Source organism: Streptomyces lancefieldiae (assembly GCF_031845825.1).
Lineage (GTDB): Bacteria > Actinomycetota > Actinomycetes > Streptomycetales > Streptomycetaceae > Streptomyces > Streptomyces lancefieldiae.
In genome coordinates this window covers 1-101,284 of record NZ_JAVRFH010000030.1, presented here as the reverse complement: position 1 = coordinate 101,284, position 101,284 = coordinate 1, and the positions used below count along the sequence as shown (strand labels likewise).

The window sequence follows — 101,284 nt, the reverse complement described above, 5'->3', positions numbered from 1 at the left end:
GCAGCGGATCGCCTTCCACATCCTCCAGGCGGAGCCGACCGACGTACGGCGGCTCGCCCAGGCCCTCATGGAAGTGAAGGCCAAGGTCCGCTTCTGCGCGACCTGCGGAAACGTCGCGCAGGAGGAGCAGTGCAACATCTGCCGCGACGCACGCCGTGATCCTTCCGTCATCTGCGTGGTGGAGGAACCGAAGGACGTCGTCGCCATCGAGCGCACCCGCGAGTTCCGTGGCCGGTACCACGTGCTCGGCGGCGCGATCAGCCCGATCGACGGAGTCGGCCCCGACGATCTCCGCATCCGTGAACTGCTCGCCCGCCTGGCGGACGGCACCGTCACGGAACTCATCCTGGCCACGGACCCGAATCTGGAGGGCGAGGCCACGGCCACGTACCTCGCCCGCATGATCAAGCCCATGGGCCTCAAGGTCACCCGCCTGGCCAGCGGCCTCCCGGTGGGCGGCGACCTGGAATACGCGGACGAGGTGACCCTCGGCCGCGCCTTCGAGGGGAGACGACTCCTAGATGTCTGACGCCACGCTGCACGCGACCAACCAGAACCCCGACGACTTCGCGGTCCAGATCGCGGACCAGATCGAGAGCTTCCTGGTCGCCGTCACGGAGGTCGCCAAGGGCGACGAACCGGACTCGGCGGTCCCCTTCCTCCTCCTGGAGGTCTCCCAGCTCATGCTGGCCGGCGGCCGCCTGGGCGCCCACGAGGACATCGTCCCCGACGACCGCTACGAGCCCGACCCGGGCCCCGAGCTGGACGTGGACGACCTCCGCGAGAACCTGGCCCGCATCCTGGAGCCGATCGACGTCTACTCCGAGGTCTTCGACCCCTACGAGCCCCGCAAGGCGCCGGTCCCGGCCCGTATCTCCGACGACCTCACCGACGTCATCACCGACCTCCGCCACGGCATGGTCCACTACAGGGCGGGCCGCACCACGGAGGCCCTGTGGTGGTGGCAGTTCTCCTACTTCTCCAACTGGGGCTCCACGGCCTCCGCGACCCTGCGGGCCCTCCAGTCGGTCGTCGCCCACGTCCGTCTGAACCAGCCCCTGGAGGAACTGGACGGCCTCGACACCGACCAGGACCTCGGCGACGAGAGCCTGGAAACGGAGGCCGGCCGGGTCATGGTGGAGGAGATCGCGGGCCCACTGGGCCTGCGCCCGGTCAGGTGACGCGGTCCGTGCCAGCGGGCTGGAGGCAAGTGCCGCGCTGAAGAACGTGAACAGATGGCAGGGAAGTGTCCCTGGGACAGCGGGTCCTCACCCCCCGGTCCCCAGTGCCGTGAAGAGTCTCGCCGCGCTCACGACGGGAGAAGGAGGCGATCAGTCGCTGGTCGTACGAGGCCACGCTGGTTTCCGGCCTGTTGCAAACGGAGACGTATGCAGCGCGGACTCTGATCGAGAACCGCTATCCGCCCCTGGACGAGGAGGTCGTGGAGCAGCGGATCGGCGCCCGTCTGGAGCGGCAGGAGATCTTCACCAGGCGAAAGCCGCCGGTCGGGTTGAGCTTCGTCCTCTACGAGGCGGTACTGCGTAGCCCTCTGGTGGACGCCGAACAACTGCACCGTCTGCTGGAAGTGTCGCAGTTGCGGAATGTCGCGCTGCAGGTGCTCCCGTTCGAGTGTGGCGTCCCTGCGGCTTTGCTGGGTCCGATGGTGCTGCTCGAAACGCGGGCGCATGAGCGCTTCGCTTTCACCGAGGGGCCGTTCGCCAGTGAACTCTCAGCCGATCCCGGGGTTGTCAGCCGCGTGACCGAGCGTCTTAGCATGATCCGCACGCAGGCTCTCAGCCCCGCTGAGTCGACCCGTTTCATCGAGCGGATGGTGGATCGTGATGAGTGACCGGCTGAACTGGCGCAAGTCGAGCTACAGCGATGACGAGGGCGGCGACTGTGTCGAGGTCGCCGTGGCCGGGGCCATCCACGTCCGAGACTCCAAGACCGCACCGACCGGCCCCGAACTCCACGTCTCCGCCCCCGCCTGGTCGGCGTTCATCGCCGCAGTTCAGCCCGGAGCTTGAGCCCCGGGACCCGAGCTCTTGCCCTGGGTTTTCCGGCCTGGTTGAAATACCAAACCAACCAGGTCCGTACCCGAGTTGAGGAGCCGTGCCTCGTAAGAGTGACGTTAGAACTCGCGGGCTGAGCCCGGCCCGGGACTGAGTCCTGGGCCGGGACTCGCAAGCGGTCAGGAAATCGCCGTGTAGGGCGGGTTCGGGTTCGTGCGAAGAAGGGCGGCACCCTGTCGGCCGACGAAGGGTGTGCGCCAGTTTCCGGTGCCCGCGTAGAAGTACGTGCCGTACGAGCCGGTGTAGGCGATCAGGTCGGGGTGCCCGTCGTGGTTGGCGTCACCGATGCCGACGGTCTCCAGGTACGCGTTCCATCCGCCGCCGATGCGGGTGCGGGTGGCGAAGGTGCCGTCGCCCTTGCCGAGGTAGATCCAGAGCACGCCTGCCTTGTCGCGGGCGACCAGGTCGCCGCTCGCGGCTCCGCCGATGTCGCCGGTCGCGGTGAGCTGGTTGTAGATGTCCCAGCCGGCGCCGATGCGGGCGCGGGCAGCGAAGGGCGCGCGCCAGTCGCCGGTGCCCTTGTAGAGCCACAGGACGCCGCTCTTGTCGGTGGCCAGGAGGTCGGGCCTGCCGTCGTTGGTGAGGTCGCTACCGGCGGCGATCTTGTCGTAGATGTTCCAGCCGGCGCCGATGCGGGCGCGGGTGGTGAAGGTGCCGTCGCCCTTGCCGAGGTAGATCCAGAGCACGCCTGCCTTGTCGCGGGCGACCAGGTCACCGGTCGTGGCTCCGCCGATGTTGCCGGTCGCCTCGATCTGGTCGTAGGCGTTCCAGCCGCCGCCGAGGAGTTTGTTCTCCCCCTCGGTCAGCTGAGAGCCGGAGTCGTCCCAGACCACGAAGCGAGAGTCCGAGCGCCACAGACGTCCGGAGGTGTCCCGGGCCAGGACGTCCGGGGATCCGTTGTCGTTGAAGTCGTGCGGAGCGGCGGGCGACCTCACGACCTTGAAGGTGCCGGAGGCGGTCAGGGTCGGTCCGATGCCGTTGACCGGGCTGGCGGAGAACTCCCACACGTAGTCGCCGTTGTACGCCGTGACCGGCGAGCCGTCCAGGTCACCGGACCACCTGGAGGTGTAGCTCGACGACTCGGACCGGGTGAGCCGAAGCTTGGCGGTCTTCCCGGTGCGAACGTGGCGCAGGGTGGCGGTGGGTATCGCGTTTTTCCGCGAAAGGGTCCAGGTGAGATTCCGTCCGCTTCCGCCACGGCTGAGGTCGATCACCTCGGGGACGTCGTGGCCCACCAGGGCCAGGCCGGTCGGCTCGCCCGTGCTCGCGACCAGCGACGCGCTCGGGGCACCGCCTCCCGTGCCCGGAGCGATGCGGTAGAGCCCCTCGCCGTGGGCGACGGTGCCGCCGCGGACGTGGAGGACACCGTTCGGAGCGGTCGCCAACGAGGTGACGTGGTCCAGAAGCTTGGTCTCGGTGCCGGTCCTCAGGTTGTGGGCGGTCAGGGCGAACATCGGATCGGAGGTCTGGGCGGTGAGGCCGTTGGGCAGGCCGTAGACCAGGTAGTCCCCTTGGAGGCCGATCCTCAGGTTGCCGACCCACCCTTCGCCCAGCGGGATCCGGTGCTGCTCTCCTGTCGCGCGCGTGCGGACCACCGCGCTGATCCCCGTCGGGCGGTGCTCGACCCACACCACGTGGGTCGACGAGACCGCCACGCCTTCGGACCCGAGGTACTCGCGCCGGCCGGTTTCCGTGATGGTGCCCGTGGCGAGGTCGATCAGGGCCCAGGGCGCTCCGATTTCGCCTGCGGGGGTCCGATAGGTGAGCAGAGCGTGTGCGGACGTGCCCGCGCTCACGGACACGGCGTGGACGCCGGGTGGGAAGGCGGCCACCGTCGAGGTCGCGTCGTCCGCGGTGTGCATGCGCAGGTCGATGCCCCCGTCCGCCCTGCTCACCGTGCTGAACAGCGCCCGCCCGGCGGCGCCCTCGTAGACGCCCGTGCCCCCGCCGGTCCTGAGCCGGATCCTGACCGGCTGTTCCCCGGTGGACACGTCCTCGAGCCAGGCCTCGGAGCCGTTGCTCATGGCCACCAGGTCGCCCGCACCGGTGGACGCCACCGCCAGGTCGTCCGGCAGTTCGGTCACGGCACCGTCCGAAGCCCGCACCCACGAGTGGGCGGTCACCGAGGGATCCTTGGTGAGGTAACCCGACTCGGTGACCCCCACGATGCGCCGACCGGCCGGAAAGGGGACGACGGACTCCGACGCCAGCCGGGGCGCCGTGGCGGGGGCCGTTGCCGAGGGCGCGGCCTGGGCCTGGACGGTCATGCCGGTCAGCCCGGCGGTGACGGCGAGAACGGCGGTGACGGCGACGGCGAGCCGTCGTCTGGACGGACGTACGTGAGACAAGTCGGTGATCCTCCCCAGAGCGCGGCGCACCGGCGCGCCACAGCCTCAGACTCACCACCCGTGCCAAGGGTTGCGCCGTCCACGACCCCGGCTTTACGCAACGAAAACCCGCTTGTGAACGTGTGACACACCGCACTTTCCCGAGTGACCGGCCCCCGCCTGGGCATGAGCCTCCCCGAGCGTCGAGCGGACAGAAGTCTCACCATGCGGTATCGCAGGGGGGAATTTCGGGCGCTCGATAGAATGAGCCGACCGCAGTACATGTACGTACGTGCGGAAAGAGACGGATTGAGCGAGGAGCGCACGTGGGCCTTGTCGTGCAGAAGTACGGAGGCTCCTCCGTAGCCGATGCCGAGGGCATCAAGCGCGTCGCCAAGCGGATCGTGGAAGCGAAGAAGAACGGCAACCAGGTGGTCGCCGTAGTTTCCGCGATGGGCGACACGACGGACGAGCTGATCGATCTCGCCGAGCAGGTTTCCCCGATCCCTGCCGGGCGCGAGCTCGACATGCTGCTGACCGCCGGAGAGCGTATCTCCATGGCCCTGCTGGCCATGGCGATCAAAAACCTGGGCCACGAGGCCCAGTCGTTCACCGGCAGCCAGGCAGGTGTCATCACCGACTCGGTCCACAACAAAGCCCGGATCATCGACGTGACGCCGGGCCGCATCCGCACCTCGGTGGACGAGGGCAACATCGCCATCGTGGCCGGCTTCCAGGGCGTCAGCCAGGACAGCAAGGACATCACCACGCTGGGGCGTGGCGGTTCCGACACCACGGCCGTCGCCCTCGCCGCCGCGCTCGACGCGGACGTCTGTGAGATCTACACCGACGTCGACGGCGTGTTCACCGCCGACCCGCGCGTGGTGAGCAAGGCGAAGAAGATCGACTGGATCTCCTTCGAGGACATGCTGGAGCTCGCGGCCTCCGGTTCCAAGGTGCTCCTCCACCGCTGTGTGGAGTACGCCCGCCGGTACAACATCCCGATCCACGTCCGGTCCAGCTTCAGCGGACTGCAGGGCACGTGGGTCAGCAGCGCGCCGATCAAGCAAGGGGAAAAGCACGTGGAGCAGGCCATGATCTCCGGTGTCGCGCACGACACCTCCGAGGCCAAGGTCACGGTCGTCGGTGTGCCGGACAAGCCGGGCGAGGCGGCCGCGATCTTCCGGGCGATCGCCGACGCCCAGGTCAACATCGACATGGTCGTGCAGAACGTGTCCGCCGCCGCCACGGGCCTGACGGACATCTCCTTCACCCTCCCCAAGAGCGAGGGCCGCAAGGCCATCGACGCGCTGGAGAAGAACCGCTCCGGCATCGGCTTCGACTCGCTCCGCTACGACGACCAGATCGGCAAGATCTCGCTGGTGGGCGCCGGGATGAAGACCAACCCCGGGGTCACCGCCGACTTCTTCACCGCGCTCTCGGACGCCGGGGTGAACATCGAGCTGATCTCGACATCCGAGATCCGCATCTCGGTCGTCACCCGCAAGGACGACGTGAACGAGGCCGTGCGCGCCGTGCACACCGCCTTCGGGCTCGACTCCGACAGCGACGAGGCCGTCGTCTACGGAGGCACCGGGCGCTGATGTCCGACACCGGACGGGCCGACGGGTCCGCTCTCGCCGGGCGCGCCGGGCGGCCCACGCTCGCCGTCGTGGGGGCGACCGGTGCCGTCGGCTCGGTCATGCTCCAGATCCTGTCCCAGCACGCGGACGTCTGGGGCGACATCCGCCTGATCGCCTCGCCGCGCTCGGCCGGCCGCAAGCTGGCCGTGCGCGGTGAGGAGGTCGAGGTGGTGGCGCTCACCGAGGAGGCCTTCGACGGGGTCGACGTCGCCATGTTCGACGTACCCGACGAGGTCTCCGCGCAGTGGGCGCCGGTCGCCGCCGCCAAGGGCGTGGTGGTGGTCGACAACTCCGGCGCGTTCCGGATGGACCCGGACGTGCCGCTCGTCGTGCCCGAGGTCAATCCGCACGCGGTGCGGATGCGGCCGCGCGGGATCGTCGCCAACCCCAACTGCACGACGCTGTCCATGATCGTGGCACTGGGCGCGCTGCACGCCGAGTTCGGGCTGCGCGAGCTGGTCGTCTCCTCGTACCAGGCGGTGAGCGGGGCCGGTCGGGACGGCGTCCGGACGCTGCGCCGGCAGCTGTCCCTGGTGGCCGGTACGGAGCTGGGGACCAACCCCGGTGACCTGCGGCGGGCCGTCGGCGACGACACCGGGCCGTTCCCGGAGCCGGTCGCGCTGAACGTCGTACCGTGGGCCGGGTCGTTGCGCGAGGACGGCTGGTCGTCGGAGGAGATGAAGGTGCGGGACGAGTCCCGCAAGATCCTCGGGCTGCCGCAGCTTCCGGTGGCCGTGACGTGTGTACGGGTGCCGGTGGTCACCACGCACTCCCTGACCGTCCACGCCCGTTTCGAGGGTGAGGTGACGGTCGACAAGGCGCGGGAGATCCTGGCCACCGCGCCCGGCGTCGTCCTCTTCGACAACCCGGCCGCAGGGGAGTTCCCGACCCCCGCCGACGTGGTCGGCACCGACCCGACCTGGGTGGGCCGGGTGCGGCGGGCGCTGGACGACCCGACGGCGCTCGAACTCTTCGTCTGCGGAGACAACCTGCGCAAGGGCGCCGCGCTGAACACCGCGCAGATCGCGGAGCTGGTGGCGGCAGAATTCAGCTGAACCCGACCGAACCCGGCTGGACTCGGCCGGACTCGGCTGTAGCCGGGTGAATTCGGCCGGTGGGACGGAAACGCCCTGGCCACCGTGGGTTTCCTTTGTAAGATCCGTGAACGAGATGTGATTCGGAAGTTGGTCCGGACCACTTGTACCGGGCACCTGTGGCGTCAGAGGATTTCCTCCCCGCCCTCCGCAACCGCGCGGAGGGCGGGGAGCGTCTTTGCGGTCACCCATTCTGGGCGCTGCCGCCGTCGGCGTGGGGGCGCCGACGGCGGGCGTGGGGACGCCCGTTCACATGGGACATAGGGGAAGAGCGGGACGATGAGGGCCTATGACGCATCGTCAGCCGGGTGGCTGCCCGGCAGACGCGGGAACGTGACGCCCGGCACGTACAACCCTCTCGGGGGTGGGCGTGTCCAACTGGCGTGGCAGAGGTACTCGAATTCACCGCAGCGACGCGCGGCACCGCACTGCGGCCGCCCGTCCGGCCCGTCCGGCCCGTCCGCCCCCGTGTGGCCGCCGGCCCGGCCGGTGGCATGCCGGTGATCGCGCCGATGCCCGCAGCGCGGCCGGCCCGCATACCGAACCAGCGCGAGGGCGCGGAGGACGCCGTGGCGGCGGGCACGACCGTCGACCACCTCACCGAGACCTACCGGGCGCACTACCGGTCGCTGCTCGGCCTCGCCGCCCTGCTCCTGGACGACACCGCCTCCTGCGAGGACGTCGTCCAGGAGGCGTTCATCCGCGTCCACTCGGCGCGCAAACGCGTCCGTGACCCCGAGAAGACGCTGGCGTATCTGCGGCAGACCGTCGTCAACCTCTCGCGCTCGGCGCTGCGCCGCCGCATCCTCGGTCTCAAGCTGCTCTCCAAGCCCATGCCGGACATGGCGAGCGCGGAGGAGGGCGCCTACGACCAGTTGGAGCGCGACTCCCTGATCAAGGCCATGAAGGGGCTGCAGCGCCGCCAGCGCGAGGTCCTGGTCCTGCGCTACTTCGCCGACATGACCGAGGCCCAGGTCGCCGAGACGCTCGGCATATCGCTGGGCTCGGTCAAGGCGTACGGGTCGCGCGGCATCGCGGCGCTCAGGGTGGCCATGGAGGCACCGGTATGAGCGACTCCGACCATGCGCGGCGCGAGGCCTCGACCGGGCCGTCCGGGCCGACTGGGCCGACCGGGCCGTCCGGGCCGTCCGGGCCGTCAGGGCAAGAACCGCCGAAGCACACGCACGCTGGGAAGGGAACTGTGAACCACGGCCCCGCCGACCAGGGCCCCGACACCGAGGGTTCCGATACGCAGGGTCCCGACGCCGAGGGCCCCGCCGACCAGGGCTCCGACACCGAGGGTTCCGATACGCAGGGTCCCGACGCCGAGGGCCCCGCCGACCAGGGCTCCGACACCGAGGGTTCCGATACGCAGGGTCCCGACGCCGAGGGCCCCGCTGCTCCGGGTGCAGCCGGTGAAGGATCCGCCGCACAGGGGCCCGATACTCAGAGCGCCGGTACGCAGGGTCCCGCCACGCAGGGTTCTGCGGGTGAGGGCTCCGCCGTGAAGGGCTCCGCCGCTCCGGGCTCCGCCACACAAGGTCCCGCTGTACCGGGTCCCGCCGGTGACGGCGCCGCCGCTCTGGTTTCCGCGCTACAGGGCCCCGCCGCTCAACGGTCCCACGGGCTCGACTCCGACGAGCTGGCCCTGCGCAGGATGCTGCACCACGCGGTCCAGGACGTGGCGCCGAGGGACGGCACCCTGGACCACCTGCGCCGTGCCGTGCCCGCCCGGCGGGTCCGCAAGCGGCAGGCCGTCGTCGGCCTGGCGGCCGCCGCCCTCTTCCTCGGCACCGCGGTCCCGGCCCTCGTGCACGTCTCCAACTCCACCGGCCCGGGTGCCGACCCGTCCGTCGCCGGCCATGCCTCGCAGGCCCACGGCGGCACCTCCCAGGGCAAGGACCCGGCCGGTGGCCAGAGCGGCGTCGCCGGTTCCGCGGGCGCGACCGAAGGCAAGGACAAGGCCGACCCCGAGAAGAAGCCCGAGGACAAGGAGACCGGCGCCGCGACGGGCTCGTCCCCCGGTGCCGGCGCCTCCGCCAGCGCCGCCCCCGACATCACCGCGTGTACGGCGGGGCAGCTCGGCCCGGCCGTCACCAGCAGCGCCGCGCCCGACTCCACGGGCGTGGTCTACGGCACCTTCAGCGTCACCAACGTCTCCTCGGACGGCTGCACCGTCGTCGGTCCCGGCAGCGTGGTCGCCGGCCCGCAGGGAGCGGCGGACGCCACCAAGATCGGCACGGCCCGGCACACGGCCGGGGACGCCGCGGCCGGACTGCCCGACCCGTCCCTGGAGGCCGCCTCGCTGACACTGGCGCCGGGCTCCGCGTACCAGGTGCAGTTCGCCTGGGTGCCCTCGGAGACCTGTCCCACCACAAAGCCCGGTGGCACGACGGGGGGCGGCACCGGCGGGCCCTCGCCCGACCCCACGCCCACCGACGACACCAGCGCCGCGGGCGGCACCACCATGGACGGTGGCGACGCCGGCACCACGACCCAGCTGGTCGCCGAGGACGCCCCCGCCGACGGGAGCGTGTCGGTGACGTACACCCCGGTGGGCGGCTCGGGTTCGGCGACGGCCACGGTGTCCAACGCGTGTGCGGGGACCGTGTACTGGACGGGCGTGCTGGCGGGAACGGAGTAGGCGGGCGCGGGTGCCGACAGGGAGGGACGCGAGCCCTGCCGCGCGCCGGTGTCAGACGCCGGACGGGCTGGGACGCGGCTCCCGCTCGGCCCCGCCCCCGGTGTTCTGCTCGTCCCGCCCGTCGGGGGCGTCCCGCTCGTCCTGCTCGTCCTCCGGGACCAGCCCCAGCTCCGCGTCCCGGGCGAGTTCGGCCTCGCGGCGCAGCAGCCGGAACCACATGAAGATCACGAAGCCAACGAAGGCGAACCACTCGCCGGTGTAGCCGAGGTTCTGGAACGCCTTCAGGTCCAGCCCCGTGTTCTCCGGCGCGCTCACCGGCACGGCCCGCATCCCGGAGTCGCCCTTGTTGAGCGTGACCCACGCGTCGTAGACGTCGTACGGCACCAGGTTCAGCAGCATCGCCGCGCTGATCGCGCCGGTCTGCCCGTCCGGCCACCCGGAGCGGCCGCTGACGCCGTTGCTGCCGGGTGACTCGGACGCCTGCAGCGCTCCGGTGACGGTGACCTCGCCGGTGGGCGGGGCCGGGGCCTTCGCCGGGTCCGGGTCGCCGGGCAGCCAGCCGCGTACGACGGGCAGGGCCCGGCCGGTGTCGGTGCGCAGCAGGGTGAGGACGTAGTAGCCGTCGCGGTCGTCCAGCTTCCGGTCCGGGACGAGCAACTGGTCGTCGTACCGGCCGCGCACGGTGGTCTGCTTGCCGACGGTCGCCTTGTCGACGGGCAGCAGATCGGTCAGCGGACGGGCCGGCTCCTGGGCGCCCTGGTCCTCCGACGCGTTCTGCGTGGTCGCGGTCTCGTGGTCCTGTATCCGGTCCTCGAACCGGCCCAGCTGCCACGAACCCATGAAGATGCAGAACGGGATGGCCAGGACGACGAAGACGTTGATCCCCCACCATCGGGGCGTCAGCAGAAACCGGTACACGCCCTCCACGGTACGGGGCGCGGCCGGGCAACCCGCGCGCGGGGCTGTGGAAAAGTGCCGGACCGAACCGGGACGGGCGAAGTTTTCCACAGGCTGGGGATCCGGTCTGCGCGTTGTCGCCCGGTCGGGGCAGTATGGGGCCATGACTGAGAGCAACGGGTCCGTGTCGTCGGACCAGCGGCGGGGACAGGACGGCCCACAGGGCGAGGGGATGCCGGACTGGGAGAAGCGGTTCCGGGCGCCGCGGGTCTCGCTGCCCGACTGGGCCGAGGACGCGCCGGACCGCTCCCTGTTCGTGTCGAACGCGACGGGGACGTACGAGCTGTACGCCTGGGACCGGACGACCGGCGAGCAGCGCCAGGCCACGAACCGGCCCAACGGCACGACGGACGGCGTGCTCTCGCCGGACGGGGACTGGATCTGGTGGTTCGACGACAAGGACGGCGACGAGTTCGGCGTCTGGCGCCGCCAGCCCTTCGCGGGCGGTGAGGACGAGCTCGCGGTCCCGGGCCTCGACCCCTCCTATCCGGCGGGCCTCGCCCTCGGCCGGGACGGGCGCACGGCGGTGATCGGCCGCTCGACCGACGAGGACGGTACGACGATCCACCTGGCGCGCGCGGGCGGGGCGCCGGCGGAGATCTACCGGCACCGCGAGTCGGCGGGTGTCGGCGACCTCTCCCACGACGGCACGTTGATCGCGATCGAGCACACCGAGCACGGTGACGCGATGCACTCGGCGCTGCGCGTCCTGCGCCCCGACGGCACGGTGGTCGCGGAGCTGGACGACACCAAGGGCGGCGAGGAGGAGCTGGGCCTGGAGGTGCTGGGCTTCGCGCCGGTCGACGGCGACACCCGCCTGCTCATCGGCCACCAGCGCCGGGGCCGCTGGGAGCCCCTGGTGTGGGACGTGGCGACGGGGGAGCAGACCGACCTCGGCCTGGAGCTGCCCGGTGACGTCAGCGCCGAGTGGTACCCGGACGGCACCGGCCTGCTGATCGTGCACGGCTTCGAGGCCCGCAGCGAGCTGTTCCGCTACGACTTCGCCGAGCGCGAGCTGTCGGAGATCCCGACCCCCGCGGGCACGGTCTCCGGGGCGACGGCCCGCCCGGACGGCAGCGTGGAGTACCTGTGGTCGTCGGCGGCCGAGCCGTCGACGGTCCGCTCGACGTCCGGCCGGGTCGTGCTGGACCCGCCGGGCATGAAGTCGCCGGGTTCGGTCCCGGTGGAGGACGTGTGGGTGGAGGGCCCGGGCGGCCGCATCCACGCCCTGGTCCAGAAGCCGGCCGGCGCGACCGGGCCGCTGCCGACGGTCTTCGACATCCACGGCGGACCGACCTGGCACGACAGCGACGCCTTCGCCGCGGGTCCGGCCGCCTGGGTCGACCACGGGTACGCGGTGGTCCGCGTCAACTACCGGGGCTCCACGGGATACGGCCGCGCCTGGACCGACGCCCTGAAGCACAGGGTGGGCCTCATCGAGCTGGAGGACATCGCGGCGGTGCGGGAATGGGCGGTCACCTCGGGCCTCGCGGATCCCGACCGGCTGATCCTCACCGGCGGCTCCTGGGGCGGCTACCTCACCCTCCTCGGCATCGGCACCCAGCCCGAGGCCTGGACGCTGGGCATCGCCGCCGTCCCGGTCGCCGACTACGTCACCGCGTACCACGACGAGATGGAGGGCCTGAAGGCGCTGGACCGCACCCTTCTCGGCGGCACCCCCGAGGAGGTCCCCGACCGCTTCGAGGCGTCCTCCCCGCTGACCTACGTCGACCAGGTCAAGGCCCCGGTCTACATCTCGGCCGGCGTCAACGACCCGCGCTGCCCGATCCGCCAGGTCGAGAACTACGTCAGGCGCCTGGAGGCGAGGGGCGCGGTCCACGAGGTCTACCGCTACGACGCGGGGCACGGGTCACTGGTCGTGGACGAGCGCATCAAGCAGGTCGGCCTGGAACTGGACTTCGCGGCGAGGCACCTGCCGCCCACTCCGTAGCGTCCTCCTCCGGCCGGCGATGCCGACCGGAGGAGCTCTCGGCCGCCCGGTCCCGCGTCGGGGGTGGTTTCTCGGCCGAGCGAGGCGGGTGGTGGGTGGGCGTAGGCCGGGGGTCCAGGGGGCGGAGCCCCCTGGCGGGGTGGTAGGGGGCGGCGCCCCCTACACATCCGTCCGCTGCCGCGCCCGCCGCCCCAGCAACTCCGCCAACCCCCGCCGAGTGGCCGCCAGCACCACCCGGTCCTCGCTCCGCAGGACATACGTGTCGGGCAGCTCCCACACCAACCCGGACTCCCGCACCTCCTGGGGACCGGCGCCCGCGGCGTCCCCCACCCGCCCCCCGGCGGAGACGTCCAGTGCCAGCACCCGCCACGCCCCCGCCCGGAACGCCTCCCCGACCGTCTTCCCCTCGAGCTGCGGATGCCCGGCCACGTCCACGGCCGCGAACAGCAGCACCCGCCGCTCCACGGGGATCGCCCCCAGAATCTGACGGCCCATCATCGCCCCGGCGAAGGCGGGCGCGGCCAGGTGGGTCACACTGCGGCTCCGGGTGAGCGCGCCGGGGTGCGCGGCGCGCAGGGTGCGGTACACGGCGGTCGCGAAGTCGTCGTCGTACAGGCGCAGCACCACTCGCAGGTCGGACCGTACGGAGCGGGCGTACAGCACGGCCTCCAGGTTGGTGGTGTCCACGCTGGTCAGCGCGAGCAGGGAGTGGGCGCGGTGGACCTTGGCGGACTCCAGGACGCCCTCCTGGGTGACGTCCCCGAGCACCACCGGCACCCGCAGCCGCCGCGCGGTGGCCATGCCGCGGGCCTCGGGGTCGGCCTCGACGCACACCACGGGGATGTCCATCTCCCGCAGCCGGGTGAGCACACGGGTGCCGATCTTGCCGAGACCGAGCAGGACGACGTGACCACCGAGCCCGCGCGGCGGCTTCCGCAGCGTCGAGGCGCTGCGGAAGGTCCCGAGGGCTTCGAGCACGGCCGCCAGCAGCACGGGCAGCAGCAGGAGTCCGACGAAGCCGGACAGCAGTTGCAGGATCTGGCGCCCGGTGTCCTTGTTGTGGGCAGGCTCGTTGATGGAGAACAGGTCGAGCAACGTCACGTACGTCGCGTGCAGCGGATGGTCGCCGGTGACCACCATGAGCGCCACGGCGAGCGCGACCACACAGCCCGCCAGGCCGGCCAGCGACCACCGCAGCCGACGCGAGAACAGGGACGCGAAGGGCGGCACACCGGCCCGCACGGCGGGCAGCGACGGCCCGGAGTACGACACCTGCTCCAGGGCGACGGTGCCGCGCCCGGTGGCCGCCTCCACCGCCGCCGCGTCGGGCAGCAGTTGCGGCCCCTGCTCGCCGCTGTCCTCCGAACCGTCCGCCCCGGCCGGGTCGTTGCTCGTCGCCGAAAGCAGCGCGAGGGTGCACAGTCCCGGGTCGGCCACCTCGCCGGGGCGTGGCGGCCGCCGTTCCACCGCGCGCAGCAGCAGTCCGTCCGTCTCGACGACCTTGCTGGTGCCGACGAGTGCGGTCGCCGCCAGCGCGGGCGCGGCGGTGTCGGCGTCGGACAGCACGGTCGTCGAGGCCTCGACGCCGTCGAGCCCGGCGACCTGTCCGCCGCCGGTCGCCAATGCGGCGCTCTGGTCGAGGAGTTCCTCGATGTGCTGGCCGAGGCGCCGGTTGTACAGGCGCAGGACCAGGCGCAGCCGGGGGTTGAGCCGGCGAGCGGTCAGGGCGGCGCGGATGTTGGTCTCGTCGTCGTCGTACACGAGGGCCAGCGCGGTGGCGCGGTCCACCCCGGCCTCCGCGAGCACGTCGTCGGTGGGCTCGGCGGCCTCCAGCTCCCGCCCGCCGTCGACCCGTCCGCCGTCCCCCTGCGAGCCGTTGCCCTGGTCGCCGCCGCCGGCTCGGTTGACGGCCGCGTTGACCACGCGGTCCAGCAGTGCCGCCGCGCGGGCCCGCCCCACCACCGGCTGTCGCACCCGTCGACCGGAGGGCGGGACGACGAGGGTGACCTGTTCGCGGTACACACCGCGCAGTTCGGCGGCCAGCCGGTGCGCCAGCCCGTCGTCGCCGCACACCACCATGTGCGCGTACGCGTCGCCCGTCCGGCCCTGGTTCGGAACGCTCCCCATTTGAGAGAGGACAGTACCGGCGGGGCCTGCGGTTCCGGGAGTGCCCCAAGCGGGCGAGGGCGGCATTAAAGACGCGTAAAGATTGCCGGTAACCGGCAATGACGCGATCCGCGGCCGCGTGTGACCATTCCTGTCACCGGAGCTCAGCGACGGGCGAGAGGGGGACGGCACGCATGGCCTGGTTTCTCGGACTGGGTATCACGGGGGTCGTGCTGCTCGCCCTGTCGCTGATCTTCGACGGACTGCTGGAAGGCGCGTTCGACGGAGCGCTGGACGGCGTCCTGGAGGGGTGGCTGTCGCTGCCGGTCGTCGCCGGGTTCACGGCGATGGCGGGCTTCGGCGGCGCCATCGCCCTCGGCACCGGCTGGACCGGCCCCGCGGGCGCCGCCGGGGTCGGCGCGGTCACCGGAGTGGGGGCCGGCTGGCTGACGTACCGCTTCAGCCGTGCGCTGATGCGCGATCAGACCGCCGTCACGCCCAGCACGGCCGACCTTCTCGGCACGTCCGGCAAGGTCGTGACCGCCATCCCCGCGGACGGCTACGGCGAGGTGCTGCTCCGGCTCGCCGGCCAGCCGCTGAAGTGCGCGGCGCGCAGTGCGGAGCCGGTGGCGCGGGGGGCCGAGGTGTGGGTCGAGGCGGTACCGACCGCGACGTCGGTCGTGGTGCGCCCGGTCGACCGCTGAGCCGGCAGCCTGCCGCCCTCCTCCGACCTGTAGTTCCGCACCTCAGTTCTGTTCCTCTCTGTGATTCGGGGGCGTTGCCATGAGTCCTGTCGTCATCGCGGTGCTGGGAGTCGTCGTGCTCCTGGTGCTGCTCGCGCTGGTGGTGGTCAGCCGCTACAAGGTGGCCGGTCCGAGCGAGGCGTTCATCGTCACGGGACGGCGCGGCAAGAAGTCCACCGATCCGGAGACGGGGCGCGTCTTCACCGACAACAGCGGCCAGAAGGTCGTGGTCGGCGGCGGCGTGTTCGTCGTGCCGTTCGTGCAGCAGCGGTTCACCCTCGACCTCTCCTCCCGGCACATCCCGGTCGCCGTGCGCGGCGCGGTCACGCTGCGCGGCGTGAAGGCCAACCTGGAGGGCGTCGCGATCGTCAAGGTCGGGGGCACGGAGGACGCGATCCGCGCCGCGGCGCAGCGGTTCCTGATGCAGCAGGACGGCATCGTCGGCTTCACCCAGGAGGTGCTGTCCGGCGCGCTGCGCGCGATCGTCGGCCGGATGTCCGTGGAGGACGTCATCCGGGACCGGGCCGCGTTCGCCGGGCAGGTCGCCGAGGAGGCGGAGGCGAGTCTGTCCGGGCAGGGCCTGGTGCTGGACGCCTTCCAGATCCAGGACATCACCACCGAGGGCTCCTACCTGGAGGACCTCGGCCGCCCCGAGGCGGCGCGCGCCCGGCAGGAGGCGGACATAGCCGAGGCCGTGGCACGGCGGGCCGCCGAGCAGGCGCGGCTGAAGGCCGAGGAGGAGATCGCGATCGCGCAGCGGACCCTCTACCTGAAGCAGGCCGAGATCAAGGCCGAGACCGACCAGGCGTCGGCCCGCGCCAACGCCGCCGGCCCCCTCGCGGAGGCGGCCCGGCAGCAGGACATCCTCGCCGAACAGGAGAAGGTCGCCGAGCGGCAGGCCGCGCTGAAGGACCGCCAGCTCGACACCGAGGTGCGCAAGCCCGCCGACGCCCAGCGCTACGCGGCCGAGCAGGAGGCGGAGGCCCGCCGGGTGGCGCGGGTGAAGCAGGCGGAGGCCGAGCGGTCGGCCGGGATCGCCGCGGCCCAGGCGGAGGCCGAGCGGGCCCGGCTCACCGGTGAGGGTGAGAAGCAGCGGCGTGGCGCGCTGGCGGAGGCGGAGGCCATCGAGGGCCTCAAGCAGGGTGAGGCCGAGCGTTCCCGGCGTGCGGCGATCGCCGAGGCCGTACGACTGGAGGGCGAGGCGGAGGCCGCCGCGATCGGCGCCAAGGGCGCGGCCGAGGCCGAGGCGATGGAGAAGAAGGCCGACGCCTTCGGCCGGTACGGTGACGCGGCCGTGCTCCAGATGCTGGTCGAGGTGCTGCCGCAGGTGGTGGCCAAGGCGTCCGAGCCGCTCGCGTCCGTGGACAAGATGACGGTCATCTCCACGGACGGCGCGAGCCGGCTGACGCGCACGGTCGCCGACAACGTGGCGCAGGGCGTGGAACTGCTCAACTCGACCACGGGTGTCGACCTGGCGTCCCTGCTGAAGGGGATCACGGCGACGGGCTCCTCGGCGAAGCAGTCGGCGGCGAACGGCTCCCCGGGGGCGGACGGCGGGGCCCGTCCGGGCGGCCCGGACCCGCGCGACGGCAAGGTGGAGATCACGGGCTGACCCCCTCGGCTCCTGGCTGACCCCCTCGGACCCTGCCCGGCCCGCTCAGATCTCCTGGGCGGGCCAGCCCAGCAACCGGGCCCCGATCACGGCGGTCTGCAGGGTGTAGCGGTGCACCGGGTCGGCGGGGTTGGCCCCGGTGAGCTGGTGGATGCGGTCCAGCCGGTAGGTGAGGGCCCGCACGCTGAGCGTCAGCCGCCGGGCGGCCTCCGCCGCGGTGCAGCCGGCGTCGAAGTACGCCTCCAGGGTCCGCAGCAGCGGTTCGGCACCGCCGCGGGCGCCGCGCAGCGGACCCAGCACGCTCAGCACCAGGTCGGCCATGGCCTGCCGGTCGCGGGTGAGGACCGGGTAGACCAGCAGGTCGGCGGCGCGCACCACGGGCTCGTCCAGCTCCAGCCGCTCGGCGAGGTCGAGGGTGCTCAGCGCCTCCTCGTAGCTGTGCACCACGCCGCCCGCGCCGTTCTGGGGGCGCCCGATGGCCACCCGGCTGCCGTCCGTGGCGGCGTAGGCCTGCTTGGCGAAGAAGGCGAGGACGTCGTCCTGGTCGCCGGGCGCGATGCAGATCAGCTGCCCGTTCTTGGTGGCGGTCAGGACGCGCCGGTCGCCGAAGCGGGAGATGAGCGCGCTCTCCACGTGCCGGGTGACGGGGGCGGTGTCGTCGTAGGCCTCGGGTGCCTGGGCCACCGCGACGGCGTGGGCGCGGGACAGGACCAGTCCGAAGCGCTCGGCCCGTTCGGCGAGCCGGCCCAGGTCGCTGCGCCCGTACAGCAGGTCGTCGATGAACTCCCGCCGGGCGGCCTCCTCCTGCCGTACGGCGAGACGCTGGGCGCGCTCGTACCCCTCGGCGAAGGCGTCGACGGCCTGCGTGACGGCGGCGAGCACGCTCTGCGTCGTGTCCGGACGGCCCGCCCGGTCCGGCCAGTCGGCGCGGGTGGCGTCCAGATGGAGCCGTACGAGGCTGCGCAGGCTGTGCCCCGCCTCCGCGGCGCGTTCGCCGACGAGCCGGCGGTCCTCCAGCTCGTCGCGGGTCAGACGGCGCCCCGTGCCGGCGACCTCCGCCAGGATCTCGGCGTACCCGGTCAGGTACGTGTCCCGCGACTCCTGCGTCTCCCGTGTCCCCTGTCGCCCCGTCACCCCGTGCCTCCCCTGCCGGTCACGCCCGGTGCGCGGTGTCCGGCAACGCGAGGGTAGTCAACGCTGCCGGAAACCGGCAACGTCGGTGGACGGCACGCGGGCAGGCGGGTGCCGGTGCCCTGTCACGGGCGCTGGTACGGCTGCTGCTGCGCCTGTCCGTACGCCGCCTGGCCGCCCTGGCCGCTGCCGGCCTGGGCCTGGAGCTGTTCGGCCTGCTCCTTGGTCACCTGCTGTTCGGCGCCGCAGAAGGTGCACTGCGTCGCGTACTTCGTGGAGAAGGGGAACAGCGGCACGAAGAACAGGGTGAACTTCGTGACCCGCTTCCTGAGGGTGTGGGCGGAGGGGTTGCCGCACTGGGCGCACACCAGCGTCAGTATCGCGAGCTGGTAGAGGTATCCCTTGGTGCCGAAGATGATCACGGGGTGGTTCCTTCCGGGCGGGGCCTGCCGATACGCAGATCTTCTCCCGGATCGAGGCCGAGCGGGAGTCGGAAGTCGCCCCGGCCGTCCGTCAGCCGTCCGTCAGCCGTCCGTGTCCCCGGCTTCCCAGCGCAGCAGGTCCCCCGGCTGGCACTCGAGCACCTCGCAGAGCGCGGCGAGCGTGGTGAAGCGCACCGCTTTGGCGCGTCCGTTCTTGAGCACCGCGAGGTTGGCGGGGGTGATCCCGACGCGCTCCGCGAGCTCGCCCACGGACATCTTCCGCTTCGCCAGCATCACGTCGATGTCGACGGCGATCGGCATGGGCCCTCCTTCCGGCGCACTCGTCCCACGATGGAAATCTATCGAGAGTCGATAGATGGGGCAAGGTGGGGCCTGGCCGCCGACGCCGTGACCCGGGGAAGTCAGCCGCGCAGGGCCAGGTGGTACGCGGAGGCCCACAGCACCACGGCGCAGGCCAGGCCCGTCACGACGCGCACGTTCTCGTCCGACAGCCCCGCCGCGTAGAGCACGAGGCCGACGACGGCGACGAGCGTCAGCAACGCGGCCGTCCACCGGTACTGCCACTGGTCGTAGAGGCGGGCCAGCGGGAAGAAGTGCAGGCCCACGACGAGTGCGATGCCCACGGGTACGAGCCCGGCCCGTCCGGAGGCGTTGGCCGCCGCGATCACCGCGAAGATCGCCACCAGCTCCACACTGTTGACGATGCCCACGTCACGCGCCCACTTCCGCGGCAGGTCGACGTTCCGTGGGGAGGGCGCGGCCCCCTTGCGGTAGCCGAGGTGGAGCGCCCCCGCCGTCACCAACAGTGCCGCGATCTCCGTCGCCACGGGCACGGCGTCCGTCGCCGAGCCGGTACCGGACGCCCCGGCGAAGGCCCACAGCAGGCCGAACACGGAGAGGACGAGGGTTCCCCGACGGCGCAGGCCGCGTGTGAGCGCGAGGCACTCGGCGTCCGCGGCGGGCGAAACGGATGGCGTCGAGGTGGGCGTCATTGGCGGAGGGTACATCGGGCCGCACAGTGCCGTGGCGGGTTTTGTTTCTTGCGTCTGGCCCGCCGGGCAGGTGGCCGACCGGCAGGGCAAGGTCGGCCACCCGCTCCGGGCCGCCCGCCTGTCACGGCCAGGTGCGCTCGATACGGTCGCGCCGCACCGCGTAGGCCGCGGGCCCACCCCTGCCCACTGCCCGGTGGATCGTCTCGCGGTGGGCGTCCATGAACCTGTCCAGCGGGCCCCACCTCCTCCCGCCGCCGAGCCCGGCACCGGGTCTCGTATCGTCGCACGTCAAGCGTGCCACCCAGGGACGGGCAGCACACCCGCCCACCGGCTCAGCCGGCCGCACGCAGGTGTTCCCCGGCGAGACGCTCCCGGCAGCCCCGGCAGTGTCCGGGCTCGGCGGCGCGGAAGGCGCACTCGCAGCCGTCGCAGGTCTGGAAGGGCAGGACGACCGGTCGCTCGACGCTCGGCGGGCGCGGTGCCGGGGGCGGCACGGGCAACGGCGTCTCCCGGAGGCGGAAGGCGAGGACGCTCGCCGGTCGGGTCAGGAAGCGGTCGGGCAGCCCCAGGGTCAGCAACTCGGTGAGCTCGCGCGGTGTGACACCGGCCGCCAGCCACTCCGCGACGCCCGGCGCGAGGCGGGCGGCCTCCGGTGCGGACAGCACGAGCCGGGAGTCGACCCGGCGCAGGGCGGCCAGTAGGGCGACCGCCTTCGGGTCGGCGTCGGTGAGCGCGGGGGCGGGCCCCGGCTCGGGCGCCGGCTTCTCGGCCTCCTCACGTCCGGGCGCGGACACCGCCTCCCGCACGGGCGTGGCAGGTCGCTCCCGGGGTCGGGTCCGGGACGGCTTCGGCTGCTCGGTCGGGGCGCTCGGACCGCCTGACCCACCGCCGGGTACGTCGTAGAAGTACGTCCGGGTGCGGATCTGCCCGGAGGGCAGGCGCTCACGGCGTCGTTCCAGGTAACCGGCGGCTTCCAGTTCCCTGAGTGCTCGCGAGATCAGGATCTCGCCCTCGGTGAAGTGCTCGCACAGAGCGGCGATGGTGACGAGGGAGCCGGTGGGCAGGGAGAGGATGTACACCGCGACGCCGATCGTGACCGCGCTGCCGCGCCGCTGGGCGAGGGCGTTGGAGATCACGGTGAAGTCGGCCGTGAGCCGGGTGCTTACGTGGATCACGCCGGAGGTCGGAGCTCCGGCGTCGGCGCGCAGGCGCGCGTTAGACTGCGAGTCAGCCATCGGGAAGGGGTTCTGCTTCCTGATCGGTCAGGCCCTCGTTCGGGATGCCAGTCCCGGCCGGGGGCCGTATCTGTTTGCGGTTGTCGCGGCGAACGTAACCGCCCGTGTCCCACCCCTGCAAGCCGGTCACCCGGACGGGTGACGCCCGCCTTCTGGCGCGGGAGGGTGGGTGGGTGGGTGGTTCTTTCTCCCGGTTCTTTGAGGAGGTCAGTGGCCCGCCGGACCCTCGCGGACAAGGGCCCGGTGAACCCGGGAGACGGGCGGCGGCCGGTGCCCCGTCGACCCGGAGGCGGTGGTGATCCGCCTGCGAGTCCGCCTGCAAGTCCCCCTTCAACTCCCCTATGAACGCGGCCAGGAGTCGCCCCCGAAGGAGGGCACGGGACCGCCCGGGGACTTGCTACAGCGGTCGGTCGGGTGTGGGGCGGCCCGTGCGGGGCGGGCACCAGTGGCGCCCGCCCCGGCGCGACGTGATGCGGTCAGTCCTTGCCGAGCAGCTGGTTCATCTGCTCGATCTCCGCGCTCTGCGAGGTGACGATCTCTCCGGCCATCTTGGTGGCCGGTCCGTAGGCGCCGTCGGCCTGCTCGGTCTTCGCCATCTCGACCGCGCCTTCGTGATGCTTGATCATCATCTCCATGAAGGCGGTGTCGAACGCCTTCCCGGAGGCGTTCTCGAGCTCGCTCATCTCCGCGTCCGTCATCATGCCGCCCATGCCGCCCATGCCGTGCATGGAGTGGTCCATGGCGCCCTCGGCGGGCACCTCCTCGCCCCACGAGGACAGCCAGCCGGACAGCGTCCTGATCTCCGGGTCCTGGGCCTTCTTGATGTCCGCCGCGAGCTTCTTCACCTCGGCCGACTGAGCCCGGCCGGGCGCGAGGTCGGCCATCACGACGGCCTGCCGGTGGTGGGGGATCATCCCCTGCGCGAAGGCCACGTCGGCGGCGTTGTGCTGTCCCTGCGAAGCCGGAGCCGAAGCCGAAGGCGAGGCGGAAGCAGACGCGGAAGCGGTGGCGGTGTGGCCGCCGTGGCCGGCCGAGCCGGCGCTGTCGCCGTCGTCGCCGCCACAGGCGGCCAGGACGAGCGCTGCCGCACCGGCGGCGACGACGGCGGCACTGCTGCGGACACTGCGGCGGACGAGTGAGCGCTTGTGGGTCATGGTCGTGCAACTCCTTCACGCGCGCCGTGGCGGCGCGCGGTTCCAGCGGATGTGGGCGTGCGGGAGCACGGCACCCGGCACCGGAGGAGTCCGGGCCCGGGGTGCCGAGCGGGCCGCCCTATATCCGTAGGAGTTGCAGCTCGGAAAGGTCGGGTGGCGCCCGGCCGTCCTGGGGCGCTCCCATGGCCGCCGCGGTGGGCGAGGCGGCCAAGGGCGCGTTCAGCACGTCGCCGGCAAGGGTCGGCGGCGAGTAGGCGGAGGCGGTCCCGGCAGCGGCGCACGTCGCGTCGGCGTGATCGAGGTGACCCGATCCGCCGTCCGTGTGTGCGCAGGCTCCGCCCGCGTGCGGTGCGCTGCCCGCCGGGGTCATCACCCTCTCGTGGCCGGCACCGGTGTGTGCCGCCGGCGTCACCCCGGGCGCCAGGCCGTGCATGCCCAGCAGACCGGTCAGCACCGTCATCACCAGCAGCACGAAGAGCCGCCCGTCCGGGCGGCTGCTCGATCGGCTGCTCCTGGCCACGCGCCCATCGTACGGTTCCGCCCGCGAAGCGGCAGGAATGACAGCGCGTCACCGCCGGGCACCGATGGCCCCGGCCGCCTCGCGCGGTGTGCGGGCGTCGGGCACCGTGGCCGTAGAGCGCGACGCCGGGTGCGGAGGGTGTCGACAGCGGTTTCGGTTGCGCGCTGCGGTGCGCCCGGCGCCCTCCCGGAACGGCGTATGCCCCAGGGGTACCGGACGCTTCCGGTGCGGCGGGAACGGAGCGGCAGATGTGTGCGACGAGCAGTGCGGGTGGCATCCGGTGAGCGGCCTCACGGCCGCGCTGTCCTTGCTGGGCGTGGCGCTGCTGGCGGTGGCCGGCGTCCACGGGGCGGCTCGGGCCTTTCGGATCCCGTCCGGCCCGTCGGCCGCGCAGCCGTTCGGGTCGGGGCTGGAGCCCGTGGAACACGCGGTCAGCCGCTTCCACGTGCGCTGGTACACGGTGTCGATGCTCTTCCTCGCCTTCGACATGGAGATGGTCTTCATGTATCCGTGGACGCTCGTGATCGCCGCGATGGGGCCCGGCGCGGTGGTCGAGATGTTCGTCTTCCTCGCTGTTCTGCTCGCCGGTGTGGTCTACGCATGGCGGGAAGGGGCACTGCGGTGGGCCTGACAGCACTCCTCACGCGCGCGGCGGCCGGCCGTCCGCGCGTGCTGCTGGTGACCACGCCGGGCGGTACGCCGGTGCGGCTGGCCGCCGAGAAGGAGTTGCGGTCGCGTGACTGGCCGTCGGCGTCGACCCCGGCCGGAGCCGACCTGATGGTGATCGCCGGTCCCGACTGCCCGCGGCTGCGTCCGGCGCTGGAGCGGCTGTGGCAGGACATGCCGCGGCCGCGTGTGCGTGTGCGGGTGCGGACCGCGGTGGTCGACGAGATGGCATCGCTTCTCGAGGCCGGCCGAGCCCGGCTGGGCACACCGGAGGGTGGGCATGGCGAGCACGGTGGGCATGGCGAGCATGAGCACGGTGGGCACGGCGATCACGGCGATCACGGCGATCACGGCGATCACGGTGGGCACGGCGATCACGGCGATCACGGCGATCACGGTGGGCATGGCGGTCACGGTGAGCATGGCGGCCATGGCGGCCATGGCGGCCACGGCGGTCGCGGCGGGCACGGCCACGGCGACATGGAGAGGCCGGGCGGGCCGGCGATGGCCGAGCGGGGGGAGGACCGGGACGGTCTGATGCTGGACCGTCTGCACGTGTCCCTGGGGCCGTTTCTCGCCGAATGGCCCGCCGGTCTCACCCTCCGCGTGACTTTGCAGGGCGATGTCATCCAGCGGGCGGAACTCCACGCGCCGCCCGTGGAACGCCCGTTGGGCGGGCCGGCCGACCCGTTCTGGTCCCGGCCGTGGGTACGGGCCACCGCGGGCGAGGCGGTGAGCGTCGGGGAGGCCGCCCGGAGGCGGGCCGCGGCGCATCTGGACAGTCTGGGTCGGCTGCTGGCGGTGGCGGGCTGGCCCGCCGAGGCCGTGACGGCCCGGCGACTGCGCGACGACCTGCTGGAGCGGGCGCCCACGACGGCGGTCCTTCCGCGGGTGTCCCGCTTTGCCCGGCGCGTCGGCCGGTCGCGCACCTTGTACTGGCTGACCCGCGGCATCGGCCTGCTGACCGCGGAAGACGCGCGGGCCGTGGGCGCGAGCGGACCGGCCGGGCGGGCGGGCAGGGACGTACCGGCCCGCTACCGGCAGTGGATCACCGACGTCCTGGCGGACGTGCGGCGGCTCGACGACATCGCTCTCCTCGACCCGGTCGAGCAGGAGAGTCCGCGGGGCCGGTGGGACGCGGGGCCGCCGGGGCAGCGACCCCCGTCGGCCGCCCTGGCGGAGCTGCTGCCCCGGCTGCTGGAAGGAACCGAGCTGGGCGCGGCCCGTCTCATCGTCGCCAGCCTCGACCCCGACCCGGACGAACTGGCCCTGAGCGTCCCGGAGGCGGCCCGTGGTTGAGGCGGGCGCGTGGTGGATGCTGCCGGCCGCTCCGGCGGTACTGCTCGGCTTCGTGGTGCTGGCCGTGGCCGGTGACGCGGCGCTGGACGCCCGGAGCGCGGGCCGGCCGGTCACTCCCGTCGGCGTGCTGCGACCGTTCCTCGCCGTGCCGCGGGCCCTGCTGGCGCAACCGCGGCGGATGCCCGCCCCGGACGGGCTGCTGTGGCGCGTGGGTGTGATGACCGTGCCGGTGGCGGCCGTCCTGTCCACGCTGGTCGTCCCGTTCGGGAACCACGTGGTCGCCGACCTGTCCGTCGGGGTCGTCTGGTTCAACGCCATGGAGGTGCTGACCTGGGCCGGGCTGTGGCTGGCGGGCTGGGGACCGAACGCGGCGTTCTCCCTGATCGGCGGGTACCGGTTCCTCGCGCAGGGCCTCGCCTACGAACTGCCGCTGATGTTCGCGCTGATCTCGGCCGCCACCGGTGCCCAGTCCCTGCGCGTCACCGACATCGCCGGCGCCCAGCACGACCTGTGGTTCGCGGTGTGGATGCCGTTCGCGTTCGTCGCCTACCTGGCCGGTGTGCTCGCCTTCAGTTTCCTGGGCCCGTTCGCCTACCCGGCCGGTCGCGACATCGCCGACGGTGTGCTGGGCGAGACGTCCGGGGTGGACCGGTTGCTGTTGCAGGCGGGGCGGTGGCTGTGGCTGGCGGCCGGGGCGGCGATGGCGGTGCCGCTGTTCCTGGGCGGCGGTGCCGGACCGGGGTTGCCGGCCTGGGCGTGGTCGCTGGTCAAGACGTCGCTGGTGTTGGCGCTGCTGGTGTGGGTGCTGCGGCGGCTGCCGGTGGTCCGCGCCGACCGGTACGTGGAACTGGCCTGGGTGGTGTTGCTTCCGCTGTCGATCGCCCAGGCGCTGGTGCCGGCCGTGGTGGGCCTCGACTCGTAGAGAACTCGGAGAACACTCGTAGAAAAGGAGCCCCCCATGGGCGCGACGGGCGCGACGGGCACGGTGCTGCTGTGGGTGCTGGGCGTGCTCGCCCTGGCCGGCGGCGTCCTGGTGTTCACCTTGAACTCCATGGCCCGGGTCACCTTCGCGCTCCTGGGCTCCCTGGTGTGCGTCGGCGGGGTGGTGACCGTGCTGCGGCTGCCGTATCTCGGCGTGGTGATCGTCCTGATGATGGTCATGGAGATGGCGATCATGGCCGTGTTCATGATCGCGTACATGATGAATCCGGCCGGTCTGATGCCGATGTCGATGCTGCACAACCAGCGCGGCGCGCTGGCCGTCAGCGGCGTCGTGTTCACCGCCATGGTCGTCGGGATCTTCCTGGTCCCCTGGCCCGACCGCACGGGAGCGCGGCCCGGGGACACCACCTTCCAGGTCGGCATGTCGTTGATGGGCGACCAGATGCTGACCATGGTCACGCTCGGGTTCGTGCTGCTGGCCACCATGGTGGGCGCCACCGTGCTCGCCACCCACCGCGGGCGGTACGACCGCTTCGGCGACGACCTCGACCGGCGGCCCGCGAAGGACCCGGCAGGCGGCGGAGTGGGCCGGTGACGTTCCCACTCCTGCTGGTCCTCGCCGCCGGGCTGTTCTCGACCGGCCTGTTCGGCGCCCTCTCCCAGCAGTCCATCGTCATGATCATGATGGGGATCGAGCTGATGATCGGCGGGATCGTCGTCGCCGCCGCCGACTTCTGGTACTTCCTCGCCCCCGCTTCCGGCGATGGCCAGGTGGTGATCGTGGCGGCCGTGGTCGCGATGGCCGTGGAGATGGCCATGGGCTTCGCCGTCACCACCGCCCTCTACCGCGCCCGCCGGGTCGACATGACCGACATGGCGGAGGACTTGAAGGGATGAGCGCGGGGCTCTGGCTGCTGATCGCTCTCCCCCTCGGCGGGGGAGCGGTTCTCGCTCTGACGGGACCCCGGGGCAACCGGCTGGTCCCCGCCCTCGGTGTCACGGTCGCCGTGGCCACGCTCGGGGCGGCGCTCGCCGCCGCGGTGAGCCGGCCGGCCGTGAGCGTGCCGCTGTTCGCCGGGATGGAGGCGGGGCTGGCGGTGGACGGCCTGTCGGCGGTGATGGTGGTCACCGTCGCCGCGGTGACCACCGCCGTCCTGGCCTTCGCTTCGGGGGAGTTCTCCGCGAGCGAGTTTTCCGCCGCCGACAACAGGGGCCGGTTCTTCGGGCTGATGCTGCTCTTCGCCGGTGCCATGCTCGTCACCGTCACCGCGACCACCCTGCCGCCGCTGCTGATGGCCTGGGAGGTGATGGGCGCCACCAGTTGGGCACTGATCGGCTACTGGTGGCAGCGGCCCGGACGGGCGGAAGCCGCCGACGTCGCGTTCCTCACCACCCGCGCCGCCGACCTCGGCCTGTACCTGGCGGCCGGCGCCGCCGTGGCCGGCGGCGTCGGCTCCCTGCGGCTGGACGCCCTGCCGCGGGCCGGAACGCCGTGGCTGCACGTGGTCACCGCGGGCGTCGTCGTGGCCGCCCTCGGCAAGTCCGCGCAACTGCCGTTCTCCTTCTGGCTGTCGCGTGCCATGCAGGGACCGAGCCCGGTCTCCGCGCTGCTGCACTCGGCGACCATGGTGGCTGCCGGGGCCTACCTGCTGTTGCGCCTGGTCCCGCTGCTGGACGCCACCGGCTGGGCCGGTCCGCTGGTCGCCTGGACCGGCGCGGCCACCGCCCTGGTCCTGGGGCTGGTCGCGGTGGCGCAGACCGACCTCAAGCAGCTCCTCGCCGCCTCCACCTCGGCGCAGATCGGCTTCATGGTGCTGGCCGCGGGCAGCGGCGGCGTCGCCGCGGGCACCACGCAGCTCGTCGCCCACGCCGCCACCAAGTCCGGTCTGTTCCTCGCCGCCGGGGCCTGGCTGACGGCGCTGGGCACCAAGCAGTTGCCCGCACTGCGCGGTGCGGCCCGCGCCCACCGCCTGGTCGGCGTGACCTTCACCGTCGGTGCGCTCACCCTGGCCGGGCTGCCGCCCCTGTCCCTGTGGGCGGCCAAGGACGAGATCCTCGCCGCCGCCCGCTCCGAGGGAACCGGGCGGTACGCGGTGGGCCTCGCGGCGGCGGCCGTCGCCGCCGTCTACGGCGTCAAGGCCGTCTGGTACGTCACCCGTCCCCTCCCGCAGGACCCGCGGTCCCTCCCGCCGAGCCCGCGGTCCCTCCCGCCGAGCCCGCGGTCCCTCCCGCAGGGCCCACGTCCCCTTCCGCAGGGCCCGCACGCCCTCCCGCAGGACCCGCGGATCCTCCCGCCGAGCCCGCAGGCCGCCGGATACGACACCGAGCGACGCGGCACCCGGCGTATCGCCCGTACGACACCGGCTCCGCTCCTCGTCCTCACCCTCGCCGCGGCGGTACTGGGGGTACTGGCCCTGCCGGGACCGGCGTCCTGGCTGAAGCGGCTGGTCGGCGCCCAGGGCGAGCCGTCCCCCGAGCCGTGGGAGCTAGGCCTGTCCGCCGGCGTCGCGTTCGCCGGCGCGGGCCTGGCCTGGCGGTGCGCTTCCCGCCCGGCACCCGTACCGCCCGCCGCCGTGCGAGGGGCTCATGGATGGCTGCACCTGGAGCGGGCCGCGCGGGTCGTCGTGGTCCGTCCGGTGCTGGGCCTGGCGCGGACGCTGGCCGTCTTCGACGACCGCGTCGTCGACGGCGCCGTACGGCAGACCGCCCGCGGCGGCCTCGCGGCGGCCCGGCTCGCGCGCCGCCTGGACGACGGCGGCATCGACGCGGCCGTCCACGCGGTCGCCGCCGGCGCGCGGCGCCTGGGCCGTTGGGCGCGCCGCCCGCAGACCGGCCTGCTGCACCAGTACTACGCCCAGGCCGCCGTCGGCTTCGCCGTGCTCGTGCTGATCATCCTGTTGGTGAGGTAGGCCCTGTGCTGAGCGTCGTCACGTTCCTGCCGCTGCTGGTGTGCGCGGTGCTGCCGCTCCTGCCGCGCACCCTCCCGGACAGGGCGTACGTCTGGGTGTGGATCGCCACCGCGGCCACCGACCTGGCCCTGGTCATCGCCCTGTGGGCCGGCTACGACCCCCGCGGCGGGATGCAGTACGAGCAGCGGGCGCGCTGGATCCCCAGTGCCGGCGTCGGCTACCACGTGGGCGTCGACGGCCTGTCCCTGCCCCTGGTCGCCCTGACCTGCCTGCTGTTCCTGGCCGTCGCCGTCCACTCCCTGCGCGAGAAGCGGCGGGTGCGCTCGTACGTCTGCCTGTTCCTGTTCCTGCAGACCGTCGGCGTCGGCCTGTTCGTCGCCCTCGACCTCATCCTGTTCTTCGTCTTCTTCGACCTGTCGATCGTCGGCATGTTCTTCGTCATCGCGGGCTGGGGACACGGCGCACGCGCCCGGGCCGCGGCGCTGAAGTTCTTCCTCTACACCTTCACCGGCTCCCTCGCCCTCCTGCTCGGCTTCATCGGCCTCTACCTGGCGGCCGACCCGCACACCTTCGACATCGTCGACCTCACCCGCGTCAACCCGCTGGCCGGACGCGGCCCCTACGCGGGCCTGGTGCTGCTGGCCATCGGCGTCGGACTGGCGGTCAAGACCCCGACCGTGCCCTTCCACACCTGGCTGCCGCCCGCCCACACCGACGCCCCCGCCACCGGCTCGGCCATCCTGGCCGGCGTCCTGCTGAAGATGGGCACCTACGGTTTCGTCCGCATCGCCATGCCCCTGCTGCCCGGGAGCTGGCGCCACTACGCCCTCGTCATCGTCATCGTCGGCGCCGTGTCCGTCGTCTACGGGGCCCTGGTGGCGTTGGCGCAGACGGACTTCAAACGCATGATCGCCTACACCTCGGTCAACCACATGGGCTACATCGTGCTCGCCGTCGGCGCCGCCGGGACGCTCGCCGGTACCGACGCCCGGGCCCGCTCCCTGGCGGTCACCGGAGCGGTCACCCAGATGGTCAGCCACGGCCTGATCACCGGAGCCCTGTTCCTGCTCGCCGGTGTGCTCCACGACCGCGGACGCACCTACGCGATGGACGCCTACTCCGGCCTGGCCGCTCACACCCCGCGCTTCGCGGCGGTCACCGCCGTCGCCGCTTTCGCCAGTCTCGGCATTCCCGGCTTCTCCGGCTTCATCGCCGAATTCCAGATCCTCACCGGCAGCCTGGCCTCCCAGGCGGTCGCCACCGCCGTCGCCGCGACCGGCATCCTGATCACCGCGGCCCTGTTCCTGACCGCACTGCGGCGCGTGTTCCTCGGTCCCCCGCGCCTGCCCGGGACCCTCCCCACCGGGGGTCTTCGCGACCTCAGGGCCACCGAGGCGCTGTCCACGGTGCCGCTGCTCGCGGTCGCCCTGGTGATCGGCGTCGCGCCGCGCCGGCTGCTGGACGTCATCGAACCGGCCGGCCGCACCTTGGCCGAACTGGTGGCACGGTGAACCAGAACCTGGCCGCCCTCGTCCCCGAACTGTCCCTCCTCGGCGCCGCCGTCATCGGTCTCCTCACCGGTTCCTGGCTGCCCCGCCGCCGCCAGTGGATCGTCGCCGTGCTCGCGGCCGCCGCCTGCGCGACCGGCCTGGCGGCCACCGCCGTCACCATGGCCGCCGACCGCGAACAGGCAGTCTTCGCCGCCGCGTTCGCCGTCGACACCGCCACCGGCACCGGCCGGCTCGTCGTCCTCGCCGGCCTGCTGCTGGTCGTCGGCATGTCCGTGGACACCGTGAGGGGTCACCCACGCGAAACCGAGTACTGGGTCCTGCTCCTGATGACCGGCGCCGGCACCCTCGCCCTCATCGGCGCGAACGACCTGCTGATGCTGTTCGCCGCCTACCTGCTGGCCGGCATCCCCGCCTACGCGCTCGCCGGGTTCGCCAAGGACGCCCCCGGCACCGAAGCCGCCCTGAAGTACTACCTGATGGGCGCCCTGCTGGGCACCACGATGCTCGCCGGCGTCGCGCTCCTCCACGGCGCCGGCCACACCACCCACTACGCCGAACTCGCCACGGCCCTGCCCACCGCCCCCTACGGACTCGTCGCCGTCGGACTCGTCGGCGTACTCGCCGGTCTCCTCTTCAAGACGGGCGCGGTGCCGGCCCACTTCTGGGTGCCCGACGTCACCGACGGCGCCCCCGCACCCGTCGCCGCATACGTCACCACCCTGCCCAAGATCGGTGGCCTGATCGCCGGCCACCGCCTGCTCCACCAGGCACTCGCCGACAGCGCCGTCAACTGGCCGCTCCTCATCGCGATCCTCGCCGCGGTCACCATGACCCTGGGAAACCTGGCGGCGTTCTTCCAGACCTCCGTCAAACGCCTGCTCGCCTACTCCACGATCAGCCAGGTCGGCTACCTGCTCATGGCCCTGGCCGTCACCACCCGCAGCGACCTCGCCCAGAAGAGCCTGCTGTTCTACCTGGCCGCCTACGCCGTCACCAACCTCGGCGCCTTCGCTGTCGTCACCGCACTTCCCCACGCCCGTACCCTCACCGACTACCGAGGCCTCGCCCGCCGCCGCCCCGACCTCGCGGCCGTACTCGTCGTCTGTCTCCTCGGCCTGGTCGGCACGCCGCCCACCGGCGTCTTCCTCGGCAAACTGGAGATCTTCGGCGCGACCGTCGACGGCGGCCACACCTGGCTCGCCGCCCTCGCCGTCGCCAACACCGTCGCCTCCCTCTTCTACTACCTGCGCTGGCTCGGCCCCCTGTTCACCACCACCGACCCCGCGCCCGCCGACACGCACGCGGTCCTGGGGCGCCGGCCCGCCGCCACCGCTCACGCGGCAGCCGCCCTCTCGCTGCTCCTCGGCATCGCCGGACAAGCCGTCCTCACCGTCGCCGAGGGACCACTGCTGCGATGAGGCACCGCGTACGCGCGCAGGGCCGGGGCCTCTTGGGCCGTCGGATGCCGCAACCCCGGCTGCCCCGACTGCACTCCCGGACGGCTCCCGGTCGTGCGGTCGCACGGTCGCACGGTGAGCTGACAGGTTCTTCAAAAGTTCTTCATCGGCTCCCCCCTACGGTCGGTCCGCCCGCCGCGTTCGCGAGCGGGTCCGACAGAGGAGCGGGAGAACCGGTGAGGACGAATCGGGTACTGCTGGCCGCGGTGGCCTCGGTCATGGCGCTGGCGCTGACCGGCTGCGGGGGCGAGGAGGGCGAGTCGGAGATCCCGACGGCCGCGAGCGGCGGCGCGACCGCGTCGTCCGCCGGCCAGGACGGGCAGAGCGGCGGGGACGACGTGGCCGCCTACGTGCAGGCACAGCGCACGTACGTGAAGTGCCTGCGGGAGAACGGGGTCGACGCCCCGGACCCGGACGAGAAGGGGAACATCGACTTCGGCGGCAACCGGGAGCTGAAGAAGGACGCGACGTTCCGGACCGCCACGGAGAAGTGCGCCGAGCACCTGGCGGCCGTGCCCGAGAGCATCGAGAAGGGCAACCAGTCCAAGCTCACCGCCGAGCAGATCGAGGTGAAGCAGCGGTACGCGACGTGCATGCAGGAGAACGGGGCCGCCGACTTCCCCGACCCGGGCCCCGACGGCCTCGGACAGGGGGAATGGGACCAGAGCTCGGCCGGCGCGAAGCGGGCCATGCGGATCTGCGGGCCGATCGTGGGCGTTCCGGAGAATCCGGGCCCGGGCAAGGGCTGATCACGGTGGACACGGTGACGGGGATCGACGACGGTCCCGGAACGGCCTCCGGACCGCCGCGCGGCGGGCAAGGGCGGCGCAGGGCGCTGGTCGCCGGTGCCGTGGTCGTCGTGGCGGTGGTCGCCGTGGTGGGCGCCCTGGGGCTCGGCGGCGGCGGGGACGAGGGTCCGGGCGCACCGCGCCGGGCCGGTTCGCTGGTCCCGGTGACCCGGGCCACGCTGACCGAACGCACCCAGGTGGACGGCCAGTTGGGGTACGGCACGGAGATGCCTCTGCCGGTCAAGGCGACCGGGACCGTGACCTGGTTGCCCGAGGTGGGGGCCACGGCGGAGCGCGGCGACACGCTGCTGCGGGTCGACGACCGCCCGGTGGTGCTGCTGTACGGATCGCTGCCCATGTACCGGGACCTGGGGCTGACCACCACCGCACCCGGGGACGGGGAACCGGCCGGGGGCGACACCGCCGAAGGCGCCGCGTCTCCCGGCGAGGGGCAACCTGCGGGCGGCACCGGCAAGACCGGCGCCGCGACCCCCTCCGCGACATCGACATCGACATCGACATCGACCTCGACGCCGCCGCTGACGCCGACGGGCGCCGGGAACGCTGCGGCGACGGAGCTCAAGGGCAGGGAACTCAAGGGAATGGACGTCCTGCAGTTCGAGACCAACCTGGCCGCACTCGGCTACACCGGCTTCACGGTGGACGAGACGTTCACCACCAGGACCGCCGACGCGGTCGAACGCTGGCAGCAGGCACTCGGGGTGCCCCGCACCGGCACGGTCGGTGTCGGGGACGTCATCTACTCCGCCGGCAAGGTGAGGTTCGGCCCGCCGGGCGTCCGCCTCGGTGAGGCCGTCGGCGAGAACACCCTCACCTACACCGGTACGGCACGCAAGGTCGTCGTCAACACCTCGGCCACGGACGCCTCCTGGGCCGTACGCGGTACGGTCGTCCGGGTCCGGCTGCCCGACGGCAGGTCCGTGCAGGGCGAGGTGGCGTCGGTGGGCAGGCAGGCCGGCGCGCCCGAGGGCGCGTCCGGCGAGGGCGGTTCCGGCGAGGCCGCCGCCACCTTGCCGGTGACCGTCATTATCGAGGACCAGAAGTCCGTGGGGCGGCTGGAGAGCGGCCCGGTCACCGTCGAGTACACCGGCCGCGAGGTCAAGGACGTACTGACCGTCCCGGTCGCCGCCCTGATGGCGCTCGCGGAGGGCGGCCACGGGCTGGAGACGGCGGACGGCGACTTCATCCCCGTGAAGACCGGGCTGTTCGCCGACGGCAAGGTGGAAGTGAGCGGTTCCTCGGTGCGCGCGGGTCTGAAGGTGAGGATTCCGGGATGAGCGGCGGATATCGGGCCGTCGTCGAGTTCGACGCCGTCTCCAAGACGTATCCGGGCCACGTGGCGGCGGTCCGCGACGTGAGTCTGCGGATCGGGCGCGGGGAACTGGTCGGGGTGGTCGGCCCGTCCGGCTCCGGCAAGTCCAGCATGCTGCATCTCATGGGCAGCCTCGACCGGCCCTCCACGGGGCGGGTCCTGGTCGACGGCCACGACGTGGCGGAGCTGTCCGACCGCGAGGTCTCCGCGCTGCGGGCCACCCGGATCGGCTTCGTCTTCCAGCATTTCCACCTCGCGGTCGGGGTCCCGGTCCTGGACTCGGTGGCGGACGGACTGCTCTACGCGGGCGTCCCGCTGCGGCGCCGCCGGGCCAGGGCCGAGGCGGCGCTGGCCCGGGTCGGGCTCAGCCACCGCGTCCGGCACCTGCCCCACCAGCTCTCCGGCGGCGAGCGGCAGCGGGTCGCGGTGGCCCGTGCCGTGGTCGGCGAGCCGTCGCTGCTGCTCGCGGACGAGCCGACCGGCAACCTCGACTCCGCGTCGGGAGCGGCCGTCCTCGCCCTGCTGCGCGAACTGCACGCGGCCGGCACCACCGTCGTGATCATCACGCACGACCGCGAGATCGCCGCGCGCCTTCCGCGCCGCATCGAGATGCGCGACGGACACCTGGTCACGGACACGACGCCCGGCACCCCGATCGGAGCGTCCGGATGACCGACCGCATCCCGCACTCCTGCGTTCAGCAGCCGGACCCGCCCGACCCGCCCGGCCTGCCCGACCCGCATGGCAGGCTCGCTCCGGCGGCGCCGGGCCACCGGCGGGCGAACGTCTCCGGCGTCCCCGGCCGCGCCGTGGCGTCCGGCACCCCGATCGGAGCGTCCGGATGACCGACCGCATCCCGCACTCCTGCGTTCAGCAGCCGGACCCGCCCGACCCGCCCGTACCGCCCGACCGGCTCGCTCCGGCGGCGCCGGGCCGAGGCCGGGGCCACCAGCCGGGCCACTTCCGGGGTCACCGGCGGGGCCACCGGCGGGCCAACGCCTCCGGCGGCCGCCTGCGGGCCGCCCGGCTCGGACCCGCGGACGTCGTACGGCTCGGCGGTACGGGCCTGCGGACCCGTCCGCTGAGGGTCTTCCTCTCCGCGCTCGGCATCGCCATCGGCGTCGCCGCGATGGTCGCGGTGGTCGGCATCTCCGGCTCCGGACAGGCGGAGGTGGACCAGCGGCTCGACGCCCTCGGCACCAACCTGCTGAGGGTGGCCCCGGGCGAGTCCCTGACGGGGGAGGAGGCCCGACTGCCGTACGAGGCCGTCGCGATGGTCCGCCGCATCCCGCCGGTGCGGCAGGTGGCCGCCACCGGCGTGACCGACGCGCACGTCTACCGCAACGACCACATCGCCGTCGGCCGGACCGGCTCCCTGGCCGTGCTCGCGGCCGGCACCGATCTCCTGCCGGCCGTCGGTGGGCAGGTCCGCAGGGGGCGCTGGCTGGACTCCGCGACCGGCGAGTACCCGGCGGTGGTGCTCGGCGCCACCGCCGCCCAACGGCTCGACGTGTACACCCCGGGCACCCGGGTCTGGCTCGGCGGGCACTGGTTCTCGCTGATCGGCGTCCTCGACCCGGTACCGCTGGCGCCGGAACTGGACAGCGCCGCCCTGGTCGGATGGTCGGCGGCCCGGACCCATCTGCGCTTCGACGGCCACCCGTCGACGGTGTACGTCCGTGCTGAGGACAGCCGGGTCGCGGCGGTGCGCGCGGTGCTCCCGGCCACGGCGTACCCCGAGAAGCCGGGCGAGGTGCGGATCTCGCGGCCCTCCGACGCGCTCGCGGCCCGAGAGGCGACCGAGTCGGCACTGACCGGCCTGCTGCTCGGCCTCGGCGGAGTCGCCCTGCTCGTCGGTGGCGTGGGCGTGGGCAACACCATGGTCATCTCGGTGCTGGAACGGCGGCCGGAGATCGGTCTGCGGCGCGCCCTCGGGGCGACCGAGGGGCAGATCCGCACCCAGTTCGTGACCGAGTCGCTGCTGCTGTCGCTCATCGGCGGTCTGGCCGGCACGGTCCTCGGGACACTGATCACGGCGGGATACGCCCTCAGCCGCGACTGGCCGACGGTGGTCCCGGCGTGGGCGAGCCTGGCGGGCGTCGCCTCGACCCTGGTCATCGGCGCGATCGCCGGACTGTACCCGGCGGTCCGCGCGAGCAGGATGTCCCCGACAGAGGCGCTGTCCGGCCCGTGAACGCGATGACGCCCTCCTGGAGGACGCCCTCCTGGCTCTCGGAAGACGCCCTCTCGGAAGACGCCCTCTGGGCAGACGCCCTCTTGGAACACGGAGAACAAGGGAAGGAGGCGCGGTGAGCTTCCGTCTCCGTGTCCTGGGTCTGCTCATGCTGGTGGCGCTGACCGCCACCGCCGCGACCGCATGGCTGACCCTGCGGCAGGCCAACCGTCAGGTTCAGGAGACCGTCACGGCAGGCCGCCAGGAGGTCGCCCGGATCACCGGCGCCCTGCGTGCGTACGGGTTCGCGCACGGCACCTGGGAAGGGCTCTCGCCCACGGTGGCCGGACTCGCCCGGGACACCGGCCAGCGCGTCCGGGTCGCCACGGAGGCGGACGTCCTGCTCGCCGACTCCGACGCCCTCGCCGGCCGCGACCCCCGTGCGCCGAGCGACCAGCCCGCGGTCCTGGTCGACCCGCGCCCCCTCCTGCGCTTCCCGGAGAGCCAACTGCCGCGGAGCCAGGCGAAACTCACGGCCACGGCGATCGCCGACTACCGTGCGGCGGTGGCGTACGCGGCCTGTCTGACCCGGGAAGGGGCGCGGGTGACGGCCGCCGCGGACGCCGTCGGGGTGCCCCGGATCCACACCGACCGGCGGACCGCGCGGTGCGAGGAGCCGAAACCGGGAGCGAACCCGCCGACCTCGCGGGACATCGACGCGGTCTGGCCGTGCGGGTCCGAGCGGGGGACCACGGACTGCCTGCAGAGGGTCTTCAACGAACGGACCGCTTCCGTCGCTCCGCCCCGCCTGGAGGTCCGCCTGGGCGTCCGGAACGAGTCACCGCCCACCCTGGCCGCCGCGCCCACCGTGGCCGTCGCGGCGGGGGTCGCCCTCGCGGCCGTCCTCGGCGCCCTGCTCCTGAGCAGGGCCGTCCTGCGCCCCGTCCGGGCCATGACGCTGGCCGCGAAGGGACTCGGCGAGGGCGACCTGGAGCGCCGGGTCCCCGTCTCCGGCCGGGACGAGATCGCGGAACTCGGCGGCGCCTTCAACCGTATGGCCGACTCCCTGAAGGCCGGCGAGGAGCGCCAGCGCCGCCTCATCGGTGACATCGCGCACGAACTGCGCACCCCGCTGGCCAACCTGCGGGGCTACCTGGAGGCCCTGCGGGACGGCGTCGTCGACCCGACCCCCGAACTGCTCGCCTCCCTGCACGAGGAGGCGGTGCTGCAGCAGCGGATCGTGGACGACCTCCAGGACCTCGCGCTGGCGGAGGCCGGCGCGCTCACCTACCACCCCACCGAGGTCGACCTGAGAGAACTGCTCGAAACGGGCCGTACGGCCCACCGCGCCGAGGCCGGGGCGGCGGGCGTCGCCCTCGAACTGGAGGCGCCGCGCCCGGTCTTCGTGACCGCCGACCCGGACCGGCTGCGCCAGGTCGTCGGCAACCTGGTCGGCAACGCGCTGCGGGCGACCGCGGCGGGAGGCAGCGTGACCCTGGCCCTGGTCCCCCGGGGCGAGCTGGCCGTCGTGGAAGTGAGGGACACCGGCAAGGGGATAGCGGCGGTGGACCTGCCGCACCTCTTCGACCGCTTCTGGCGGGCGGACGCGTCCCGTGGCCGGGCTACCGGCGGCAGCGGCCTGGGCCTGTCAATCGCCCGTCAGATCGTCACCGATCACCGGGGGACGATCGAGGTGCGCAGCACGGTCGGGGCGGGCACGACGTTCACCATCGTGCTGCCCGCGACCCCGGGGGCGGGACGTCAGGAGGACGCCGGGCCCGGGGCGTCATTGAGGCGGTAGCCCCGGCCGTACACCGTCTCCAGGTGGCGGGGGCGCCCGGGATCCGTCTCCAGTTTCCGACGCAGGTTCATCACATGGGCGTCGACGGTCCGCTCCTGCACGTCGTGGTCGAAACCGAAGACGCGCTCGATGATCTGTGCCCGGGTGAAGACCCGGCCCGGTTCCCGGGCCAGTGCCTCCAGTACGGCGAACTCCTTGGCGGTCAGGGCCACGGGCTGCCCCGCCACGCGGACCTCGAAGCGCGCGGTGTCCAGTTCCACCACGCCCACCCGCAGCACCGCGGGTTCCGCCGCGCCGGCGGCCTTCCTCGACCGGCGCAGCAACGCCCGTACCCGAGCGGTCAGTTCACGGGGGCTGTAGGGCTTGGTGAGGTAGTCGTCGGCACCCAGGTCGAGGCCGAGGAGCATGTCCTCCTCGGTGGTGCGGGCGGTGAGGAGGAGAATGGGAACGTCCGACTCGGTGCGCAGGATGCGGCACACGTCCAGTCCGTCGACCAACGGCAGCATCACGTCCAGCACGATGAGATCGGGTTTCGACGAGCGCGCCCGCTCCAGCGCCGCGCGCCCGTCGGCCACGACCTGCACCGCGTTGCCCTCCCGCTCCAGATAGATCCGGATCAGCCGGGACTGCTTCTCGTCGTCCTCGGCCACCAGAATCCGAGCGCTCACCGGTTCTCCCCCCAGGCCTCCGCGTGCTCCCGACCTGGAACCCTAGCCACTACTCCCCACTCCTCGCGCGGCCGCGTCTGGCACGGCGCGCTAGTGGGAACGGGGCGGGGAGGTCCGGATGAGGTCCGCGTACAGGATGATGTTGTCGGGACGGTGGCCGCCCCGCAGGTCGCCGCCGCAGGTGATCAGCCGCAGTTCGGGTGCTGCGGTGTCGCCGTAGACGCGCTGGGTGGGGAAGTGCTTCTTGTCCACCTGCTGCAGGTCGGTCACGCCGAAGACCGCGGTGGAGCCGTCCGCGCGGTCGACGGTGATGGTGTCGCCGGGCTCGACGTGGGTGACGTCGCGCATGACCGCCGGCCCTCTCGCGGTGTCGTAGTGGCCGATCAGGACGGCCGGTCCGGTCTGACCGGGTGTGACCCCCTCGCGGTACCAGCCGATCAGGTCGGCCTGCTCCTCGGACGGCACCTGGACGGTTCCGTCCGGGGCCAGGCCCAGTTCGAGGAGGGGGCCGGTGTCGACGCCGGCGGCCGGGATCCGGACGCGGACGGGCCGGGAGGCGGCCAGGGGTGCGGACGCGGCCGGTGAGGCGGTACCGGCGTGGCCGGGCGCCGCGTCCGCCGGCGTCGAGGCGGGAGTGCGGGCGGAGGCGGTGACATGCGCGCCCGGCACGGGCGGCGTGGCCGCGGCGTCGTTCAGACCAGTGACCGTCAGCCAGCCGCCGACGGCCAGGGCGGCCACAGCCACGGCGGCTGTCCACGCCTGGCGGCGGGAAGGGCGCGGAGCGGTCCCCGTGCCATGGGCGGACGGGGGTGTGACGGGCGCGTTCATCGCTGCTTCCTCGAAGGTTTTCGGGGGACGCGTAGGGCGGGCCGCCGGGATCACCGGTGGCCCGCCCGGTACGCGGGGACGACGAAGGTGTCAGACACCCGCGCCGGTGCCGCGACGGCGGCGCACCACGAAGCCCAGACCGGCCAGGCCGGCCGCGGTCAGCGTGGCGCCGCCCGCCAGCAGGACGGTGTCCGTCCCCTCGGTGCTCTCGGCCCCCGCCGCCACCCCGCCCGCCGGGACGACCCTGGTCTGGGTGATGCCGGCGCCCGCGGGCCGCGGGGTGTTCGTGTCGTCGTCCGTGGTGGTGCAGCCGTCGGGGAGGGCGGGGAAGGGGGTGGTGCGCCAGGGGGCAGGGTCGCCCTGGGAGCGGTCGAGGAACAGGGGCGTGGCGGTGTCGGCGTTCTGGATCTTGAGGCCGTTGGCGAGGTCTTCGGGGTGGGCGCGGTCGACGGTCGCCTGTGCCTTGCCGGTTTCGTCCTTGAGGACAGCCGTCGGTCCGTCGGGGCTGTTGGTCAGGTCCACGGTCCAGTCGATGAAGACCGAGCCGATCGTCTTCGTCACCGTGCACTCCGGCGACGCGGTGGTGCTGCCCTGGCCGACGGCGAAGGCGACGGCGGGAGTGAACAGCGCGCCGGCCAGTGCGGCGGTGGCGACGGCGGCACGCAGGACGACGCGGTGACGCGAGAACGCAACGGACATGGATCCCCCCAGGGATGACACGAGCGTGAGTGGTGCGAACGAGAGATACGGCCCGAGCTGCCTTCCGTCCCGGCGTCCGGTCCGGCCCCTGGCAGCGGGCGATACGACAAGCGTGCCGCTCGATTGACCTTGATCGATGAACGGGTTGTCACCACCCCGTAACAGGGGAGACCTCTTCATTCATGGCCTTCGCGCATACGCACCGCGTCTGCCGATCGAACAGCGGCGGTCGGAGCCGTACGAGGCTCGGTGCGACGGAGAGCGAGAGGCGGTACGGCCTGGACGAAAACGGGAGATCACCGGCTGCCTGATCGTGAGGTCACGTCCGCCCTCGCCCCCTGCCAGGGCCGGCTCGACCTCACCGAACGGGGCACTCCAACCGGCGGCCGACTGGTGTACGACCTCCAGGAGGACCCGGCGGGTTTCGCCACGGGCGTGGCTGCCCTGGAGTGAGCCGGACGCACGCCAGTGCTTCCGGCAAGGCACGCCACGTCCGCGGGTCCGCGGCCGGCCGGCGACCTCGCCCCGACCGGATGACGACCAGCCGGCGCCCGGCCCGCCGGGGCCGTCGTCCAGTAGCGTGAACGATGCTGCGTACGACGGCACTTGCGGCTCAGGTCGGCTGCCCGCGACGATGGCTGCATGTCGTCCGGTGCCGTGCCCTTCGATGTCGCCTCGGTCCTTCGGGAGGTGAAGATGATCCGGGCGGAAGGACTGGTCCGGATCCGCGACCTCTCCCTCCCCCTGCTGCGCCAGGCGGCTGCCGCGCGCTCCGCGGCCGTCACCGACGCCTGGCCGGTCGAGGTCGAGAACCTCCTGCGCACGGCGCTGTCCGGCCTGGGTGGGGGAGACCTGCAGGAAGCGGCCGGACTCACGCTCGGGCTGGCCCCCGGGATGCGCGACCGGCCGGCGGCGGACCGCCGCCGGCTCGCCGCCAAGGTCTACAGCGTCAGTGTCGAGCGCTTCCGAAAGAGCCATGAGGAGATGGTCCTCGGGCAGATCGCCGAGCAGATCTGCTGGATCGCCGGGACGCGCGTTGGCGGTACCGACGCCTTGCCCGTTCCCCTGCTCGCACCGTACTTGCAGCACCGTGCGCTGAGCGTGGGCCCTGTGTCGCTGACCCTGCACGTGCACCCCGTCGAACTCCTGCGTGACGTCGACGTGATCGTCTCGCCGCTCAACACCCACCTGAGCCTGCCCGAGATGTACAAGGCGTCCGTGCCCGCGGCGCTGCGTCGCGCGGGTGCCCTGCGCGACGCCACCGGCGACGTGATCGCCGACCCCGTCCACGATGAACTGCTTGACTGGCGTGCCGCCAACGGCATGCGCGGCCGTCCCGTCCTGCCCGGGACCGTGGCACCGACCGGTCCAGGTGCACTCGCGGCGGGAGGAGTTCGCCGCATCTACCACGCAGCCGTCGCCGTCCCCCGGTCCGGCACGAACGACTACGACGTCACCCCGCAGGACGTCACCGCTGCCGCCGCCCGCGCGCTCGCCCTGATGGACGAGGAACGGGACGGCTTCGGACCGCCACTGCGGTCGGTCTGCTTCCCTCTGCTCGGCGCGGGCCGTGGCGGCCTGCCGCCGCAGACCAGCATCAGCGCGCTGTGGGCCGCCCTCGCGGCCGACAGCGCCCCGGACCGGGACGTCCACCTGGTCGTCCGCAGGCCGTCGCTCGCCGACCTGGTCACCGACGTGCTCCGCGCGCGCCGACTGCACCGGGCGGGCGACGAGTTACCCGACCACGAGGAGACAGGGCACAGGTGCGTGTGAACCCCTTCAAGGTGCTGGCCGCGTGCGCGGCGCAGTGGAGCAGGTACCGGAGTCTGCTCGACCCCGCCGCGACACGGCTGCTCGGACAGCGGCTGGCCGAGCTGCGCACGGACGGCGGCGACCGGGACGCGGCCGCTGACCGCGCGGCACAGATCCTGCTCGACGCCCTGCCGCCCGACGCTGCCGCCGCACTGCGGGAGGACGGAGCCCAGGCGCGGTTCTCCGGACCGCCCTCGGCGGTCCTGCACCAGGGGTACGGCGTACAGGACCTGTGCATGCTCGTCCTCGACAGCAACCCGATGGTCGGCCCGGTCTACGGCCCCGTACGCGAACGCCTGCTGTCCGAACCGGCGGCGCCCTGGCACGAGGGCGGCGACCCGCTGCTGATCGTGCTCTCCGGCGACGATGGCCGCAGACGCGTCCCGCTGTTCCAGTTCGAGGCCGGGACCATGCCCTGGCAGGTCGTCCTCGACGTCAACTCCGTACTGCGCGCCGACCTCGACCCGTGGGGCGCGGCGGACTGGTGGCTGTCCGACAGCACCTGGTGGCAGAGCACCCCGGCCTCCCTCCTCGGACAGGGCCGCGACGCCGAACTGTGCGGCGCCGCAGACGCTCTGGTGAGCACGGACACGGGGGAGTAGCCGATGCCCAAGTATCCGCCCCCCGACACCCTTCCCGGCGAGCCGGCCCGCGTCGTGCTGCGCGCCGGCACCCCCCTGTACCGGGTCCACACCACCCACCGCGATCCGGCCGCGTACAACTGCCGCCCGTCGCATGCCTTCTACTTCGGCGGCCGCTTCGACAGCACCCCGTACGACTGCTACGGCTACCTGTACGTCGGGTTCAGCCCCGGCGCCGCCGTGTGCGAGGTGCTGCTGCGCTCGCTGTCCTTCCCCCGTGATGGCAGCCCGCGACTGCTGCCCCGGAAGGCGTTCGAGCGGCGCAGCCTGTCCTTCCTTCGGCTGGCCGACGACACGGAGGTCGTCTCCTTGATGTCCGCGTCCGACCTGGCGGCGCTCGCACAGGACCCCTGGCTCATCCACGCCGAGGGCGCCGACTACCCGCAGACCCGCGACTGGGGCCACTGGATCCGCACTCGTACCAAGCCCTGGGCGCAGGGCTTCGTCTGGCCCTCCAAGCGTGACCCCGCCGACCGGGTTGCCGTTCTCTTCGACGACCGGGGCCGGGCACCGGCGCTGGAACCCACCGGCGCCCCGCCCGTCGACTTCGGTACCGAGGAGGGCGAGCGCTGGCTCAACGGCGTGCTCACGCCGTACCTGGCGCGGACCGCGCCCCGCATGCCCGCAAGGGAGTTCTGACGTGGCGTACCCGCCCTACGACCTGCATGCGCTGATGTACGAGCTGAAGGAGGCGGCCGGCGGGGGCACGGTCGACTCCCGGGACCTGAGCCGGCTGACCACGCTCGTCCTCGACCGCCTGGGCTGTGCGACGGGCCGTGAGGCCTTCGACCGCCTGTACACGGACTGGCGGGAGCTGCCGAGGGGCACCGTGATGTCGGGGCTGCGGGCGGGCCACATCCTCGCCATGCTGCCGATGCTGCGGTTCGACCAGACCATCTCCGACCCGCAGAGGGAGGAGGAACTGCGACGCGAAGCAGCGGAGTTCGGGCCCGCCGAGGACAACTGGCAGGGCGTGATCGCCACCATGGGCGCCTCGTCCGGGCTGCAGCACATGGACGACCCGGCCCAGATGGAGGACGAGATCGCCCGGCTGGAGAAGGCGCGTGTCCTGCTCCCTCCCGGCAGCCCGCAGCGCGAGGCCCTCGAGTACCACCACGCCGGGCTGCGTGCCCATCTCGCCCAGCTCACCGGAGGGGAGGACGACTTCGACTCGGCCGTCGAGGACCTGGCCCGGTTGTCCGACTCGTCCCTCTTCAGCGACGAGCAGCGCGTGGCCGCGGCGGGCCAGCTCGCCATGTTCCGTATCCACCAGGCCGCGCGCCGCGAGGACGAGGACGCGCTGGCCGAGCAGATCCGCGTGCTGGAGTCGGTGCTGGACCGGTTCCCGCCCGGCCACATGGACGCCCTGGGCCTCCAGGCCCATCTCGCCAACGCCAGAACAGCGCTGGAGCTTCTCCGCGCCCGCCGCACCGGACGCATGCCGAGCGCGGACGCGCACCCCGCGCCCGCCTCGCCGGAGGAGGTGCGGCGGCAGATCGCGGCCCTGCCTCGCGACGCCCAGATCGACCGGCTGAGCGCCCTGGGCAACACCCGCGCCGGCCAGGCCATGATGGCCAGGGACTATCAGGGCGCCCTGGACGCCCAGCGCATGCTGGAGGACGCCCTGGACCTGCTCGACGACCCCGACGACGTGCGCTGGATCCGCTCCGCCTTCACCCTCGGCACGAGCCACTGCAGCCTCGGCGTGATGTCCGTCGCCCCGCACCCGCGCCGGCTCCACCACCTGGACCAGGGCATCTCCTGGCTCCGGCACACCTGGCGGCTGGCCGCCGGGCCGGAGCACCCGAGCTGGGGATGGACCGGGTCGATCCTCGCCGACGCCCACCGGTTCCGCGGCGACGCCGCGCACCTGTACGACCCGTCGGCGAAGCGGCCCCACCACGACGAGGCCCGGCGCATCGGCCTGGAGTCCCTCAAGGCGGCGGCCTGGACGGTCCTGCTGCAGTCCGGTACGGTGCACGCCGCCGAGACCGCCCGGCGCGCCGGTCAGGAGGCCGTCTCCGTGGCCCGCTGGTGCCTGGCCGACGGAGCCCACACGGACGCCGTCCGCGCCCTGGACGCCGGACGCGGACTCACCCTGCACGCGGCGACCGTGGCCGCCACCGTGCCCGACATGCTGGCCGCGCTCGGGCAGGACGACCTCGCTCACGAGTGGCGCCGGGCAGGCGTCGTGGCAGCCCCCGGGCCGGAGGGCAACCCGGCGGTCGGCGCCCCGCCGCCGCACAGCGGACCCAACAGCCGGCTGCGCCGCCGGGTACTGCGGGCGCTGGCCGCCTCCCCGCTGCGCCGGCGGCTGCTGGACGCCCCGTCGACCGAGGAGATCGCCGGCGCTCTGCGCACCCTGGGGGCCACGGCGCTGGTCTACCTGGTGCCCGCCGCTGAGGAACAGCCCGGCCTGAAGGACCAGGTCTTCTTCGGACGGCGGCCCGAGCCCGGCAGAGCCCTCGTCGTCACCGCCGACGGCGCCACCCGCGTCGTAGAGCTGCCCCGGCTCACCGTGTCCGCGGGCCCGTTGGCCGCCTACCGGGCCGTCGGCACCCCCGGCCGCGACGCCGGCGGACCGCCCCTGCCGGACACTCCCTCCGGCTCGACGGCCCGCCCGGACGACAGCCGCGCCGCGCTGGAGCGCCTGTGCGACTGGGCGGGCGAGGCGGTGATGGAGAAGCTGCTCGGCGAGCTTCCCCGCGGGTACGGACGCGCCCCGTCCGTCATCATGGTCCCCATGGCCGCACTGGGGGCCGTGCCGTGGCACGCGGCACGCCTGCCCAACGGGCGCCGTGCCTGTCAGCTCGCCGACATCTCCTATCTGCCGTCCGCCCGGCTGCTGTGCGAGGTGGCCGCACGGCCCGCCGCCGCGACCCGGCAGGCGCTCGTCATCGGCAACCCCACCCGCGACCTCCACCACGCCGGCGAGGAGGCCGAGGCGATTCACCGCACCTTCCACCCCGACGGCGAACTGCTCGGCCCCGGCACCGCCACCCCTGCCGCCGTCACCGACTGGCTGGGCCGGCAGCGCGGCGGTCTGCTTCACCTCGCCTGCCACGGCGTGGTACGCCAGGGCGAGCGGCACAGCGCCCATCTCGCCCTGTCCGGCGGCAACCTGGCCGCCGAAGTGCTGACCGAGGGGGTGGCCCGCTATCGCCACCTGAACCTGGTGGTCCTCGCCGCCTGCCGGACCAATGTGTCCGGACACGGCTACGACGAGGCGTACAGCCTGTCCACGGCGTTCCTCGTCGCCGGCGCACGTTCGGTCATCGGGTCGTTGTGGCCGGTGCCCGACGAGGCGACCTCGCTGCTGATGTACATGACCCACCACTTCATGCACCGCGACGGGCTGCCGCCGGGGCGGGCGCTGCGCAGCGCCCAGTTGTGGATGCTCGACGACCTGCGTACCCCGCCGCCCGGCATGCCCGCCCACCTCAGGGCACGCGTCGGCCGGATCCGCGGCGACGACCTGACGGCCTGGGCCGGGTTCACCCACCTCGGCTGGTGAGCCGGCCCCCAGGGCCGGCTCAGGGCACCTCGGTCCGAACCCGTACCTGGGCCGTACCCCAGCGGCCCGGGCCGTGCGCGGGGCCGCCCGCGTCCCGGCCGCCCGGCGGCGCGGTCAGCCGCAGCAGCCCGTCCGCGGCGGCCCCCTGCGCGCCGCCGGTCCGCGCGCCCGAGGGCGCGACGGGGGACCACGGATCCAGGACGAACGGCGCGGTGTTGAGCTCGGTCTCCGCCACGATCACCTTCAGCCAGTCTTGGGTGAACGCCCCCGGCACGACCGTGCGCCCCGGCGGCAGGTACAGCCACACGGGCTCGCCGCGGCGGGCCCAGCCGGTACGCCCCGCGCCGACGAAGTCGCCGTCGTACAGGCTCGCGGAGGAGGCGTAGCTGTCGGTCAGGTCGAGCAGGACGCACCACAGGGGACGGTCGGAGTCGTTGTGGATGCCCACCATCACCTGCGGCGGCCGGTGATCGGCGGTGTAGGAGCAGACGACCTCCCCCTCGGCAGAGTGCCGCACGGTGCCCACCCCCGTCGGCTCCACCGTGATCCGCACGAGCGACGACAGCCAGGGATCCGGATTGACGAGGTCGCGCAGATGCTGCCAGCGTGCGAGGTGCGTCAGGCAGTCGGTGACGCGGTCCGCGTCGGCGGGCGACCGCACCGGCAGCGGCGGCAGGTCCCGGCCGGCCCCGCCCGACACCTGCGCCCAGCCCGGGCCCGCGTCCACCCGCAGTGGCACGCTGCCCGTGCCGGCCGACGGGACGGCCGTCCCGGCCGCGGCCGTCGACAGCATGGGCGCACCGGCGACGGCCGCCTCGACCAGGCGTACGACGCCGGGGTCGCCCGCGAGCGTCACGGCGGCCGGGGGGAAGGCCAGCGCCGACGGTGTCACCCCGAACACCGCGTCCAGGTCGGCGGGTCCCGGAGACCAGCCCACCGGATCCACCAGAGCCGACTCCGCCCGGACCTCCCGGACGACGACCACCCTCGGTGCGCCGCCGCCGTCGAGCAGCGTGAACTCCGCTCCCGCCGCGCGCAGGCCGTGTGCCTGGCCGCAGTTGACCTCCCAGCCCGCCACCGTGTGCCGCAGCAGGAAGGGGGAGCCCGGCACCGGGTCGGCGGACAGGAAAAGCCGGTCCTCGCCGCCGCGCAGCTCGGGGTGCTGCACCGAGCTGAGCCGGCGCACCCGTTCCTCGACGAGCGCGTGCAGGCCGCCGTACGTGGCCGAGGAACCCAGCTTGCCGAGCGCCTCCAGCAGGGCGTGACTGAAGTAGCCGCGGACCTGCCCGTCGAGGACGTCCTCGTGGGCGCGCTCCTGCGGCCGACAGGCGGCGAGCAGGGTGTGCCGGCGCGGCAGCGGCCCCTGACCCCCGCCGTCCCGTGCCCCGAGCGTCGCCCGCGAGGACCACCAGGGGCGCCAGGACACGGCACGCACAGCGGCACCGTCCCGGGTGGCGCCGCCCGAGTGGCAGCAGTCGAGCACGGCCACCACATGCGCCCCGCGCGCGGCGATACCGTCCAGCAGCGCACCGAGTTCGGTGTCCCACAGCGGCGGGCGACCGTCGTCGAGACTGTCGTGGCACACCAGGGCCTGCGACCAACCGGTGCCCTCCCACGGCGCGTCGGTGGGCTCCTCGCTGCCATGGCCGCTGAACCACAGCAGCGCGGTGTCCCCCGGCCCACTGCGGCCGAGATGCCGCTCGATCCCGGCTCTCACGGCGGCCAGGGTGGCGTCACCGTCGTGCAACCGCCGGATGTCGGAAGCGACATGGCCCTGCCGCCGCAGCCATGCCTCTGCATCCCGCACGTCGTTCACGCACCCGCGCAGCGGTGCCCCAGGATAGTCGTCGATGCCCACGAACAGGGCGTACACGGTCCGCATGCGGAGATCCTGCCAGGGTTCGCCGGGCACGCGCGGGGCGGATCCAGGGCGGATGCCGGGCTTCTGGTCGCATTCCCATGTCCAGTGCGCCACAGAGCAGTTGACTTCTCCGGAGCAACACCAACAGCTCGGGAAAGGACAGCAGCGTGAGTTTCGGGGGCCACAACCTGTACCAGCCACCGGGGGCACCGCACGGCAACCCCTACCAGCCGCCGTCGGCGCCGACGCCGAGCGGCAACCCGTACGTGACACCCCCGGGGACTCCTCCGCAGGTTCCGTACGTCCCGCCGCAGCCCAGCCCGTACGGCCCGTACCCGTACGGCCCGCGTCCACCGCACACCTCCCTGTGGCGGCGGCTGCGCGAGGACGAGTGGCCGACCCTCGGTGAGGTGCTGCGGGGCGGGCGACAGCGCGTCCACGGCTGCGTGTGGGCACTGCTGCTGATGCCGTGCCTGTGGGGAATGACCCTGCCCCTGCTGGTGGGCTACCCGCTGGCCCGCTCGGCCCGCAGCCGTGCGCGGCGGATCTTCCCCGCGCGCGGTCACCGCCGTGTCGAGGACCCGGAGGTGGCGCGGGTGCAGAAGGCACGTGGCTGGACCGCCGCCGTCATGTCCTTCCTCATCCTGATCGCCTACGGCACGCCGGAGGACATGGCCCAGGCCCAGCAGCAGTACTGGACGCGGCTGATGGTCACGCCGTGGCTGCTGCTGCTCAGCGCGCCCGTGGTGGTGGCGGTGCTGCTGCGCTGGGCCCCGCCGGATGCGCGCGGGGTCATGCGGCACCGCCTGCGCGCCGCCGGGCGGTCGGCGCTGTGGTACTTCGGCGCGTTCAGCCTGGTACCGGTGCTCGCCCTGGCGGGCGGCTGGACGACCGCTCGGTTCATGGAGGGTGCGTCCGTCGGCGCGGCGCAGGTCTTCCTGATGCCCCTCCTCTACTTCGGCACGTTCGTCCCGATGCTCTGGGTACTGCTGTTCGTGGTGTTCGCCTCCGGGCCCGCCGTCCGCAGCGCCTTCAACACCGCGGAGGTGCACGCGGCCCTGCCCGCCCTGCTCACCGGCGTGCTCGTCTGGGAGTTCGCGGCCATCGGCCTGGTCGCGGGCGGGCCTCCGCCCGGACCGCCGGCGATCCAGCTGCTTGCCCTGCTCGGCGGCCCGGCCTCGGTGACGGCGGTGGCCTGGTGGGAGATCCACCGGCTGCGCACCCGGCACGGCGTGGTCCTGCGCGGTTGACCGACTCGGCGGCCCCCCAATGGACGAGGCCGTGGTTTCGCAGGGTCCATGACCGCGATCAGCGTGCTCCTCGTCGACGACGACCGCTGGTGAGAGCCGAGCTCCCGCTGATGACGGGTTACGCCGAGGATGTTCGGATCGCCGCGGAGGCCGGCGACGGTCACCCGGTCGATGCGCTCGCCGACCGCACCCGCCCCGATGTCGTCTGCCGGGCATCCTGATGCCGCCGGTGGACGGGCGCGCGGCCACGAAGCGACCTGCGTGGTCATCCGGACGCGCCGCAGGTCGTCATTCAAGGGAGTGGTGCGGGGCGGTGAGGCCGTCTGCGCACATTTCCTGCAACCCACCCCGACAGCAGGGGCCATAGGGTACGCATCACCTACCGGCACCGGCACCGGCACCGACCGCACGTGGTGGTCATCGACCCCCTGGCACTGTATCTGCGGGTCACCGCCTTGCCGCATGTCGACTGGCAGCGGCCGCGACTGTGCCGTGGCACCGCCCGCTGAGCTCGACGATGGGAGTAGCCGACCGTCGGGCGGCGTGTGCCGGCCGGCTCCAGATTTCGAAGAGCGGTCGTCAGGTAGCCACATTCCGCAGTCGACTCCCAAGCGGCTCCCGAAATAACCCCGGAACCACTCAGGGGCCCGACCCGCTAAGCGGATCAGGCCCCTGACCTGGTACTTCACTGTCGGGGTGGCGGGATTTGAACCCACGACCTCTTCGTCCCGAATGAGGTTCGGGCATGATCATCACCGGTCCGTTTGCTGTTTTGCCTGGTCAGGGCATTGCAGTGCGGTGGTGTCGGGTGGTCTGGAAGGGGCTTGGGGCGTGGGTTGGCTCCCAGATGGCTCCCAGATGGCTCCCAGCGGGAATGATGTCAGGGCCTGTCCTCGAGCTTGCGCATCAGCTCCGTGACCAGCGCGCGATCACGTGCTTTATCGGAACGCTCGGCCGGTTCCCGCTGGGCCTGATACTGCAGGAGCCTCTCGTTTCGCTCGGCATCCCGAGCTGTTCTCACACGCTCGGCGCGGTCCTGTACGACGGCGAACTCCTCCGGCAGCTCATCCTCGGCTTCCTGCTCCCAGAGGAAGTCCAACAGCTCTGTCATCAGTTCCAGGTTCGCGGCATGCGGTTCCTGTTCCGGCTCGGCGGCCAATCGGCGCAGCTCCTGCAAGGCGCACCGCACAAGGACTGGGGTCACTGGCTCACGGTCCGACGCCGACGGTATCGACTGCAGCTGGTCGTACAGAGTGCTGGACCGGTACCAGTCGCCGACTTCGGCGCTCTCCAGCAGTTCGGCTTGGATCCGGTCGGTCAGTTCTTCGACGAACCGCTCCGCGTGTTCCTGCGGCACCAGCGGGCTTGCGCTCAGCGAGTTGGCCAAGCTCACCAAGTCGGAGATGGACGAAAAGTGCGTAAACGAGGGGAGCGTTTCCTTGGTCACGTACGCGGCCAGTGATGCCGAGTCCAGCAACTCGGCCGCCCCTAGGGCCCACTCCAGATGGGTTGACAGGCTCTCGTCCTCATCAAACAGCCCCATCTCCAGGTCGTCTTCCATCTGATGGGCGGCAGCGGTCACGGCCAGCTCGTGCTCCCTGAGTCTGGCCAGTATCCCTGCACCGTCGGCCATGCGTGCCGCCTTGACCAGTCGGCGCAACTGTTCTCCCCGGACGATGGCCCTGATCAGCTCCAGGAAATGGGCTCGGCCAGCGTTGAGGTGAAAGCGAACGTAGTCCTCGATCGATGGGTTGTGGAACGCGACCCGTCCCTGTTCGATAGTGATCATCGTGCCGTCCAACAGCTGCAGGGCCCTGCGGAACGTCCGGCCGTCCGCCGCTTGGTCCATCTCCTTGCGGTACCAGTGCCAGGACTCCTCAAGGTCCTCCAACGGTGCGGACCGGAAGGTGAACAGCACCTCCAGCATGTGTACGGCCTCGTCCGACAGCTCGTTCTCCACGATGCGCTCCCAGACGCGGCGTGGATTGTCCAGGTTCTCCAACATCGCTGCGCCGACGTCCTGACCCCGGCGCGCAGACAACCGGAGAGTCTCCTCGACCAGACGCGGATTGAAGTTCCTGTGCTGGGCCACCGGACGCCAGACCGCCGGATCGGCGAACCGGCGCTTGTCATTCGGTGGCAGGGAAGAGTGGTGGACGTGGTTATAGAGGATCTGGCCCCGTACCTGCAGATCCAGGTCGGTCAGCCGGATCACACTGACCGCGTCCGACACGTCCGGCTCCGCCAGCCGGTCGTGCCGAAGACGGGCGTGCTCCAGCAGGTAGTCACGGGTCGTCATCACCAGCGCCTTGCCGGGCGTCTCCTGGATCTCCCGGATCACTGACAGCAGGCGATTGTCCTCGTTCTTGTTCAACGGCGTATCAAGGGTCGTACTTCCCAGGAAGTCGTCGTACAGGAACACTTGCCGCGTGCCGTCGCGCCAAAGGGTGCCGATCTCGTCGACGTCCTGGGAGATCTCGTGGACCTCGTAGTTGTTGCCCATCAGCCAGGCCGCGAGCATCAGCGCCACCGTCGTCTTGCCCACCCCGGGGATGCCAGCGATGACACAGACCTGCTGGGTGTCCAGAAGCTGCTTAGCTCGCTCGAAGCCCTCGTGCGGGACGAAGGTGTCGGCGATGCCCGGTAGCCGCTTCTGAAGCCACGACGAGCGCAGGTACCGGTCCTGGTTCAGCACGGTCTGAAGGACGGAGGTGCTGCTCAGCCAGAGCCGGAAGTGCCGACGGACCAGTTCCGGACGACGCAGCAGCTCGGCGACGATCTCATCCACGCCGTACAGGTCGCCGGTGTCGCGCACGTACGGGGCGAAGGCACCGCAGAGCTCTTCTTTGCCGTCGACGGTCAGACCGACCGTCGTGGCGACGATGTAACGGTCGGGTGCCAGCGCGCGGACCTTGGGCAGTTCATCCTTGATCAGACGCCTGATCAGGGTCGCCTGGGTCGCGCGCGGCCAGTGCTTGCACTGTACAACGGTCGTCCCCGAGGGGCCGGTGTGCCGCAGGTCGATGCCTCGGTCCCGGCCGCGGGGAAAGATCTCCAGAGGGATACCGAGGACATCGCTGAACAGGTCACGGCAGACCACCTCGAAGTCATGGTCCGTCAACCGCCCCAACTCGAAAGAGTCCATGCCGTTGTCACCCCGTGAATACCGCCGCCGGCCTCCATTCTCCCTGCACCGATCCGAGTGCTGGCCAGAGGGGCTGGTTTTCCTCCAGATCCACTCCGGGGCCATGTTCGAAGGAAGCGGTCAGCAGTCGAGTAGGCCCGGAGTGCTCTCAGCGGCAGGCGAGCTTCCCGAACGGCGGCCTCGCCCTCGAATCGGACGCCTTCGGCCACCAGGACATCCACGGGTATGTCCGTGCGTGTCGGGTCGGTCCATCGGAAGCCGGCACCCTCCGTAGCGGTGAGGACCCGCCAGGTGTTGCAGCATCGGCTGAAGGTTGCCAAGCGGGTGCCGACCGGAACGGCGCGGCTGCCTATAACGGTCGTCACATCGCCGTACGTCGTCCACCGTCCGGATGGGAGGCACCCAGCAGGGTGTGGAGGAGGCTCGTCCAGTCCTTGCGGGCGCCGCTGAGCCGCTTGGCCAGGTCCGGCGAGGTTCATCGATCTGAACCGGCGGCGGCCCCTGCACTCCCTTCGTGCTCTTCATATTGGAATTAGCAGCGGGATACAGTAATTTGACATCCCATTAGTAAGTCGCAGGTGGGGGAACCGCGGCTGGCCGAGGGGGAGGGACCAGGGCATGGCTTATCCACGTGCGGTGGGTTGGCTCCTGGCCAGTCTCGGCTGGGTTCCGGCGAGTCTTGAGGCTGACGCATAAGCATGCAGGCCCCAGGCACGTTTGAGCGTGGTCAGAGAGTAAGGGTCCAGGCCGCTGGCGTACCGGAGTTCGCCACGGTCAGGTTCGCCCTGCCCGGAGATCAACCGGGGTCATGGGACCTCATCCTGGTCGACGACGAAGACCGTCGTCACGAAGTGAATCTGGCAGCTGGAGACACGGAGACCGTGCGGCCTCTCGTCAGCGACGGGAAGGCTGACTCCGCACGTGTGCTGGCGGCCATGTGGACACAGTGGATGAACGCCGCGGCGACCAACGCCGAGTCCAGCGCGATGGCAGCCACACCGCTGAAGCCGTACGCGCACCAGACGACGGCCGTCTACGGAGCGATGCTTCCCCAGCCCCTGCTGCGTTTCCTCCTAGCCGACGAGCCGGGTACCGGAAAAACGATCATGGCCGGTCTGTACCTGCGTGAGATGCAGAGGCTCGGCCTGATCAAGCGGGCGATCATCGTGTGCCCGGCGAACCTCGCCACGAAGTGGGTGGACGACTTCCAGCGGCTGCTGGGGGGCGGTCTGCGCCAGTTAACCTCAGCCACGGTGCGTGAGGACGCCTTGAACTCCAACGACCTGTGGGTGGTGTCGCTTGAGTTAGCAGCGGTGAATCCCGCGGTACAGGACGCCATCCGTCCGGACAAAGCTGGCTGGGATTTGGTCGTCTTCGACGAGGCGCACCGGCTGACTCCGACTGCCGCCGGATTCCACCAGGTCGGACGGCTGCTGGCCAAGAACACACCGCGGGCGTTGCTGATGACGGCAACGCCCCACCGAGGCAAGGAGTGGCTCTTCCGGCACCTGCTGCACCTGGTCGACCCGGAGATCTACCCGGATCCGGGCAGCGACCCTAACGTCGAGCTCAGTGCCCTGCGCCCTGGCCCCATCCACTTCTTGCGGCGGATGAAGGAGGACTTGGTCGACTACGACGGCACGACCCGGTTGTTCAAGGGCCGCACGGCGCACAACCACAGCGTCCCGCTGTCGCAGACCGAGTACGGCTTCTACAAGGCCGCCCTGGAAATGGTCGACCGGTTCTTCCCTCCGGTGGCGCAGCCGCTTGCCCGCATGGTCTACGGCAAGCGAGCAGCCTCCAGCCTCTACGCTCTGGCCCAGACGTTGCGCCGGCGGCATGAACACATGGGGGCGATGAGCGAGGCTGAGGCGGCGCTCATCGCCGACCGTGAGGACCACGGTGACGAGGCCGAGGTCGACGAGGCCAAGGTGATCCATACGGTCTCGGCCTCTACGCGGGCGGAGCGAACTGCGATCAACAGCCTCGTGCAGCAGATCGAGGCAACGCTCAACGACTCCCGCTGGCAGCCGTCTAAGTGGAAGCGGCTCACCGACGACTGCCTGGCACCCCACGGGATTCACCCCGGAAGCGGTGATCAGGCCGTGGTCTTCACCGAGTATGCCGACTCTGCCGAGTGGATCGCCCGGCAGCTCCAGGACCAGGGATACAGCGCCCAGCTCTACTCCGGCCGCCAGAGCAAGACCGAACGTGACGAGGCGCGCAAGGCATTCATGCGCGGCGAGTTCCAGATCATCGTCACCACCGATGCCGGCAACGAGGGCATCGACCTGCAGGCCGCGCACGTGCTCGTGAACTACGACATCCCGTGGTCCTTGGTCCGCCTCGAACAGCGGATGGGCCGCATCCACCGTGTGGGTCAGCAGCGCGACGTCTACCTCTACAACCTGGTCGCCACCGACACCCGGGAAGGCGTGACCTTGCTGCGCCTCCTGGACAACTTCGTCACGGCCGCGAACGAACTGCGCGGCCAGATGTTCGATAGCCTGTCGGTGGTCGCCGAAATGACCGGCGTTGACTACGACAAGTGGCTGTCGGACCTCTACGGCAACGACGAGCTGAAGAAACAGCAGGCCATCGACGCCGTCCAGGCAGTCCAGGCCCGGGAACTCATCCGGGCGGCCCGGAAGGTACGGGACAACGAGCGACGCCTCGCCAGCCAGGTGGACGCAGTGGCCGCGCTGACGCTGCTCCAGCGTGACCTGTTCGCACGCATCAACCCTGCCATTGTCGAGGCATACCTAGACCGGCTCGCAGCGGCCGGTGTGCTGAAGTCCACGCCCACCGCGGCCGGGCCCGGGTTCCGGCGGCTCTCCCGGAGCGGCAAGGCAAGATTTCCGGCCACGTTGGGCGGAGGGAACGAGGTTCACGTCGCCACCAGCGGGGACGTGGTGCGCGAAGCCTCGGAGAGCATCGATGTCGGCGACACCGTCACCCTCGGCCCCGGTGAGCCCGGCTTCAGCGACCTGATTGACATAGCCGAGTACACCCTGGCCGAGGACCTCTACCAGTCCGGCGCCGCGGCAGATCCCACCAGCCTCACCCCGTACGACCTGTACGCGTACGAGGCCACGATGACCGAGAGCAACGGCAAGCGCGCCAGCGTATGGGCCACCTTGATCAAGGTTGACGACAGCGGCACCGCCCGCCCGGTGAGGTGGGAGTCCCTGGCCAACCTCGTGCCCACCGACCAGAACGGCAGTGCACCGCATCCGGCCAGGGAAGGACACGCGCTCACAGCTGCCCGCCGAGTGGCTGCCGCGACCGTCGCAGAGCACCGGAAGGTGCGCGCCGACTGGTTCGCTCAAGCCCGCCGTGACCTGACCAACCTGCCACTGAGCCTCACCGACCGCATCGATGATCGCGCTGCCCGGCTGGAGCTGAGGCACCGGCTTCAGGCCCAGACCGCTCAGCGCCTCGAAGAGCTCGAGCGGCTCGCAGACGTGCAGCTGACCGAACCGAAGCAGGTGGGTCGGATCCGGGTCTTGGCCACTGCCGACATCAGCGTTCAGGCCGAGATCGACGCCGAACTGATCTCCATGCGACGCGTGCAGCAACTCCTTGAGGATGACGGCTGGACAGTGGCCGATGTCCATACCGAGGGCCGCGGTTACGACCTGGAGGCCCGCCGGCACAGCCAGGTCCGCCACGTCGAGGTCAAGGGCGTGCTCGGCAGCGCGGCCAGCGACGGCATCCGGATGACCGGCAACGAAGTCCTCATCGCTACCCAGCACCGCAAGGAGTACTGGCTGTACGTCATCGACCAGTGTGCCGACGGCAAGGGCCGATTCTTCGGCGCCTATCAGGACCCCGCCACCCTCTTCGCGAACGTCATGACCGGGAACGCGGTGTTCCGCGTCCCGGGCAGCAGTCTCAAGAACGCCCCCGGGAGCAACGCATGACCCGCATGATCGAACGCTGGTTCCCCTGTGCCGAGGTTTCGGTGAACAGTTCAGCGGGGTGGGGAAGCGGTGCGACCGAGATCGGGCTGTTTCCGTGGTTCGCAAAGCGTCCTGTCGCACAGGCCAAGGCAGCGGTCCTCTGCTCGCTGCTGCCCTGGCCAGAGGATCAGGCCGAGCAACAGCGGCTTCAGGAGCTGGTGCACACTGCCATGTCCGGGCGCTACGCCGCCTGGCAGATACTCCACGACGAGATCCTCAAGGCGAACCCTGAGGGCGCATCGGTCCTGGACCCGTTCAGTGGGCGCGGAATGATCCCTCTCGAGGCGGGGCGGCTTGGGCTTGAAGCCCACGGTGTCGACTACAGCCCGGTCGCGGTGCTGGCCAGCTCGCTCCTCACCGACTTCCCCTTCCGGGACTGGTCTCAGGAGCCGAGCCTGCCGTTCGCCGAGGAGAGCGACGCTCTCTACGACGACCGGCCGCGGCTGCTTATTGACGTTCGCGCCACTCTCGATGAGGTGGGACGCCGGTGGACGGCAGCCATGGCGGACTACTACCCCGAGGTCAACGGCAAACGACCGTGGGGGTACCTGTGGGCCATCGCCATACCGTGCCAGGAGTGCGGCAACCGGTTCCCTCTGGTCGGCTCGTACGAGCTGCGACGGCCGAGTCAAAAACGTGGCCGCAAGGGCGCCCCGCCTGTCAATGATCCCGGCCAGTCGTTCTACATCGAAGCCGACCCGGCTGCTGGTACCTGCGCACCGGTGGTGCACGAGGGACCTCCAAGGCGTACCCCAACGCTGACACGCGCTCGTACGGCTGAGGGTCGGACGCTACCGGGGAAGTCGGCGATCTGTCCGTTCTGCAGTCATGTACACCCACTCGATGTGCATCGCAGACTCACCGACGAGAGGCGTGCCACGGACATGCTCCTAGTGGTGGCCGACCACTCGGACGACTTCGGCAAGGAGTATCGGGAGCCCACCGAGGCGGAGCTCGAGGCTGTCGCCGCAACGCTGGCCGCACTACGTGAGCTGTCCGACCCGAGCCCCTTTCTGAGTGCAGTACCCGACGAACGGATCGCACCGGGCAACAACAACATCATCGGGCCGTCCATCTACGGGGCGCGCACCTACGGCGACTTCATGTGTGATCGGCAGACCCTGGCCTTCGTCATGCTCACCCAGACCATTGCTGAGGTGGCCGACGAACTCATGTACAAGGCGGGGGTGAGCGCTGACTACGCACGGGCGCTGAGCGGATACGCCGGGTCAGTCGTTGCGCGGAAGCTTCGACGCGCTACCCGCGGGTGCACGATCGACATCAGTCGCGCAGGTGTCCATGACATATACGCCAATCAAGGGTCAATTACCTTCTCTCAGGACTTCTTCGAAGTGGGAATCGGCACTGGGCCGGGCTCTTGGGCGTCTCTGTGCAAGAGCAGCATGTCGACGCTTTCGAATCTGATGGCTGATATCCAGGGGACGTCGGTCAGCGTGACTCGGGGGTCGGCTACCTCGATGAATCTGCGGGACGCGTGCATCACTGCTGTGGTCACCGACCCGCCGTACGACGAGATGCTCGCGTACGCCGACTCCTCCGATCTGATCTACGCATGGCTGAAGCGAGCCCTGCACAACACTTGGCCCGAACTCGTCATCACTTCCGACGAACACGGCTGCCAGGAGAAGTCGGAAGAGATCATCGTCAAGCGGGTCCGGGGGGAGGCACCCAACGAGCACCGAACTCGCGAGCATTACGACACGAAGATCGCCGAGGCATTCAGTGAGATGCGTCGCGTGGTCCGCGACGACGGACTGGTGACTATCGTGTTCGGCTCCGGAGACCCGGAGGTCTGGCAGCGCCTGCTCACGGCCATCGAGAAGGCTGGCCTGGTGATGACGGGCTCCTGGCCCGCGAACACCGAGGCGAGCAACCACCAGGGCAAGGCGAACATCGAGACCACCCTGACCATGTCGTGCCGCCCCATGGCGCCCGGACGATCCCCCGGGCGAAAGGGCGCGGTCGAGGCCGAGATCAAGGCCGAGATCAAACGGCGTTACCCGGACTGGGAGCGGTGGGGCTTGGCGCCGGCGGACATGCTGATGGCCGCTGCCGGACCCGCCATGGAGGTCGTCGGCCGTTACAGCGAGATCCTCGACGCCAAGGGCGAACCCGTCGACATCTACACGTTTCTTCCGCTGGCGCGAGCTGCAGTCCAGGAGGCCATGGCCGTCGAGATCAACCACCAGCCGCTGGAGACCTTTGACGCTCGAACGCGGTTCGCGTTGTGGTGGATCACGCTCTACAACCGCCAGATCAGGGCGAAGTCCGAACTGCGCTGGCAGGCTCTGGCTTCCTCGCTCGACCTGGCGGCGATACGCGACCTGGTTCCTGATGCCGACAAGGGTGTGCGGTTCATCGCCTCCCGGGACTACAAGGGCAAGATCGACGGAGATTCGACCGTGATCGACATTGCCCTCGCGCTCGCAGCTGCCTCGGAGGAGGGCCTACAGGCCATGGGGCAGGTACTGGCGGCTGCAGAGCACGCGGCCGACGACACCTTCCTGTGGGCCGCCGTCCAGTTCCTCGCAGACCGGCTTCCCGACAACGACCCAGACTCCGTCCGCTTCACCCGCGTGTTGCGCAACCGGCCCGGCGTGGTCAGTGCCGCTGAGGCCGTTGCTGCGAGCGACTACGAAAAGGGCCAGCCCCAACTGACCGACGACGTCCAGTTGCGGCTCATGTGATGACGACCAACCCCACCCCCACCTCCGTGATCCTCGTATTCACCAGCCCAGGAGAGCAGCCATGACGACCAGCGTGACGCCGTGGTGGAAGGCGCTCAAGCTCCGCCAAGAGATCCGCAGTGCCTCCGGGCAAATCGATGACGTACAGATGTCGCTGTTCCGGGCCGTTCACGCCACGGGAGCGGACCGGCCGCCCTATGCCGACGCCGACTACTACGGTGACATCACGCATCCGACCGAGCGACTCATCGACCTGCTCAGCGAAATTGCAGTCCGCATCGGTGGTGGCAACGACTACTTGAAAGCCCGAGCAGTCACTCGACTCGACCAGGGCATGGGCGGTGGTAAGTCGCACGCGTGCATCGGCGCCTACCATCTGGCCGCCAACCCAGGGGCGCTACTGCGAACCGAGCTCGGTCAGAAGGTGACCGAGCGCGCGAGGGCCAGGATCGGCCACCCTCTTACCGGCGACCTCGGACGTCCGCATGTCGTCGTGCTGCCCTGCGACAACATGACCCCGGGGGCCGGGGTACAGGAGCTCGACGGGCCTGCGGTCAACCTCTATGAGCGTTTCCTGTGGCGTCTGTTCTCCAAGGACTACACCCTCTTCGAGCGCTACCGGCGGTTCTGGAGCGACAAGCACAAGATCGCTGAGGCCATCAGCGCGGTGAACCGACCCGTTCTGATCATCATCGACGAGGTGCTCGACTACATCGGCAACGGGCTCGATGGCGCGAACCAGACCGACCTGGCAGCCCAGGACATGGCGTTCCTGCGGGCACTGCTCGATGCCGTCAACGATGTCCCCCACGTCTCGATGCTGGTCGTGATGATCGCCTCCGACATCGACAAGACTGCGCTCTCGCCCGCCGCTCAGGCCCGCCGCGACGACCTGAACAGTCAGCTCGACCGCAACGGCCTGCCGACCACCGTGACAGGCGTGGGTGACTTCGCCGACATCCTCCGCCGCCGGCTGTTCGACGCCGAACCCGCCGGTGAGGTGCTCGCCGCGACTGCCGCGCTCTACGAGGACGTGCTGACGGACAAGACCTGGAGCAAGCAGGTCTGGGACCCGATCGGAGCCGGGTGGCGTCGCAACTGGCCCACGCAGATGGCAGCTTGCTACCCGTTCCACCCCATGCTGATGAGCCTGGCGCAGGAAGAGTGGAGCAAGGTCGCCGGCTTCCAGCGAGTCCGGTCCACGATCCGCATCTTCGCCGCCACGGTCTATGCCCTGCAGCAGCGCGGCAAGGCAGGTGAGTGGGTGCCGGCACTCATAGGGCCCGGAGACCTGCCACTGTCGGACAGCACCGTCCGGGAGGCGCTCCTGGGCAGCGGCCTGGTGGAAGACGACCGCACCATCGCGAACTACCGGAGCCTGGCCGAGATCGAAGTTATCAACCACGACGGCTCGTCGGGCGCAGCGCGCCGCCAGGACCTTGAACGGCCATCCAGCACTTGGGCCCCGAACAACCCACGCGCGGCTGAACGTGCGGCCACCTTTATCTTTCTGGCGAGTGTTGTCGGCACCCTGCGCCCGGGGCGGGGCCGCGGAGCCAGTGCTCCTGAGGTCAAGGCGGCCACCAGCGTGCCGGAGACCACGTACACCGTCACCGACGCCGACGGCGTCGTCGATGAGCTGGTCAACCCCAACCGAGGGATGAGCGCTCTCGACATCACTCCCGGCCAGGGCAACAACAAGCCGGCCCGTTACTTCCTCTCCACCCGGCTCACTCACCGCATGCTGGTCAAGAACATCCGGCGCACCATCACCGAAGCCGAGCGTGATCAGGTCATCGCCGCCATCTCGAAGCGACTGGCCAGCAACGGCCCCTTCCGCGAAGTGCAGTTCGTCTCGGCGGACCCGCAACGCAGTCCTGCCGACGTCCTTGCCACTGCAGGCTTGGACACCGCCTACACCACCCGGCTCATCGTGCTGGACCCCGCGCAGTACAGCCTGCGCAACGGCATGGAGAAGCCGACCCTTGAGGCTCTCACCGTCGCCATGGGGCTCGGGCAAGGTGCCCAGCAGCTCCCCGTCCAGTGGGCCAGCAGTGCGGTATACGCCGTGGTGAACACCCAGCAGCGAGCCCTGGCACGCAACCTGGCGGTGGAGTATCTAGCGAGGCAGAAGGCTCTACAGGCTCCCGAGATTCAGAACGACGACGAGCTCAAGACCATCGGCGCCAAGGAGCTCGCCGAGGCCAAGACTCAGTTGGAGAGGGCACTCAAGCGGGCGTACCAGCATGTCGCCTACCTCGCCCAGCCCGATCCGGACGGGGAGCGGTACCTCGACCAGCTCACGTTCGACAAGGACAACATCACCGCCCTCGACGGCATGCTCGTCTGGAAGGGCCTCGCTGCTCGGGACAAGGTTTTCGACACTGGCCAGTTCAGCGCCAAGGCTCTCCTGCACAACCTTCGCGACCACGACTACGGCAAGACCCTCTCCGACATCCGAGCCGCCTTCTACAGCGCCCCACGATTGCCGCTGCTGTACGGCGGTGACCGCGACCTTCAGCAGGCGATCTACGATGCTGTCAGCCAGGGCCTGCTGAGCGTCGTCGACGGAGCGGGCACTGAGGTGGAGGTCACAGCACCAGGGCAGGTCAACCTCGCGAGCACGGGCCTGCGCCTCGCCAAGCCACAACCCAAGACGTGCGCCGACTGCGACCAGCCGGCTCACGAAGGTCCATGCTTCGTGAGCGCCGACGACACCGTCGACAATGGCTCACCGCGCAAGCCTGGCAGCTCAGGGGTCGACACACCAAGCGTGCCCCGGCAGCGGGAGACCGACAGGCCGAGTCCGGACCAATCTCCGAAAACGGAACAGGTTAGGGACCGGCAGGTCGCCTTCTCGTTCACCAAGAACCTCCTGGCCAACGGTGACAGCGCCGACGGTTTTGCCGCACTCTTTCGGGCGTTCTACATGGCCCTGGACGAACGGCAAATCAGCTATCTGCAGGGAACACTCCAGTTGGTGATACAGGCCGATGAGGCTGAACAAATCCAGCAGCGCCTAGAAGAACTCGGCATAAAAGGGACGTTTAAGGAGATCTGACGGCACAGTCAGCATGCCGGGGACGGCGACTCCCTGGTTGTGTGGGTTGTCCCGTGAGTGCCTGTGCGATCTGCCAGAGTCCCTCCGCGGGACGCCTTCAGAAGTACGACGTCGCCCGGCCGAAGGATGGAGCCGAGGTAGGCGGCCACTGTCTCGTTGTCGCGGACCATGCTGATCTCGGTAACGCCCGCCGCACTGGCAGCGAGGGTGAGTTGCTTGGCGAGGACGAAGTCGACGCCGATTTCGGCGGCGTAGCGTCCGACTTCGCGGTGCGACTCGACTGCTTCGTCGCCGAGTTCGAGCATCTCGCCGAGTACAGCGATCCTGCGGCCTTCTCTGGCTTCGGTCGTCTGGGCGGCGGCCCCGTCCAGCGCCTCATGCCCGCACCCGACTGAGACGGAAGATCGCGCAAGCCCAGGCTGCTGAGCAGCCTGGGCTTGCGTGTGCCCAGGTCGGCGATGGGGCGGATACGAGATTCGAACTGGCGAGAGGTTGCCCCCAACATGCTTTCCAAATGTTCGTATGGGGGTTCGGGGAAGATCAGGAACGTTCTGGCCTGCGGCGGAGCCGTAGGTCGACGGTCCTCTGAACGGTCCCGGACGTAGGGGAATGAGACCAGAACTGAGACCACGGAGCACGGCATTCTGGCTGGTCAGCGTGTTCTTCGGGACATGCCCCTGGATCAGCGTTTGTTCTTCCAGTTTCGGATGGCCTGGTCAAGCTGCGAGCGCAGCCGGTTAGCCGCATCGGTGCCCGGCAGCAGCTCGGGGTACGACTCGCTTGGGCGTCCAGCGATCAGGGCCCCCAGGTTGGTGGAACTCTGCGACGGGAAGACGAGAGAGCACTTCTTCGCACCCATCTCCTGGGCCAGCCCGAGGAACCCCCTGCCGATGCCAAGGGGAGGCGAGGAACTGTAGTGCTTCGCTTCGATCGCTGCGACGAGCTTGGCGCTCCGTGGGTGTACCCCGGCCTGTCGGCTCCGCTCGGCTTCCCGGTGATCGATGACGGCGACGTCGCATTCGTGTGCGACCTTCGAGGAGGCAGCGACGACGTACACGCCCAGGTGGATCTCCAGCTGCTTCTGAATGCCGGGGAAACTGACCAGGATGTAAGTGAAGGTGCCTGACCACAGATTTCCCGGGTGCCTGCGAAAGCGCAGTGCGGTGGCTGGAGTCGTGCCGTCCTGCGTGAGCATTGTGGTCCCGCCGGCCGCGCTCGCGGCTTCGAGGCACAGAGTCAGAAGCGATGCCTCGTAGAGGTCGGATTCGTCTGCGCTGTTGCGGTACACGGGTTGCAGGACACCGATCGCCTTCTCGATGGCCTGGATTAGACTTCCCCTGCTCATCGGATGGCCTCCGCCTGCGTGTCGATCCCCTCGGACAACAACTCCCGCACCAGTTCGAGCGCGACACGCGCCTGCACTGTTTCCTCCTCAAGGTCGATGTAGGAGGGAGTTTCCAGGTCCGGGTCACCGAACTCGATGGTCGGGTGCATTTCGTGAGCCACAGCTGTGTCAAGTGCGGCTTTGCGTGACGCGTACATGGTCTCGGCGAGCGTCAGGAGGGCGCCGCGGATGAGTTCGATGCTCTCGTCGCCCGTGTACGGGATCACCGCTACGTCGGACTCTCCGAGGCGTTGCAGTTTCGTTTCCGCCAGCCGGCTGGCACGTGCCTCGTACTGGCTCTGCTGCTCCTGCTTGAGCTTTTCCTCAGGGACGGCCCGGCCCTGTCGGACTTCCTGGTCCAGTTGGCTCGCCAGATCCCCCAGCTCGGCCTCTTTGAGCCGCTCCATGATGTGTGTGTACTGATCGCTGTCGAACGACACGTGGCCCCTCCCTAACTTCCCTCCGAGGACTGTACTTAGGGGCACCGACAGGCGAGGGCGAGTTGATCGACATCAGCCGATCTGCGTGCTCCGGCAGGGGCAGACTGGTTGTTTTCATGGTGAGTTGATCGGCGCATGCTACTGTCATTGTCGCCTGCGACGCGTGGAGCGGAGCATGGTCGCTTCAGGGTTCCCCTGGGGTAGGCAACGTGGAGGCATGCTTCCTCACGCCGCAGACCGTGCCGAGTGCTGCGTTGCCGCCGAAGACCACGCTGGGGCTTGCCCCAGAAGAGTCGGAAGGGATGCGCCTGACGGCTTGAGTCGTCCGACCTCCCGGGCACGGACCACATTCGTGTGGCACTCCGGGAGTGAGTAGGACGATCAGTGGATTCGCTGCTTCGTCTTCTCTTGGCGTGCCCAACTACGCCCAGGAGGGCGACGAAACATGACTGCGATCTTTGAAGAGGCTGCTGCCCCGCACGATCACGTGCCTCCGCGACCGGTGGATAAGCTCCCCGAGCTTGCACCGATTGCTGCCCGCCGCAAGGCGGCGGAGAAGCTCGTCGACACGTTCGACCTCGCGCCAGACGCGGCTGCATGCGTCGCCAACGCGGTAGTGGACCCGGCCGAGCTCCGCCGGTCGATCGAGACTCCGACGGCACTGGCCATTACGGGGGGAACCCTCCTTGCTGTTCGGGCACGGGTATGGACGCGCCGCACGCTGCCTGACATCCGAAACCCCCGCATCGGCGATGCCCGCCGCCATCCCATTGCGATCGAGCCGGGGACGGACGAGGAGTCCCGGTTTGCGCCTGTTGACGACCCCACCAGCAGCGGCATCACGCCGCACCTCGAAGTGGAAGTCGAATCAGCCGAGCACATGGCGTGGGCATCGGCTCTCGCTGCCCGTGCCGTACTCGATGCGAACGACTGGCGATACTCGATCCGCAATCAAGGTGTGCTGACTGAGGTGTGGCTTGTCGCCAACCGCTACAGGCATACCGCCGAGGAGAGCCCGGACCTTTGGGCTATGACCACGGCCGAGGGGTCGTCGCGTACTACGGCCGCCCACGACCTCCTCGGAGACGGCAACAGTGTCGATGTTGTCGTGAAGGCCGAGTCCGACACGTTCATGAGAGGCCGCATCAAAGAGCTGAACACGGCCTTTGAGCAGGGCCCCACGGTCAAGCAGTCAGAGGCGTTGCGCTGCGAGACCATGCCGGCGCTCATTCTCGTCGGCTACCGGCCTCTGCCTGGGGGGCCCGACCGGTTCTCCTCGGCGGTCAAGTCGCTTGTAGCGCTGCGACATGTCGACGCCCCGAAGGAGTGGGGCGAGGGGCCGGAGCTCGAATCACTCGCGGACGAGGCGTTGACGGTGATGGAGGACCGGGGGATTCTCACCCCTTTGCGTCGTAGGTGGCTTGCTGGCGCCATCAGTCGTTCTCAGGCCAAGACTGCCCACTTGCCGACCGACCCGGCTATCCGGGCAGCCGAGATCATTGCCTTGTTCACCAGCAACGACCAGGCTGTTCGTGACGCGATCCGGGACGCTGTGACCCGTCAGTCGACCCGCAAGCGCATTACGAAGAATGTCCGGGTAAAGCTCGCGGTGGCATTGATCGTGAGGTCTGTGGCTGGAGAAGGAGCCAGCCCTGACCGGGTGCGCCGCTACATGCAGCACGGATTCGTCTCCGTACGCGACAACCACTTCAACCCCACGCACCGGGATGCCGACGCAGTACTTGGGGACGCCCTCCGCGAGTTTGACGCAGACCCGGCGGGAATGCCTGGCCAGGCCCGACTTGAACTCGCTGCCCGAGCCGCGTACCCGCTCATCGCCACGCTGTCGTTGTGGGCCGACCGCGGCACCAGCAACAATCCGAACGCTGATGACCGGCGTCGTCCAGGCGAGGTCATCGACACCATGCTCACGTCCCGCCTGGGGATCCAGCAGCTGCATCGGGCCATCGTCGACCACAACGATGGCCGTGCTGCTCTGCGCGCAGTCAACGAAGACGGCACCATCCGTCTTACCGATGACCGTGCGCAGGACCAGACCCTCAGTGACGTATATCTTCGCTCGACGTTCCCGAAGGCTGGCTCGCCGGCCCGGCCGACGTCCATGGACACCCCTGACGACGCGTTGCGCGATGCTGCTGCTGCCTTCGGCGCCGCTGTACGTCAGCTCGGCGAGACCATGGCTGCCCTGCGAGGAGTCAAGGCGGGAGATGGAACCGACCACGTCGAGACCGTCGGTATCGACCTTAGCCACGTCAAGGAATGGAAGGGGATTCTGGACATGGCTGGCGCAGACCTCGACTTCTGGGGGCGCATCTGGGAACGCCGCAACCGCCGGGGAGGCCAGACGACCGCCAGGCGGGAAGACAGCTGGACCGCTGAATTTCTCGACAGCCCTGACGAAGCGGTTGACGAGTGGAACGACCAGGATGCCGCTGAGGTCGCCTCGTGACCCCCGGAAGACTTGCGTCGCTCGCGGCGTATGCGGGGGACTGGTTGCGTAGCGACGGACCATCCGGACCGCTGCCGTTCGGACCGAAGGCCGACTCCGGGGTGAGCAAGGCGGTCTACGTCGTGTGTGGCTGGTCTGGCCGAATTCTCTACGTCGGCTCCACCACCGTTGGCGTCGGCACGCGGTTCGCCCAGCATGCCAAGGACGTCAGTAAGACGCTTGACTGGACCACCGCGTACGTCATCCCGCTCAGTGACGACACTCCGGTCCGGGACGTCCGCCGAATCGAGGGCCGCATCGGCCTGGCCGTGGGGCCAGAGCGAAACAAGGCGCTGCCTCGCATCACGGTATCTCGCTGAGTGCATCGTCTCTTCCCAGGTCACACGACCGGGAAGAGACGATGAGGCGCGTGAAGCAGGTGGGGGGAACCCCACTGATGTGGCTTTGCAGTCGCGCCGGATCCTATCGACGTCGAATCGTTCCTGAGGTGTGAGCCTCAAAAGTTTCGCAACTTGCATTGCTATGAAGTCTTCATTGCAGTTCTATGGAGGCATGCCGCTGCCCGTTCGCGTGATAGCTCCCAGTCGCCTTGCGGCGCTGCGGGAGCGTGCGGGGCTGTCGAAGGCTGAACTTGCCCGGCGAGTCGGGGTGTCGACGCGCATGGTGTTCTTCTACGAGAAGGGGCGGCACACGCCCACTCCGCAGCGGCTGCAGAAGATGGCAGCGGCGCTGCACTGCGATGTGGAGGAGCTCACTGGGGTTCGCCGTGGGGAGGAGGGGCTCGTCGACCTGCGGTTTGCTGCCGGCCTGACACTTGATCAGGCAGTGGAGCTGCTGCGCCGGACGCGCGTCGGGCGTGACCTGTGTCTGTCGCCCCCGAGGCTCTCCGCCTTGGAGCAGGGGCGCCCCGTGCTGGGCCGGAATTGGCGGGATCGCGACGTGGTGGGGCGGCTCCCTACCGCGCTGGCCAAGATCTATGGTGTGCCCGTGCGCATGGTGGTGGACGCTTGGATGCGTACCCGCCCTGATGAGTCGGCGCCGGTGCGCCCGAGGCTTCAGCCCCAGAGGGGTTCGAGCGACTCGGCTGAGGCTGCCTGGCGATCGTTGAACGAACGGCAGCAGGTCTACCTTGGTGAGATCCTGCGGGACGAGCGCATGACGGAGACGGAGATGTGGATGCGCCGGACGCATCATCTGCCCGTGCCTCGCCCTGCCGAGTGGCGCAAGCTCCCCCTCGCTCTCCACGCGCCAGCGGATGTCGTGGGCTACACGCGGCTGCAGGAACGCTTGCGGCGCAATGGAGTTCACGACCCTGGAGCCGGCGCGACGGTGCACGCTTTGGCACGCCGAGGACTCCTGGTGACCAGCACTGATGTGGTGCATCACGCTGAAGCTGGCGAGGTGACCAGGGTTCGGGTGGAGATGACGAGGCGGGGCAGAGCAGCCGCCCGCGCTGGACTGGGCGAGCGCGCGGAGCAGCAGCCGGACACGCCTCTGCTGTCTGAGTGGCTGTGGGGCGTCATGGCCCGGGTGGCCGACGCAGGCCCGGACGGGCTGGAGCGGGACGCACTTTCTGGCCGGGCTCCATTCTATCTGGGTGTCGGCTACAAGAACCGGTCTGCAGGGCGGCCGAGCCGGGGATTCATCGATGAGGTGCCGGTACTAGCGGCCGACGGGAGTCACGTCGTCGGGTACCGGTGGAAGCTGACCCCGGTCGGGCTGCGGCACGCAGTTGAGTACCTGGACGAGTACCGCCGTCGGTATCCGCAGGTGGATACCACGGGCGTCGCAGCGCTCGCTGGCGAACACTCATAATCCGTCTCTTCCGTACGAGGCCCGACGAATTGTCAGTGGCAGCTCTTACCCTCTGGGCTCATGAGGGATGCGACGAACAATGGCGTTCGGCCGACCGATGAGCTATGGGTGAAGTCCCTGGTGGCACGCTCGGTGTTGCGTGCGGCCGACGCGATGACGGCCCCTGGCGTGAGCCCTTCCGCCCGCCTCAAGGTCTTGATGGAGTGCCACGGCGCGCTGCTGGCGGCGCGCGGACCGGGCAGTGAGCTGTCTTTTGCGGACTTCCGGCGCCAGGTGCGCGGTGATCCCTCCCGGCTCTTGCCCGAAGGTGTCCCTGGGTGGGACGTCGACGAGCTGCGCGCGGTCGATGCCGACGGGCACGTAACGGAGGATGCCTTCGATATCGCCGCGGAGCAGCGCCTGGTGCTCCGCATCCTGCAGAAGAGGGGCCGAGATGCCGGCCTGCTCAGTGGGCAGGACCTGGACGACGAGTTTGCGCAGGAAACGGCCTTCGCCCAGTTGTGCAAGGCGGGCAACCAGAAGGTCTACGAGAGCGGACGTACCGATCTGATCCGCTACCCGGCGGGCCCGGTGAGCGAGCTGAGTGAACTGAGGCTGCCTCCGCTGGTCGCGGATCTGTACGAGGACATCTCCTATGCCTCGAGGTACCGGGGCTGGTGGTTCGCGTGCCCCGTATGCCGGTGGCCGATGCGCGTCGCACTGCGTCGTGAGGCGGGGCAGCAGGTCGGGGTGATTGCCTGCTGGCACACGCCGCACCAGGAAATGGGCGCTACGTATCGCTTCCGCCCGGTCGAGGGGATTGTTCCGCCTGAGCTGCTGCCGGAGCCGCCTCCGCCTCCCCCGGACGAGCGGGAGGCAGTCCTCTGGCCCGACCTGGAGTACGTCCCGGAGGCGAAACCCGTGGAGGGACATAAGGCTCTGGTACGGGGTGTGTGGCGGTACACCTGCGTCCCCGGGCTGGCGGAGCTGGCGCTGCGGGACCGGTTGGTCGAACGGGGCCTCAAGGTGGAGCTGTGGCCCGCCCTGGACGCCTACGACCTGTGTGTACACGTCGGGCGCAAGCGGGCGCGGAAGAAGGAGCATCTGCGCGTGGACGTGAAGGACTACACCTCGGGCACCGCGCTCGCGCAGCTGATCCACGCACAGGAAGGCGATAGCGGGGGAGCAGAGTGGCTGGTGGTTCCAGACCACCGCGCCAGCCAGGTGCACCTGCTGTCGGGAGTGGGGGCGAAGTACGGGCTGAAGGTAGCCACGGCGTCCGAGTTCGGCGAGTTGGTCTGCGAGCGTTCGGGGGTGGCCTGGTCGTGAGCGAGCCGTCCGTGGAACGGACAGCCCTGTGCGCCTCGCTCGCACTGGCTGCCTACTACTTCCCTGACACGTCCGTGGACAACGATGCGCCCGCTGCCCCCTTCCGGAAGGCGGCCTTCCTGCTGTCCGGCCAGTTCCGGGCCTGGGACCGGTGGCCGGAGCTGACGAGCGAAGAACGCCGACGCATCGTCGACGTGTACCGCACCGCCCCCGGCAAGTTCGGCGACGTACGGAACTTCACTCCCGCCGCCCGCGCACTGCTCACACCCCTCGGCGACGAGGGCCCTGGTGAGCCGCAGAAGCTGCTCACTTTCGAACCTGCAGGCGGAGACCCGCTGACTGCCGAGGCAGCTATCCCCCGGGTCGGCGGTGATCTGCTGGCCTACGTCGACCGGCAGATCGCCCGGTATCGGCGGCCCAGCGCGCGGCCGAAGCCCCCCGAGTTCGCCGGCCCCGGATTCTGGAAGACTGGGGAGATCAGCGTGCAGGGCGTCGGCCAGGTGCATGGCCAGCTGACGATCCCCACGTACCCCGGCTTCACCGAGGCATTCGGCCACGACCGCCTGCCGCACATCGCCACCGCGCCCCCGCTGGACAACCCCCGTATCCCCACGGAGGATCTGCTCGAACTGGCTACGCAGATCGAGAGCGGTGAGCCGGAGGAGAAGCGCTACCTTCACACGGTCCTCAAGGGCCTGTTCTCCGTCCTGCAGACCTCCGACTCCATCAGCCCACAGGAAGCGCTGCGGATGACGGCCGGCGGCCTGGAGATCTTCCACGCGCCAACCGGGACGGGCAAGAGCGTCTTGGTGCGCGTCCTGGCCGCCTGGTTTGCCCAGCAGGGCCACCGGGTGGCCATCGTGTTGCCCGACATCAAGGCATGCCTGGCCATCACCCGCAAGAACCGGTCCGACCTGCGCGTCCTGCAGGGCCTCGGCGTCATCAGGCACGAGGCCGGCTGTGCGCACCTGATGTCGTCATCAGGTATGCACGAGCGCGCGCACAAGCTGGCCCGTCTCATCGACGAGGACCCGCAGGCACCGGGAGAGTGGGGCGAGAGCGGCGAACGGGACGTGGATCCGCTCTCCTACGGGTGCGCCCAGCGACCACTGCTGGAGTCCAACGCCGACTATCCGCCCGGCCGCGAGCCTTGCCTGTCCCTGTACCGGCAGGACTTGGGTGCGTCCGCCTGTCCCTGGATTCCCACCTGCGGCAAGTTTGCCCCCGTATACGAAGCCTGTTCGGCGCACGTGGTCGTGACGAATCACTTCGCCTTCCTCCAGGGCAACCTGCGCATCGGCGTGAACCTTGACGGGCGCCCCGTCCAAGGGGTGAGCGTTGCCGAATTCGCGTTGCGTACCTGCCACGCCGTCCTCGTCGACGAGGTCGACCAGTTCCAGTCGAGGGCGGTGGATCGATGTGCCGGCGAGGTCGTCCTGCACTCACGCAGGCACTGGACGGCGGCCCCGCAGGAGATGGACACGGACGCGAAGCGGCTGCCGATCTCGGCCGAGGCCGACCTGCTGCCGTCGGTCGGCCAGGTACGGCTGATGGCGGAGTTCCTGCTCCTCGCCGTATGCAGCAACGCGCTGCGTCTGGATGTCAGGGAGGACGAGCGCGCGGAGAATCGTGTGCCGGACCGCACCGGGCTGCGCTGGCACCTGGCCCGTGGCCGTGACCGGCAGCTGATCCGTCTGCTCTGGCCGGACCTGGCCGCTTCCGGGGAGACCGATCTTCCAGCCGACCTCGCTCGGCGCCTCCAGGGCCTCATGCCCGCCCGCTACCTGCAGCCACGCGCCACGGAGAGCGATCCGACGGAGGTGGGGTGGGACGAGGTGCGCCGCGCTCTGGAGGCGCTGGTGGCCCCGCGCGGCCAACAACTGCTCGACGCCGTGAAGCTCGATCTGCACCGGCTGCTGGAGTCACGGGTGAAGGACCCGCACCAGCGTGCCCAGGCGGTCAACTTGCTCGTCACCCGGGCGACCTTGACCGAGTTGGACGAAGCGCTCTCCGAGCTGCGCACCTGCGTGCAGCATTACCGCCCCTCCGGGCTTCGCTCCGCGCAGCGGATCGCCGAGACGCTCAGCCCGAGTGCCGTCTCGGCCGTCCTCCCGCTTGGCCTGTTGGGGCGCTCGATCACGGGATACCGCGTGACCGGCCTGGACAAGAGGGAGAGTGACGCCGAACTCGTCGCGCAGAGCATCGCGGGCGACCCGCACACCTTCACCGCCGAGCTGGGCGGTCTTGTCTCACTGTGCCTGGCCGGGGTCGAGCGTCCCGTCATGGGCCTGTCCGCCACGGCGTACTTTCCCCAGGCGGTACGCGAGCACGTCCACGCGCCCGTGCGCTGGTGGATGACCGATGCCCAGGCCCGTTCGATCCGCGCTCGACGCCACCGTATCGAGTACGGCGAGGGACACCCCATGTACGGCGAGCCGATCAAGATCTCGGGCCAGCATCCCAGCCGCAAGAAGGGCGCCTTGATCGAGCTCGGCACGGAGCTGTACGACCAGTACATCTACCGGGAGCTGGAGCGACAGCGTGCCAAGGACAAGGACCGCGCGCACGTCCTGGTGGTGGCCAACTCCTACCAGCAATGTGCCTGGCTGGCCCGAGGCATCGCCCAGGCCGGCACCTACCGCGAAGGGCTCTGCGTGGCCGTGCGGGACAGCGACCGGCACAGCCCCGACCCCGACCTGCCTCGGGAGAACATCGCCACTCGCCTCACGGCCGAGCAGTTCGAGGACTTCCCGCAGTACGGCAACGTCCTGGTCGTCCCCCTGGCCCTGATCGCCCGCGGTCTGAACATCGTCGTCGGTATCCGTTCCGCCGTGCGCTCGGTCTACCTCTGTGTCCGACCCTTGGCGCTGTTCGCCGAACCCGCGGAGATGTACGCCAGCGTCAACGCCGCAGGGCTGCACGCACTCCCAGAGGGTGGCACCGCCAACCCCGACGACGCGTTGGAGAAGGCACGCACCGCCGCATGGCAACGGCTCGAACTGATCCTGCGCGCGACACCCCAGTTCACCTCCATGCCCAAGTCGCTTCAGGAGGAGGTCGTCGCGGGTGTCGTCGTCGACCTAATCCAGCTGGCCGGACGGGCCCGTCGTGGTGGTACCGAGGCCGTCCTGCACCTGGTCGACTACGCCTTCCACGAGGACACCTGGAGCTCCGACCTGGAAACCGTCCTGCGCCGCATCCACGAGCAGTGGCCGCCGGCGGTGAAGCGGCAGATGAACGACCTGTATGGGGAAGCCCTCAACGCCTTCCTCTCCTACGCGGGCATCGACCCGACCCTCACCCACTGAAAAGAGAAGAGACGAGTGAACGACCAGAACCTCGAGCCGGGCAAGTACCTGCACACACTGGCCTACCGCTGTACTCCCGCTCTGGTGGGGGACGCGACGGTTCACGTGCGCCAGCTGGACACGGAGACGGCCAAGCTGTGGGCCACCTTCACCGGCCAGTGCAGGAAGCGCTTCGGCAAGGAGGAGGCGCAGGCGCCGTACACCATCGCCACGACCGTGCTCCAGGTGATCACTGGCGGGTATGTGTACTTCGAGCCCAAGGGCGCGGCGCCGTTCCTGGTATCCCGGCAGCCGATCGACAGCGATCTGCTGTGCAAAGCCTTCACCCTGACGTACGGCCTCGCCCTCGGTGAACAGGTAGAGGTGATCGACCTGAGGCAGCCGCCCGATCTCGCGGTGCGCATCGCGAGGACTCCGGAGCGGGAATTCGCTCTGGAGGAGCACTTGGCGGGGGCCAAGGGAGCACAACCGGATGCGCCGAACTGGCTCTACAAGAGCGTGGGGTGGGGGCTGGCGGAGCGTCTCGCAGCCGTTCCCTTGCAGCTCTCCAACGGCCGAGAGATCACACTGCGTCCCGATATCACCGGTGGCCTGGTCGCGTTGGACGATCCTTGGGAGAACGAGAGCGGCGGTCGCTACGCCGTGTGCCGAACGGCGGTGCGTCTCAAGACCCTGCCGAACGTGCAGCATCCCGTGCTGCTCTTGGACGCGCGCGTCTCCCGCATCTCGTCCTCGCTGATCTTCAGCTCCACAGCACTTGCCGTCCAGCCCGGAGAGGGCCGCCCGATCCTGGAGGTCAAGCTCAACGGGCGGGGCGGAACGAAGACGATCCCGCGGCAGACCCTGCAAGCGCTCGGCCGACTGGAGATGGACTACTCGATTCTGCAGTCCATCGCCAAGCGTTCCGAGCGCGAGCAGAAGCTTCGCGAGCGGGCCAGGGCTTTCAAGGAGAAGCTCCAGTTCCCCCGCGAACACCCGGGCCAGATCTGGCCCATCCCCGCGAAGAACTACCAACACCCCATCGGAACGGGCGTCGGCATGCACCACCTGAGGCTCCTGCGTGCTCACGCAGACGCTGTCTTCGGCGATCATGCCCAGCGCCTGTCCCTGCGCCAGTCCGCGATGACCCTGCCACGACGCCCCACCGACCCTCAAAAGGTCTCGGCCCAGGAGTACAAGCGCCGCAAAGAGGAGCGCGAGCGGACCGGCAGCAAGGAGCCACTGCGCCCGCGGGGCAGCCTCTTCCCGTCAGCAGAGTCGCTGTGCGTCTCCGTCGCCGAGGGCGGCTTCAAGAAGCTCCGCATCGCTTGCCTGTGGTACCGGGACGAGACCCGGCAGCGCATGCTGCAGACGTTCTGCCACGCGTTCGGACTCAGCCCCGCCGGCCTTGACACCCAGGAGGGCGTCGAGCTCGACCTCTACCAGGGCCGCATCACAGCCGTCTTCCACTACGTGCCGGACTTCCTGCGGCCAGGTCGCGGGCGGGACCGGGCAGAAGCGCTGGGGGCTGTGAGCGCCTCACTCAGGTCCCGCGACGGAGTCCTGGTCGGCGCATGGTGCGAGACCGAATTGCCGCACGCCGATGACTTCCCCGGCATCGACGCTCGTGACCTGGACGAGCTGGATGCCAAGCCGCAGACGAAGGCGCTCCTGGCCCGCCTCGACGTTCCATCGCAGTACCTGAAGGGCCGCGGAAAGGAAGGTGTCATCGAGCCGGGCGGCGAAGACCACCCGGCACAGATGGCCCTGCTCGACCTGTACCGCTCCCTCGGCGTCACTGACGAGCGGATCTCCAATGCTCTTCAGGGCACGAGCAGATTCCCGGTCGACCGGCTGGCCCATGTCGGCGTGCATGTGCGACAGCAGAACCGACGCTACGGCGAGAAGGGCGAACCCAAGATCGTCATTACGGCCACCGCGCTGGTCCCGCCCCAGTCCCCACAAGGGGCATGGTCCCTGCTCGGCTGGAGTTCCACGGCCCCGGTGTGGCGGCCGTACCGCTCGGCTCAGAACGCCTTCCACACCCACCCGTATCCGGAACCTTCCGCGGAGACCACGAGCTATAGGCAGAAGTGGGACGGTGCCGCCGATATGGTGGAGCGCGCCCTTGGTGACCTCGCCGACGAGCTGGACGGCGTGCCCTACACAGTCACGGTGGACGCGCAGTCCGCGCGACGCATGTGGGACGGCTTGCAGAACGTTCGCCTCGGTGAACATCTCGCGCGGGCAGGAACTGATGGCAACCGCAGCCGATACCAGCTTCCTGGAGCACGCCTCGGCCAGGACGCCCCGCTGGCCGTAATCCGCCTCAACACGGACGACGAAGAGGTGCCACAGCCCGTCAGCGTCACCCACCTGGGCAAGAAGGACGGCGCCGAACCCGTTGAGAAGGACACCTCGACGCTGCTCTTCGAAGTCGACACAGACTTCGGAACGCCGGTATGGCTGCTGTGCAACGTGCCTCGCGCCTACGACGGCAGCGGCGCCGGCCGACTGGGCTCCAAGCGCACCCGATGGGAAGCGGAGAAATCCGTGCAGTCAGAAGACCGGTCGAAGCGCCGCAAAGGCGAGATGCCGCAGAACTTCTACGCCATGACCGCCACCGAGATCCTCCCCATCGGGGGGCCGTCCGACGGGGCACGTGAGGCGTTGTCGGCTATGACCGCCCGTCTGTGCCACCAGACCCTCTTCTGGTCCGACCGCGCCCGCTACCCGGTGCCGCTGCATGCAGCACGGCAAATGGACCTCGACCACCCGCAGTACCGGCGCGAGGTAGCTGATGCGGAGCCAGGAAGCGGGGACGAAAGCGAAGAGGGAGAAACAACCGCGTAGACGGGGGACGTAGACAGGCGCCGGGGAGGGAGCAGTTCGCTCCGTCCCCGCGTGGTGTCGCCGGAGTGACCGGATCCGCTGTCGCAGTTGTCTCGGCCTATGCCTCGAACAGGGCGGGCCGCCATTCCAGGATGTTGCCGTCGAAGTCGCCATCCCGTACGTCCTGCAGAGCTGCCGCATAACCGACCTCGATAGCCTCGGTGATCAGCTGCCGCAGTTCTGGCGGCGCGTACAGGAGTCGGTGTCCGGCGCTCGAGTAAAGGTTGGCTGCGGCGTCGCTGGCGGCACGGGCATGCTCGCCGGAAACCGTTGCGACATGCATGTCCGAGATGGCTTGTGCAGCGTTCTTGATCTCTTCCTGCGGAGACGAAGTCATGGCGGCCAGTATCCGCAGGACGGCGGCGGGACGGAATGCCGCCCCAGCCGGCCCTGCGGCCGACCATTCGCCAGTTCGCCGGGGGCAGACAGCTCAGTGCCCAGGGCTGGCTCTGCGGCGTGGACCAGCCGCGCACGACCGCCAACGTCCCTGTTTTCTCCTGCACCGTGTCCTTGGAGTTGCTGCCGCCGCTCGTCCAGGATGCCGAGCCGGGCCCTGACGTGGTGGGCTGGCAGCCGTGGGCGGAACCTGTTCTCGGCGCCCCGTACCTGTGGTGCGCGAACTTCAGCGCCAGTGTCCCCCACGGCCTGGTCGCCGCGTTCGCGTCCGCCTCGCCGGTCCCAGTGCTCCGCCGCAGGCGCCAGCCGAGCGTTCATGGGGCAAGGACGGCCGAAAAACGTTGGCGCGGGGGCGCGGCGAGTGGTCCGGGGCGGAGGTCCCGCGTCGGTACCCTGGAGCGCATGTCTACTGCCCCGGTTCGCGTTCGTTTCGCCCCGTCCCCGACCGGCATGTTCCATGTCGGTGGTGCACGGTCCGCTCTCTACAACTGGGCGGTGGCACGACAGTCCGGCGGCAGGTTCGTCCTGAGGATCGAGGACACCGACGCGGCCCGGAACAAGCCGGAGTGGACCGAGGGCATCATCAGCGCGCTCGCGGCGATCGGCATCCATGGCGAGGACCCGGCCTTCGAGGGGCCGTACTTCCAGTCGCACAACGCCGACCGGCACCGGGAAGCGGCTCAGCAGCTCTTCGAGGCCGGCCGGGCGTACTACTGCGACTGCACCCGGGAACAGCTGAAGGAGCGCACGGGGTCGGAGCACCTCGGGTACGACGGGTTCTGCCGGGACCGGGGGCTGGCCTTCGAGGAGGGGCGGGCGCTGCGGTTCCGGACGCCGGACGAGGGGGAGACCGTCGTGGTCGACCTGGTCCGCGGGGAGCCGGCGTTCCCGAACAGCGCGATCGAGGACTTCGTGATCGCCCGTGGTGACGGGTCCCCGGTCTTTCTGATCGCCAACGTCGTGGACGACCTGGACGAGGGAATCACGCAGGTCATCCGAGGCGAGGAGCACCTGTCGAACACGCCGAAGCAGCAGCTGCTGTGGGAGGCGCTCGGTGCCAAGCCGCCTGTGTGGGCGCATCTGCCGGTGATCGTGAACGAGAAGCGGCAGAAGCTGTCAAAGCGCCGGGACAAGGTGGCGCTGGAGGACTACCTCGCCGAGGGGTTCCTGCCCGAGGCGATGGTGAACTACCTCATGCTGCTCGGCTGGGGCCCGGGTGACGACCGGGAGATCAGGCCGTACGAGGAGCTGGAGCAGCTTTTCCGGATCGAGGACGTCAACACCGCGCCGGCCTTCTTCGACGTGAAGAAGCTGACGGCGTTCAACGGCGAGTACATCCGCGCCCTGTCGCCGGAGCAGTTCGCCGCCGCCTGCGCGCCGTGGCTCGTCGCCCCGTACGCGCCGTGGCGGCCGGAGGCGTTCGACAAGGACGTCTTCGAGGCGGCGGCTTCCCTGGCCCAGACCCGGCTGGCGCTGCTTTCCGAGATCACCAGCTATGTGGACTTCCTGTTCCTCGACGAGCCGGTCGAGGACGAGGCGTCGTGGAACAAGGCGATGAAGGCGGGCGCCGGCGACATTCTGTCGGACGCCCGCGCCGAGCTGGCCGACGTCGCGGACTGGAAGGCGGACGACCTGAAGGCCGTCCTGCTCGCCGTCGGGGAGAAGCACGGGCTGAAGCTGGGCAAGGCCCAGGCGCCCATCCGGGTCGCGGTCACCGGCCGGACGATCGGACTCCCGCTGTTCGAGTCCATGGAGCTGCTCGGCCGGGACCGCGTGCTGGCCCGTCTGGAAGCTGCCAGCAAGAAGCTGGTCGCGCAGGCTTAGCCGCTGGTCAGGCGACCTGCGTCAGGAGGTTGCCCCAGGCGTCGCCGAAGTAGTTCAGGTCGAACCGGGCCAGGGCCTCGTACCCCGCCTTGGCCTCGGTGTGGCGTGCCGCCGCACGCTCCCGGACCTGTGCCGGGAGACTGCGGAGGTCCGGGGCTGGCTGGCCAGCCAGTGCGGCGAGGTCGCCCAGGCCGGCCACCGGACGGATGAGGCAGGGCAGGCCGAGGAGTAAAGCCTCGGCGGCGCAACGGCTCCAGCCCTCCCGCATCCGTGGGAGGAAGACACCGACATCACAGGCGCGCAGCAGACGCAGGTACCGCTCGCGTTCGACGTCGTAGTGCGCGCTGTCGAGGCCGATGGTGTTGCTGCCGCTGGTGATCACCCGCAGTCCGGGAACGCCGGCCAGTGCTGCGGAGACTTCCTCGGTCCCCTTCCAGTGCACGGCCTTGCCCGCGTAGACGCCGATCACGTCGGGTTGTAGGCCGAACTCGGCGCGGCACTCGGCCCGGTCGTAACCGCGTGCCTGCTCTACTTCGGCCATGTCGAAGGCGTTGTAGATCACCCGTACGTTGCGGACGCCTCGGGCGTGAAGCTGGTCGGCCCAGTACGGGGCGACGCACACGACGGCGGCGCACTGCGGCAGAACGCGGAACAGCCGCTCCCAGAGCATGGCCTCGATGGGGGCGGAGTCATGTTGGAGCGGCTCGTAGTGGTGCAGGAGGAACACCGTGCGGGCGCGCATCCCGGGCGTGAACAGCAGCAGGCTGAGGTCGTCCCACACGAAGGTGCCGGTGGTGCCGTGCAGCGCCCGTATGGAAGGTGCCAGGCGGGCGAGGTGGCGGAGCTTGCGCCAGCGGCGGACCCGGTAGGTCCGCTTGTGGTCCGGGACCGTGCGCCATTCCACGTCGTCGGCCGTCACCTCGTGGAGCATCCGTAGGTAGACCCGGCCGCCGGTCCGGCCGACCGGCTCCATCGAGTAGACGACCCGTTTCACGGACGTACCTCCTGTATGTGGTGGACGTACTCGGCGTGCAGGCGCGCGTGCATGGTCTCCAGATGCGGGCCGAGGTCGCGGGCGGCGTCGGCGAGGAAGAGGTGGAAATCGCCCAAGGTCTGGAGGAACCGTCGGCGTCGGTCGAGGTTCGGGGACGCGGCGAGGTCGCGCAGGTTGTGCAGGCGGTCGGCGAGCCGGACGAGGAGCTCCTCGGGCGGGAGCGCGGCCTGCTTCGCGCGCCAGCGGGTCTCGTCGCCGACGGACTTCGTGCGCTGTTCGAGGCGGTGGTCGGCCGTCATGGCACGCAGGCGAGCGGTGAACGGGCCGCCGAGGTGATGGACGAGCAGTGCCTCCGACTCAGGGGACACCTCCAAGGCGTCATGGAGGAGAGCGAGGAGGAGGGTCTCGGGGCGCCGGACGCCGATCTCCGTTCGCAAGAGCCTGACGACGGCCAGCGGGTGCTCCAGGTAAGGCGTGCCCTGGTCGCGGGTGTGGCCGTCGTAGACCGTGAGAGCGAGGCCGGCGGCCACGCGGGCGCGGGACTGCTCGTTCAGGCTCCACGCCGCGGCACCGAGCACGGTCAGGACGTGGTCGAGGTCGATGGGATCCATCCGCCTCACCTCGTACGAAGGGACGCGGCACGGGGATCGGGGACGTGGTCGGCGAGCAGCAGGGTGTCCCCGACGGCGAGGGCGTCGAGGCGCAGCTCCACCGTCGCCGCCACGGCTTGCTCAGCGGTCCGCAGGATCGGGGCGCCTTTGCGGTTGAAGGATGTGTTCAGCAGCAGGGGCAGTCCGGTGAGGTCGCGGAACTGCTCAAGGAGATCGCCCAGGCCCTGGTGGTCGGCGGCGACGGACTGGACGCGGGCGGTGCCGTCGTGGTGGGTGACCGCCGCGACTCGGTCGGTTCGGCACCGTCGGACGGCGGCGACACGGTTCATGAACGGGTCGCCCGCCGACATGAACCATTCCGTGGCGTGCTCGGCGAGGACGGCCGGCGCGAACGGGCGGTACGCGGCTCGCTTCTTGATCGCGTTGAGTCGGTCCCGCGTGGCGGCGTGACCGGGGTGGGCGAGGATCGAGCGATGGCCGAGGGCACGCGGCCCGAATTCAAGCTGCCCCTGCACCCAGCCGACGATGCGGTGCTCGGCGAGCAGTGCCGCCACTGTGGCCGGCAGTCCGAGCCCGAGGTGGGGCAAGGCGTGATAGCCGGGCGGCACCGTTATCGTTGGCAGCGCGCCCGGGTTCGGGCCCCAGGCCGCGTCGGTTGGCACCGGCAGGCGCTCCTGCCCGAGCTGGTAGTGCCAGCCGTAGAGCGCGGCGCCAACGGCTGTGCCGGCGTCGTGCGGGGCGGGTGCGACGAAGAGGGTGTCGAAGCCGCTGTCGGCGGCCAGCTGGCCGTTGAGGTGGGAGTTCAGGGCGCATCCGCCGGAGAACACTAACGTTGAGGCCCGGGTGAGTCGTTGCAGGTGGCGGGCGATGTGGACGACCGATGCGGCGAAGATCTCCTGGACGGCGGCGGCCAGGTCGGCACGCTTGTGTTCCGGCTGTTCCGCGACGTTGTCGGCGGTCCAGGCCCGGCCATCGAGCAGCAGCGGTGTGCTGCTGTCCGCCGAACCCCACGGATGATCGATGCGGACCTCGCCCTCGTCTCCGAGCCGGACCAGTTCGCGGACGTGTGCGCCGTAGCGCTGGGGATCGCCGAAAGCGGCGAGCGCCATCATGCTGCCCTCAGGCTCGTCGCCGGGTGGGATCACCCTCTGGGCGAGGTTCCGGTAGAAGTGCCCGAGGGAGGAGTGGACGCGCCGAGGCCCGACCGGGCCCGGCACGACGGCCGGCATGCCCTGGTGGAGGCGGTCGATGCGATCAGGCCACAGGTCGTACCCCGTGATGCGCTCCCGGCCAGGGCCGAAGTCGGATCCCAGGGAGGAGCCGCCGGCGTCGATGACGAGGCCCGCGGCGTGCTCGTGCCCGGAGAGCAGGTAGCCGGAGAGCACGTGGGCCGTGTGGTGGGAGAGGAGGCGGAGGTGTTCGCCGAGCGGCGCGGGCAGGAGGGCGGCGAGTTCCTCCCGCTCCTCGGCCAGCCACCAGCCGGCCGCAGGGTTGGGACGCATGGAGGCGGCCCAGACGGCGTCCACGTCCTCCGGTTCGAGGCCGGCGGCCTCCATGCACCACTGGAGCGCGCGGGTCGGGGCGGTGAGCGTGCCCTTGCGGGTGGGGTGGTTGTGCTTGACGCCGCTCCAGCGCTCCTCTTCGGCTGCGTAGAGGCGGCCGTCTACGACTAACGCGGCGGCCGTGTCGTGGTGGAAGTTCAGTCCGAGGACTGCGGGCATGGTGGTGTACCTCCCGGTCAGACGGTGAGGGCGGGGACGAGTGCGGCGCCGGAGTCGGTGTACTCGTGGCAGCGCAGGCAGAACCGGAAGTGGTGCGCGCGCGGCGCGAACACCTTGGCCGCGAAGTCCTCGTCCCAGATGCTGAACTCGCTGTCGTCCTTCGCCATGGCGTTGAAGCAGCGGTAGCAGGACCCGTCCATCTCGATCATCAGGTGCTGGTCGAGGTGGCGGTCGCAGAGGCCGCGCAGCTCGTTCGCCGGCTGGCCCACGTCGACGTGGTGCACGTGGTTGGTGACATGAATGGCGCCGTACTTCTCACACAGCGCCCCGAGCTGCGTGAGCCGGGTGGAACTGATGCCTTCCAGGACGCTGTTGACGACCACGGTCTTGCCGGCTTCGCGGAGGCGGGGCACGACGGCGTGCACCTCGTCGTAGTTCCCGTGTTCGTCGTCGCAGCCGATGAGTATCTGGTCGTAGGAGCGGAGGGTCGCGTCCATGATCGGCTGGTTGCGGGCCAGGGTGATGGCGTTCGTGCCCAGGACCATGACCTTGTCCGGCAGCCGCGTGCGGGCGGCGTCGCTGAGCGCCGGGAAGTCCCGGTGCACGGTGGGTTCGCCGCCGTTGATGTGCAGCTGCTGGAAAGGGATGGTCTCCAGCCGGGTCAGGATGGTGGAGAACAGTTCCAGGGGCATGTTCTCGCCCTGGGCGCCGTCGGCGAAGATGCAGAAGTCGCAGTGCCGGTTGCACTTTGTGGTGATCTTGACCTTGGCCGTTTTGAGGGTGCGGGGCACCGACGCACGCGGGGTCATTGGCGAGACTCCTTGGGTCAGAGGTGGACGTCCTCGGGGGTGAAGCTGAGGAAGTCCTGGACGGTGGTCTTCTGCTGGTGCCAGCGCGCGAGGGCTGCGCGCAGGGTGTCGGCGGTGGTGGGGCCAGTGGGGATCAGCGCCGCCATCCGGGTGGCCAGCCGCTGGGCGGCAGTCGCCTCGTCTGCCGCGAGCACGGTCAGCGTTTGCGCGGCGGAGCGGAGTTCCTTCGCCTCCCGCCGGATCAGGTACTCGGTCGCCACGCCGGGCGGCGGATCGAGGTAGTACAGCCAGCGGGCGACGCGTACACGGAGCATGCCGGCCGTCATCACCCAGTCAGTACGAGCGTGCTCATGCCCCTGGCCGCCTGGGCGGGCCCAGTCAGGAACGCGGCGCATGGCCGCCTCCAGAGCTACATGGGCCGCGCGGAGCAGGTGGCGCGGACCCCGTGGGCGGGCATCGGAGCGGTTCTCTGAGTGCCGGAGGAACAGCTCGGCGTATCCGTCCAGTCCCTCAGGCCGCCACTGGGTGAGGGCCGCCGTCTTTCCGGGGCAGCGGGTACGGGTCGCGAGTGCGGCGGCAGCGAACCAGCACGGGGCGAGGTAGTGCCACGCCACGCAGTGGCGTCGGTACGCGGCGATGTCCTCGACCACGTTGTCCGTGCTGTCCGCGGCCAGCTGGTATCGGCCGCCCATCCTGGCCTGGAGGATCCCCCGGTAGAACCGCTCATCGACCTCGCACCAGGGCGCCATCGGGGCCCGGGACTTCCAGCGTTGGAAGTCCCGCGCGCTGCCGCTGATCAGTGACCAGGTCGCGAGTTCGGGCGCGGAGACGAGTCGCCCGTCCGTCTCGGTCGCGGTGAACGCGAAGCCGGGCGGGTGCTCCAGGAGACGTCGATGGAAGACTTCCCGGCCGACTGCGGCGGTGTGTGCGGCGGCCAGGCGGTGGTTCCACTCTTCCCAGTCGGCGGGGGCCTGGGGAAGGAGGACGCGTACGTCGATGTCGGAGTGCGGAGCCAGCAGGTCAGCCGGCTGCCACTTGTGGGTGAGCATCACGGCCCCGACGTCGTGAGCATCCAGCTCGCGTTCGTACAGAGCGCCGAGCTCCTGGTAGAGAGGCGGCGCGTCGACCACGACCATCACCGCTCCCCGGTGGAGGCGCGGGCGCAGGGGGAGCCGGCCGCTTCCATGGGGAGGACGGGGAGCAGGGGCAGGACCGGAGTGCCTTCGGGGCGCTCCATCCGGTCCCAGCGCAGGTCGTAGTCGACGTAGTGGAAGCCCTGCCAGGCGTCGTTGGTGTTGCGGTCGAGCATGGCCTGGAAGAGGTGGGCGAAGGCGTCGCCGAGTGTGCCGTCGGCGAGGTGGGGCTTCAGGGGGATGTCGCGGTTGTGCAGGATGCAGGGTCGCGCCACTCCGGTGGGCGTGATCTTGATTCGGTTGGCGTCGGAGCAGGTGGCGCAGCTGGAGTTGGAGATGAAGCCGATCGACCCTGCCCAGCCGTCGGGACGGAGGTACTGCCCGGGGCTGCGGACGCCCAGCTGGTCCCGGGGGACTTCGCCGGCGTTCGCGAACCACTCGTCGAGACGGTCGCGGACCTCTGCCTCGGTGATGAACTCGGTGTCGAAGAGCGCCTGGGCGGGGCCGATGTTCTGGAGTTCGATCAGGCGGACGGCGACGGGCAGGTCGCGGGCGAGTTCGGCCACGGCGAAGGCGTCGTCCAGGTAGGTGCGCTGAAGAACGCAGTTGATCTTCACTCGCAGGCCGAGGGAGAGGGCGGCGTCAAGGGTGCTCCGGGTGGTGCGCGGGTCGCCACCGCCCATGATCGCGGCGGACCGCGCCGGGTCGAGGCTGTGGAGGCTGAGGTTGAGGTAGGTCAGGCCGGCGTGGTGGAGCTGTTCGACGCTCAGCCCACGGCGCAGGTTGCCGTGGCTGGTCATGCCGATCGCGGCGTCGGGCCCGAGGCCGTCGGCGAGGCCCGCGATGACGTCGAGGATGTCGGCTCGGAGGGTCGGTTCACCGCCGGAGCAGTGTGCCTTCCTGATCTTCCAGGTCCCGGCCTCGGTGGCGATGGCCGCATAGTCGGAGGCGGTCAGGGGCCGGTCCTTGTGCCCGTAGTCCGGCATGCACCGGGGCTTGCAGAACACGCAGTCCAGGTTGCACAGCGAGTTCAGGGTGAAGGCCAGGTAGGGGTGGTTGCGGCCGGCGGCGGCGAAGGCGGCGGCCAGATCGTCGTGGTCTGCGGTGGGCATTGGTCAGCCTCCTACGAGCGGAGAGCGGGTGGCGGGCGCCTCGGCCAGGCCGTTGAGGGGCTGGCCCGAGAGGTAGCGGTGCAGGTTGTCGGCGAAGAACGCCACCGCCTCGTCCATGTACGCGCGGCAGAACACCGAGCTTTTCGGGGTGAGTACGACCCGGGGGTGAAGCCGTAGCGGATGGCGTGCAGGCAGCGGTTTGGGATCGAACACGTCCAGGGCCGCACCGCGCAGGTGGCCGGTGTCGAGGGAGGCCAGGAGGGCCGACTGGTCGACGGTTGCCGCGCGGCCGAGGTTGAGGAAGAGAGAGCGGGGCTTGCACGCCGAGAAGAGGTCGTGGTCGAAGTAGCGGTGCGTGGCAGGGGTCGCGGGCAGCAGATTGACCACGACGTCGGCGACGGACACCGCCTGGTGCACCGCCGTCGTGTGCACCCACGTGATCCCGCCCTCGGAAGCCGCAGGTGGTGTCCGGCGCACTCCGATGACGTTCATGCCGAAGGCCCGGGCGGCCCGGGCGAGGTGGCGCCCGACGCTGCCGCAGCCGACGATGGTCATCGTCGCCCCCGCCAGGTCGAAGAACTCCTCGGCCAGGTCGTCCTTCCACCAGCCACGGTTCCGCTGAACGCGCTGGCTGGTGAACAGCCCGCGGGAGAAGCCCAGGACCAGGCCCATGGCGTGCTCGGCCATGGGCCTGCCGTGGAAGCCGTACGAGCGGGTCAGGGCCACCCCGACGGAGTGTGCCTCGGCGACGGGCAGATGGTCAGTGCCGGCGGCCGGGGAAGCGATCCACCGCAGAAGTGGCGCGGCGAACAGCCACGAGGGCGCGAATCGCCACCCGAAGTAGACGTGTGCGTCGGCCAGCTGGTGCGGCACGGCCTCCTCGGTCGCCCTGCGGAACTCGACGCCGGGGAAGGCGGCGGACAGCGCACGCTCGTGCTCGGAAGACAGCCGCCAGAAAGAGTGCGGGGACTCCAGGCTGATCAGCACCACCGGCTGGTTCATCGCGCGCGGCCATCCACGGTGGCTGACCGCGCCAGCGCCCAGGGGGCGATGCGGTCCATGACGGAACCGACGCTGGCCTCGTAGTCGTGGCGGGAGCGCACCAGGGCCGCCCCGGCGCTCCGGAGTCGATCGCGTTCTCGGGGCAGGACCGTCAGGGCCCGGTGCAGGGCGGATGCCAGGGACCTGGGGTCCTGCGGTGCGGCCGTGAAGCCGGTCTCGCAGTCGATGACGGTCTGAGCCAGACCGCCGGCCGTGGTCGCGACCACGGGGCCCGCACCGGCTGCGAACGCCTCCAGGGGTATCCGGCCGAAGGGCTCCTCGCGAGAGGGAACGATGACCGCGCGCAGGGCCGGGCTGTGCAGCCAGGCGCGGATCGCGGGGGTGAAGCGAGTGATCAGGGTCGCGCCCAGATCGTGCGCGCGGATGTGCGCTGCCAGGTCCTGCTGGTACGAGGAGGGGTGCTTGTGTTCCTCCGAGGTCACGGCAGCCAGCAGCAGGTGAGGAACGGGGACACCGCGTTCCTTCAGCAGACGCAGCGCCTCCAGGAGGTCTTCGAAGCCCTTCGTCGGGACTGCGCGGCCCATGGCGAGAAGGAATCCGGCGCGGGCCTTGAAAGGCAGCGGCAGAGCCGTGGCCGGCCTGACCATCTCCTCACGGATCAGTCCGTTCGGGATGCTCACGATGCTCGACCGAGGGACGGCGTAGTTGACGACGAGGTGGCCTCGCATGTGGGAGGAGATAGCCCCGACGCGTGCACCTCGGAGGGTCGCCGCTCGCAGGGCGTCCCGCTCCCAGCGGACGCGGGAGACGTCCTTGGGCCGCGTCAGCGCGGTCGTGGAGCGGGGCACGAGCAGCAGGTCCGTGGTCGGCGACGTGTAGGGCGCGAGCCCGAGGAACGGGATGTCGAGGCCGACGAGGAGGCACCGGCTCGCCCGCGCGGCGATGCGTATGGCCGCCTCGCCCGCCAGGTCGCACAGCTGAACCGAGCCGCGGATCGAGTCCGGCGGCGCGTTGACCTTCGGGATCGTGATGACCTCGGCCGCGGCCTGTCGCAGCATCTGCCGCACCTCGCCGGCCCACCGCTGGTCGTGCGCTCCCGCGGTCTCGGGCACGTGCGGGGTGATCACTGAGAGGCGGCCTGTCGGCAGGAGCCGGGCCAGTGCCGTGAGGAAGGCGCGGTTGCTGAAGCCGGTGCCCGACTCCGCGCCGTAGAAGCCCTCGTGGAGAGCGACGACGACCCTGGGCTGGCGAGCGGCCTCCGGCACAGCTGTGCGTGAGGGTGGGGAAGTCGCATGGTCGATGCGCACTGTGTGGTGCCTCCTTGGAGGACGGGTTTGGGCAGGCGTGGACATCAGGCGCCGGCGGACGAGGAGCACGGCCTGTGGGTGAGTCGGCACCAGGCACGAGAGCCGTTGGTGCCAGTCGTCAGCGACCAGGCATCGGCCAAGGCATCGACGATGACCAGTCCCCGTCCTGATTCGGCCTGCTCGGCGGGAGCGGTAGGAGAAGCGGGTGCGGGTCGGGAACAGCCGCCGTCGGTGACGGTGATCTCGATCTCCAGGCCGCCGCTGGCCAGACTCCTGCGGTCGACGCACAGAACCAACGGCGGACTGCCCGAGACGAAGGCGTTCGTCGCGAGCTCCGACCCGATCAGGCGGGCGTCAGCAAGTACGTCCGTCTCAGTGCCACGCAGTGCCAGCGTCATGGCGCCCCGGGCGACCTCGGCCGCTTCCGGCCCGTACGGCAGATCCGTGATCAGGGTGGTCGTGCCGTCGCCGGCGACGAGCCCGCGCCCAGGGGCGGAAGTTGGTCGTCCGGCGTCACGGTCCAGCACACCGCCCGGTCGGCCTGGGGAGGTGCTCGTGTGCTGTCTCAAGGCCCACCTCTTTCTCCGTCGGTTCGGAAGACGGGCGTCTCCGCCGGGATCCAAGAACACAGGAGGGGGACGGTCAGACAGGACCCGATCAGTGGGTCAACTCGGTCAACTTCCATGCGGCGGTGGTGAATCGTCCGCCTTGGGGCATCACCATGGGGCCCACGAAGTGATGGACGAACCACTGGAGCGAAGGGTGGTCGCACGTGGCACCCCAGACAGGCGAACCCAACGTGGTACTGGCGGGGTGCCTCGACGAACTCGGGTGGAGCCCGAAGGCGCTCGCTCGCAAGCTCAACCGGGTGTTCGGAGCGGGGACGGTGGCCGAGTCGGCGCCGTACCACTGGCGGGACGCCGGCTCCCTGCCGCGCTCGCCGTTGCCGGTGATGGCCGCCTACGTGCTCTCCCAGGAGCTGGGTAGGAATGTCTCGGTAGCCGAACTGTGGCAGGGCCGTGTGGGCGACTCGTCAGCGCTGGTCCCGGCGGACACGGATCTCGCGCGGCCTTGGACCGCGCAGGGCATGGAGGCGATCGTGGAGGACTGGGTGATGGGAGGGCTCGTCGACCGACGCCGGTTCCTCGCGATCTCGGGCGCGGGACTCCTCGCGATCGTCGCCCAGTACCTCGACGGCACCGCGGGACGCGGCCAGTACACGCCTCGAATGACGTCGTCACTCGGCACCGATCCGCTCGTGGACCAGGTCGAGCAGCACCTTCCCATGCTCCAGTTGCTCGATGACGAGCACGGAGGGGCACGTCATCTGCCCTACGTCGGAGCACAGCTCCGGGCTGTCGGGCTGCTGATCCGCGAAGGCGGCCACGCTCCGGCTGTCGCGAGCCGTCTGATCCGCGCGCTCGCGGAGATCGGCCAGCTGGCCGGCTGGATGGCCTTCGACGCGGCCGACCACGGACTGGCGCAGCGCTACTTCGTCACGGCGCTCCGGGCCGCGCACCAGGTCAACGATCTTCCCCTGTGCGCCCACATCCTGGGCGACCTCTCCTTCCAGGCGGCGAGTCGAGGACACCCTGCGGACGCCATCGCCCTCGGAGAAGCCGCCCGCCGTGCGAGCGACGCCGCCCCGCTGGCCGTCCGGGCGTCCGTCCTGTCCCGGCTCGCCTACGCGTACGCCGCCGCCGGCCGTGACAACGACTTCGCCCACACTCGTGGCGCTGCCCGCGAACTGATCGCAAGCCGGGACGGCGGCCAAGAAGAGCCCCGCTGGATGTACTTCCTCACCGACAACCACCTGGACTGCCAGGCCGGTTACGGCCTCATCCAGATGGGTCGTGCACAGCAGAAGGCGGAGAGCGGGAAGAAGAGCCGCCGCTTCCTCGCCCAGGGGACCGAGATGCTCAGGTCCGGCGCGTACGACGTGCCACGCGGCGACCCAAGCCAGCGCCGAGCCATGTTCGAGGGAGCCTGGCTGGCCCTGGGACACAGCGCGCACGGAGACCTGGAGGCAGCCTGCGAGATCGGCCAGATCGCCGCCGACCGCCTCGATGTCGTCCGCTCGCCTCGCAGCGCGGCGCTGCTCCACCAGCTCGCCGCCGACCTCCGTCGCCGACAGCGCAATCCTCACGTGCGCAGCTTCCTGCCAGCTCTGGAGAACGCCCTCGCGCAACACGCCTCATCGACGCAACCCGGCCGTTAGGGTCAGGTTCATGACCGCAGGGGAGCGCGTTGTCGTTGTCGGGGCTGGGGTGGCTGGGCTCACCACGGCCGTCGTTCTCGCCGAGGCCGGGGCTTCGGTGCACGTGATCGCCGAGCAGGTGCCGGGGGTCACGTCGCTGGCGGCCGGGGCGATGTGGGGGCCTTACCTGGTCGAGCCGAAGGACAAGGTCGACCAATGGGGACAACTGTCCCTGGAGATCTTCCGGGAGCTGGCCCAGGACCCGGCGACGGGCGTCCGGCTCACCAGTGGCATCGAAGCATCCCGCACGGCCGAAGCCGCGCCAGACTGGGCTACCACTTTGCCGGGTTTCCGACCGTGCGAGCGGGCCGAACTCCCGGCTGGGTTCACGGCGGGCTACCGGTTCACCGTGCCACTGATCGACATGCCCACCTACCTCGACTACCTCCTGCGCCGACTCCGCGATGCCGGGGGTGTGGTCGAGCGGCGACGGCTGACTTCGCTCTCAGAGGCCGGTCCGGCTTCGGCGATCATCAACTGCGCGGGCCTCGGGGCGCGCGACCTGGTTCCGGACCCTGACCTCCGGCCCATCCGCGGCCAGCACGTCGTCGTCACCAACCCCGGACTGATCGAGTTCTTCTCCGAGGACACCGGCCTCTCTCCAGACCTCCTGTGCTTCTACCCCTACGGCGACACCGTGGTCCTGGGCGGCACAGCGATCGACGGCGAAGGCGATCTGGCCCCCGACGACAAGGCGGCTGCCGGCATCCTCGCCCGCTGCGCCGAGGTCGAGCCCCGCCTCGCCGAGGCCCGTGTCCTGGAGCACCGGGTCGGCGCTCGACCGACCCGCGCCACGGTCCGTGTGGAGGAAGAGGTGGGGGAGGACGGCACCGTGGTCGTGCACAACTACGGGCACGGAGGCGCCGGCGTCACGCTGTCGTGGGGGTGCGCCGAGGAGGCTCGGGCGTTGCTCTCCGTCAAGTGATCTGCACGTGGAAGAACAGACGTTGCGACGTCCGCAGCGCGGGATCGCTCAGGGCGCCCCGACACGCTTGTAGCCGACCCACAACCGGCCACCGGTCTGCCCGAGCACCTCGTCCACGACGGCCACGAGGGTCTCGACTCTCCCGTCCAGTACCTCCTGTAGGCCGTGGTGGAGGCGTGTGCTGAGCCCTGGCACGGTTGTCTCAAGGCGGCGTGCCAGCCACTTCCCACCGCCACCCCACGAACCGGCAACGGCCAGGGCCAGCTCACCGGTGCGTCGGACCAGTTCGGTCGCGATGAAGAGACGCTCGCTCTGGTCGTCGCTTCCCGCGAGGTCGTCCAGCAGGTCGGTGATCGCGTAGCGGCGGTCGTCGATCTCTTCCGTCGACACCGGGGGTGGTCCGGCGGTGGTCAGCTTCCGGGCCTGTGCGGCGAGGCGGGCTCCGAGACCGTCGGTGTCGAAGAGCAGCAGCCCGTCGGCACACATCCACAGCAGCGGTGACCGGCGCTTGCGCAGCTCCCGTTCGACATAGGCGTGCCACGTCGCCTCGGTGTGAACGAACATCTCCACCGGCCAGCCGGCGTACTGGAGGCTCGCCCGGTAGGGGGCTGGGGCTCCGTGGAGCAGGACCACGATGTCGAGGTCCGACGTGGCCGTTCGGCGGGCTGTCACGACGCTGCCGCCCAGGAACGCGGTGCGCGCTTCGGGGTGCTGTTCATCTACGACGGCGCGTGCGGCCTCGATCGCATCCATGCGGCAACTATCAGCACTGCCCACACCGGGCGCACGCCGTTTTCCGCAGCTGGACAGCGAGGTCTCGCGCTCTGTGTCTCAGTTCGCCGGGGGCAGACATCAAAGCTCCACGAATGACTGGTCAGCGCCGCAAGGGCATGTGAACCTGGACGACCTTCTCGCAAAACACCAGGTCAAAGAGGTGATTGCTCGTGACGGCGGCACCCCAGGGCCCCGGATTGTCCACCAGCGTCGAGGCCCTGCGGCTGCGTGAATGGCTGCTCGGCCCGGGCCAGGCCACACTCGTGATGGAGGGGTTCTCCACCGACGACTTCCACCTGGTCGTTGACGACCGCGCGGACGTACACGTCAACTCGAAGGATGGATCCTTCTATCTCGGATGGTTTCCGTCCGGCCGCCCTGGTACCGACGGCGAGGGGTGGAAGATCGCCGTCACCGGTACGGCCAAGGTGCGCGGCTACCAGATGTCCTTCGACACCGAGACGCCGGCCGATGTCGTCGCTGCCGCAGTCGCGCGCGTGCTGGACACCTCCCAGCGGGTGTGACAGCCAGAGGCTCGAGTCGGCGCCCTGGGGGAACCTGCCGTCTGCCTGGTGAGGGCGAGACGGGGTAGCCCGGCCATCTGCCACCCGAGGCCGCCGCGAAGCTGGCCCGGCACCCCCATCCAGCTTTACGCACCGCTGGCGGCATCAAGCCCCCCAGCCCCCAGCCCCTTGGAGGCGCACTTGCATCCCGATTTCCCGATCGATCCACCCGCTCCGGCCTGCGTCCCGTCCGTGTACTGGGTCGGACCCCGGCACCTGGCCGGTGACGACGGACGCCTCTACGACGCCGTCGCTGACACGCTCGCCAGCCTGGGCTGGACGAGCCTGACGCTCGTCCGCGGGCGCCGGGAGCCGGACGAGGCGTCGGAGGACCGTCAGGTCCTGCGCAGCACCGTCCTGCACATCAGCCCCGACTCCCTGCGGTGGGCGCAGTGGGCTCTGCCGGACGAGCCGTTCCACCTGGGGAACCTGCCGATCGCCTGGCAAGTGTCCGCTCGTACGGACCCGAGCAGTCCGCTCGCCCACTGGTCGGCCTACTTCACCCCCGATGTCCCGGGGGAGATCCTCGCCGGCTTCCTTGCCGCGCTCGACGCCCGCGATCAGCCCGCCCTGCAGTGCGGTGGCCCCGAGCTGGTCGTCGACGCGGTAACGGCGCACGGTTGGCTGCGCGACGTCGACCAGCCCGGGTTGGGCGCGGTGGATCCGACGTTTGCCTCCCACATCCGCCTCGGTGAGGTGCCGCCCCTCATCCAGGATGGCGACCCGCTCGCGCTGGTGGCTGAGGCGGACGAGGCGGCTCTGGCCGGGTGGCAGGCGTGGGCCGAGCCGGTGTTCGGCGGCGGCTACCTGTGGGCCGCGTCGTTCAGCAGCAGCGTGCCGCACGACCTCGTCGCCGCCTTCGCTGACTCCCTCAGCTCCAGTGCGCCGGTGCTGCGCCGGGTGCTGCCGGAGAGTACACGCGATCGGCTCCTGCGCGCTCCGGCCTGCTGAGGGCCCGTCCAACGCACCCGAAGCCGGGCCTCCCGTCGGGGAGGCCCGGCTTCGTGTACCCGCAGAGCGGGCCGTCGTGGGTGTGCGGCCGGTCAGCTTCCTTCGTACAGGGCGAGGAATTCGAGGGTGTCTTCCGCGGTGGCGATCTCGGCCAGGCGTTCGAACTCCGCGTAGTCCTCGTCGGTCATGATGGCGACGGCGTCGCTGACCACGGATCCCTCGGGGAGCTTGGCGAAGTACTTCATGAGCAGGTCGACGAAGGCGTCCTTCATCTCGTCGAGTTCACGCTGCCATTCGTCTTCGAGCTCTATCTGCGCAATCGCGGCGGCCTTCTCTTCCGGGGTGAAGGTGATCAGCAGGTCGCGCTCGGCGCGGGTGAACGGGCGTCCGTCGCGGTGGTAGGGGCGCTGCCGGGTGTCGGGGTGGTTGAGGTCCAACGTGGTGAGCAGGAGGACGACTTCGGAGCGAACGGAGGAGTGCATGGGTGGTTCCTTGTGTGGTGTCGTGAGATCGGTTTGTGCTGGCGAGAAGCAGGGTGCTCGCGGAAGGGTGGTTGCTGAGCGTGGGCCGGTGGCGGGGGTGCCGCGCGCTCGACTGCGGTGGGGACGAAGGTGCCAAGCGAAGTTGTGGGGCTTCTGGGCACCGATGGTCCGGAGGATCGCCGGTTTGGCCAACCGGCGATCGTCGGCTATGTTTCGCCCGTTTTTCGCTGGTCAGCGCCGTCGGCTGGGGTCGTTCACGGCGCTGGTGGCCGGTTGCGTGACGGGCGCGAGGGGTGCGCTGCGCCGAGTGCCCATCGTGGCCGTTCCGTCGGGGCTTGCGGGTAGGGCCAGCAGGTGTGCACTGCGGCGCAGGCGCCACACCAGGACATCGCTGATGGAGTCGGCGGTGTCGAGCTCACGTCGTCGTGCGGCGTCGGCCAGCAGAACGGCCGGGTCGTGGCCAGCCTTCCGGACGTCGTCGAGGGTGGCGGCCAAGGCGGCCCAGCCGGCCTCGGCGCGGATCTGCTCGGCCAGCTCCGGCAGCACTTGCTGGAGCAGGGCGGCGTGCCGTTGCCGAACACGCGGCGCCAGACGCTGGCCTCGCTGCCGCAGGACGGCCATCGGCTGGGCTGCTGCGGATTCGTAGGCGGCCCGAAGGTGTTCGGCTGCCTGCTGAGCTGCGGCGGCCTGCTGCGCGTGCTCCTTCTTCGCGTGCCAGTTCGCCGCGGCGATGGCGAGGAAGAAGGCCATGTCGATGAGCATGGCGGTGGTGGCGCCGTCTTCCCCGCGACCCAGGGCTGGTCCGCTGTGGACGAGGTCGCGGGCGGCCTGGCGCAGGGCGCGGTCGTGCCCGCGTACGGCCCTCACGTGGGAGCGGCTGGCCCGCTCGAACACGAAGGCCGCCTCGCGCAGCTCCTTGCGGGTATGGGCGGCGGAGGTCTTGGCCAGTGCGTCCAGGACCTCACCCGCCGCTGCGATCTGGGCCGCTGCCGCGCCGTCATCACCGTGATCGATGATCAGGAGGGCCTGCCAGGTGGCTGCGGTGGCCCGGCGCCGCGCGAACGCGGGACCTGTCACGTCCGGCAGGACCGGTTGTTCCCGCTCGGATCCGTCCGCCGAGGCCACAGCCTCCACGGGCAGGGCCCAGCGTTCGCGGATGCGGGGCAGGGACAGATCTGGTGCGAGCGTGGAGCCCGCGTAGAACACCGGCTCCTTCTCACCGTTGCGGTCATCGGGCAGTGCGACCTTGTAGCCGAGCAGGTCACCGGAGGGCGCGACGCGCTTACGGATCAGAAGACCGGCGGCGGCCAGCCGGTCGAAGAACTCTTCCTCGCTGCCGGCGCCGGCGATAGCGCGCCGTACGGTCTCCCGCAGCTCCTCCCGCGCCGGACGCTGCCTGCCCGTGCGTTCGGCCTTGTGCCGCTCCGCGCTGGTGGTCCGCTTGGCGGCGGTGCCGTCCCCGGGCGCGACCTGGTGCAGGCCGAGTTCCTTTTCGATCAGGCGGCACTCGGCCTGGGCGCGTTTGCCGGAGCGGTGGTGGTCGGGGCGGCGGCCGTCCTCGCGGACGAGGGTGGTGATGATGTGGATGTGGTCGTCGGCGTGCCGGACGGCTGCCCAGCGGCAGCCGGCGCCGTCGCCGGGGTCGATGCCGGTGGCGGCGACCATACGGCGGGCGATGTCGCCCCACTGCTCGTCGGACAGGATCGGGTCGTCGGGCGCGGCGCGCACCGAGCAGTGCCAGACGTGCTTGTCAGGACGCCGGTCCGCGTCGAGGAGGGACAGGGGCTGGTCGAGGAGGTGCTGGAGGTCCTTCTTCGTCGCCGAGGGGTCGCGGCCGGGGTCGGGGGCCATGTTGTCGAAGGAAGCGACCAGGTGCGGGTCGATGTGCTCCTCGTGGGTGCCCTTGCCGTACAGGTAGTGCAGGAGCCCGAGGGTGTTGCTGCCCTGCTGGTGGATCCGGGGGATCAAGCCGCTCGGCCCTCCTGCCCGTTGGCGACCCTGTCGGCTGCCCGCTGGACGGCCTGCGCGGCACGCTGCAGGTCGGCGAGGGCGGCGGCGAAGTGCACGTCGGCATCAGAGTTGAGTGCCTTGGCGATCTGGTTGACGTTGCTGCCCGCCCAGCCGAGCTGACGGCGCACACCGAACAGGGCCGTCAGGATGTCCCGCTCGGTGGCGATGGCCGCCGCGGTGCGGGACTGGTCGCGGGCAGCGGCCAGCGCGGAGTGGGCCAGGAACCCGGCCACGCTCATGCCGACGTGATCGGCGCCGGACTGGATGACGGCGAGTTCCTGGTCGTTGAGGCGGACGCTGTGCGCGGGGCGCTGCTTCTTGTCACGCGGACGCGACTTCCCCTTCCTGGCCCTGCCCTTGCGGCTGGCCTTGCCTGGCTGCGGTCCGCCCTCGGTCGCACCCTTCCCGTCCGGTGCCCCCTGGTGCCGGACGGGACCCGCCACCCCCGGGGCGGGATCGGGTTCGGGCGCTCCCCCCGCGGAGTGTCCGGACCTCCAACTTGCTCCGCCTGGGGCAGGGGTGATCAGCAGAGATTGCTTGTGAGGCACGGGGTCTTCGTGGTGCGGGGCGTGCATGGGGCCCTTCGGGTCGGGGTCTGGTCGGAAGTGCTGGTGCTGCGGGGATCAGCGGAGCGGATCGCCGGTTGCTGCCTTGAGCTGAGCCTTGAACTCGCGGACGACTCGTCCGACGCCGTCGCTGGAGACGGTGTAGCCGGCGGCGCGCAGGGCGTCCTCAACCCGGTCGCGTCCGACGCTGCCGGTCTCCTCGTGGATGCGGCGAGCGTGCTTGAGGATGACCTCGTCGGAGGCACGGGCTTTGCCCGCGTCGCGCTTCTTCCGGGCAGTCGCCTTCCGCTCGCGCCTGCCCGACACGCTGCCCGGGCTGTTGCCCGTCGGTGCCGGGCTGTCTTCGGCTTCTGCCCGTGCGGGCAGCCCGGGCACCTGGCGGGCAGGCTGCGGGCGGGCAGCCGTAGGCACCTCGTCGTCACTCGGGTCTGATGGGTGAGGACGGGCAGCGTCCTCTGCCCGCGGCAGTGCTTCCAGGCGGTCGGAGCGCGGGTGGCTACACCCGGGCTCTCGGGTGGAGGACGAGGCCGGAATCTGCCAGCGTGGCGGCAATGTGATGGCCGCGAGGTCAAGGGCCTGCTTGCGGGTGGCGAGCTTGCGCAGCAGCAGCTCGTCCTGGAGCGGGTCGCCGTCGACGTCGGCCCGCTCCAGCGCCTCGTGCAGGCGTTCCGTCAGGCGTCGTTGCCGCCGCTTGCCGCGCTGCTTGTCGGTCATCGACTCGGTGCGCAGGATCAGGGCGACGGCTTCGCTCAGCGCGCGCTGGCGGATGAGGCGGGCGGCATCGGCGTCCTGGTCGGCGATGCCGAGGCGAGCCAGGAGGCGTTCGCGTGCCTGGCGGACGAGGACGGCGGCCAGGCCGCGTGAGGTGGCGTCGGGGGCGCGGTGGCGCAGATCGATGCCCATGGCCAGGTGCCACAGCATCGCGGCCATGACGGGGCCGACGAAGGCTCGCACGGTGCCACCGACCAGCCCGGACTCGGCGTAGGCGGGCAGAACCTGGACTGCGGTGATGAGCCAGGTGAGGGTGCCGGGCAGGCCGGGTGCCTGCTTCGGGCCGTTGAGGTTCTCCCGGGTCATCAGGGCGGTGGCGAACAGGGCCAGCTCGGCGGCGGCGAACATCGCGACGCGCTCGGCGGTGCCGCCCATGTCGAGGTAGTCGGCGGCGAACCGCCAGCTGGTGTCCGCGCTGTACGCGGTGCAGCCGAGGGCGGCCACGGCCGCGACCGGCACCGCGACAGTCCCGCGCCAGCGGTTGGTGTGATGCCGTCGGCGGCGCTGCTGGCGGATCAGCCACCCGGCGAGCAGGACGAGCAGCACGGGCGGGATGAGGAGCGCCACGGTCATCACCGGGGAGGTGGCCCAGTCAGGGAGGAGCGGCGGGCCGCTGATCCGTATGGCGAGGGGGACGGGGCTGTGAGGAGGCAGGAGAGGGCTCCAAGGCGTCGAGGATTGAGGGCGAAGGGCGAATCGACGGAGCGCTGAGCAACCGCCTATGCGAGAGGCTGGCGCGGGTAGGGCTGGTGTCAGCGCGGGTGATGCGGCGGGCCCGGCCAGGAGAGGGCGCTGAGGCGGCCAGTCAGGCGGCGGGCGCTGTGCGGCGTCGTCGGTCGGGGCCGTTGAGGATGACGCGCTCGGTCATCTCGGCGAGGCGGGAGGCGACGCGGTCACCGAGGGTGACGCGCAGTTGCTCCATCGGAAGGTTGGTGGTGATGAGGGTGGGGAGCATTTGCTCGTACCGGTGGTTGATGAGCCGGTAGGTCAGCTCCTCGGTCCATTCGCTGGTCTTGGCCGCGCCGAGGTCGTCCAGGAACAGCAGCGGGCAGCGCGCCAGGGTCTGCAGGTCCCGCTCGGCGTCGTGGCCGGCGCGGGGGCGCAGGCGCGCGTGGAAGTCGGCGGTGGTGGTCGCTTCCCAGCGCAGTCGGACCCCTCGGGCGAGCAGGGTACGGATGGCGCCGTACGCCTGGTACGTCTTGCCCGTGCCCGTGGGGCCGGCGATCAGCAGCGACGGGCCCTCTGCGATGCCCGGCCCACCGGGGCCGGGGCGTCCGGCGCGGGCGATCTCGTCGGCCCAGGCGGTGACCTTCGGGTGGTCAGCCAGGGCTCGGCGGTAGCGGGCGGGGATCCTGGCGTCGGCGAGTTCCAGCGCGGTGACGGGCTCGACGTGCCCGTCCTCGACGGCGGCGGTGGCGAGGTCGATGCCGCGACTGGCAAGGATGCCGTTGAGCCGGTCGGCAAGCGGGCCGACCTGGTGGGGCTCGCGGGTGAGGGTGGCGGTCAGAGGTCACCTCCGTAGGCGGCTTCGACAGCGGCGGGGTTTGTCCACGCCCTGTGGACAACCGGCGCGGCGGGGGCCGCGTTCATGGCCTCGTGCACGAGGCTCGGCAGAGTGCTGGGATGCAGGCCCTTGGCGCGGTGCCGCTCCAGGCCGACCCGGATGTGGGCGGGGGCGATGCCCTCGCCGAGCAGCTTGCGCACCTCGCGAGCGAGATGGCCCAGGACGTCCTTGGGCGGACGGTGTGTGCACGCGGCGGCGTACTCGGCGATGAGCTCGCTGGCCGAGACGGCGTGGGGTGCGGGGGCGCTCGCGCCCCCCGAAGGGGTATTTCCTAGATCCACGATCCTAGGTCCTAGATCCGGACGCTGAGGTGTCACCGCTCCCTCACTGAGCCCTCCCCGCTGCCTCATGGAGGGCTCACTGAAATCGCTCTGACCTGCTGTTTCGCCATCGGTGACCGGACTCACTGCAGGCTCGCTTATTCGCCCGGAGCCCTCACGGAGGGCTCCGTGAGGCTGCGGTTCGGGCTCCGTGACGCCCACTCCCGCAGTTGGCGCCTCGACGCCGGGCGCGGTGCGAGCCTGCGTGTCGTGGTGCGGGCAGGCGGGAAGGCGGCTAGCGCTGGGGCGATTGATCTTCTGATGCTGCCGCCAGGTGACGATGTGCAGGTAGCGCTTGTCGCCCGGGCCCTTGTAGCGGCATATCAGCCCGGCGTCGGCGAGTTGGGCGAGGTCCTGCTCGACAGCGCCAGGCGTGTGTTCCGGGCGCAGGACCCACAGCTGCCCGGCGATGATCGCGGCGTGGTCGCGGTGGCGCCCCTGGTCGTCAGCCTGGGTGAGCAGGCCGAAGAAGGTGCGCTCGGCGGTCAGGGAGACGGCGGCCAGGGACTCGGAGACGAAGGCTTCCGGTTTGATGGTGCGGATTCGTGCCAAGAGGGGCGGTCCTCACTCGGTGGCCGGTGGGCTGGGTGCCCACGGTTCACCGTCGGTCGGGGCGGGTCGGGCGTGAAGGGCGGGGATGTCTGGCCGTTGAAGCGGGAGCGTTGATGGCCGCTCGCGCTTTCCGGGGTGTCGTCAACATAGCCACACCCAGGTCGCGCAAGTCCAGCCCTATCCGGCGCAATCTCTCACGGCAGAAATGCCGCTGGAAATCGAGTCGGCGAGGGGGGTGCGAAAAAGGTAGGGCACGATCGGCGGTTGACCAAATAGTTGCCCCGCATCCCGAGCCAGAAGGATCACATCGGCAAGCCGTTGACGTCCCGCGAGCGACGAAGCTACAACACAACACCCCACGTCAGAGAGGCTCCCTGGTGTCGGGGCCCGTTCGGGGATCCGGCCTTGCGCAGCACCCCGATCGCCTCGCTCACCGATTGAGCGCGGCGCAACATAGCCGACGATCGCCGGTTAACCAAACCGGCGAATGCACGCTACAACTGGAGCCATGGCAGCACGATCTCTGGAAATAGGGCCAGCAGGAATGCTGGCTGCTCGCACCATTGAAATCCTTCGCACGGAACGCGGCCTTGGGCAGCGCCAACTCGCCGCGCGGTGTACCGCTTTGGGCCGTCCCATGTCCAACACGATGCTGTCCCGCATCGAACTCGCCAAGCGGCGATGCGATATCGACGACCTCGTCGCCATCGCCGCAGCACTGCAGGTGTCACCCGCCGCCCTCCTCCCGGGGCCGGGTGCGGCCTGAGCTGCCCACGCAGCCCTCGCCGACCTCCCGACCAGGAGCCGCCCCCTTGCACCGATCCACGCCCGCGCTCGTGCCCCACAGGCCGTCCGACGCCCCTCCTCCCCGCCTCTACCGCCCTGAGGAGATCGCCGACACCCTCGGTTGCTCGACCTGGTGGGTCAAGGACCGAGCGCGACGGCGCCTAATACCGCACACGCGGGTCGGCCGCGCCTACCGCTTCACCGCCGAGCACCTCGCCGAGATCATCCGCCTCTACGAGCAGCGGCCGGCCCAGCCTGCGCAGGCAGTCGCACGGGTGACCGAGCCGCTCTCCGAGCCCGGTGCGCAGACCGGCTCCGGGCAACCTCGCCGCCCTGTCGTTGCGCCGGCGACCCGTCTGCGGGCCCGCCCGCCGCGTCGACAGCAGCAGTACGGCACTGTCGCGTGACCCGATCGCATCTGCCGTAGCCGAGGACAAGGAAGAGGGGGAGAGCGGGACTTGGGTTTCGCGGAGAAGCGCGGAAACTACTGGCGCGGCCGGTACAAGGTCGCGCCCGGCAAGCACAACACGGTCGTCGACGAGAACGGCAAGGCGATCAGGTTCGCCACCAAGGGCGAGGCCCAACGGGCAGCGGCCGAGGCCGAGAACAAGTACCGTCGCGGCGACTGGCGCGACCCGGCCCTCGGCCAGGAGACCTTCGGCGAGTACGCGAACCGCTGGTACGAGGCCCAGGACCTGGCCGCCTCGACCATGCAGAACTACAAGCGCCACATCGAGGAGCACCTCCTCCCCGAGTTCGAGGACAAGGCGCTCGCCGGCATCCTGCGCACGGACGTCGACCTGTGGGAGAAGAAGGAGAAGGCCCTCTACGCGGCCTCCAGTGTCAAGACCTGGCGCTCGACGCTCCACCTGATCTTCGAGGACGCGATCGACGAGGGCCTGATCACGTCCAACCCGGCCGCTCGGCGGCGCGGACGGGGCAAACGCGCCGGCCGCTCCCGAGACCGTGGCCCGGAGAAGGTGGTCACCGACGCGCTCGGCATCCTGCTGACCGCCGAGCGCGCCGCCCTTCTCTCCGGCCGCGACGACGAGTTCGTCGCCGTGGTCCTCAAGGGGTACACCGGCATGCGATGGGGCGAGATCGTCGGCCTGGAGACCGCGTTCGTCCGCCCTGGAACCGTCCGTGTCGAGTGGCAGCTGTACGAGCTCGACACAGGGGAGCTGGTGCGCTGCCCACCGAAGGACGACAGCTACCGCACCATCGACTCGATGGACTGGCTGTCCGCGCTGGTCGCCAACCACATCGCCCGCACGAAGCCCAAGCCGTGCCGCTGCCATGCCAAGACCTACGTCTTCCGAGGACAGGGCGCGGCCCGCACAGGCGGCGGCCACCAAGGCGCGAAGCTCATCGACGTCGCCCGCCGTGCCGACGTCTCGACCGGCACCGTGTCCAACGTGCTCAACCACCCCGAACGCGTCACCGAGGCCACGCGAGAGAAGGTCGAGCAGGCCATCGCGGACCTCCGGTTCGTGCGAGGCGGCGTCGTACCGGAGCATGCCGCCCACTGGCGCAGGAACGGTTTTGCGACCTGGCTGTTCACGCCGGCGGTCTCCGGCTGGTACCCGAAGAAGGCACCACAGGAGCCACGGCCGGTGCCCCTACTCGGCGAGCCTTGGCCTGGCGTCCCGGCTCGGGGGCGAGGTGCCAGCGAACGAGCCGACGCGTGCTGGCTCCCGATCGCCAAGGGACTCACGCCCCACGGTCTTCGTCACACTCACCGGACCGCGATGGAGGACCTCGGTACGGAGAAGGTCCTCATGGACGAACGTATGGGCCACATCGACGGCTCCGTCTCAGCACGCTACGCACACGTCACCCCTGGCATGCGCAAGCGCCTCATGCTCGGGCTGACTGAGCAGTGGGAGGCGGCGTTGGACGCCCGGCTGGCCGTGTGCCTGACCTCGCCGGTGCGCGTGCTCAACGATCTCCTGCACGCACGCTCGGTAGCCTTCCTGTAGCCCCACGGCGCCCTGCAATGTTGCTGTGGGGCACCGCCGACTTCACCCCTACCGAAGGAGACGATCCGGGCGCCTACGCTCTGTCTCACCCTCCGGCGCCGCCGCCAGGGCAAGGGGCAGCCCGCAGGAATCACTGACGAGGCCGGTTTAGGCGTCGGCCCCCGCTGCCGAATGGGGTGAGTCTGGCAGCAGAGCCTATGACCGAGTACTCATGCCTCCTCCCAAGGGTCCCGGCGGCGATGAGGGCCACGCTTGCTGCCTCGTGGCCAGTCAGGGAGAGAACTACACCGGTGGTGCGAAAGGCTGGGAACAGCCCGACCGCTGTCCAGGCGCGGGTGTTCTGCAGTGGCCGTCTGGCGTGTGCGGCTTGTTCGGTTGCGTTCCGTTCGGCTGCGAGTCATTCGAGTGGCCATTTGTAGTGAACGTGGCAAATCTCTACTTCTCGCATGTGCGGCAGCACGCGGTGAGTGGGCGAACAGATCCTGAGCAGGCGAGGAGTTAGAAGCTGTTCTCTTTTCGATCTTGAGAGATGTGCGTCGAACGGGAGTCCCGATCGGGTGATCGCGGGGCGCTGGACGCATACGAACAGGGCCTCCTGAACAGCTCGTTGGTGTCGAATCACCGAGC

General features: G+C 70.5%; 84 protein-coding genes and 1 pseudogene. 50 read left to right on the top strand and 35 right to left on the bottom strand.

Annotated elements, in window-relative coordinates:
• The 4 genes from recR to RM812_RS26070 all read left to right on the top strand — a co-directional run.
• Positions 1-529 (top strand): recombination mediator RecR (recR, locus tag RM812_RS26085; RefSeq protein ID WP_311576668.1); only part of this gene is annotated, 529 nt, incomplete at its 5' end.
• Positions 522-1,181 (top strand): DUF5063 domain-containing protein, encoded by a 660-nt coding sequence (locus RM812_RS26080; RefSeq protein WP_311576665.1) that lies wholly within the window; start codon positions 522-524, stop codon positions 1,179-1,181. The genes recR and RM812_RS26080, both read left to right, overlap by 8 nt.
• Before the next feature lie 191 nt (positions 1,182-1,372).
• Positions 1,373-1,849 carry a DUF5753 domain-containing protein gene (locus RM812_RS26075; RefSeq protein WP_394816519.1) on the top strand — a complete coding sequence of 159 codons (477 nt, stop codon included), beginning with the start codon at positions 1,373-1,375 and terminating at the stop codon, positions 1,847-1,849.
• A complete protein-coding gene (locus tag RM812_RS26070; protein WP_311576662.1) occupies positions 1,842-2,027 on the top strand; it encodes a DUF397 domain-containing protein in 186 nt (61 codons plus the stop codon). The genes RM812_RS26075 and RM812_RS26070 overlap by 8 nt, the downstream gene beginning before the upstream one ends.
• A 164-nt stretch (positions 2,028-2,191) precedes the next feature.
• On the opposite strand, the gene RM812_RS26065 is transcribed toward RM812_RS26070, so the two are convergent.
• The gene (locus tag RM812_RS26065; protein ID WP_311576659.1) at positions 2,192-4,420 is read right to left on the bottom strand and encodes an FG-GAP repeat domain-containing protein; all 2,229 of its coding nucleotides are present in this window, start codon (positions 4,418-4,420) and stop codon (positions 2,192-2,194) included.
• Between the two features lie 305 nt (positions 4,421-4,725).
• Between RM812_RS26065 and RM812_RS26060 the strand changes: the two genes are divergently transcribed.
• From RM812_RS26060 to RM812_RS26045, 4 genes are all read left to right on the top strand, one after another.
• Entirely contained in the window at positions 4,726-6,003 is a 1,278-nt protein-coding gene (locus RM812_RS26060) for an aspartate kinase (RefSeq protein ID WP_311576657.1), read from the top strand.
• The gene (locus tag RM812_RS26055; RefSeq protein ID WP_311576654.1) at positions 6,003-7,097 is read left to right on the top strand and encodes an aspartate-semialdehyde dehydrogenase; all 1,095 of its coding nucleotides are present in this window, start codon (positions 6,003-6,005) and stop codon (positions 7,095-7,097) included. Before RM812_RS26060 ends, RM812_RS26055 begins: the two co-directional genes overlap by 1 nt.
• 533 nt (positions 7,098-7,630) lie before the next feature.
• The gene (locus tag RM812_RS26050; protein WP_311576682.1) at positions 7,631-8,206 is read left to right on the top strand and encodes a SigE family RNA polymerase sigma factor; all 576 of its coding nucleotides are present in this window, start codon (positions 7,631-7,633) and stop codon (positions 8,204-8,206) included.
• Positions 8,207-8,793: 587 nt separating this feature from the next.
• Positions 8,794-9,780 (top strand): hypothetical protein, encoded by a 987-nt coding sequence (locus RM812_RS26045; protein WP_311576651.1) that lies wholly within the window; start codon positions 8,794-8,796, stop codon positions 9,778-9,780.
• Positions 9,781-9,831: 51 nt separating this feature from the next.
• On the opposite strand, the gene RM812_RS26040 is transcribed toward RM812_RS26045, so the two are convergent.
• Complete coding sequence (locus tag RM812_RS26040; protein ID WP_311576649.1) at positions 9,832-10,698, bottom strand: SURF1 family protein; 867 nt, start codon at positions 10,696-10,698, stop codon at positions 9,832-9,834.
• 142 nt (positions 10,699-10,840) lie between these two features.
• Here RM812_RS26040 and RM812_RS26035 point away from each other — a divergent pair, with 142 nt between their 5' ends.
• Entirely contained in the window at positions 10,841-12,688 is a 1,848-nt protein-coding gene (locus RM812_RS26035; protein ID WP_311576646.1) for a S9 family peptidase, read from the top strand.
• 159 nt (positions 12,689-12,847) lie between these two features.
• On the opposite strand, the gene RM812_RS26030 is transcribed toward RM812_RS26035, so the two are convergent.
• Positions 12,848-14,767, bottom strand: a complete 1,920-nt coding sequence (locus RM812_RS26030) for an NAD-binding protein (RefSeq protein WP_311576679.1) — start codon at positions 14,765-14,767, stop codon at positions 12,848-12,850.
• A gap of 221 nt (positions 14,768-14,988) precedes the next feature.
• Here RM812_RS26030 and RM812_RS26025 point away from each other — a divergent pair, with 221 nt between their 5' ends.
• Both RM812_RS26025 and RM812_RS26020 read left to right on the top strand, forming a co-directional pair.
• On the top strand, positions 14,989-15,498 hold the full coding sequence (locus RM812_RS26025; RefSeq protein WP_311576643.1) for an NfeD family protein: 510 nt from the start codon (positions 14,989-14,991) through the stop codon (positions 15,496-15,498).
• Positions 15,499-15,577: 79 nt separating this feature from the next.
• On the top strand, positions 15,578-17,149 hold the full coding sequence (locus tag RM812_RS26020; protein ID WP_311576639.1) for a flotillin family protein: 1,572 nt from the start codon (positions 15,578-15,580) through the stop codon (positions 17,147-17,149).
• Between the two features lie 45 nt (positions 17,150-17,194).
• On the opposite strand, the gene RM812_RS26015 is transcribed toward RM812_RS26020, so the two are convergent.
• From RM812_RS26015 to RM812_RS25985, 7 genes are all read right to left on the bottom strand, one after another.
• Complete coding sequence (locus RM812_RS26015) at positions 17,195-18,283, bottom strand: PucR family transcriptional regulator (RefSeq protein WP_311576636.1); 1,089 nt, start codon at positions 18,281-18,283, stop codon at positions 17,195-17,197.
• A 122-nt stretch (positions 18,284-18,405) separates the two neighbouring features.
• Positions 18,406-18,702, bottom strand: coding sequence for a zinc-ribbon domain-containing protein (locus tag RM812_RS26010; RefSeq protein ID WP_311576633.1), 297 nt, complete (start codon positions 18,700-18,702; stop codon positions 18,406-18,408).
• A 102-nt stretch (positions 18,703-18,804) separates the two neighbouring features.
• The gene (locus RM812_RS26005; RefSeq protein WP_311576630.1) at positions 18,805-19,023 is read right to left on the bottom strand and encodes a helix-turn-helix domain-containing protein; all 219 of its coding nucleotides are present in this window, start codon (positions 19,021-19,023) and stop codon (positions 18,805-18,807) included.
• Between the two features lie 101 nt (positions 19,024-19,124).
• Complete coding sequence (locus RM812_RS26000; protein ID WP_311576627.1) at positions 19,125-19,715, bottom strand: hypothetical protein; 591 nt, start codon at positions 19,713-19,715, stop codon at positions 19,125-19,127.
• 332 nt (positions 19,716-20,047) lie between these two features.
• Positions 20,048-20,950, bottom strand: coding sequence for a hypothetical protein (locus RM812_RS25995; protein WP_311576624.1), 903 nt, complete (start codon positions 20,948-20,950; stop codon positions 20,048-20,050).
• 476 nt (positions 20,951-21,426) lie between these two features.
• Positions 21,427-22,104, bottom strand: a complete 678-nt coding sequence (locus tag RM812_RS25990) for a DUF305 domain-containing protein (protein ID WP_311576620.1) — start codon at positions 22,102-22,104, stop codon at positions 21,427-21,429.
• 118 nt (positions 22,105-22,222) lie between these two features.
• Positions 22,223-22,624 (bottom strand): DUF6153 family protein, encoded by a 402-nt coding sequence (locus RM812_RS25985; protein WP_311576617.1) that lies wholly within the window; start codon positions 22,622-22,624, stop codon positions 22,223-22,225.
• 280 nt (positions 22,625-22,904) lie between these two features.
• Here RM812_RS25985 and RM812_RS25980 point away from each other — a divergent pair, with 280 nt between their 5' ends.
• The 15 genes from RM812_RS25980 (at position 22,905) to RM812_RS25910 (ending at position 37,503) form a co-directional block, all read left to right on the top strand.
• Positions 22,905-23,255 carry an NADH-quinone oxidoreductase subunit A gene (locus tag RM812_RS25980; protein WP_311576614.1) on the top strand — a complete coding sequence of 117 codons (351 nt, stop codon included), beginning with the start codon at positions 22,905-22,907 and terminating at the stop codon, positions 23,253-23,255.
• Between the two features lie 315 nt (positions 23,256-23,570).
• On the top strand, positions 23,571-23,828 hold the full coding sequence (locus RM812_RS25975; RefSeq protein ID WP_311576611.1) for a hypothetical protein: 258 nt from the start codon (positions 23,571-23,573) through the stop codon (positions 23,826-23,828).
• Positions 23,795-24,589, top strand: coding sequence for a hypothetical protein (locus tag RM812_RS25970; RefSeq protein ID WP_311576608.1), 795 nt, complete (start codon positions 23,795-23,797; stop codon positions 24,587-24,589). The genes RM812_RS25975 and RM812_RS25970 overlap by 34 nt, the downstream gene beginning before the upstream one ends.
• Before the next feature lie 16 nt (positions 24,590-24,605).
• Positions 24,606-25,511, top strand: a complete 906-nt coding sequence (locus RM812_RS25965) for an NADH-quinone oxidoreductase subunit H (RefSeq protein WP_394816520.1) — start codon at positions 24,606-24,608, stop codon at positions 25,509-25,511.
• Positions 25,512-25,547: 36 nt separating this feature from the next.
• Positions 25,548-26,126, top strand: a complete 579-nt coding sequence (locus RM812_RS25960) for an NADH-quinone oxidoreductase subunit J family protein (RefSeq protein WP_311576602.1) — start codon at positions 25,548-25,550, stop codon at positions 26,124-26,126.
• Positions 26,123-26,428 (top strand): NADH-quinone oxidoreductase subunit NuoK, encoded by a 306-nt coding sequence (locus RM812_RS25955; RefSeq protein WP_311576599.1) that lies wholly within the window; start codon positions 26,123-26,125, stop codon positions 26,426-26,428. The genes RM812_RS25960 and RM812_RS25955 overlap by 4 nt, the downstream gene beginning before the upstream one ends.
• Positions 26,425-28,440 (top strand): proton-conducting transporter transmembrane domain-containing protein, encoded by a 2,016-nt coding sequence (locus tag RM812_RS25950; RefSeq protein WP_311576596.1) that lies wholly within the window; start codon positions 26,425-26,427, stop codon positions 28,438-28,440. Before RM812_RS25955 ends, RM812_RS25950 begins: the two co-directional genes overlap by 4 nt.
• 5 nt (positions 28,441-28,445) lie before the next feature.
• Positions 28,446-29,951 carry a complex I subunit 4 family protein gene (locus RM812_RS25945; protein WP_311576593.1) on the top strand — a complete coding sequence of 502 codons (1,506 nt, stop codon included), beginning with the start codon at positions 28,446-28,448 and terminating at the stop codon, positions 29,949-29,951.
• The gene (locus RM812_RS25940; RefSeq protein WP_311576590.1) at positions 29,948-31,369 is read left to right on the top strand and encodes an NADH-quinone oxidoreductase subunit N; all 1,422 of its coding nucleotides are present in this window, start codon (positions 29,948-29,950) and stop codon (positions 31,367-31,369) included. The genes RM812_RS25945 and RM812_RS25940 overlap by 4 nt, the downstream gene beginning before the upstream one ends.
• A gap of 215 nt (positions 31,370-31,584) precedes the next feature.
• Positions 31,585-32,157 carry a hypothetical protein gene (locus RM812_RS25935; RefSeq protein ID WP_311576587.1) on the top strand — a complete coding sequence of 191 codons (573 nt, stop codon included), beginning with the start codon at positions 31,585-31,587 and terminating at the stop codon, positions 32,155-32,157.
• A 14-nt stretch (positions 32,158-32,171) separates the two neighbouring features.
• Entirely contained in the window at positions 32,172-33,494 is a 1,323-nt protein-coding gene (locus RM812_RS25930; RefSeq protein ID WP_311576582.1) for a peptidoglycan-binding domain-containing protein, read from the top strand.
• Positions 33,491-34,201: an ABC transporter ATP-binding protein gene (locus RM812_RS25925; RefSeq protein WP_311576579.1), complete on the top strand. Its 711-nt coding sequence runs from the start codon at positions 33,491-33,493 to the stop codon at positions 34,199-34,201. The genes RM812_RS25930 and RM812_RS25925 overlap by 4 nt, the downstream gene beginning before the upstream one ends.
• Entirely contained in the window at positions 34,198-34,374 is a 177-nt protein-coding gene (locus RM812_RS25920) for a hypothetical protein (protein WP_311576575.1), read from the top strand. The genes RM812_RS25925 and RM812_RS25920 overlap by 4 nt, the downstream gene beginning before the upstream one ends.
• A complete protein-coding gene (locus tag RM812_RS25915) occupies positions 34,371-35,723 on the top strand; it encodes an ABC transporter permease (protein WP_311576571.1) in 1,353 nt (450 codons plus the stop codon). Before RM812_RS25920 ends, RM812_RS25915 begins: the two co-directional genes overlap by 4 nt.
• A 115-nt stretch (positions 35,724-35,838) precedes the next feature.
• Positions 35,839-37,503 (top strand): ATP-binding protein, encoded by a 1,665-nt coding sequence (locus RM812_RS25910; protein ID WP_311576567.1) that lies wholly within the window; start codon positions 35,839-35,841, stop codon positions 37,501-37,503.
• On the opposite strand, the gene RM812_RS25905 is transcribed toward RM812_RS25910, so the two are convergent.
• From RM812_RS25905 to RM812_RS25895, 3 genes are all read right to left on the bottom strand, one after another.
• Positions 37,464-38,171 carry a response regulator transcription factor gene (locus RM812_RS25905; RefSeq protein WP_311576564.1) on the bottom strand — a complete coding sequence of 236 codons (708 nt, stop codon included), beginning with the start codon at positions 38,169-38,171 and terminating at the stop codon, positions 37,464-37,466. The genes RM812_RS25910 and RM812_RS25905 overlap by 40 nt on opposite strands.
• 90 nt (positions 38,172-38,261) lie before the next feature.
• Positions 38,262-38,999, bottom strand: a complete 738-nt coding sequence (locus tag RM812_RS25900; protein ID WP_394816518.1) for a class F sortase — start codon at positions 38,997-38,999, stop codon at positions 38,262-38,264.
• A gap of 90 nt (positions 39,000-39,089) precedes the next feature.
• Positions 39,090-39,698, bottom strand: coding sequence for a hypothetical protein (locus RM812_RS25895; RefSeq protein ID WP_311576557.1), 609 nt, complete (start codon positions 39,696-39,698; stop codon positions 39,090-39,092).
• 642 nt (positions 39,699-40,340) lie between these two features.
• Between RM812_RS25895 and RM812_RS25890 the strand changes: the two genes are divergently transcribed.
• The 4 genes from RM812_RS25890 to RM812_RS25875 are packed head-to-tail and all read left to right on the top strand — an operon-like array spanning position 40,341 to position 45,665.
• On the top strand, positions 40,341-41,471 hold the full coding sequence (locus tag RM812_RS25890; protein ID WP_311576554.1) for a macro domain-containing protein: 1,131 nt from the start codon (positions 40,341-40,343) through the stop codon (positions 41,469-41,471).
• A complete protein-coding gene (locus RM812_RS25885; RefSeq protein ID WP_311576551.1) occupies positions 41,462-42,112 on the top strand; it encodes a hypothetical protein in 651 nt (216 codons plus the stop codon). Before RM812_RS25890 ends, RM812_RS25885 begins: the two co-directional genes overlap by 10 nt.
• Positions 42,113-42,115: 3 nt before the next feature.
• Positions 42,116-42,790: an RES family NAD+ phosphorylase gene (locus RM812_RS25880; RefSeq protein ID WP_311576548.1), complete on the top strand. Its 675-nt coding sequence runs from the start codon at positions 42,116-42,118 to the stop codon at positions 42,788-42,790.
• A gap of 1 nt (position 42,791) precedes the next feature.
• The gene (locus tag RM812_RS25875) at positions 42,792-45,665 is read left to right on the top strand and encodes a CHAT domain-containing protein (RefSeq protein WP_311576546.1); all 2,874 of its coding nucleotides are present in this window, start codon (positions 42,792-42,794) and stop codon (positions 45,663-45,665) included.
• Between the two features lie 19 nt (positions 45,666-45,684).
• Here RM812_RS25875 and RM812_RS25870 read toward each other — a convergent pair whose 3' ends face one another.
• Positions 45,685-47,547 carry a caspase family protein gene (locus tag RM812_RS25870; protein ID WP_311576543.1) on the bottom strand — a complete coding sequence of 621 codons (1,863 nt, stop codon included), beginning with the start codon at positions 47,545-47,547 and terminating at the stop codon, positions 45,685-45,687.
• Between the two features lie 146 nt (positions 47,548-47,693).
• On the opposite strand from RM812_RS25870, the gene RM812_RS25865 reads away from it, so the two are divergent.
• The gene (locus RM812_RS25865; protein ID WP_311576540.1) at positions 47,694-48,776 is read left to right on the top strand and encodes a hypothetical protein; all 1,083 of its coding nucleotides are present in this window, start codon (positions 47,694-47,696) and stop codon (positions 48,774-48,776) included.
• A gap of 89 nt (positions 48,777-48,865) precedes the next feature.
• Positions 48,866-48,997 (top strand): hypothetical protein, encoded by a 132-nt coding sequence (locus tag RM812_RS25860; RefSeq protein ID WP_394816517.1) that lies wholly within the window; start codon positions 48,866-48,868, stop codon positions 48,995-48,997.
• A gap of 659 nt (positions 48,998-49,656) precedes the next feature.
• Here RM812_RS25860 and RM812_RS25855 read toward each other — a convergent pair.
• Entirely contained in the window at positions 49,657-51,921 is a 2,265-nt protein-coding gene (locus RM812_RS25855; RefSeq protein WP_311576537.1) for an nSTAND3 domain-containing NTPase, read from the bottom strand.
• A 950-nt stretch (positions 51,922-52,871) separates the two neighbouring features.
• On the opposite strand from RM812_RS25855, the gene RM812_RS25850 reads away from it, so the two are divergent.
• The 3 genes from RM812_RS25850 to RM812_RS25840 all read left to right on the top strand — a co-directional run bounded on the left by RM812_RS25850 (position 52,872) and on the right by RM812_RS25840 (position 61,652).
• Positions 52,872-55,844, top strand: coding sequence for a helicase-related protein (locus RM812_RS25850; RefSeq protein ID WP_311576533.1), 2,973 nt, complete (start codon positions 52,872-52,874; stop codon positions 55,842-55,844).
• Positions 55,841-58,591: a DUF1156 domain-containing protein gene (locus RM812_RS25845; protein WP_311576530.1), complete on the top strand. Its 2,751-nt coding sequence runs from the start codon at positions 55,841-55,843 to the stop codon at positions 58,589-58,591. The genes RM812_RS25850 and RM812_RS25845 overlap by 4 nt, the downstream gene beginning before the upstream one ends.
• Positions 58,592-58,652: 61 nt before the next feature.
• Positions 58,653-61,652, top strand: a complete 3,000-nt coding sequence (locus tag RM812_RS25840) for a DUF499 domain-containing protein (protein ID WP_311576527.1) — start codon at positions 58,653-58,655, stop codon at positions 61,650-61,652.
• 8 nt (positions 61,653-61,660) lie between these two features.
• Here RM812_RS25840 and RM812_RS25835 read toward each other — a convergent pair whose 3' ends face one another.
• The 3 genes from RM812_RS25835 to RM812_RS25825 all read right to left on the bottom strand — a co-directional run bounded on the left by RM812_RS25835 (position 61,661) and on the right by RM812_RS25825 (position 63,476).
• On the bottom strand, positions 61,661-61,957 hold the full coding sequence (locus RM812_RS25835; protein WP_311576524.1) for a UDP-N-acetylmuramoylalanyl-D-glutamate--2,6-diaminopimelate ligase: 297 nt from the start codon (positions 61,955-61,957) through the stop codon (positions 61,661-61,663).
• A 377-nt stretch (positions 61,958-62,334) separates the two neighbouring features.
• Entirely contained in the window at positions 62,335-62,997 is a 663-nt protein-coding gene (locus tag RM812_RS25830; protein ID WP_311576521.1) for a hypothetical protein, read from the bottom strand.
• Positions 62,994-63,476 (bottom strand): hypothetical protein, encoded by a 483-nt coding sequence (locus tag RM812_RS25825; RefSeq protein WP_311576518.1) that lies wholly within the window; start codon positions 63,474-63,476, stop codon positions 62,994-62,996. Before RM812_RS25825 ends, RM812_RS25830 begins: the two co-directional genes overlap by 4 nt.
• A gap of 445 nt (positions 63,477-63,921) precedes the next feature.
• On the opposite strand from RM812_RS25825, the gene RM812_RS25820 reads away from it, so the two are divergent.
• From RM812_RS25820 to RM812_RS25795, 6 genes are all read left to right on the top strand, one after another.
• Complete coding sequence (locus RM812_RS25820; protein WP_311576515.1) at positions 63,922-65,946, top strand: hypothetical protein; 2,025 nt, start codon at positions 63,922-63,924, stop codon at positions 65,944-65,946.
• Positions 65,947-66,047: 101 nt separating this feature from the next.
• Entirely contained in the window at positions 66,048-66,305 is a 258-nt protein-coding gene (locus RM812_RS25815) for a GIY-YIG nuclease family protein (protein ID WP_311576512.1), read from the top strand.
• Positions 66,306-66,468: 163 nt separating this feature from the next.
• Entirely contained in the window at positions 66,469-67,761 is a 1,293-nt protein-coding gene (locus RM812_RS25810) for a helix-turn-helix domain-containing protein (RefSeq protein WP_311576509.1), read from the top strand.
• 60 nt (positions 67,762-67,821) lie between these two features.
• Positions 67,822-69,069, top strand: coding sequence for a restriction endonuclease-related protein (locus tag RM812_RS25805; RefSeq protein ID WP_311576506.1), 1,248 nt, complete (start codon positions 67,822-67,824; stop codon positions 69,067-69,069).
• Positions 69,066-72,377: a hypothetical protein gene (locus RM812_RS25800; RefSeq protein WP_311576504.1), complete on the top strand. Its 3,312-nt coding sequence runs from the start codon at positions 69,066-69,068 to the stop codon at positions 72,375-72,377. The genes RM812_RS25805 and RM812_RS25800 overlap by 4 nt, the downstream gene beginning before the upstream one ends.
• A gap of 15 nt (positions 72,378-72,392) precedes the next feature.
• Complete coding sequence (locus tag RM812_RS25795; RefSeq protein ID WP_311576501.1) at positions 72,393-75,209, top strand: RNaseH domain-containing protein; 2,817 nt, start codon at positions 72,393-72,395, stop codon at positions 75,207-75,209.
• 97 nt (positions 75,210-75,306) lie between these two features.
• Here the strand turns inward: RM812_RS25795 and RM812_RS25790 are convergent, their stop codons facing one another.
• Positions 75,307-75,585: a hypothetical protein gene (locus tag RM812_RS25790; protein ID WP_311576497.1), complete on the bottom strand. Its 279-nt coding sequence runs from the start codon at positions 75,583-75,585 to the stop codon at positions 75,307-75,309.
• A 35-nt stretch (positions 75,586-75,620) separates the two neighbouring features.
• Here RM812_RS25790 and RM812_RS43100 point away from each other — a divergent pair.
• Together RM812_RS43100 and gltX are read left to right on the top strand one after the other, a co-directional pair.
• A pseudogene (locus RM812_RS43100) lies at positions 75,621-75,905 on the top strand (hypothetical protein); the annotation flags it as partial.
• A gap of 189 nt (positions 75,906-76,094) precedes the next feature.
• Positions 76,095-77,468 (top strand): glutamate--tRNA ligase, encoded by a 1,374-nt coding sequence (gene gltX / locus RM812_RS25785; RefSeq protein ID WP_311576676.1) that lies wholly within the window; start codon positions 76,095-76,097, stop codon positions 77,466-77,468.
• Between the two features lie 7 nt (positions 77,469-77,475).
• On the opposite strand, the gene RM812_RS25780 is transcribed toward gltX, so the two are convergent.
• Genes RM812_RS25780 through RM812_RS25740 form a run of 9 tightly spaced genes read right to left on the bottom strand, consistent with a single transcriptional unit; the run spans position 77,476 to position 86,726 of the window.
• Positions 77,476-78,462 carry a glycosyltransferase gene (locus RM812_RS25780; protein ID WP_311576493.1) on the bottom strand — a complete coding sequence of 329 codons (987 nt, stop codon included), beginning with the start codon at positions 78,460-78,462 and terminating at the stop codon, positions 77,476-77,478.
• Positions 78,459-79,073: an HD domain-containing protein gene (locus tag RM812_RS25775; protein WP_311576490.1), complete on the bottom strand. Its 615-nt coding sequence runs from the start codon at positions 79,071-79,073 to the stop codon at positions 78,459-78,461. The genes RM812_RS25780 and RM812_RS25775 overlap by 4 nt, the downstream gene beginning before the upstream one ends.
• A 5-nt stretch (positions 79,074-79,078) precedes the next feature.
• On the bottom strand, positions 79,079-80,794 hold the full coding sequence (locus tag RM812_RS25770) for a carbamoyltransferase C-terminal domain-containing protein (protein WP_311576487.1): 1,716 nt from the start codon (positions 80,792-80,794) through the stop codon (positions 79,079-79,081).
• 17 nt (positions 80,795-80,811) lie between these two features.
• Positions 80,812-81,603 (bottom strand): radical SAM protein, encoded by a 792-nt coding sequence (locus tag RM812_RS25765; protein WP_311576484.1) that lies wholly within the window; start codon positions 81,601-81,603, stop codon positions 80,812-80,814.
• A 17-nt stretch (positions 81,604-81,620) separates the two neighbouring features.
• Positions 81,621-82,739 carry a hypothetical protein gene (locus tag RM812_RS25760; RefSeq protein ID WP_311576481.1) on the bottom strand — a complete coding sequence of 373 codons (1,119 nt, stop codon included), beginning with the start codon at positions 82,737-82,739 and terminating at the stop codon, positions 81,621-81,623.
• Positions 82,739-83,848 carry a radical SAM protein gene (locus RM812_RS25755; protein WP_311576478.1) on the bottom strand — a complete coding sequence of 370 codons (1,110 nt, stop codon included), beginning with the start codon at positions 83,846-83,848 and terminating at the stop codon, positions 82,739-82,741. Before RM812_RS25755 ends, RM812_RS25760 begins: the two co-directional genes overlap by 1 nt.
• A 3-nt stretch (positions 83,849-83,851) precedes the next feature.
• Positions 83,852-84,850: a D-2-hydroxyacid dehydrogenase gene (locus tag RM812_RS25750; RefSeq protein ID WP_311576475.1), complete on the bottom strand. Its 999-nt coding sequence runs from the start codon at positions 84,848-84,850 to the stop codon at positions 83,852-83,854.
• Positions 84,847-86,157 (bottom strand): glycosyltransferase family 4 protein, encoded by a 1,311-nt coding sequence (locus tag RM812_RS25745; RefSeq protein ID WP_311576472.1) that lies wholly within the window; start codon positions 86,155-86,157, stop codon positions 84,847-84,849. The genes RM812_RS25750 and RM812_RS25745 overlap by 4 nt, the downstream gene beginning before the upstream one ends.
• A gap of 44 nt (positions 86,158-86,201) precedes the next feature.
• A complete protein-coding gene (locus RM812_RS25740; RefSeq protein WP_311576468.1) occupies positions 86,202-86,726 on the bottom strand; it encodes an ATP-binding protein in 525 nt (174 codons plus the stop codon).
• A 203-nt stretch (positions 86,727-86,929) separates the two neighbouring features.
• Here RM812_RS25740 and RM812_RS25735 point away from each other — a divergent pair, with 203 nt between their 5' ends.
• Positions 86,930-88,375 carry a carph-isopro domain-containing protein gene (locus RM812_RS25735; RefSeq protein ID WP_311576464.1) on the top strand — a complete coding sequence of 482 codons (1,446 nt, stop codon included), beginning with the start codon at positions 86,930-86,932 and terminating at the stop codon, positions 88,373-88,375.
• Between the two features lie 10 nt (positions 88,376-88,385).
• A complete protein-coding gene (locus tag RM812_RS25730) occupies positions 88,386-89,339 on the top strand; it encodes an FAD-dependent oxidoreductase (protein WP_311576461.1) in 954 nt (317 codons plus the stop codon).
• A gap of 48 nt (positions 89,340-89,387) precedes the next feature.
• Here the strand turns inward: RM812_RS25730 and RM812_RS25725 are convergent, their stop codons facing one another.
• Positions 89,388-90,092 (bottom strand): nucleotidyltransferase domain-containing protein, encoded by a 705-nt coding sequence (locus RM812_RS25725; RefSeq protein WP_311576457.1) that lies wholly within the window; start codon positions 90,090-90,092, stop codon positions 89,388-89,390.
• A gap of 191 nt (positions 90,093-90,283) precedes the next feature.
• Here RM812_RS25725 and RM812_RS25720 point away from each other — a divergent pair, with 191 nt between their 5' ends.
• Both RM812_RS25720 and RM812_RS25715 read left to right on the top strand, forming a co-directional pair.
• Positions 90,284-90,637, top strand: coding sequence for a DUF317 domain-containing protein (locus RM812_RS25720; protein ID WP_311576454.1), 354 nt, complete (start codon positions 90,284-90,286; stop codon positions 90,635-90,637).
• A gap of 168 nt (positions 90,638-90,805) precedes the next feature.
• A complete protein-coding gene (locus RM812_RS25715) occupies positions 90,806-91,627 on the top strand; it encodes a DUF317 domain-containing protein (protein ID WP_311576451.1) in 822 nt (273 codons plus the stop codon).
• 92 nt (positions 91,628-91,719) lie between these two features.
• On the opposite strand, the gene RM812_RS25710 is transcribed toward RM812_RS25715, so the two are convergent.
• The 6 genes from RM812_RS25710 to RM812_RS25685 form a co-directional block, all read right to left on the bottom strand.
• Entirely contained in the window at positions 91,720-92,109 is a 390-nt protein-coding gene (locus tag RM812_RS25710) for a hypothetical protein (RefSeq protein WP_311576448.1), read from the bottom strand.
• Between the two features lie 231 nt (positions 92,110-92,340).
• The gene (locus tag RM812_RS25705; protein ID WP_311576445.1) at positions 92,341-94,077 is read right to left on the bottom strand and encodes a relaxase/mobilization nuclease domain-containing protein; all 1,737 of its coding nucleotides are present in this window, start codon (positions 94,075-94,077) and stop codon (positions 92,341-92,343) included.
• Complete coding sequence (gene mobC / locus RM812_RS25700) at positions 94,074-94,562, bottom strand: plasmid mobilization relaxosome protein MobC (protein WP_311576442.1); 489 nt, start codon at positions 94,560-94,562, stop codon at positions 94,074-94,076. The genes RM812_RS25705 and mobC overlap by 4 nt, the downstream gene beginning before the upstream one ends.
• 180 nt (positions 94,563-94,742) lie before the next feature.
• Entirely contained in the window at positions 94,743-96,029 is a 1,287-nt protein-coding gene (locus RM812_RS25695; protein WP_311576440.1) for a hypothetical protein, read from the bottom strand.
• Positions 96,030-96,261: 232 nt separating this feature from the next.
• On the bottom strand, positions 96,262-96,963 hold the full coding sequence (locus tag RM812_RS25690) for an ATP-binding protein (protein WP_311576674.1): 702 nt from the start codon (positions 96,961-96,963) through the stop codon (positions 96,262-96,264).
• Positions 96,960-97,892: a hypothetical protein gene (locus RM812_RS25685; RefSeq protein WP_311576437.1), complete on the bottom strand. Its 933-nt coding sequence runs from the start codon at positions 97,890-97,892 to the stop codon at positions 96,960-96,962. The genes RM812_RS25690 and RM812_RS25685 overlap by 4 nt, the downstream gene beginning before the upstream one ends.
• Before the next feature lie 508 nt (positions 97,893-98,400).
• On the opposite strand from RM812_RS25685, the gene RM812_RS25680 reads away from it, so the two are divergent.
• The 3 genes from RM812_RS25680 to RM812_RS25670 are packed head-to-tail and all read left to right on the top strand — an operon-like array spanning position 98,401 to position 100,657.
• The gene (locus RM812_RS25680) at positions 98,401-98,658 is read left to right on the top strand and encodes a helix-turn-helix domain-containing protein (protein WP_311576434.1); all 258 of its coding nucleotides are present in this window, start codon (positions 98,401-98,403) and stop codon (positions 98,656-98,658) included.
• Positions 98,659-98,704: 46 nt separating this feature from the next.
• Positions 98,705-99,085 carry a helix-turn-helix domain-containing protein gene (locus RM812_RS25675; protein ID WP_394816516.1) on the top strand — a complete coding sequence of 127 codons (381 nt, stop codon included), beginning with the start codon at positions 98,705-98,707 and terminating at the stop codon, positions 99,083-99,085.
• 51 nt (positions 99,086-99,136) lie between these two features.
• Positions 99,137-100,657 carry a LacI family DNA-binding transcriptional regulator gene (locus RM812_RS25670; protein ID WP_311576431.1) on the top strand — a complete coding sequence of 507 codons (1,521 nt, stop codon included), beginning with the start codon at positions 99,137-99,139 and terminating at the stop codon, positions 100,655-100,657.
• The last annotated feature ends 627 nt before the right edge of the window (positions 100,658-101,284 follow it).

Bases quoted from the DNA above. Each gene is read 5' to 3' on its own strand.
- RM812_RS26080 (WP_311576665.1), top strand. From the start codon at position 522: ATGTCTGACGCCACGCTGCACGCGACCAACCAGAACCCCGACGACTTC.
- RM812_RS26070 (WP_311576662.1), top strand. From the start codon at position 1,842: ATGAGTGACCGGCTGAACTGGCGCAAGTCGAGCTACAGCGATGACGAG.
- RM812_RS26055 (WP_311576654.1), top strand. From the start codon at position 6,003: ATGTCCGACACCGGACGGGCCGACGGGTCCGCTCTCGCCGGGCGCGCC.
- RM812_RS26050 (WP_311576682.1), top strand. From the start codon at position 7,631: ATGCCGGTGATCGCGCCGATGCCCGCAGCGCGGCCGGCCCGCATACCG.
- RM812_RS26045 (WP_311576651.1), top strand. From the start codon at position 8,794: ATGCTGCACCACGCGGTCCAGGACGTGGCGCCGAGGGACGGCACCCTG.
- RM812_RS26035 (WP_311576646.1), top strand. From the start codon at position 10,841: ATGACTGAGAGCAACGGGTCCGTGTCGTCGGACCAGCGGCGGGGACAG.
- RM812_RS26030 (WP_311576679.1), bottom strand. From the start codon at position 14,767: ATGGTGGTGTGCGGCGACGACGGGCTGGCGCACCGGCTGGCCGCCGAA.
- RM812_RS26025 (WP_311576643.1), top strand. From the start codon at position 14,989: ATGGCCTGGTTTCTCGGACTGGGTATCACGGGGGTCGTGCTGCTCGCC.
- RM812_RS26020 (WP_311576639.1), top strand. From the start codon at position 15,578: ATGAGTCCTGTCGTCATCGCGGTGCTGGGAGTCGTCGTGCTCCTGGTG.
- RM812_RS26005 (WP_311576630.1), bottom strand. From the start codon at position 19,023: ATGCCGATCGCCGTCGACATCGACGTGATGCTGGCGAAGCGGAAGATG.
- RM812_RS26000 (WP_311576627.1), bottom strand. From the start codon at position 19,715: ATGACGCCCACCTCGACGCCATCCGTTTCGCCCGCCGCGGACGCCGAG.
- RM812_RS25995 (WP_311576624.1), bottom strand. From the start codon at position 20,950: ATGGCTGACTCGCAGTCTAACGCGCGCCTGCGCGCCGACGCCGGAGCT.
- RM812_RS25990 (WP_311576620.1), bottom strand. From the start codon at position 22,104: ATGACCCACAAGCGCTCACTCGTCCGCCGCAGTGTCCGCAGCAGTGCC.
- RM812_RS25975 (WP_311576611.1), top strand. From the start codon at position 23,571: ATGGCGAGCACGGTGGGCATGGCGAGCATGAGCACGGTGGGCACGGCG.
- RM812_RS25970 (WP_311576608.1), top strand. From the start codon at position 23,795: ATGGCCGAGCGGGGGGAGGACCGGGACGGTCTGATGCTGGACCGTCTG.
- RM812_RS25965 (WP_394816520.1), top strand. From the start codon at position 24,606: ATGCTGCCGGCCGCTCCGGCGGTACTGCTCGGCTTCGTGGTGCTGGCC.
- RM812_RS25960 (WP_311576602.1), top strand. From the start codon at position 25,548: ATGGGCGCGACGGGCGCGACGGGCACGGTGCTGCTGTGGGTGCTGGGC.
- RM812_RS25950 (WP_311576596.1), top strand. From the start codon at position 26,425: ATGAGCGCGGGGCTCTGGCTGCTGATCGCTCTCCCCCTCGGCGGGGGA.
- RM812_RS25925 (WP_311576579.1), top strand. From the start codon at position 33,491: ATGAGCGGCGGATATCGGGCCGTCGTCGAGTTCGACGCCGTCTCCAAG.
- RM812_RS25920 (WP_311576575.1), top strand. From the start codon at position 34,198: ATGACCGACCGCATCCCGCACTCCTGCGTTCAGCAGCCGGACCCGCCC.
- RM812_RS25915 (WP_311576571.1), top strand. From the start codon at position 34,371: ATGACCGACCGCATCCCGCACTCCTGCGTTCAGCAGCCGGACCCGCCC.
- RM812_RS25900 (WP_394816518.1), bottom strand. From the start codon at position 38,999: ATGAACGCGCCCGTCACACCCCCGTCCGCCCATGGCACGGGGACCGCT.
- RM812_RS25895 (WP_311576557.1), bottom strand. From the start codon at position 39,698: ATGTCCGTTGCGTTCTCGCGTCACCGCGTCGTCCTGCGTGCCGCCGTC.
- RM812_RS25890 (WP_311576554.1), top strand. From the start codon at position 40,341: ATGTCGTCCGGTGCCGTGCCCTTCGATGTCGCCTCGGTCCTTCGGGAG.
- RM812_RS25880 (WP_311576548.1), top strand. From the start codon at position 42,116: ATGCCCAAGTATCCGCCCCCCGACACCCTTCCCGGCGAGCCGGCCCGC.
- RM812_RS25870 (WP_311576543.1), bottom strand. From the start codon at position 47,547: ATGCGGACCGTGTACGCCCTGTTCGTGGGCATCGACGACTATCCTGGG.
- RM812_RS25855 (WP_311576537.1), bottom strand. From the start codon at position 51,921: ATGGACTCTTTCGAGTTGGGGCGGTTGACGGACCATGACTTCGAGGTG.
- RM812_RS25850 (WP_311576533.1), top strand. From the start codon at position 52,872: ATGAACGCCGCGGCGACCAACGCCGAGTCCAGCGCGATGGCAGCCACA.
- RM812_RS25845 (WP_311576530.1), top strand. From the start codon at position 55,841: ATGACCCGCATGATCGAACGCTGGTTCCCCTGTGCCGAGGTTTCGGTG.
- RM812_RS25840 (WP_311576527.1), top strand. From the start codon at position 58,653: ATGACGACCAGCGTGACGCCGTGGTGGAAGGCGCTCAAGCTCCGCCAA.
- RM812_RS25835 (WP_311576524.1), bottom strand. From the start codon at position 61,957: ATGCTCGAACTCGGCGACGAAGCAGTCGAGTCGCACCGCGAAGTCGGA.
- RM812_RS25830 (WP_311576521.1), bottom strand. From the start codon at position 62,997: ATGAGCAGGGGAAGTCTAATCCAGGCCATCGAGAAGGCGATCGGTGTC.
- RM812_RS25820 (WP_311576515.1), top strand. From the start codon at position 63,922: ATGACTGCGATCTTTGAAGAGGCTGCTGCCCCGCACGATCACGTGCCT.
- RM812_RS25810 (WP_311576509.1), top strand. From the start codon at position 66,469: ATGAAGTCTTCATTGCAGTTCTATGGAGGCATGCCGCTGCCCGTTCGC.
- RM812_RS25805 (WP_311576506.1), top strand. From the start codon at position 67,822: ATGAGGGATGCGACGAACAATGGCGTTCGGCCGACCGATGAGCTATGG.
- RM812_RS25790 (WP_311576497.1), bottom strand. From the start codon at position 75,585: ATGACTTCGTCTCCGCAGGAAGAGATCAAGAACGCTGCACAAGCCATC.
- gltX (WP_311576676.1), top strand. From the start codon at position 76,095: ATGTTCCATGTCGGTGGTGCACGGTCCGCTCTCTACAACTGGGCGGTG.
- RM812_RS25775 (WP_311576490.1), bottom strand. From the start codon at position 79,073: ATGGATCCCATCGACCTCGACCACGTCCTGACCGTGCTCGGTGCCGCG.
- RM812_RS25770 (WP_311576487.1), bottom strand. From the start codon at position 80,794: ATGCCCGCAGTCCTCGGACTGAACTTCCACCACGACACGGCCGCCGCG.
- RM812_RS25765 (WP_311576484.1), bottom strand. From the start codon at position 81,603: ATGACCCCGCGTGCGTCGGTGCCCCGCACCCTCAAAACGGCCAAGGTC.
- RM812_RS25760 (WP_311576481.1), bottom strand. From the start codon at position 82,739: ATGGTCGTGGTCGACGCGCCGCCTCTCTACCAGGAGCTCGGCGCTCTG.
- RM812_RS25755 (WP_311576478.1), bottom strand. From the start codon at position 83,848: ATGCCCACCGCAGACCACGACGATCTGGCCGCCGCCTTCGCCGCCGCC.
- RM812_RS25750 (WP_311576475.1), bottom strand. From the start codon at position 84,850: ATGAACCAGCCGGTGGTGCTGATCAGCCTGGAGTCCCCGCACTCTTTC.
- RM812_RS25730 (WP_311576461.1), top strand. From the start codon at position 88,386: ATGACCGCAGGGGAGCGCGTTGTCGTTGTCGGGGCTGGGGTGGCTGGG.
- RM812_RS25725 (WP_311576457.1), bottom strand. From the start codon at position 90,092: ATGGATGCGATCGAGGCCGCACGCGCCGTCGTAGATGAACAGCACCCC.
- RM812_RS25710 (WP_311576448.1), bottom strand. From the start codon at position 92,109: ATGCACTCCTCCGTTCGCTCCGAAGTCGTCCTCCTGCTCACCACGTTG.
- RM812_RS25695 (WP_311576440.1), bottom strand. From the start codon at position 96,029: ATGACCGTGGCGCTCCTCATCCCGCCCGTGCTGCTCGTCCTGCTCGCC.
- RM812_RS25680 (WP_311576434.1), top strand. From the start codon at position 98,401: ATGGCAGCACGATCTCTGGAAATAGGGCCAGCAGGAATGCTGGCTGCT.